Raw genomic sequence first — 114,372 nt, 5'->3', positions numbered from 1 at the left:
GAACGCGGCGGTCGAAGACGCGAGCGCCGTCGCCGCGCAATCCTTCTCCAGCTCGCGCAACATGATGATACTGCTGACGGTGGTGGCGGCCGGGCTGGCGTCATGGGTGCTGTTCTGGATCACCGGCAGCATTACGCGGCCCTTGAACCGCGCGGTCGGCATGGCGCAGGCGGTGGCCGGCGGCGACCTGACGATGCAGATGGAATGCACCACCACCGATGAAACCGGCCAGCTGCTGCGCGCGCTGATCGACATGAACGACAGCCTGGCGCGCACCGTCGGCCAGGTGCGCTCGGGCACGGATACCATCGCCACCGCGTCGAACCAGATCGCCAGCGGCAATATGGACTTGTCCAGCCGCACCGAACAGCAAGCCTCCAGCCTTGAAGAGACGGCGTCGTCGATGGAGGAACTCACTTCCACCGTCACGCAGAACGCCGAGAACGCGCGCCAGGCCACCAAGCTGGTGGTGGCGGCGTCGGAATTCGCCACCAAGGGCGGCGCGGTGGTGGGCCAGGTGGTGACCACGATGGGCGCGATCAAGGAAAGCTCGGGCAAGATCGTCGACATCATCAGCGTCATCGACGGCATCGCGTTCCAGACCAACATCCTGGCCTTGAACGCGGCGGTGGAAGCGGCGCGCGCCGGCGAGCAAGGGCGCGGCTTCGCCGTGGTGGCGTCGGAGGTGCGCACGCTGGCGCAGCGCTCGGCCAGCGCGGCCAAGGAAATCAAGGAGCTGATCGGCCGTTCGGTGCAGACGGTGGACGCCGGTTCGGCGCTGGTCGACGAGGCCGGCGTGACGATGGAAGGCATCGTCAAGGCGGTCAAGCAGGTGGCCGACATCATGACTCAGATCAGCGCCGCCAGCAGCGAGCAGAGCACGGGGATCGAGCAGGTCAATCAGGCCATCGTGTCGATCGACGATGTGACGCAGCAGAACGCCGCGCTGGTGGAGGAAGCCGCCGCCGCCGCGCAAAGCATGCGCGACCAGGCGGACTTGCTGGCGCAGGCGGTCAGCGTGTTCAAGCTGGCGGGGCAGGGCGGCTACTCGCCGCCACCGCCGCGCAAACAGCGCACGCTGCTGATCGCGCCGGCCTGACCATCCTGACCCTACCGGCCATTACCAGCTGTAGCCGGCCTTGGCGTAGTAGTAGCGTCCGTTGAAGCCGTTCGGCGCGAAGCCGCTGTACGGATTGATGCCGTTGTTGTTGAGGTTGCCCGCCGACGTGACCTGGTCCGGATAACGGTTGGTCACGTTGTCGATGCCGGCGCTCAGGCGCCAGTTCTTGCCCAGCTTGACGCTGCCCGACAGGTCCAGCACCCATTGCGGATCGTAGACCTGGTCCAGCGTCGCGTTGTTCTGCGGCACGGTGAAGCTGCCGTAGCGCGTCACCACGCCGCGCGCCCCCCACTGGCCCAGCGTCCAGTCGGTCGCCAGGCTGAACTTGTCCTTGGGTGAGCCGACGGTGATGCGGTTGATGGTCTGGCGGTCGATCAGGGTCAGGCCGTTGGCGGTCAGGATGGCCGGATTGTCGTTGACGTGCTCCAGCGAATTCTTGTTGTGGTTGTAGGCCGCGGTGAAATCGTAGCGGCCGCTCGAGGTATCCCAGCGATAGGTGCTGACCACGTCGACGCCGGTGGTGCGGGTGTCGATGGCGTTGGTGAAGTAGCGGCCGGCGCCCACCAGGATGCCCTGCTTGGCCAGCGCCGTCTGCAGCGCCGGCGACAGCGTCATGTTGGCCGACAGCGCGATGCGGTCGTCGATGTCGATGCGGTAGGCGTCGACCGTGGTGTTCCAGTTGCGGGTGGGCGACAGCTGCAGGCCGAGGCTGTAGTTGCGGGCTTTCTCGGCCTTCAGCGGGGTCGCGCCCAGCGCCGCCGCGGCGGCGCTGCCGACCGCGAAGGTGCCGGTTTCTATCGGCGTATTGACGCCGTTGACCACCGAGAAATTGGTGGTGGTGATGGTGTAGAACTGCTGCGCCAGCGACGGCGCGCGGAAGCCGGACGATGCCGTGCCGCGCAGCGACACTTCGGGCGAGAACGCATAGCGCGCCGAGCCCTTGGCCGAGGTGGTGTTGCCGAAATCGCTGTAGCGCTCATGGCGCAGCGCAGCCGACGCCGAGAACTGCCTGGTGATCTCGGCTTCGAAGTTGGCGTAGATCGATTCGTTGTGGCGGCTGTTGCTGCCGGCGTTCACCGGGCGGAAGCCGGAGAAGCCCTGGGCGCCGGTGCCGGTGTAAGACGCCTCGTCGCCGGCGCCGATTTTATATTCCTCGTGGCGTGCCTCGACACCCAGCGCCACCGTCAGCGGGCCGCTGAAGGCCTGCACCGGGAATTCCCTGGCGACGTCGAAGTTGAACAGCTGCTGCGTGTTGGTCAGCTTGCCCGCGTAGAAGTGGGTCGGGCTGGCCGCGCCCAGCGTCTGGTTGACGGTGTGGTCCAGGTCCAGCTTGAACTCGTTGCTGCCGTAGTTCAGGCTCGCGTCCCAACGCCAGCCGGCCGCTTCGCCGCGTAGGCCGGTCACCAGCGACTGGTCGGTCGATGTGCTGTTCTCCAGCGGCAGGAAGCCTTCCGGGAACAGCGGCGTGCGCTGCGCCGTGCCGTTCAGCGCGGTGCGCCAGGTGGCGGCGGCCGAGGTGTCGCGCTGGCCGTAGTTGGCGAAGGCGTACCAGTCGATGTCGTCGTTGACGCGGTACTGGCTGTTGACGAACAGCGTGCGCGGCTTGGTTTCAGGATCGCCGAAGCGTTGGTTGACCTTGCCGTAGCGCGGTTCGGCCGGATTGCGGAAGTCCGGTCCGGCGCGGTTGGTCGGATCGCGGTCGGCCGCCTCGACGGCGACGCGCACCCAGCCCTGGTCGCCCAGGTTGAAGCCGGTCGAGCCGCGCACTGTTTTCTGCTTGCCGTCGCGCTTCTGGTATTCGCCGAAGCCGACTTCGACTTCGCCGCCGCCCGCGCCTTTTTTCAGGATGATGTTGATGACGCCGGCGATCGCGTCCGAGCCGTACTGTGCCGCAGCGCCATCGCGCAGCACTTCGATGTGGTCGATGGCCGACAGCGGGATCGCGTTCAAGTCCACCGGCGCCGAGCCGCGGCCCTGGGTGCCGTTGACGTTGACCACCGCCGACGTGTGGCGGCGCTTGCCATTGACCAGCACCAGCGTCTGGTCCGGCGACAGGCCGCGCAGCTGGGCCGGACGCACGGCATCGCTGGCGTCGGCGCCGGAAGGGCGCGGGAAATTCATCGACGGCAGCAGGCGGCCCAGCACGGTGGCCAGCTCGGTCGAGCCGCTGGCCTGCAGCTCGCGCGCGCCGATGATGTCGATCGGCGATTCCGAATCGACGGTGCGGCGGTTCTTCGCATAGGTGCCGGTGACGACCACCGACTGTAGCTCGCCGTCGGCGACGGCTTGTTGGGCAAAGGCGGGGGTGAAAATGGAGGCGATCAGGCTGCTGAGCAGCAGGGGACGAGCGATGTGGCGTGAACTCATGTGGCGGTCTCTCTGGTTAGTGATGACTTGAGCTTATCAGTGCGCAAACCTGCTGCCCACGAATGGTTGCGTCTAATGATATTCAAGAACTGGATAACGTGCAGGAAACAACAACTTTATTGAATTCCCATGTGCTGCAGGTTGCCGGCATAGAAGTCGGCAAACGCGCGCGCGGCCGGTTTGGCGGCGCGGCCGGCGGCGAACACGGCATGCAGCTCGATGGCGCCCATGTCCCAGTCGGGCAGCACGCGCACCAGCGTGCCGTCGCCGAGCTCCTTCAGGCAGGCGCCCAGGCTCATCGAGGCGATGCCGATGCCGGCCACCGCCGCGGCCGTCGACACCTCGTTGACCGACACCGACAGCTGGCCGTCCACGCGCACCGACTGCGTCTTGCCGTCCCTGGTGAACTTCCACGGCGCGGCCAGCCGGCCGGGGCCGGCGATGATCGAATGCCGCGCCAGGTCGGACGGCGTTTGTGGCGTGCCGGCGCCGGCCAGATAGGCGGGCGAGGCGGCGATCACGCGCGGCACGGCACCGAGGCGCTGCGCCACGGCGGTCGAATCGGGCAGGGAGCCGAAACGCAGGCCGACGTCGACGCCTTCGGTGACCAGGTCCTGGCGCAGGTCGTCCAGCAGCAGTTCCACGCGCAGTTCAGGATGGCGCTGCAGGAAGCCGGGCAGCTTGGGCATCACGCCGCGGATGGCGAAGCTGGAGGACACGCCGACGCGCAGCAGGCCGCGTAGCTCGCCGGTGCCGCGCGCGGCCTGCTCCGCCTCGTCCAATGCCGCTAGCACCGGTTCTATGCGGGCCAGGAAGTCGATGCCGGCCTCGGTCAGCGTGACGGCGCGGGTGGTGCGCACCAGCAGCGCGGCGCCGATGTGTTTTTCCAGGTTGGCGATCAGGCGCGAGACGGTTGGCTGCGGAATGTGGAGTTCGCGGCCGGCGGCCGAAAAACTGCCCTTGCGGGCGACGCGGACAAACAAGCGGAGGGTGAAGAGATGGTCATTCATGTGATTAATCCACTAAGTGAATAAATCATAGACGATTTCAGTGGCTACCGCAGGATTTATGCATGAGAGATGATCACTTCATCGGCAAGCATTCCGCTGGCCAATTTAAAGGAAATCATCATGTCTCAGAAAAAACTGGCAGGTAAAGTCGCTGTGGTCACCGGCGCATCGAAGGGCATCGGCGCGGGCATCGCCAGGGAATTGGCGGCGCAGGGCGCGTCGGTGGTGGTGAATTACGCGTCCAGCGAGCAGGATGCGGCCAAGGTGGTGGCGGAGATCATCGTCGCCGGCGGCAAGGCCATCGCAGTCAAGGCCAACGTCGCCATGCAGGCGGATATCGACAAGCTGTTCGCGGCCGCGCGCACCGCGTATGGCCGCCTGGACATCCTGGTCAACAACGCCGGCGTGTATGCGTTCGGCGGATTGGAGACGGTGACGGAGGAAAGCGTGCGCAGCATGTTCGACATCAACGTGACGGGGCTGCTGCTGTCCAGCAAAGCGGCCGTGGCGATGTTCCCTGCCGAAGGCGGCAGCATCGTCAACATCGGTTCGGTGGTGGGGGAGTTGCCGCTGCCGGGGGCCTCGGTCTACACCGCCACCAAGGGCGCGGTGAACACCATCACGCGCGGGCTGGCGAAAGAGCTGGGCGGCCGCAAGATCCGCGTCAACGCTGTCAATCCCGGCGCGACCGATACCGAAGGTTTCAACGCGGCCGGCATGAAAGGCGACCTGTCGGACATGATGATCGCCCAGACGCCGCTGGGTCGCCTGGGCACGCCGGCCGACATCGCCAAAGCCGTCGCCTTCCTCGCCTCCGACGACGCCGGCTGGATCACCGGCTCGCTGCTGGACGCCGCCGGCGGCTGGCGTTAAAACTGGGGTCAGATCCGAAAATTGGACACGAACTCCGCCGTAGCGGCCGCTACGGCGGAGTTCGTGTCCAATTTTCGGATCTGACCCCGGATTTACTGGCCGGGGTTGGTGATGCTGGCGTGGATGGCGTCCACCTGCGCCAGCACTTCCGCCGGCAGTTGCAGTTCGTAGGCGTCGATGTTTTCCTTCAGCTGCGCCAGGGTGGTGGCGCCGATGATGGTCGAGGCCACGAACCAGCGCGAGTAGCACCACGCCAGCGCCAGTTGCGTCGGCGTGATGCCGTGGTCGCGCGCCAGCTTCGCATAGCGCGCCACCGCTTCCAGCACCGCCGGCCGCAGATAGCGCGGGCTCCACGTCGGCGGGAAGATCGTCAGCCGGCCGTGCGCCTTGGCGTCGTCGTGGTACTTGGCGGTCAACTGGCCGAACGCCAGCGGGCTGTAGGCCAGCAGACTGACGTTCTCGCGGTAGCAGGTCTCGTCCAGCAGGCTGGTCTCGTAGTGCCGCGCCGTCAGGTTGTACAGGTTCTGGATGGTGGCGATGCGCGGCAGGCCCTTTATCTCGGATTGCTTGATGAACTCGTTCACGCCCCAGCACGATTCGTTCGACACGCCAATCGCGCCGATCTTGCCTTCCTTGATCAGCTCGCCCAGCGCGGCCAGCGTTTCCTCCACCGGCACGCAGTCGCGCTCCAGCTTGGGATTGAAGGCGTTGGCGCCGAAGATGGGCACGTTGCGGCTGGGCCAGTGCAATTGGTATAAATCGATATGGTCGGTCTGCAGCCGCTGCAAACTGGTGTCGACCGCCGCGCTCAGGTTGGCCGCGTCGAAGTTCTGCTTGCCTCCGCGCACCCAGCTGATGTTGGGATTCGGTCCGGCCGCCTTGGTGGCGATGACCACCTTGTCGCGCGCGCCGGTCTTCTTCAGCCAACCGCCGATGAAGCGCTCGGTCGCGCCCTGCGTGGCCGGGCGCGGCATCACCGGGTACATTTCCGCCGTGTCGATGAAGTTGATGCCGCGCTCCAGCGCGTAGTCCAGCTGGCTGTGGGCGTCCGCTTCGGTATTTTGCTCGCCGAAGGTCATCGTGCCCAGGCAGATCCGGCTGACGTTGAGCGAGCTCGAGCCAAGTTGTATCTTCTGCATGCTGCTTCCTTATTTCAAGCGGATCGCGTCGGCGCAATCGCGTATCAGCGCCGGGCCGGCGTAGATCAGGCCGCTGTACAGCTGCACCAGCTGCGCGCCGCACTCCATTTTTACTTTGGCGTCCGCGCCGCGCATGATGCCGCCGACGCCGATGATCGGCAGCGCGTCGCCCAGCTCGGCCTTTAGCAGGCGGATCACGGTGTTGGACAACTCGAACACCGGCGCGCCCGACAGCCCGCCCGCTTCGGCGCCGTGCGGCATGCCGGCGACGGCGTCGCGGCTCAAGGTGGTGTTGGTGGCGATGACGCCGTCGATCTTGTGGCGCAGCAGCGCGTCGGCGATGTTCTTGACCTGGTCGCCGTCCATGTCCGGCGCGATCTTCAACGCCAGCGGCACGTAGCGCTTGTGCTGGTCGGCCAGGCGCAGCTGGGCCTCCTTCAAGGTGCCGAGCAGGCCGTCCAGTTCCGAGCCGCCCTGCAGCTGGCGCAGGTTCTTGGTGTTCGGCGACGAGATGTTGACCGTCACGTAGCTGGCGTAGGGGTAGACTTTTTCCAGGCAGTGCAGGTAGTCGTCGGTGGCGCGCTCGATCGGCGTGTCGGCGTTCTTGCCGATGTTCAGGCCCAGCACCCCGGCCTTGTCCTGGTAGAAGCGCGACGACTGCACGTTGGCGACAAACGCGTCGACGCCGCCGTTGTTGAAGCCCATGCGGTTGATGATGGCCTTCGCCTGCGGCAGGCGGAACATGCGCGGCTTGGGATTGCCCGGCTGTGCGCGCGGCGTCACGGTGCCCACTTCGATCGAGCCGAAGCCCAGGTCGGCCAGCGCGTCGATGTAGGCGCCGTCCTTGTCGAGGCCTGCCGCCAGGCCGACCGGATTTTTAAACGTAATGCCCATCACGGTGCGCGGATCGGCCTTGGGCTGGCCGGCCAGCCTGGTCAGGCCCAGCGCGGCGGCGCGTTTCAGTGCGGGGAGGGTGAAATGGTGGGCGGCTTCGGCGTCCATCGAGAACAGCAGCGGACGGGCCAGCGAGTACAGGAGTTTTTCGGACATGGGGGAGCTCTGGTTATAGTTCCCCGTATTTTATCAGGCGTCCAGCACGCTCCACGTGCCCTTGATGCGCGCCTCCAGCGGTTTGAAGTTGGTCTTGTAGGACATCTTCGGACTTTCTTTGATCCAGTAGCCCAGGTACACATAGGGCAGCTGCAGCTCGCGCGCCTGGGCGATCTGCCACAGCACGTTGAAGGTGCCGAACGAGGCGCCCTCGACGTCGGGATCGAAGAAGGTGTAGACCGACGACAGCCCGTCCGACAGCACGTCGATGATGCTGACCATGCGCAGCGTGCCGTCCGGCTCGCGGAACTCGACCAGCCGGGTGTTGACGCGGCTTTGCAGCAGGAATTGCGCGTACTGGTCGCGGCTGTCCTGGTCCATGCCGCCGCCGGCGTGGCGCTTGCTCTGGTAGCGCAGGTAGAGGTCGTAGTGCTCGTCGGAGAACGACAGCGTGGCCACGCCCGCCATCAGGTGGCCATGCCTGACCCAGGCGCGGCGCTGGCCCCGGCTGGGCTTGAACTGGTCGGCGACCACCCGCACAGGGATGCAGGCCTGGCAACCGTCGCAATATGGCCGATAAGTAAAGATGCCGCTGCGGCGGAAGCCGTTCTTGACCAGCTCCGAATAGACGTCGGCGTTGATCAGGTGCGACGGCGTAGCCACCTGCGAGCGCGCCTGGCGCGCGTCCAGGTAGCTGCAGGGATAAGGCGCCGTGGTATAAAACTGCAGCGTCGCGAAAGGCAGATCGTTCAGGTGCGTCATGCACGTCCTATCGAGGGCGGTTTGTTTAGAAGACGTTTCAAAATGAGCGTGGCTAGGCGCGGCGACGAAGACAGTGCGCCTGCACGGCTAGGAGCCGCAACGACGCCACGGTCATTTTGAAACCTCTTCTTCTTCTGAGTCCCAATCATAGCGCTTAGTCCAGGACAGCGCTTGTCACCTTTAGCTTAACTGTCCGCAGCCAGCGGTGCAATGGGTTCCCACAAGGTGATCTGCGGCAATTCAATACTGTTGCGCAGATGCGCCAGGAATTGCGCGCGCGGGATGGGCGAGGCGCCCAGCGAGGCCAGGTGGCCGGTCTCCTGTTGGCAATCGATCATCTTTACCCCGTGGCTGCGCAGGAAGCGCACCAGGTAGGCCAGCGCGATCTTGGAACCGTCGGTGACGCGGGCGAACATCGATTCGCCGTAGAACATCCCGCCGATCGATACGCCGTAGGCGCCGCCGACCAGCTGGCCGTCCAGCCACAGCTCGGACGAGTGGGCGTAGCCGAGGCGGTGCAGGCCGGTATAGCCGGCGATGATGTCTTCCGAGATCCAGGTGCCGGGGCCGTCCCGGCGCGGCGCGGCGCAGGCCCGCATCACCTGTTCGAAGGCGCTGTCGAAGCGCACCTGCCAGCGGCCGCCGGCGCTCATCTCGCGTTCGACCTTGCGCAGGGTTTTCCTCAGGCTGTCCGAGATGCGGAAGTTGTCCGTCATCAGCACCATGCGCGGATCGGTGCTCCACCACAGGATGGGCTGGCCTTCGGAAAACCAGGGGAAGATGCCGTGCTTATACGCCGTCAGCAGGCGTTGCGGCGACAGGTCGGCGCCGGCCGCCAGCAGGCCGGGTGCGTCGATGGTCAGCGCCTCACTGACGTCCGGGAAGGGACTGTCGGGATCGAGCCATGGGATCATATTACCGCGTCAAGTAGGTTAAAGATCCGTACGCATGGGACGGGTGATGTCCTGGGTGTGGAAGCCGTAGCTGCCGCCCTCCCGCATTTTGACGCGGTCGGCGAAGAACAGTTCCAGCGTGGTGCGGATGGTCGGGAAGGCCAGGTCGTCCCACGGGATTTCCGCCTCCGAGAACAGCTGCACTTCCAGGCTTTCCTCGCCGGGCGCGAAATCGAGGTCGAGCAGGGTGGCCAGGTAAAACATGTGGACCTGGTGCACGCGCGCCACGTTCAGCAGCGTGAACAGATTGCCCAGCGCGATGTTGGCGCCGGCTTCTTCCTGGGTTTCGCGGATTGCCGCTTCGCTGGTGGTTTCATTGTTTTCCATGAAGCCGGCCGGCAGGGTCCAGTAACCGTGGCGCGGCTCGATCGCGCGCTTGCACAGCAACACTTTCAGTTCGCCGTCGCGTTCCCACACGGGGATCGAGCCGAGGACCATTTTCGGGTTCTGGTAATGGATGGTGGCGCACTGGCCGCACACGTAGCGGGGGCGGTTGTCGCCGGCAGGTATGGCCAGGCTGACGGGGGAGGCGCATTCGGAACAGAATTTCATAGGTAGCTCAAGTCGGTATGGGTACTCACTTTGGCTACTTTACACCGATTGGCGCCGGCGCGGCATGGCCTATGCTTATAGGTAACTGCATTTATTCGGACTATCGCAGACGATTTCGGGATTAATATTGCCTAACATGCGAATTTGCCCTATAATGATTACATCAGACGCGGGGTGGAGCAGTCTGGCAGCTCGTCGGGCTCATAACCCGAAGGTCACAGGTTCAAATCCTGTCCCCGCAACCAAATTCGAAGCCGTTGATACCGTCAGGGATCAGCGGCTTTTTCGTTTTCAATTCCGCGACTGTAAGACCTCCCTTTTCCTATAATCGATGCTCTTATAGGGAGTTTTTCATGCGAAAAATCAGACCGTCCGCCATAGTCGTTTTCCTGTCCATGCTGGCGCTGGTATTGATGCTCTCGCTGCTGAGCGCCTACTGCGGCGTGGGAAGCATTCCCCGCCTGGGCGATTTCAGGGGCGTGGCCGTCAGCGCGGCAGCCGTGGTCCTGGTCTACCTGTACGGCATGCTCATATTTCGTATTTTCATGTGGGCGCTGCCTCTACACGAAGGAAATATCGAGTTCGGCTCCAGGCAGGAATTCATCTATCAGGTGTATGTCTTGTTTTACCTGATACTTTTTAATTCCCTGATACGCGGCGGAATTATTCCGATCCCTATCATGCGGCTGATCTATCTTGGACTGGGCGCGCGCCTGGGCGACAACACCTACAGTTCGGGCATCATCTACGATCCGTCGTTTGTGACGATAGGCGCCAACAGCGTGGTCGGCGAAACGGCCTTGCTGGTGCCGCATGTGATCGAGGGCGATACCTTGGGCCACTATCTGATTACGATAGGCGACCATGTGACGATAGGCGCCCATGCGGTCGTCTTGTCCGGCGTGACGATAGGCGACAACTCGATCGTGGCGGCCAATTCGCTGGTCGTCAAAGGCACGCACATCGGGAGCGGCGAAATATGGGGAGGCAGCCCGGCGCGCCGCCTGAAATAGAGACAGGCCGGGCATGAAAAAAAAAGCCGGTGCGCCCCAGCGCACCGGCCTTCGATTGCAAGCCCGGACCACGGACTATTTTTGTTTTTCGCGCCGGCGGCCGAACGAGCCCATGCCGAAGATGCCTGCGGCAACCAGCGCCAGGGTGGCTGGCTCAGGCACGGGCGTGAACTGCTGGCCACCATCCACATTCAACACGAATTGCGAGTCGGTATTCGGACCGGTGGCGATGCCATTGACCAGGAGCGGACGCGTGAAGCCAGGTGCGTCCGGTCCGGGGAATTGCAGCGTCGTGTCGAAGCGGGTGCCGGCCAGGGCTGGCGAAACATAGGCCGCATTGGTAAACAACACGGTGCCGACCAAGGTGGCCGAGCCAACGCCGGTGGCGCCGGGGGTGCCGGACGTGCCGGTCGCCAGGAAGGTCGACAGCTCCGAATCCCAGCTACCCGACAGCATCACCGCGCCATCCGTGAATCCGGTTCCGGCCGCTTGATTGGCATCGGGCGTGTTATCGAAATAAACCGTCCAGTTGCTGCTGGTGGCGGGAGTGAAGGTGATCGCAACCGTGGAGCAACCGGCGTTAAGGCAAGTGGCCCGCTCATGCAAGGTGGCGATCGTCGTCAGCTCATAGGTACCGACTGCGGGACCGGGCGGGGCTACACGCAGATCCGGCGTGGCCGACGTGGTGCCGATGGCTGCGGCGAATGCTTGGTACGTCAGGGTGAAATCGGCGAAATCGCCGGCATTGTTAGCCGGGGTGAGCGTAAAGCCCTGAACCAGGCCCGCGCCGTTTTGATGCCAGTCGATGCCCGTGAAATTTTGCAGAATGCCGTCACCGCCTAGAGCCTCTCCCGGATTGCCGGAAATTAGCACGTTGGCGGCGCTGGTGGTGTCCAGCGTTGTAGCCTGGGCCGCGCCGACCGAAAAGAGCGCTCCCAGCAGAGCGCTGAGAATGGTAAGTTTTTTCATTTTGTTTCCTTCCTAGATGAATGGAGAGTCGCTACGCAACGGTGTGGGTTTCGATACCTTGCCGGCCGGTTGGAACCAGCCAGCTATCCACTACTAAGCAAATGCCACGCCATGTTTGGAAGGGTTTCTAAGTGGCTGTTTTAAAACAGTTTTTCAAAAATTTCCGGAATATTTTCGGCTCTTCGCGCAAAGATGTAAAAAAAGCCGACAGTACCCCGGAGTGTAGTTACAAGGATTCCAGCATCGCCTTCACTTCGGGACGCTTCGGGAAGTCCTTGTTGGCGGCCAGCAGCTGTTCGAATTGGGTGCGCGCGGCGCGCTTGTCGCCCGACTTCATCAGGCCCAGGCCGAGGTGGTAGCCGATTTCGGTCGCATCGGGCGCCAGCGCCCTGGCTTTTTGAAGCAGGGGCAGGGCGCGGGCCGTATCGCCTTTCTCGAGCAATATCCAGCCCAGGGTATCAAGAATGCCGGGGCTGGTGCCGGCCAGTTGGTAAGCCCGTTCGGCGGTCGCCAGGGCCCGTTCATCCTTCTCGTGCTGGTAGGCCCAGGCCAGGTTGTTCAGCGCCACGACATTTTTCGGGTCTTGCCGGATGACGGCCTCGAACAAGCTGATCGCCGGCTTATATCGTCCGTCCGCCAAATTGGCGCTGGCAAGGTAGAGCCGGACGCTGAGATCGGTCGGGTGCTGCTGCAACCACTGGCCGGCTTGAAGGTCCGCTTCCTTGGTTTTGCCCGCCAGAAGCAGGGCTTGGTGGATCTTGATCGCCAGGGGCGCCAACTTGCTCATCTTAAATGCCCGCTCGTAGGCCTGCAGCGCCTCTTGCGGTTTATGCTGGGCCATCCAGATGTCGCCCTCCAGCGTCAGCCCGGCTGGCAGATCGGCCCGCTGGCGCTGTACGGTCTGGGCGATGGCCAGCGCTTCCGGGTAGCTTTTACTTTCCACTAATAAGGTCGCCGCGAGGACCTGGGCTTCGAACCAGTCTTCCTTCAACCGCAATGCTTTCTTGACCGAAGCGAGGGCGCCGTCCTTGTCCTTGAGCGCGACCTGGGCATAGGCGATGCTCAGTTGCACGGCGGCCGACGCAGGTTGCAGTTCGGCCAGCCTGGTATAGCTTTCCAGCCCGGCTTCGTAGTTGCCGTTCGCGATCTGGATCCGTGCCAGCAGCGCGAGCGTGTCGGGATTGTTCGGATGCGCCGTCTGCAGCGCTTGCGCCAGCTTCAGCGATTTTTCCTTTTCGCCGGAACGCTGGTAAAGATTCGCCAACAGCAATGCCGGCGTCAGGGCGTCGGGACGTTCGCTGGTGGCGCGTTCCAGCCAGCGCACCGCTTCCGCGTTGTTGTTCTGTGCGAAGGCAAGCTTGGCCAATGCCGTCATCAGGCCCACGTTCTTCTTGTCCTTGGCGAGCGCAGCTTCGTAGCGCTGGCGCGCCCGTTCAGGCTTTTTTTCCGCCAAGTCCATTTGCGCCAGATTTTCCAGGGCCGGCAGATAGGCCGGGTCCAGCACCAGCGCCTGCTCGAAGCCGGCGCGCGCACCGGCCAGGTCGTTTTTGGACAGCAGGATGCCGCCTTTCATGTTTTTCACCAGCGGATTCTTGCCGTCGCGCCGTTCCATTGCCTCAACCGCCAGAAGTGCCTTGTCGTATTCCTTGTTGCGCAAGTGGGTCATCGCCAGCAGGATGCCGGCCCGGCCGCTCTTGTCGTCCAGGGCGGTTGCCTGTTCCAGCTCGCCGACTGCGCGTGCCGATTCCCCGGCGCCCAGGCGGCTCAATCCCAGCGACGTGTGCAAGCTGGCCGTTTGCGGTGCGAGGTCGCTCGCCGCCTGGAAGTAGTCGGCCGCCTTGGCGAAATGCCTGGCCTGCATCTGCGCCTGTCCCGCCAGGGCCAGCAGCTCCACGTCCGTTCGATTCGCCTCCAGCAGCGGGTCCAGCACGGCGATGGCATCGTCGGCCTTGCCGCCCTTCAAAAGGAGTCCGGCCAGGCGCTTGCTGGCGTAGACATGGCGCGGATTTGCGTCGAGAAATTTGCGCATCGATAATTCGGCTTCCAGATACGAGCCCATGGCCAATTGCACGGAACCCATCAACAGGATGCTGGGCATGTGCTCGGGCATCACTCGCAATATCTGCTGCAAGGCATCGCGGGCCGCCGGATATCTCGCGTCCTGAAAGTCGAGCAAGGCCTGGGTGTAGATCACCGGCAGGGTGCCCGGCGCGTTCTTGCGGGCGGCGTCGATCTCGGATCGGGCCTCGGCCAGCTTCTTGGCCTGGATCAGGAGGGTGGCGCTGTCGATATGGGCTTGGGTATTGTTCGGCTGCAAGGTCAGAATTTGCTTGTATGCCAGCAGGGCCGCCGCGTCTTTTCCCTGCAGGCGCAATAAGTCGCCCTTGAAGCGCAGGCACTCGATATTGTCGGGATGCTTGGCCAGGGCGCGTTCGATAGTTTGGGTGGCAAGGTCCAGGTGTTGCGACAAGGCGGCGATCTTTGCCAGGCCCAGCATGGCTTCGGGCAGATCCGGGTTTTTCACCAGCAACTCGTCGAACAGTGCCTGGGCCTGCGCCGTCTCGCCCAGGCCCAGATACGCGTTGGCGCGCAATACCAGCAGTTCCGTCTGGTGCGGGCTGGCCGGGTCCGGCTTGACGTCGTCGATAAGTTTCTTGAATTGCCCCTGCATCAGCATCACCTTGCCCAGGCGCGGCATGAGTTCCACGTCCCCGATGCCCAGCTCCCCGGCCTTGCGCATTTCTTTTTCGGCCGACGCGGTATCGCCCGATTCAATATAGACCTCCCCCAGCAAGAGGCGGGCGCGGGCATTGTCGGGCGCCTTCTGCAGGGCATTTTTCAGTTCGATGATGGCGGCCTTGGTTTCGCCTTTGGCACGATATTGCCGGGCTTCGGCCATCAAGGAGTCGGTGTCGCGCGCGGTGTTGCAGGCGGTTAGCGTCAACGTCAGCAGCAGCAGGGCTGCGCGCGGCACGCGTCGGCCGGTGGAATCTACGGGGGGGCGGGGCATACTGGTCTCCTGGGCGGTGGGCACCTCCGCGATGTTAGGACACAATATGGAGCATCACCTTACGTTCGATCAAGCCAGCGTGGCGTAGGACAGGCGGATGTAGTCAAGCATGGCGGGAGTGACCCAGGTGCCGCTCAACAGCGCGGGTTCCTGGTCGTGCGCGGCGCGGATCTTGGCCAGCGTGGCCGGATCGCCGCCGATCTGCGCCAGGTAGAGCGCCATCCACTGGCGCGCCAGCGTTTGCGCCGACGGCGCGTCGTGCGGGATCCCGCTTTCCAGATGCCGATGCACGTCGGCGATCAGCGCAATCCATTCGTTCTGGTTTTTGCCGTTGTTCTCACGCATGCCGCGCATCTCGTCGGCGCTCAGGTACTTCGCGTAGATGCACAGCTTGCGCGCGCCAAACGCCGCCGACACATACTGCTTCAGCGCCGGCGTGATGCGGGTGTGCTGCTGGGCCGCGGCCTCCTGGTCCAGCATCAGCGTCAGGCGGCGCGCAAACTCCGGATTGGCGGCGGTATCGCGCTCCAACGTTTGCATCCAGCGTTCCGACAACGCGCCCGCTTGCGGGTCGTCCGCCGGCACGCCTTGCGCCATCAGCGTTTCCGCCTCGCCCACCAGCGCGATCCAGGCGGCGTTGCGGCGCGCATCCTGCTGCCAGAAGGGCAGGCGCCGCAACTCCTCCGGCGTGAAGTATCGTTCGTACAGGTTCATATGCTCCAGCGCCGCCAGCCAGTCTTCCAGTTCGGGATCGCTGCCGCTTGCCATTTGCTGTTGCAGTTGCGCGAGCTGCGCGCGCAGCGCGGTCGCCTGTTCGATCTGTTTGCCCAGCGCGGCGATCTGCTGCGCGACGATGTCGGCGAACGGCGCGTCGGGACTGGCGAGGAAGGTCGCGATGTCCGCCAGCGACATGCCGAACCGCCGCAGCGCCTGGATGTTGTGCAGCCGCGCGACGTCGGTGCGGTTGTAGAGACGGTAGCCGGAATCGGCGCGTGCCGACGGCGTCAGCAGGCCGATGCTGTCGTAGTGGTGCAGCGCGCGCACCGTCAGGCCGGAACGCGCGGCCAGTTCGCCGATCTTCAGTACTGATTTATCCATGCCGCATAGTTTACGTCAAACCGTGGCCCTGATCATGCGGAAGATGCCGCTCAGGCGCTGGCCGTTGTTGTGGCAGGCCAGATAGCGTTCTGTGAGCTCCTTCGGGCCGAAGTGTTCGACCTGGCTGTAGCCGAAGCGGCCCAGCATGTGCTCGAGCTTTTGCGGATCGAAAGAGCTGAGCAGGTGTTCGCCCTGCGCGGCCAGCGCCGTGGTCACCACTTGCAGGCCGGCGCGCTCGGCATCGGTCAGCTGGTCGTCATGCACGCGGTAGTCGAACACGATGCTGCTGCCCGGCGCGCAATTGGCGATGTCCTGCAAGGTGTGCATCACCTGGTCCGGGCGCAGATACATGGTGACGCCCAGCCACGAATGGCAGGCCGGCTTGTCGTCGGCCAGGCCGGCCCGCTGCAGATCCGCGCTCAACGAGTCGTTTTCAAAATCGGTGGCGACGTAGCGCAGCGCGGCAGGTTCGCCGATGTCCGCCGCGCGCAGGCAATCGCGCTTCCATTGCTGCATGGCCGGCAGGTCGACCTCGAACAGGCGGGCGGATGGCGCGCAGTCGGCACGATAGGCATAGGTATCGAGGCCGGCGCCGAGGATCACGTATTGGTCGACCGCGCGGCGCTGCGCTTCGTACCAGCTGTCTTCGGCGAGGCGGGCGCGGACCGCCATCGTGGTGCGCATTGCGACGGAGAGCTGGTGGCGCTGGCGTACTCCATCGGCGCGCAACCGGGCTTCGGCATCGGCGCCAAGGATGCGCAGGGCGACAGAGTCGCGCAGGATCAGCGGCTCATCGAACAACTGGTGCGCGGCGCGCAGGGTGGCGGTCATCCAGGCGCTGGGCTTGGGGGCGGATGTGGGCTGCATGGTCATCTCCTTCACGTTAATGCAGCCGATCGTAAAGCCTGACGTAGCGTCAGGCTCAAGCAAAATCTACTCGGGATCGCGAGGATGCAGGCTGGCCCACAGGTGGGCAGCGGCCATGGTGCGGTGAGGGCTGTATTGGGCGAGGATTTTTTCGGTGCGAGGCATGTCGGGCTTGGCGTCCTCGCCCAGCAAGGCTTGCAGCGCGGCGCGGATCGCCACGTCGCCGTGCAGCGAGCAGTCGGCATAGCCATAGCCGCGCAGCAGGCCGTAGTTGACGGTCCACGGGCCGATGCCCTTGACGGCCAGCAGCGCGGCCGAAATCTGTTCGATGCTATTGGCTGGTGTGACGTCCAGCAGCAGTTCGCCGTCGTTGACCAGGTGGGCCAGCCGCAGCAAGGTCTCGGCCTTGGCGCGCGAGAATTTGCGGCTGGTGAGGTCGTCGACGGTCAGGCGCGCCACGTCGGCCGCGGTGGGGTAGCACCACAAGCCGCTGCTGTGCTGGCGGCCGGCCTGCAAGATGAAGGTGCGGCGCAGCGAGATGGCGAACGACAGGTTGATCTGTTGGCCGATGATGGCCCACGTCAGCGCCTCGAACACGGTGGCCGACTGCACGATGCGCAGGCCGGGCTGCGCGCGCGTCAGCGGGCCGAACATCTTGTCCCTGGCGGCGAAGACGCTGAACGGCTCGGGATCGATGCGCAGGCCGAGGATGCTCAGCGCAGCCTCGCGCACCTGCTCCTGCGCGGCCTTGGACAGCTTGCCGTCGGCGTGGACGGTGCAGCCGGCGCTGGCCGGCGCGACGGGGTTGTCGGGCACGATCTCCAGCACCACCGGCACGCCGCCGGCCAGCATGCCTTTGCGCAGCCGCTCGGGACTCACTTCCTCGGCCACGCTTTCGGTGTCGCGGCTGTGGAAGGCCAGCACGTCATGCAGGCGGTAGTTTGCCGGCAGGGATAGGGTAAAGGGCTTCACGCCGCCTTGGCCTTGCCGAGGAAGCCCAGGCTCGGACGGAAGCCGGTCACCAGCGCGGTGCCGGCGATGACCACGGCGGCGCCGACGAAGGTGTACCAGCCGACGCTCTCGCCGAGGAACAGCATGCCCCACAGGATGCCGAACAGGGGGCTGAGGAAGGTGACCGTCAGCGCCGACGACGGGCCGACGTCCTGGATCAGCCGGAAGTAGATCAGGTAAGCCACGCCGCTGCACAGGATGCCCAATGCGAGCACCGCGCCCATGATGCCGATGGTCGGTTCGCCCGGCGCCGGGAAGAACGGCAGCGCCGGCAGCACCAGCAGCGTCGACGCCCACATTGAGCCATGCGCGTTGGAGAACGGCTCGACGGCCTTGGCCTGCTTGGCGTAGTTGCTGGCGATGCCGTAGTTGAAGGAGGCGAACAGCACCGCCGCGATGGCGATGCCGGCGCCCGGCTTGGTGGTCACGTGGTCGAAGCCGACCAGCAGCGCGACGCCGCAGGCGCCCAGCAGCAGGCCGAACATCACCTTGGCGCTGACCATGCTTCGGGTCCAGATGGCGGCGATCAGCGTGCCCCACAGCGGCGTGGTGGCGTTCAGCACGGCCAGCAGGGAGGCCGACAGCGTGCGGGCGGCGAAGGCGAACATCAGGAACGGGACGGCGGAGTTGAACAGGCCGAGGATCAGGTAGTGCTTCCAGTTCTGGCGCAGGTTCAACGGCTTTTTCAGCACCAGCGCGATCACCGCCAGGAACAGCGAGGCGAACAGCACACGGTATTCGATCAGCACGGCGGCGCCCAGCACCGGCGCGGCGATCCGCATGAACAGGAAGGAGCCGCCCCAGATGGCGGCGAGGAAGATCAGGCGTAGCAGATTGGCGGTGCTCATGCGGATTCCAATTGTAGGTGCGGCGCCGGACAGCGCGGCGTCGCTATTGTCCCGCACTCGCGTGCGGCGGGCCAGCCGGTTCTTGCTTTTGAATTGTCCAGGCTTGCGCTTTTTATACCGCGCCGCTGTCGACCGCGCAGACTGCCTCGCCTGGCGCGACCGGCGAGGCGGCGTGCGGCACCAGCATCCCCGTTGGCACGCCGTTTTTAATCGCGGTCATCTCGGCCAGGATGGAAATCGCGATCTCGGACGGCGTCTTGCTGCCGATGTACAAGCCGATTGGCCCATGCAGGCGAGCCAGCTGTTCCGCCGTCAGGTCGAATTCCAGCAGCCGCCCGCGGCGCTTGCTGTTGTTCAGGCGTGAGCCGATCGCGCCGACATAGAAGGCGTCCGACTTCAGCGCCTCCATCAGCGCCAGGTCGTCCAGCTTCGGATCGTGGGTCAGCGCGACCACGGCGCTGCGGCGGTCGAGCTTCATGTCGATCACGATATCGTCCGGCATGTCGTGCACCAGCTGCACGCCGTCGACGTGCCAGCCGGCGCGGTATTCCTCGCGCGGGTCGCAGACGATGACGTGGTAGTCCATGGCCGTGGCGATCTGCGCCAGGAAGCGCGATAACTGGCCGGCGCCGATGATCAACAGGCGCCAGCGCGGGCCGTGCAAGGTCACCATGGCGCGTTCGCTGACCTGCATCTGCGCGCCCGGCGCGGCCTTGGCCAGTTCCACTTCGCCGGTCTGCAGATCGAGCCGGCGCTGCACCAGCTCGTGCTGTTCCAGCCGCACCAGCAGTTCGGCGATGCGGCTGCGCCCGGACAGCGGCTCGATCGCCAGTTCGATGGTGCCGCCGCAGGGCAGGCCGAAGCGGTGCGCCTCGTCGGCGGTGATGCCGTAGCTGACGATTTCGGGAATGTCGCGGCTGATGCCCTCGTCGCGCACGCGGGCGATCAGGTCGTCCTCGATGCAGCCGCCCGAGACGGAGCCGATCACCGTGCCGTCTTCGCAGATGGCCAGCGTGGCGCCCACCGGACGGGGACTGGAGCCCCAGGTCTTGATGACGGTGATCAGTTCGCAGCGGCGCCCGGCGGCGATCCATGCTGCGCTGGTTTTGAGTACTTCGAGATCGATACTGTCCATGGATGGAATATACTACGCCTCTACAAAGCTTGCAGGGACTGCCCCATGACCAACCCAAAGGAAGACGACGGCTCGCCTAAATTCGGCCGTTTGCTGATCGTGCTGATACTTGCCGTGCTGTTGTGCGCCGGCCTGACCTGGCTGATGGGGAATGTGTTTCCCAATTTTCCCAACTAAGTTCCCCGGCTAGCCCTTGCAGACGGCCGCCAGCGCGTTGTCGAACGGGCTGTCCGGCACGATGTCTTCCGGGCTGAATTTCTCGTATTTGTAGTTTTCTACCGGCTCGCCCTTGCCCATGGCCTCCGGATAGTAGATCTGCGACAGCAGCACCGTGGTGCGGTCCTCGCAGGAATACACGTGCAGCGCCTTGACCGAGCGGTAAGGCTTGCCCTCGGGCGTAATTTGCGGCTTGCTGAAGGTATGCATGGACCAGACCTTGCGGGTCTTGTCGGCCTTGATGATGCTGCCCTTGTCGATGTAGAAGACGTCCGTCTTGCCGCCGCCAACCCGCGCCCATTGCGCCGCCTGGACCCCGCCGCACATCAGTATCAACATGAATGCCAACAAGCGGCGCATGGCTGTCTCCCGGTTTTACGGCATCAGTGTTTTCTTGGCCGCCTGCTTGCCCTTGATTTCGACGATGGTCTGGTCGATCACGGTGAGGCGCTTGCCGATGGCGGGATGGGTGGCAGTATAACCGTTCAGCACCGTCGCCGGATATTGGGCGGCCATGCGCTGCCAGAAGGCGTGCGCGTGATCGAGGTTGTAGCCGGCGCGCGCCACCATGTACAGCGACAGGTAGTCGGCCGCCGTGTCCAGATCGGCCGGCACCGGCTTGACGCCGGCGCTGCCGATCAGCATCGACAGGTCCGGCCGCACGGCGACCAGGTTGTCGATGATGCTGCCGACGGTGTAGGCCTGCTTGGTGATGGCGGCGTGGCCCAGCACATTGTGGGCGATGTCCTTGGCCAGCACGTAGGCGATGTTCTCGTCGGTTTGCGCGAAGTTGACCATGCCGCGCGTGATCATCACGCGCTGGCCGTCGGAATAGGAATTGATGTTGTCCGAATTGCCGATGTCGATCTTGAAGGCGCAGGCGCGGGTGACCGGCACGTTCAGTTCCTGGTTGCGGCCATTGCGGGCGACGATCAGGTTCAGCGACTGGTGGCCCGATACCAGCGGGCCGAGGATGCCGGCCGCCTGCGTTTCGGCGTTCTGGCCGGTCGGCAGGCTCTTCGTTTCGGCCGCCACCAGACCGTCGCCCTTGCGCAGGCCGGCGCGCGAGGCGCCGCTACCGGACAGCACGCTGGCCACTTCGAGGCGGTCGCCGTAGTTCAGCACCGCTTGCGCGGCGTCGACGAATTCGCCGGTGTACGAGTATTTGTTCTTGGCGGTGAAGCCGAGCAGGTTGCGCGCCTGCGTGCGGCACAGGTCCGCATTGTTGATCAGCAGGGGACCGGCGATGCGGTACAGGCGGTCCTGCAGCGCCACCATCTGGCCCAGCGCCTCGCGCGCGGCGGCCATCTTGGCGGTGACCACCGGCGGTTCTTCGTTGATGACGCGGGCCACCACCGGCGCCGGTTCGGGCGCCGCGGGTTTGGATTTGAAGACCGAGCAGGCCGATAGCAGGGAGACCGCCGCCACGGTGGTCAAACGCCAAGACAACGAAGCGAGTTTATTGATTTTCTTTGTCTGCTGGACCATCCCGGTCTCCGTATGTTTTTTTAGTGTTTTCCAGTGCTGCCGAAGCCGCCGGCACCGCGTTCGCTGGTGTCGAACTCCTCGACCACGTTGAAACCGACCTGCAGCACCGGCACGATGATCAGCTGCGCCAGGCGTTCCATCGGGTTCAGCGTGAAGGCGCTGTGGCCGCGGTTCCAGGTCGAGATCATCAGCTGGCCCTGATAGTCGGAGTCGATCAAGCCTACCAGATTCCCCAGCACGATGCCGTTTTTGTGGCCCATGCCGCTGCGCGGCAGGATCATGGCGGCGTAGCCCGGATCGGCGACGTGGATCGCCAGGCCGGTCGGAATCAGCACGGTCTGGCCGGCTTCGATGACCATAGGCGCGTCGATGCAGGCGCGCAGGTCGAGACCGGCGGAACCCGGGGTGGCGTAGGCCGGCAGCTGGTCTTTCATGCGCGGGTCGAGGATTTTGACGTCGATGTTTTTCATTTATTTGGCAAATAAGGAGTGCTGGGAGATCCGTTTGGAGATCTCGGAAATCAGTTGGCGCGCCAAGGTCAGTTTGTCGGCGCGCGGCAAAATGGTGTGGCCGTTCTCGTCGAACAGGATGATGGTGTTGTCGTCCTGGCCGAAGGTGTGGTGGCCGATATTCCCGACCAGCAGGGGGATGCCTTTTTTCTCGCGCTTGTCGGCGCCGAACTGGATCAGGTTTTCCGATTCGGCGGCGAAGCCCACGCAGTAAGGATAGCCGGCCAGCGTGGTGCGGGCGGCGACGGTGGCCAGGATGTCCGGGTTCTGCTCGAACTTCAGGTCCGGCACCGAGCCGTCCGGGTTCTTTTTCAGTTTCTGCTCGCTGGAATTGGACACGCGCCAGTCGGCGACGGCGGCCACCGCGATGAAGATGTGCTGGTGGTCGACGTTGGCCATCACCGCGTCGTGCATCTGCATGGCGCTTTGCACGTTGATGCGGGTGACGCCGAACGGCGCCGGCAGCGCGGTCGGGCCGGACACCAGGATCACTTCGGCGCCGGCTTCGCGCGCGGCGCGGGCCACGGCGTAGCCCATCTTGCCCGAGGACAGATTGGTGATGCCGCGCACCGGGTCGATCGGTTCGAAGGTCGGGCCGGCGGTGATCAGGATGCGCTTGCCCGCCAGGACCTTCTGCTGGAACGACGCGATCAGCTCTTCGAGCAGCTGCGCCGGTTCCAGCATGCGGCCCATGCCCACTTCGCCGCAGGCCTGGTCGCCGGCGGCCGGTCCGAAGATGACGATGCCGTCCTCGCGCAGCTGCTGCGCGTTGCGCTGGGTGGCCGGGTTCTGCCACATCTCCACGTTCATGGCGGGAGCGACCAGCAGCGGCACGTGGCGCGGACGCGCCAGGCACATGGTCGACAGCAGGTCGTCGCAGACGCCGTGCGCCAGCTTGACCATGAAGTCGGCGGAGCAGGGCGCGATCATGATGGCGTCCGCGTCGCGGGTGACGTCGATGTGGGCCATGTTGTTGTCCACGCGCGGGTCCCACTGGCTGCTGAACACCTTCTGGCCGGACAGCGCCTGCATGGTGACGGCGGTGATGAAGTGGGCCGCGGCGTCGGTCATCACGACCTGCACCGAGGCGCCGGCCTTGGTCAGCGCGCGGCACAGTTCCGCGGCCTTGTAGCAGGCCACGCCGCCGGACAGGCCGAGGACGATTTTCTTACCGGTGAGTTCCATCATGGTGCTACCTCAGTGGTTAACGATTCACCCGGCGCAGCTCGTCCAGGATGAACAGGCCGGCGCCAAGACAGATGGCCGAGTCGGCGAGGTTGAACGCGGCGAAGTGGCCGAATCCCTGCCAGTGGAAGTCGAGGAAGTCGATCACATGGCCGTAGATCAGGCGGTCGATGACGTTGCCGATGGCGCCGCCCAGGATCAGCGACAGCGCCCACGAGAACATGCGCTGGCCGCCGTGCTTTTTCAGCAGGATGATGATGTAGATCGCCGCGCCGATGCCGATGGCGGTGAAGAAGTAGCGCTGCCAGCCGCCGCTGTTGGAGAGGAAGCTGAAGGCCGCGCCCTTGTTGTAGGCCAGTACCAGGTTGAAGAACGAGGTGATGACTTTCTCTTCGCCGAGCTGGAAGGTCTTGGCGATGGTGATCTTGGACAGCTGGTCGAACAGGATGACGATGGCGGCAATGCCCAGCCAAGGCGTGAGGCTCGACGAGGATTTGGTCGGGAAGATTTTTTTAGTGGTGGCCATAAAATATTCGGTTGGTTCGTGGCGACGGTGCCGCCGATCGGGGTTGGAGATCGGCGGCCATCATATTAAGCGAACTTGCGTTTTTCGCCCGCACCAAACAGATTGCTGTGGCAGCGGCCGCACAGGGTCGGATGGTCCGCATGCGAGCCCACGTCGGCGCGGTAGTGCCAGCAGCGCTCGCACTTTTCAGCCGCCGAGGCGACCACTTCGACCGCCTCGTCCGCTTCGTTCTCCACCTGCACCGCCTGCGCGGCGGAGGTGATGAAGACGAACTTCAGGTCGTCGTCCAGGCTGGCCAGCAGCTGGTACTTGGCGCCGGCGGCCTTGATCGACAGCTCCGCCTGCAGCGACGAGCCGATCGCGCCCGAGGTGCGCAGGTCTTCCAGCTGCTTGGTGACGTCGGTGCGGACCGCGCGCAGGGCGGTGTACTTGTCCAGCAGGGCGGCCGCGTCGGCCGGCTGCGGCAGCTTCCACCAGGTTTGCGTGAAGATGGTTTCGTCGCTGGCCTTGTAGGCTTCCGGACCGGCAAAGATGGCCCAGGCTTCCTCGGCCGTGAACGACAGCGCTGGCGCCATCACGCGCAGCAGGCTTTGCGTGATGTGCCACAGCGCGGTCTGCGCCGAGCGGCGCGCCGGCGACGTCACGGCGGACGTGTACAGGCGGTCCTTCAGGATGTCGAGGTAGAAGCCGCCCAGGTCTTCCGAGCAATAGTTCTGCAGCTTGGAGTAGACCGGCTGGAATTCGTACTGCATATAGTGCCCGGCGATTTCCGCCTGCAGCGCGGCCATGTTGGCGATCGCGTAGCGGTCGATCTCCAGCATCTGGTCGATGGCCACGGCGTCCCTGGCTGCGTCGAAGTCCGACAGGTTGGCCAGCAGGAAGCGCAGCGTGTTGCGGATGCGGCGATAGGCTTCGGTGACGCGCTTGAGGATCTCGTCGGAGATCGACAGCTCGCCCGTGTAGTCGGTGGTGGCCACCCACAGGCGCAGCATGTCGGCGCCCAGCTTGTTCCAGACATCCTGCGGCGCGACGGTGTTGCCGACCGACTTGGACATCTTCTTGCCTTCGCCGTCGACCACGAAGCCGTGCGTCAGCAGGGCCTTGTACGGCGGCGCGCCGTTCAGCATCGACGACGTCAGCAGCGACGAGTGGAACCAGCCGCGGTGCTGGTCCGAGCCTTCCAGGTACAGGTCGGCAGGGAAGGCCGACTGCTCCTTGTGCGAGCCGCGCAGGACGGTCTGGTGGGTCGAGCCGGAGTCGAACCAGACGTCCAGCGTGTCCTTGTTCTTTTCGTAGATGGCCGCTTCGTCGCCGATCAGGTCCTTCAGGTCCAGCGCCAGCCAGGCGTCAATGCCGCTCTTCTCGATCAGCTTTGCCACCTGCTCCAGCAGCTCGGGCGTGCGCGGATGCAGCGCGCCGGTTTCCTTGTGCACCACGAAGGCCATCGGCACGCCCCACTGGCGCTGGCGCGACAGCGTCCAGTCCGGACGGTTGGCGATCATGCCGTGCAGGCGCGCCTGGCCCCAGTCCGGGAAGAACCGGGTTTCGGCGATGCCCTTGAGCGCGGTTTCGCGCAGCGTGTGGCCGCCGTCCTTCGGCTTGACATCCATGCCGGCGAACCACTGCGAGGTGGCGCGGTAGATGATCGGCGTCTTGTGGCGCCAGCAGTGCATATAGCTGTGGTCGAACATCTTCACTTCGAACAGCGCGCCCACTTCCTTCAGCGCGGCGCAGATCGGCTTGGACGCTTCCCAGATCGTCATGCCGCCGAACAGCGGCAGCGAGGCGGCGAATTTGCCGTCGCCCATCACCGGGGTCAGGATCTGCTCGTCCTTCAGGCCGTGCGCGCGGCACGAGATGAAGTCGTCCAGGCCGTAGGCGGGCGCCGAGTGCACCACGCCGGTGCCGCTTTCGGTGGTCACGTATTCGGCCAGGTACATCGGCGACAGGCGGTCGTAGAAGGCGTCCGACGCGTGCAGCGGGTGGCGGAAGCTGATGCCGCCCAGCGCCGCGCCGTGGCAGGTGGCGATGGTCGTGCCTTCGAGCTTGTAGCGCGCCAGGCAGGCCTCGACCAGGTCTTGCGCCAGGATCAGCAGCAGGGGCTGGCCGTCACGCTCGGTCTGCACCAGCGAGTAGATCACCTCGGCGTTGACGTTCAGCGCCTGGTTGGACGGGATGGTCCATGGGGTCGTGGTCCAGATGACGACGAAACCGTTCTCGGTCGGCAGTTTATCCAGGCCGAAGGCGGCGGACAGCTTGTCGAACTCGGCGAACTTGAAGCCGACGTCGATCGCCGGATCGCGCTTGTCCTGGTATTCCACCTCGGCCTCGGCCAGCGCGGACTGGCAGTCGAAGCACCAGTTGACCGGCTTCAAGCCGCGATAGACATAGCCTTTTTCCAGCAGCGTGCCGAGGGCGCGCAGTTCGTCGGCCTCGTTCGAGTAGTTCATCGTCAGGTAAGGATTCTGCCATTCGCCCAGCACGCCCAGGCGGATGAAGTCCTTGCGCTGGCGGTCGACCTGCTCCAGCGCGTAGGCGCGGGCCTTGGTCAGCACTTCGGCGGTCGGCAGGTTCTTGCCGTATTGTTTTTCGATCTGGATCTCGATCGGCATGCCGTGGCAGTCCCAGCCCGGCACGTACGGTGCGTCGTAGCCGGCCAGGCCGCGCGCCTTGACCACCATGTCCTTGAGGATCTTGTTGACGGCGTGGCCGATGTGGATGTCGCCGTTGGCGTACGGCGGGCCGTCGTGCAGGATGAACTTGGGACGGCCGGCGGCGGCCTTGCGCACGCGCTCGTAGATTTTCTTGTCTTGCCATTCCTTGACCCAGTTCGGCTCGCGCTTGGCCATATCGCCGCGCATCGGGAACGGGGTTTCGGTCATATTGACCGGGTATTTGCTTTCAGGCTTCTTTGCAGATTTGTTGTCGGACATGGTTTTTCTTCAGTGATGTATTCGGGGTGTCTGTGTAGCCGGCGCGCGTAGCTGGTCGCGCGGCTAAATTCGGTCGGTGGCGTTGGTCGCGCCTACGCGCTCTTTGAAAAAGTCGCGGGCGATGGCCGCATCGCGGTCGATGGCGGCGGTCAGCGTCGGCAGGTCGACGTATTTTTCCTCGTCGCGTATCTTGTGCAGGAACTCGACGCGCACCTGCTTGCCGTAGCAGTTTTCGGCGAAGTCGAACACGTGCACCTCCAGCAGCACGCGGCCGCTGTCGTCGACGGTCGGGCGCACGCCCAGGCTGGCGACGGCCGGCAGCGGCTGCGCGGCCAGGCCGTGCACCTGCACGATGAAGATGCCGGACAGGGCGGGGCGGTGCGGCACGCGCAGGTTCAGGGTCGGGAAGCCCAGGGTGCGGCCCAGCTTCTGGCCGTGGATCACGTGGCCGGAGATCGCGTACGGATGGCCCAGCAGCGCCTGGGCGTGCCGGAAGTCGCCCTCGGCCAGCGCGGCGCGCACGGCGGAGGAGGAGATGCGGATGCTGCCGTTCATCACGGTCGGCAGGGTCTCGACGTGGAAGCCATAGTGCCTGCCCGCTTCCAGCAGCATCTGCACGTTGCCGGCGCGGCGGGCGCCGTAGCAGAAGTCGTCGCCGACCATCAGCCATTTGACGTGCAGGCCCTCGACCAGCACTTTTTCGGTGAATTCCTGCGGCGTCAGGGCGGCGAAGGGCGCCGAGAAGTGCTCGACGATGACGCGGTCGATGCCGTTGTCGGACAGCGATTGCAGCTTGTCGCGCAGGTTGGCGATGCGCGGCGGCGCCTTCGACAGGTCGCCGGCCTTGTGCGCGAAGAATTCGCGCGGATGCGGTTCGAAGGTCATCACGGCCGCCTCCAGCCCGAGGCCGGTGGCGGCCGCGCGCACGCGGCCCAGCAATGCCTGGTGGCCGAGGTGGACACCGTCAAAGTTGCCGATCGTGAGCGCGCAGGGCGCGCGCGCCGCTGCATTGGGAAGACCTCGAAATACCTTCATGGGAATCTGCTAAGAACTATCGCGAAATAGAGGATTATACGGGGAATCCCTCGAAGCGAAAAAAAAGCGCTGCCGGCGGACCGGGCAGCGCTTTTTCGCGGCAACTCCCAAATTACATCGGGTGGTTGATGTTCAGGGTCCAGTAGCGGGCCAGGTCGGCGGCGCCGTCCTTGCCTTTGACCGATTTCAGCGTCGACAGCGCGGCGGCTTTCTTGCCGGCGATCGATTGGGCGATGCCCTGGTGCAGTTTCACGGTTTCAGGATACTTGGCCGTGCCCAGCTTCACCGCCTGGTCCATCAGGGCCAGGCCCTTGTCGGCCTTGCCCTGGGAAACCAGCGCGTAGCCCATGTTGGCCAGCGCGTCGGCGTCCTTGTTCTTGACGGCTTCGGCTTCGTTGGCGGCTTGCTTGGCGTCGAACTCGGCCTGGGTCTTGGTGGCCAGGTCTTTCAGGCGCTGGTGACGGGCGGCGTCGGAACCGGTGCCCAGCGCGCCTTTCTTGTAGCCCTGGTCGATGATCTTGATGGCTTCGGCGGGATTGCCCGCTTGCAGCGCCAGCTGGGACATCTCCATGTACTCGCCCGGCTTGGTCAGCAGGCCGTTGGCCAGGCGCAGGCGCAGCACGTCCAGCGACAGCGTCGGCGAGAAGCCAGGCTTGCCCGACACGCGGTTCAGCAGGTCGGCCCAGTAGCTGGTCTTCGGGTAGGCGCCGGCCAGGCGTTCCAGCGTCTGCACGTAGCCTTCCTTGTCGTTCTGCTTGAGCTGGATGTTGGCCAGCATCTGCAGCGACGCTTCCGAACCGGCTTTCGACGATTGCAGCTCCTTGGCCGCTTCCGAGTATTTGCCGCTGATGTAGTAGGTCTGGATCAGCAGTTCATGCATCTGGCCGTCGTTTGGATTGTCTTTCAGCGAACGCTGGATCCAGGTGATGGCTTTTGGGTAGTCCTTGGCGCGGTAGTAGATGCCGGCCAGGGCCTGGGTGAATTTTGGTTGTTCGGCAGGCGACAGCTTGCCGGAATTGATGACCGCTTCGAAGGCCTTGGCGGCGGCGTCGTTATCGCCAGCGGCAGCTGCGGCCGAAGCGCGGGTGCGCTCGATCAAATAGGATTCGTGTGGGGACTTGCCACCGACAGCGTCGGCTTCTTTCAGTTTGGCGAGAGCTTCCTTGTTCTTGCCTGCCGCAGCCAGTTTCTGTGCTTCTTGCAATGGTTTGCCGATTTCAGCACGCACCGCGTCGGCCGCATAGGCAACCGAGGAAAGACCAACCATAGGAGCTGCTGCAGTGAAACCAATAGCGGCCATTACCAGGCCGAGATGAGCGAGACGAAACTTGGTCATGGGTAAGTTTTCTTTCTTCAAAATGCGAAATAGGCAGGAATGGTCCTGCCTATCGTTGAACATAGAACTGATTATTGGAACTGTTCGTTGCCGACCAGGCCAATCTTGGTCACGCCGAGACGCTGAGCCGAAGCCATCACGCCTGCCACGACTTTGTACGACACCAGCTTGTTCGGACGCAGATGCACTTCCGGCTGGTCAGCTTGCGCTGCGACATCGGTCAGCTTCGCTTCCAGGGTGCCGCGGTCGGGAACGACAGCGTTATCCCACAGAATCGTGCCGTCGAAGTCGACGTCAATCGTGATCACCACAGGTTCCTTGGTAGGCGGTGGCGGGGTGCCGACCGGCATATTCAAGTTCACCGAGTGGTTGGCTTTTGGAATCGTAATGATCATCATGATAATCAGCACCAGCATCACGTCGATGAGGGGCGTCATGTTCATTTCCATCATTGGTTCCGGATCCGCGCCACCGCTTGGGGAGCCGACATTCATACTCATGGTGTTTCCTTTTAAGAAGGGCAGGCCTGGAGTCCAGGCCTGCGATGCACTAGAGGGAATTAACCCTTGTCAGGCGGTTCGGTGATGAAGCCGACCTTCTGAATACCAGCGCGCTGGGTAGTGTAAATAACCTTGCCGATTGCTTCGTAGCGAGTTTCTTGGTCGCCACGTACATGCACTTCCGGCTGAGGCAATTTGACCGCTTCCACCTTCAGATTGTCGAACAACTCATTCGCGTCGCGCATCTTCCGCTGATTCCAGTAGATATCGCCATCCTTGCTGACAACGATGTTGACATCTTCCGGCTTGGTCTGGATAACCTGGTTGGCTTCTTCCGGCAGCTTGATCTTGATCAGCTTCAGAACAACCGGGCTCGTGATCAGGAAGATAATCAGCAGAACCAACATGATGTCCACCAGGGGCGTCGTGTTGATTTCTGACATGACTTGATCTTCGTCTCCGCTATCGGAGCCTACGGACATCGACATGATTAATTATCCAATCTTTTTAGCGCCGGCTGCGCGGCCAGCTTCGCTGGTGGACATGGCGCCCGAGATCAGTACCGAGTGCACGTCAGCCGAGAACGAACGCACGTCTTCCATTGCGGCCTTGTTACGACGGACCAGCCAGTTGTAACCCAGAACGGCAGGAACCGCGACGAACAGACCGAAGGCGGTCATGATCAGCGCTTCACCCACTGGACCTGCAACCTTGTCGATCGATGCGTTACCCGACATGCCGATGGCGATCAGTGCATTGTAAATACCCCAAACGGTACCGAACAGACCGATGAACGGTGCGGTCGAGCCCACGGTTGCCAGGAACGACAGGCCGTCTTGCAGACGCGACTGAACTTTGTCGACAGCGCGCTGGATCGACATGGTGACCCAGGTCGACAGGTCGATTTGTTCCAGCAGGGCGCCGTCGTGGTGCACGGTGGCCTTGGTGCCGGTTTCAGCGATGAAGCGGAATGGCGAACCGTCTTTCAGGGCAGCCGAACCAGCAGCGATCGACGATGCTTTCCAGAACTTGGCCGAAGTTTCTTTCGACTGTTTGAAGATCTTCATCTGGTCGATCAGTTTGGTGATGATGATGTACCACGAACCCATCGACATCAGCGACAGGATGATCAGGGTGCCGCGCGATACGAAACCACCGTTCCAGACAGCTTCGAAGCCGTATGGATTGTCCACTTCTTCTTTACCGCCCTTGGCGGCTGGAGCTTCTGCTGCAGGTGCTGGTGCTGCGGCCGCATCCGCTGCTGGAGCGGCTGCTGGTGCCGAAGCGGCTGCCGAGGCTGGCGCGTCAGCGAAAGCTGGTGCGCTTACCAGGGCGGTGGCTGCGGTCACGGAAAACAGCACAGCGGCCAGTACAGCGGACAAACGGGTATTCTTAAACATGCTTCCTCCAAATTGATAAAATAATCAGATCGCTGAACGTAATGACAACGAAAATTACTAGATGAGACGGTGCTCTGCCTCGGTTTTACTCCAGCGTCCAGACGTATTGCATCTGCATCCACGCTTCCGTCGGTTTCCCGTCGGTCAGACCCGGTTTGAATCGGCATTTACTGATGCCGGTTACCGCGGCCTTGTCCAAGTCCCTGAAGCCAGAGGATTTGACGATCTTGGAGTCGGCGACACGGCCGTCGGCTCCAATCAGGAACGATAAGGTCACCGTACCGGTTTCTTCGTTACGCAGGGAGGACTTAGGCCACTCCGGTTTCGCGCAAGTACTGAAGTCGGCCACTGCGGCGACGTTGACCGATTTTGCTGGTCCCGGCGGCGCTGCCGGCGGTGCCGGCGGCGTTCTTTGGATCTCGGTCGTCGCAGGTTTCACGTTGGTCGCGTTAGCGATCGTGTTCTGCGGCGGCGGAGGCTGCTGCACATTCACCTCAACTGGCGGGATGAAAGGCGGCGGTGGCGCTTTCATCTCTGGTGGAGGTGGTGGCGGTGGGAGTTCTTTCGGTGGAGGAGGTTTGACCTCCTCGATGATCTTGGTCTCCACTGGTGCGATCATCTTGCTCACCAGACGTTTACCCAAGCCCGTCACGATCCCATAAGCGACCAGGAGGTGCAACAAAACGACAATGGTAATGCCTGTAAAGTTCTTCCCGGTGCTTTTCTCGTTGTGCGTGAAATTCATGCCTGCTTTCTCCAATACCAACTCTTTTTGTTGCTACTAAACCCCAAAATGGCGACATAAAACAACAGCCGCATCCGGGACGTCGGCGAATTATACATACGAATTCTTGATTTTACATAGAATTTTCATCCCTAAAACCGGTTAAATTTCATAGGGTTTTCCTATATGGTAGCGCTCACTTTGCACTGTTCTAGATCAATCGGCAACACAGTTCTGCTCATTTTCGTGCGCCAACGCACCACGACATTACTTAGTTTTCCCTTAAGCCTAAAAACGGAATTTTATGCACGTAATTTTACTACGGGCAGTTGATAATTTGGCCGCAGAAGTTTCTTTTGTGAAATTATTGCGGATTCCCCGGTGCAAGAACATGCAGAAAAAGATTGACTTCCCGCCCGCTACATGCTTTCCACTAAAAAAAGCAGGGCCAGAACTATTCTTCTGACCCCGCGCCGCCGTCTCCGGCTATATCCCTTGCAAGAGCCGTGCCTGAAATCGGCGCCGGCGTTGCTGTCTATATGTTGCTCAGCTCCCGCGCCCCCGTTTCTCGCGCTTGACCTCCATCGAGCTGACGACTTCGCCGTTCGGCCCCACGGTTTCCAGGTGCACGTCGAAGCCCCATAGCCGGGCCACGTGCTTGAGCACCTCGCCGGCCTGCTGGTTCAGCGGACGGCGCTGGAACTGCGTATGGCGCAGGGTCAGCGCGCGGTCGTCGCGGGTGTTGACCGACCACACCTGGATATTCGGCTCGCGGTTGCCCAGGTTGTACTGCTCGGCCAGCTGCTGGCGCACATAACGGTAACCGAGGTCGTCATGTATCGCGGAGATTGCCAGCTTTTCGTTATTGTCGTCGTCCAATACCGCAAAGAAATGGAACTCGCGTATCAGCTTGGGTGACAGGTACTGGGCGATGAAGCTTTCGTCCTTGAAATTGCGCATCGCAAAGTCCAGCGTCTTGCGCCAGTCGCTGCCCGCGATGTCGGGGAACCATTCGCGGTCCTCGTCGGTCGGGTGCTCGCAGATGCGGCGGATGTCGGTCATCATCGCGAAGCCCAGCGCGTAGGGATTGATGCCGCTGTAATACGGGCTGTTGACCGGCGGCTGGTAGACCACGTTGGTATGGCTCTTGAGGAACTCCATCATGAAGCCGTCGCCCACCACGCCCTCGTCGTACAGCTGGTTGAGGATGGTGTAGTGCCAGAACGTGGCCCAGCCCTCGTTCATCACCTGGGTCTGGCGCTGCGGGTAGAAGTACTGCGAGATCTTGCGCACGATGCGCACCATCTCGCGCTGCCACGGTTCCAGCAGCGGCGCGTATTTCTCGATGAAGTACAGCAGGTTCTCTTCCGGCTCGGGCGGGAAGCGCGGCGCGGCCTTTTCCGCCTCCTCTTCCTCGCGCCGGGGCAGGGTGCGCCACAGTTCGTTGATCTGCGACTGCACATAGGCTTCGCGCTCCTTCTGCCGCGCCCGCTCCTGCGCCATCGACAGCTTGGCCGGCCGCTTGTAGCGGTCGACGCCGTAGTTCTGGATCGCGTGGCAGGAATCGAGCAGCAGCTCGACCGCGTCGATGCCGTGGCGCTGCTCGCACTCGGCGATGTAGTTCTTGGCGAACACCATGTAGTCGACGATGGCTTCGGCGTCGGTCCAGGTGCGGAACAGGTAGTTGCCCTTGAAGAAGGAGTTGTGGCCGTACGCCGCGTGCGCGATCACCAGCGCCTGCATGGTCAGGCTGTTCTCCTCCATTAAATAGGCGATGCACGGATCGGAGTTGATGACGATCTCGTAGGCCAGGCCCATCTGGCCGCGCTTGTAGCCTTTTTCGGTCGACAGGAAATGCTTGCCGAAGGACCAGTGGTTGTACGACACCGGCATGCCGACCGAGGTGTAGGCGTCCATCATCTGCTCGGCCGTGATGATCTCCAGCTGGTTGGGATAGGTGTCCAGCCCGAAGCCTTCGGCCACGCGGCGGATTTCCTGGTGGGCCTGCTCGATCAGTTCGAAGGTCCACTCGGACTGTTCGGGCAGGGCGCGCGGATGGCGCGGCTTGGGGGGCGGAAATTTCGTCATGTCGTTCATATGCGTTCCACTAAATCGGCTGCCTACTTCGGCTGTTTCTTGAACAGTTCGCGGAACACCGGATAGATATCGGCCGGCGTGACTATTTTCTGCATGGCGAAGTGCGCGTGGTGGTCCGGCACCTGCGAGTACTGCTCCCACAGGTTTTGCGCCGGGCCGTCGGTGATCTCGACGTAGGTGTAGTACTGCACCTTGGGCATGATGGTGTTGATCAGCAGCTGGCGGCACAGCACCGAATCGTTGTCCCAGTTGTCGCCGTCGGACGCCTGCGCCACGTAGCTGTTCCAGCTGCCGGCGCCGTAGCGCTCGTCGATGATCTTGTCCAGCAGGTGCAGCGCCGACGACACCACGGTGCCGCCCGATTCGCGCGAGTGGAAGAATTCCTCCTCGTCGACCTCGGCCGCCGCCGTGTGGTGGCGGATGAACACCACCTCGATCTTGTCGTACACCCGCTTGAGGAACAGGTACAGCAGGATGAAGAAGCGCTTGGCGGTGTCCTTGCGGGTTTCGTCCATCGAGCCGGAGACGTCCATGATGCAGAACATCACCGCCTGCGTCATCGGTTTGGGCACCTTGACGCGGTTGGAATAGCGCAGGTCGAACGGGTCGATGAAGGGGATGGCCAGCAGCCGCGTGTGCAGATGGTGGATTAATTTCTTCAGCTCGAGCACGCGCGGCGCGTCCAGCGGCGCGCCCTCGAGCAGCAATTCCTCCAGCTCGCGCTCGGCCTCGATGACGCGCTTGCGCGAACTGCCGCCGACCGCGATGCGCCGGCCCAGCGCGCCGCGCAGCGAGCGCAGCACGTGGATGTTGGACGGCGTGCCCGACATATTGTAGCCGGCGCGCTGGTTCTTGAATTCGGTGGTGGCCGTCAGCTGCGTCTTGATCATGTGCGGCAGCTCGAGGTCCTCGAAGAAGTAGTTCATGAATTCTTCGCGCGACAGCTCGAAGATGAAGTCGTCCTCGGTCAGCTGGTCGCTGTTGCCGGCCTTGCCGCGGCCGGCCCCGCCGCCGCCTTTGGGGCGGTTGATCTGGTCGCCCTTCTGGTATTCCTGGTTGCCGGGATTGATGGTTTCCCACACGCCGCCATGGGCGTGGCCGAAAGAAGGCTCGCCCACGTCCTTGACGGGGATGGAGACTTTCTCGCCGTTTTCAATATCGGTGATGGAGCGGCCCTTGATGGCGCGACCCACCGCGTCCTTGATCTGTGCCTTGTAGCGCCGTAGGAAGCGCTCGCGGTTGACCGCGGACTTGTTCTTGCCCTGCAAACGTCGGTCGATGAGATAAGTCAAAAGATGCCTCCTGCTGCGTTTGGTGCGGCGGTCGTAGCGAGGGGCGCGCCGCCGAGGCGCGCCCGGACTGCGGCCGTCTTAAGACGACTTCCTCACGCGCAAATACCATTCGCACAGCAAGCGGACCTGTTTGGCCGTATAGCCTTTTTCCACCATGCGCGCGACAAAGTCGGCGTGCTTGTTGGCGTCTTCGGCGCTGGCCTTGGCGTTGAACGAAATCACGGGCAGCAATTCCTCTGTGTTCGAGAACATCTTCTTCTCGATCACGGTGCGGAATTTCTCGTAGCTGGTCCATGAAGGATTCTTGCCGCCGTTGTTGGCGCGCGCGCGCAGACCGAAGTTGACGATCTCGTTGCGGAAGTCCTTGGGGTTCGAGATGCCTGCCGGCTTCTCGATTTTTTCCAGCTCGTTGTTCAGCGACTCGCGGTCGAAGCTCTCGCCGGTATCCGGGTCGCGGAATTCCTGGTCCTGTATCCAGAAGTCGGCAAAGGTCACGTAGCGGTCGAAGATGTTCTGGCCGTACTCGGAATAGCTCTCCAGGTACGCGGTCTGGATTTCCTTGCCAATGAACTCGACATATTTCTGGGCCAGGTGCTCCTTGATGTAGGAGAAGTATTTCTGTTCGGTCTCGGGCGGGAACTGCTCGCGCTCGACCTGCTGCTCCAGCACATACAGCAGGTGGACCGGGTTGGCCGCCACCTCGGTGTTGTCGAAGTTGAAGACCTTGGACAGGATCTTGAAGGCGAAGCGCGTCGACAAGCCGTTCATGCCCTCGTCGACGCCGGCGTAGTCGACATACTCGTGCATCGACTTGGCCTTCGGATCGGTGTCCTTCAGGTTCTCGCCGTCGTAGACCAGCATCTTGCTGAAGATGCTGGAGTTTTCCGGGTCCTTCAGGCGCGACAGGATCGCGAACTGCGCCATCATCTTCAGCGTTCCGGGCGCGCACGGGGCCTGGTACAGCGAGGAGTTGGCCACCAGCTTGTCGTAGATCTTGATCTCGTCGGTCACGCGCAGGCAGTACGGCACCTTGACGATGTAGATACGGTCGAGGAATGCCTCGTTGTTGCGGTTGTTGCGGAAGGTCTTCCATTCCGACTCGTTCGAGTGGGCCAGGATGATGCCGTCGAACGGGATCGCGCCGAAGCCCTCGGTGCCTTTATAGTTGCCTTCCTGCGTGGCCGTCAGCAGCGGATGCAGCACCTTGATCGGCGCCTTGAACATCTCGACGAATTCCATCAGGCCCTGGTTGGCCAGGCACAGGCCGCCGGAATAGCTGTAGGCGTCCGGATCGTCCTGCGAATAATCTTCCAGCTTGCGGATGTCGACCTTGCCCACCAGCGAGGAGATGTCCTGGTTGTTCTCGTCGCCCGGTTCGGTCTTGGAAATGGCGATCTGCTTGAGCACCGACGGGTAGCGCTTGACCACGCGGAACTGGTTGATGTCGCCGTTGAACTCGTGCAGGCGCTTGACCGCCCACGGGCTCGGGATGTTGCGCAGGTAGCGGCGGGGAATGCCGTAATCCTCTTCCAGCAACACGCCGTCCTCTTCCTCGTTGAACAGGCCGAGCGGCGACTCGTTGACCGGCGAGCCTTTCAGGCAATAGAAGGGCACATGCTCCATCAGCGACTTCAGCTTTTCCGCGATCGACGACTTGCCGCCGCCCACAGGTCCCAGCAGATACAGGATCTGCTTGCGTTCCTCCAGTCCCTGCGCGGCGTGACGGAAGTAGGAAACCACTTGCTCGATCACTTCTTCCGTGCCGTAGAACTCGCGGAATGCCGGGTATATCTTGATGACCTTGTTCGCGAAGATGCGTGACAGCCGGGTGTCGTTGCGGGTATCGACCAGTGTCGGTTCGCCGATGGCGGCCAACATGCGTTCTGGGGCGCTGGCATAAGTCAGCCGGTCTTTTTTACAAAGTTCGAGATATTCCTTCATGGACATCTCTTCTTCTTTGGTCCGTTCGTACCGTGCGGCGTAGTTGTCAAAAATGGTCATTTGGGTGTCCTTTAATGTAAGCCTACTTGTCACGGGTCACCGGCAGTTTTGCCTGCCCTGGCCCTGGTCTGTGCATTCCCTTTCTGTATTATTTTTCTTATTGGCCAGCTTCCATTTGGTGGCACGGATTGCCCGTGCCGATGAGCTGGCTTTATCGCCGGTTGGCGGCTTTTATTTGTCGGTCGTAACGCTTCTTACGTCTATGAAATTGATTATTGCGCTATTGGTGCAGGAAGTCAAAAGATATGTCGTAATATCGTTAATACTCTTTCGTAAGCTGTTGATATGTAAAGATAATTTCCAAGAAAACAGTGTTCTTTTCGTGAGTTCAATGACATTTTTTTCGCTCATTTATGCCACAGTATCACGCCTGTGCGCGCCGTGCTGATCGCACCTCAAACAGATAAATTTTGCCGCAACTTGGCGGCCGCTGTCGCACTCTCGCATCATGCGCTAAGATGCGTTGATCCAGCCATCCGTCACAAGGGAAAAAGAATAATGTTGAACGAACAATTGCGCACCGTCGTGCAGCAGATGCCGAAGGCCGAACTGCACATCCACATCGAAGGTTCGCTGGAGCCGGAACTGATCTTCGCGCTGGCCCGGCGCAACAACGTCCAGCTGGCGTACGGCTCGGTGGAGGAATTGCGCGCGGCCTATGCCTTCACCGACCTGCAATCCTTCCTCGACATCTACTATGCCGGCGCCAGCGTGCTGCTGCAGGAGCAGGATTTCTACGACATGACGGCGGCCTACCTGAAGCGCGCTGAGCAGGACAACGTGCGCCACACGGAAATCTTCTTCGACCCGCAGACGCATACGGCGCGCGGCGTGCCGATCAAGACCGTGATCGACGGCATCCACCGCGCCTGCCAGGACAGCCCGGTCAGCGCCACGCTGATCCTCAGCTTCCTGCGCCACCTGTCGGAGGAAGACGCCTTCGCCACGCTGGAGGAGGCGCTGCCTTACCGCGACAAGTACATCGGCATCGGGCTCGATTCGTCCGAGGTCGGCAATCCGCCGGAGAAGTTCGCGCGCGTGTTCGCCAGGTGCCGCGAGCTGGGCTTCCACCTGGTCGCGCACGCGGGCGAGGAAGGCCCGCCGGCCTACATCGAGACCGCGCTCGACACGCTCAAGGTCGAGCGCATCGACCACGGCGTGCGCTGCCTGGAAGACGCGGCGCTGACGCAGCGCCTGGCGCGCGAGCAGATCGCGCTGACGGTGTGCCCGCTGTCCAACGTCAAGCTGTGCGTGTTCGAGCGCATGGAGCAGCACAACCTGCTGCAGCTGCTGGACGCCGGCATCGTGGCGACGGTGAACTCGGACGATCCGGCCTACTTCGGCGGCTACATGAACGCCAACTTCGTCGCCACCTTCGAGGCGCTGCCATTGGGCCTGTCGCATGCGCAGCGGCTGGCGCGCAACAGCTTCGCCGCGGCCTTCCTGCCGGCGCAGCAGAAGCAGAAGTTCCTCGATGAAGTCGACGCCTATTTCGCAGCCCTCGCACTGTAATCCCCCATGTTCAAACTCGCCCTGAAGATGACCGCGCGCGACTGGCGCGCCGGTCAATTGCGCTTCCTGCTGATCGCGCTGACGGTGGCCGTTGCCGCGCTGTCGGCCACCGGCTTCTTCATCGACCGCCTGCGCAGCGGCCTCGATCGTGACGCCCACCAGCTGCTGGGCGCCGACGTCGTCGTCAGCGCCGACCTGCCGGTCAACCCGGCGTGGCGCGCGGAAGCGGCCCGGCGCGGCCTGCGGATGACCGACACACTCAGCTTCCCCAGCATGGCGCAGGCGGGCGAGGGCGAGCAATCGACGTCGCTGCTGGCGTCGCTGAAGGCGGTCGGCCCCGGCTACCCGCTGCGCGGCCAGCTGAAGATCACCACCGACGCCGAACAGGCCGAGCAAAGCCAGGGCGCGGCGGCCGCCGGCGTGCCGGCGCCGGGCACCGTCTGGATCGACGCCGGCCTGCTGGGCAGCCTGAAGACGCAGGTCGGCGGCCGGATCAAGCTGGGCGACAAGAGCTTCCGCATCGCCCAGCTGATCGCCTCCGAGCCGGACCGCGGCGCCAACTTCCTCGCCTTCGCGCCGCGCGTGATGTTCGCGCTGGCCGACGTCGAGGCGACCAATCTGATCCAGCCTGGCTCGCGCGTGTCCTACCGCCTGCTGGTGGCGGCGCCGGCGTCGCTGAAGAACGGCGCGGCCGTGGCCAGCGCCTACGAGCAATGGCTGCAGGCGGAAATCAAGAACAACAACACCAAGGGCGTGCGCGTCGAGTCGCTGGAGAACGGCCGGCCCGAAATGCGCGCCACGCTGGACCGCGCCGACCGCTTCCTGTCGCTGGTCGGCCTGCTGTCGGCGATGCTGGCGGCGGTGGCCGTGGCGATGGCCGCGCGCCGCTTCATGCAGCGCCACCTGGATGCCTGCGCCATGCTGCGCTGCCTGGGCCTGACGCAGAACCAGGTCACGCTGATGTACCTGACCGAATTCCTGCTGGTCGGCCTGGTGGGTAGCCTGATGGGCGTGGCGGTCGGTTTCGGCGGCCACTACGTGCTGCTGGAAGTGCTGGGCAAGCTGGTGTCGGCCGACCTGCCGGCGCCGACCATCTACCCGGCGCTGCAGGGTGTGGCCACCGGCATGCTGCTGCTGGCCGCGTTCGCGCTGCCGCCGATACTCCAGCTGCGCAAGGTGCCGCACAACCGCGTGATCCGGCGCGAGCAGGAGCCGCCGCAGGTGGCGGCGCTGGCCACCTATGGCCTCGGCATGGCCGGCTTTGTCGTGCTGCTGCTGTGGCAGGCGGGCGACGCGCAGCTGGCGCTGTACACGGCGCTGGGCTTTCTCGGCGCGTTCGCCGTGTTCGGGCTGGTGGCCTGGGGCGGGCTGGCCGCGCTCAAGCCGCTGCGCCGCGCGATCGACCACCAGAGCTGGCGCTTCGCCGTGACCTCATTGCAGCGCCGTCCCGGCGCGACGGTGGTGCAGGTGGTGTCGCTGGCCTTGGGCATGATGGCGCTGCTGGTGCTGACCGTGGTGCGCGGCGACCTGATGACGGCCTGGCGCAACGCCACGCCGCCGGATGCGCCGAACCGCTTCATCATCAACATCCAGCCGGAGCAGGCCGCCGACATCGGCAAGCGGCTGCAGGCGGCGGGCGTGGCGTATGCGCCGCAGTATCCGATGATACGCGGCCGGCTGACCGCCGTGAACGGCAAGCCCGTCACCGCCGAGACCTACACCGAGGACCGCGCCAAGGGGCTGGCCGACCGCGAATTCAACCTGTCGACGATGGCGCGCATGCAGGCCGAGAACAAGATCAGCGCCGGCCAGTGGTTCGCCGACAAGCCGGGCGCGCCGGAAGCCTCGGTGGAAGAGGGCATCGCCAAGACGCTGCGCTGGAAGCTGGGCGACAAGCTGCGCTTCGACATCGCCGGCGCGCCGGTGGACGCCACCATCACCAGCCTGCGCAAGCTGGAATGGGGTTCGATGCGGGTCAATTTCTTCGTCATCATCAACCCTGCCGCGATGACGGAAGTGTCGCAGAGCTGGATCACCGCCTTCCATCTGCCGCAAGGGCAGGGCGCGGTGATGAACGCGTTGACGCGCGATTATCCCAACCTGACCATCGTCGACGTCGGCGGCCTGCTGCGCCAGGTGCAGGCGGTGCTGGACCAGGTGGTGACGGCGGTCGAGTTCCTGTTCGTGTTCACCTTGGCCTCCGGCGTGCTGGTGCTGTATGCGGCGCTGATGGGATCGCAGGACGAGCGCACCCGCGAATCGGGCCTGCTGCGGGCGCTGGGCGCCACGCGCAGGCAATTGTCGCAGGCGCAGCTGATCGAGTTCTCGCTGGTGGGCGCCTTGTCCGGCGTGCTGGCGGCGACCGGCGCGGCGGCCATGGGCTGGGCGCTGGCCACGTACCAGTTCAAGTTCGCCTGGAGCTTCAACCCGTCGGTGTGGGTGGTCGGCTTGCTGGCCGGCGCGCTGTGCGCCATCGCGGGCGGCTGGCTGGGCTTGCGCAACGTGCTGCGCCAGCCGCCGCTGCAGACGCTGCGCGAGGCTTAAGACTCAAGCCGCCACGCTTTCCTGCGCCATCTGCTCCTTGAGGAACTGGGCGTAGGAATAGGGCCGCTTGTCGAAGTAGTGCGACGGCAGGTCGAACAGCGCCCAGTAGTAGGTCTCGCGGCCCTGGCAGATCTGCGGCGCCGCGCAGTAGCGGTGCCAGTTGTCGGCCACGCGGCTCGAATACATGCCGTCGCCGTAGGGATCGGAGAAGAACGGCAGCACGCGGCGCTCCAGCAGCGCGTCCAGCAGCGACGGCGGGGCGTCGCTGTCGCGGGCGATCTCGTATTGCGCGTACATGCCCTGTTCGGTCTCTATCATCATCAGGCTGGCCTTGCCGTGCTTGTCGAGGAACAGGATGCCGGTCGGCGCCGGGAAGATGTAGTGCTCGACGAAACCCTTGCTGTCGCTGAGCTGGCGCACCAGCTGGGCCAGCGCCGGGTCGCCGAGGAAGTGGTAGTTATGCAGCAGCACCAGCTCGCGCAGCGTCTCGGACTGCGCGTCGAAATACGCCCGCTGCAGCGCGGCGATCTCCAGCTCCAGGATGTCGAGCGCGTGGTCGTCGCTCTTCTTGATGTAGCGGTCGATCAGGCCGCGGTTGAAGGCGCCCACGGCGATCTTCTCGTCGGCGGCGCCGGTGAACAGGATCTTCTTGCACGGCAGGTGCGCCACCGCCTCGCAGAATTCCAGCCCGTTCATCTGCGGCATCGAATAATCCACCACCAGCACCGACGGCGTCGCGAAGCGCTGGCGCTGCTCGCCGATGCGGTAGATGCACTCCAGGTCCAGCGCCACGTTGCACTGGTCGGCCGGCAGGTTCTGCATGTCGAAATTGACGTGCAGCGGTACGCTCCCCGATTGGGTTCCCTGTCGCAGCCATTGGAGCGCGGCCGTGGTGTCATGGAAGGTCTTGCTGGCCAGCATGGGATCGAGCTGGAACGACAGACTTTTCAGGAACGAGTCGCTGTCGTCGACCAGCACGGTCAGCGTGGGATGGGAGTAGACGGGCAGATGCATGTTTCACCTCGGGAGGGACGGCTGGGGAAATTCCAGGACAAAAATCGCATAGGCGCTCTCGCGCGATACGCAACGGATGGTGGCGTTCCAGGCGCTCATGATTTCTTCGCACAGCGCCAGGCCGATGCCGGCGCCGTTATGCGGCGGAAAGGAGTAGAAGCGGCGGAAGATCAGCGGCATCTGCTGGGCCGGAATGCCGCAGCCGGTGTCGATGAATAGCAGGCGCGGCGGCACATGGGCGCCGTCGACCACGATGCGCACGCGGCCCTTGCCGGCGCGCTGCACGGCTTTCAGCGCGTTGCGCAGCAGGTTCAGCAGGATCACCACCGACAGCTCGGTCTGGCCGGAGAAGGTGAAATTGCGGCGCACCTCGAGCGCGACGATTTTTTGCTGGCCCGCGTTGACGAAGGGGTAGCGCTTGAGCATGCCCTCCACCACGCCGTCCATCATCACCGTCTCGACCGGCCGCAGGTTTTGCCGCACCGCTGTCGCGCTGAGCAGGAACAGGTCGATCATGTGGTTCATGTGGCGCACTTCAAACTGGATGCGGGCCAGCGCGTCGACGGTGCCGAGGCGGTCTTCCAGGTTGCGGCCGCCGGCGTCGGAAAACAGGCGCAGCAGGCCGCGCACATTGGCGTCGACGCTGGTCAGCGGCGTGCGCAGCTCGTGGGCCACGGTGGCCAGGCCGGCGCCCAGGCCGGCCAGCTTTTCCTGCGCCAGCACGTGGCGGCTGATCTTGGCGGCCGACAGCGCGGCGATGGTGAACCAGTGGATCGGCACCTGCTGCAGCACGGATTGGCTGAGCAGCGTGGCGCCTTCGCCCAGCCCGACGACGGCGGCGACCGCCAGCGTGGTGCCGGCCACGTAGGCCTTCAGCGCCAGGCCGGTGTCGAAATGGAACAGCACCACCAGGCCGATCAGCAGCGATTCGCTCCACACGCCCGACGCATGGTTCATCAGGAACATGAAGGTGAAAAAGAACGGGAAAATATAGCTCAGCGTGACCACCAGATAGATCTGCAGCATCCTGCGGCTGAACTGGCGCGCGAACAGGCCCAGCGCGCTCAGCAGGATCCCCAGCAGCCTCAGCGGCAGCGACTCGTATTCCTGCGGAAAGAAATGCTGCCAGATCACGTAGTACAGCGGCATGCCCACCGTGCCTATGCAGGCCAGCAACAGGACGCGCACCATGGCATGGTCCTCGCGGCCATGGTAGAGCAGCAAGGCCTGGATCTTTCCGTGCTGCCAGCGTTTCCAGCGTTCTTGCAGAGGGGGCTTCATTGTGAGATTGACTTTTATCAAGTTCCCATGATCGCCTTAATTTGCAACTTCAACCGGCAATTCAAATCAAGAGTTGATCCGCATCAATCTCTTCATGTTTTTTTGGCCTCATGGTTGGCATTGGATTCATAAAAAAACAACCTTTTCCAAAACCCATACAGGAGCAAAAAAATGCCTCACGCGATTGCTATAGATCATGCCCAGCCCCGCGCTTTTGCTTTACCGGCTGAACAGCAAATGCCCGAATTCGTGACCCGCCGCATGGACGAACATTACATTACCCGTATTGAGCAATTGCTGGGCGGCGAGCATCCGCATGCATGGCAACCGACGCCGGCCGGCGCGGTTTTCCTCGCCGGAAACGATTACCTGTGCCTGGCTGGAGAACCGGCGCTGGTGGGCGCGCAGATCGCGGCGTTGCGCCGGGGACCGGGCGAGCTGCTGATGTCCGCCGTGTTCCTGCAGGAGGGCAGCGCCCAGCACCGGCTGGAACAGAAATTCGCGCGCTTCATGGGGGCGCAGGACGGCATCCTGGCCCAGTCCGGCTGGGCCGCCAACGTCGGCCTGGTGCAGACGCTGGCGGCGCCGGGCATCCCGGTCTACCTGGACATGCAGGCGCACGCCTCGCTGTGGGAAGGCGTGCAATCGGCCGGCGCCACGCCGGTGACCTTCCTGCACAACGACATGGAACATCTGCGAAAGCAGCTGGCGCGCCATGGCAGCGGCCTGATCGTGGTCGACGCGCTGTACAGCACCAACGGCAGCCTGGCGCCGCTGGTGGCGCTGGTGGAAATCGCCGAACGCTCCGGCTGCCTGCTGATCGTCGACGAATCGCACTCGCTGGGCACGCACGGCCCGCGCGGCGCCGGGCTGGTGGCGGAACTGGGGCTGAGCGAGCGGGTGCATTTCCGCACGGCATCGCTGGCCAAGGCGTTTGCCGGGCGCGCCGGCTTCATCACCTGCTCGACCAAGTTCAAGGGCTATTTCCTGTCGGAGTCGCGGCCCGCCATCTTCAGCTCGTGCATGCTGGCGCACGAGCTGGCCTGGTTCGACGCCGCCGTCGACTTCGTGGCGGCGGCCGACGACCGCCGCGCCGCGCTGCACGCGCATTCGCGCGAGGTGCGCGAGGAATTGAGCGCGCTGGGCTACAACGTCGGCGACGGCAGCGAGCAGATCATCGCGCTGGAGCCCGGCCCGGAGCCCAAGACGCTGGCGCTGCGCAAGCTGCTGGAGCGGCGCGGCGTGTATGGCGCCATGTTTTGCGCGCCGGCCACGCCGAAGAACCGTTCGCTGGTGCGGCTGACGCTCAATTCCGGGCTGGACCGGTCGCAGCTGTCGCGCATCGTCCAGGCCTGCGACGACATCCTCGACGAGATCGACCTGGAGAACTGGTCGTCCACGCGCCGCCTGCGCCGGCTGGCGCTGGTGTAAGAGCGCCTGAAGGCGCGGATCGCCGCCCGGTACGCTATCATGGAGGCTATGACTGAATCCCGAACTCTCTATGAAGTGATCGGCGGCGAATCGCGCGTGCGCGATATGGTCGACCGGTTTTACGATTTGATGGAACTCGAGGCGGAGTTCGCGCTGCTGCGCTCCGTGCATCCGCCCACGCTGGACAACGCGCGCGAAAGGCTGTTCATGTTCCTCAGCGGCTGGATGGGCGGGCCGGACCTGTACATCGCGGAACACGGCCATCCGCGCCTGCGCATGCGGCACATGCCGTTCGCCATCGGCACCCAGGAACGCGACCAGTGGCTGCGCGCGATGGCGTGGGCGATGGAAGATGTCGGCATCGACGAGGCGCTGCGGTTGCGATTGATGGAGTCCTTCTATCAAACCGCCGACTGGATGCGCAACAAGCCGGATTGACGCCATGAGCCAGACCGAATTTTTTGTGCTGCTGGCGATCGGGCTGGCCGTGCTGGCGCTGCAGGTGCTGGCGCTGCTGCGCGGGCGCGCCGGCGGCGATGCTGCGGCCAGTGCCGGCCTGGCCGAGCGCATCGAGCGGGTCGAGCGCGAAGTGAGGATGCAGCTGCAGACCACGGCGCAGGCCACGCACGCGGCCAGCGTGCAGCAGTTCGAGGCGATGCGCCGCCAGCTGGAGGCGCAGGGACTGGTGGGACGCGACGAGCAGGCGCGCAGCCTGAAGCAGTTCGCCGACAGCATGAACCTGGCCCTGATCCGGCTGACCGAATCGAACGCCGCGCGCATGCAGGAGGTGCGCGCCACGCTGGAGGCGAAGATCAAGGACCTGCAGGCCGACAATGGCGCGCGGCTGGAAGAGATGCGCAAGACGGTCGACGAGAAGCTGCATGCGACGCTGGAGGCGCGCTTGAGCGCATCGTTCCAGCAGGTGTCGGAGCGGCTCGAGCGCGTGCACCAGGGGCTGGGCGAGATGCAGCAGCTGGCGCTGGGCGTCGGCGACTTGAAGCGCGTGCTGACCAACGTGAAGACGCGCGGCACCTGGGGCGAGGTGCAGCTGGAGATGCTGCTGGAGCAGGTGCTGACGCCGGAGCAGTATGCCAAGAACGTCGAGACCATCGCCGGCAGCGGCGCGCGCGTGGAGTTCGCGCTCAAGCTGCCGGGCCAGGTCGAAGGCGGCGCGCCGGTGTGGATGCCGATCGACGCCAAGTTCCCGAAGGAGCAGTACGAACGCCTGCTGGATGCGGCCGAGCGCGCGGACGCGGACGGCGTGGCGCTGGCCGGACGGGAGCTGGAACGTGCGGTGCGTGTCGAGGCCAAGACGATTTCGGAGAAATACGTCTCGCCGCCGCACACCACCGATTTCGCCATCCTGTTCCTGCCGACCGAGGGCCTGTATGCGGAAGTGATGCGGCGTCCCGGCCTGGCCGACGAGCTGCAGCGCGTGAACCGCATCAGCATCGCCGGGCCGTCGACCTTGTCGGCGCTGCTCAACAGCTTGCAGATGGGCTTCCGCACCTTGGCGCTGGAAAAGCGTTCGTCGGAAGTGTGGCAGGTGCTGGGCGCGGTGAAGACGGAGTTCGGCAAGTTCGGCGACGTGCTGGCCGCCACCAAGCTGTCGCTGGAGCGCGCGGCCAAGAACATCGAGACGGCCGAAACCCGCAGCCGCCAGATGGCGCGCAAGCTGAAGACGGTGGAAGCATTGCCGAGCGAAGCGGCCCAGCTGCTGCTTGGTCCTGAACTAGACAAGAACGATCTGGATGTAGACTAAAACGAGACTAAAAACGGAGCTTGCCATGCCTGCTCGTCCCCCTGATTTTTCCACGGTCGGCATGCCGGCCGTCCAGCGCAGCAAGATCGTCAGCGCGGCCGACGCGGTCGGCCTGATACGCGATGGCGACACCATCGCCACCGGCGGCTTTGTCGGCGTGGGATTCGCCGAGAACATCGCCGTGGCGCTGGAACAGCGCTTCCTGGCCGACGCCCATCCGCGCGACCTGACGCTGGTCTACGCGGCCGGCCAGGGCGATGGCAAGGACCGCGGCCTGAACCACTTTGGCCACGAAGGCCTGCTGAAGCGCATCATCGGCGGCCACTGGAGCCTCGCGCCCAAGCTGCAGCAGCTGGCCATCGGCGGCAAGGCCGAGGCCTACAACCTGCCGCAAGGCGTCATCAGCCAGCTGTTCCGCGACACCGCCGCCGGCAAACCCGGCCTGCTGACCCATGTCGGCCTCGGCACCTTTGTCGATCCGCGCCACGGCGGCGGCAAGATCAACGACCGCACCACCGAGGAACTGGTCGAGCTGATGACCATGGGCGGCAAGGAGTACCTGTTCTACAAGGCGCAGCCCATCCACGTCGGCATCATTCGCGGCACCACGGCCGACGCCAACGGCAATGTCACCATGGAACGCGAGGCCCTGACGCTGGAAGCGCTGGCGATCGCGATGGCGGCGCACAACTCGGGCGGCATCGTCATCGTGCAGGTGGAGCGGATCGCCGAACGGGGCACGCTCAATCCGCGCCAGGTGAAGATCCCCGGCGTACTGGTCGACTGCGTGGTGGTGGCGGAAAAGCCCGAATACCATATGCAGACCTTCGCCGAGCCTTACAGCGCGGCCTTTGCCGGCGAGGTGCGCGTGCCCTTGTCGGCGGTGGTGCCGATGCCGCTGTCCGAGCGCAAGATCATCGCCCGGCGCGCGTTGATGGAGCTGCGTCCGAATAACGTCGTCAACCTGGGCATCGGCATGCCCGAGGGCGTGGCCGCCGTGGCGGCCGAGGAAAAGCTGCTGGACCTGGTGACGCTGACGGCGGAGCCGGGCGTGATCGGCGGCATGCCGGCCGGAGGCCTGAACTTCGGCGCGGCGACCAATGCGGACGCCATCATTGACCAGCCGTACCAGTTCGATTTCTACGACGGCGGCGGCCTCGATGTCGCGGTGCTGGGCCTGGCGCAGGCGGATCGCCACGGCAACCTGAACGTCAGCAAATTCGGCAGCCGCCTGGCCGGCGCGGGGGGCTTCATCAACATCAGCCAGAACGCGCGCAAGGTGGTGTTTGTCGGCACCTTCACCGCCGACAAGGGCGCCACGCGCAAGTTCATCAACGAAGTCGAGCACCGCACCTACAGCGGCGAATACGCGGCGCGGCGCGGGCAGGAAGCCTTGTTCGTCACCGAGCGCTGTGTGTTCCGGCTGGTGCTCGACGGCGGCATGTCGGGCCTGGAGCTGGTCGAGATCGCGCCGGGCATGGACCTCGAGCGCGACGTCCTGGCGCACATGGATTTCAAACCGGCGGTCAGCGCGCAACTGAAGCTGATGGACGCGCGCATCTTCTCGCCGCTGGCGATGAACTGGCGCGGCGATTTCCTGGCGCAGCCGCTGGAACGGCGGCTGGTGTACGACGCCCAGCAGCAGCTGTTCTTCGTGAACTTCGAAGGCTTCGAGGTGACCGATGCGGCCACCATTACCACCATCTGCGACATGGTGGCGGAGCGGCTGGCGCCGCTGGGCCGCAAGGTGCCGGCGGTGATCAACTACGACAACTTCTCCATCGCGCCGGACTTGATGGACGATTATGTCAAGGCTGTCAACGGCCTGGCGGAGCGCTACTACAGCAAGGTCACGCGCTACGCGCACAGCACCTTCATGCGCGCCAGTCTGGGCCGGGCGTTCCGGCGTATCGAGAAGGATGCGGCGTTGTTTGTCAACTCGGCCGAGGCGCTGCTGCGTCTCAGAGAAGATAGCTAGCGTTTCTGTAGTCGTTCCATCCGCAGGCGGTGGCGTTCGTCGGTGACGCTGCGCGCCGCCAGGTACACCGCCAGCGCGACCGACAGGCCGCTGCCGCCGGCCAGCAGGAACATCAGCAGGATCTGGTAGCGCACCGCGTCCATCGGGTCCATGCCGGCGAGGATCTGGCCGGTCATGATGCCGGGCAGCGTGATGATGCCCGCCGCCGACATCTGGTTGATGATGGGGATCAGGCCCTTGCGCACCGAAGCCCGTATCAGCGGCGCCAGCGCCTCGTTGCGCGAGGCGCCCAGCACCAGTTGCGCCTCGATCGCGCCGCGCGCGTCGACCACGCCGCTGTAGAAGGTATCGAGTCCCAGGCTGGCGGAATTGAGCACGTTGCCCAGCACGATGCCGATCAGCGGGATCGCGTATTGCGGCTCGTACCACGGCGTCGGATGCAGCACCGTGAACAGGGCCAGCATCACCGTGGCGATGCTGGACAGGCCGACGCTGGCGGTGCTCAGCCACACGCCAGGCCATCCGCGCAGGCCGTGCGCGGGCCGCACCGCTACCTCGCGCGCGGCGGCGACGATCATCAGCAGCGCGACGGCCAGCGTGGCGGCCGGAGAGGCCAGCGCGAACACCCAGCGCAGCACCACGCCGACCAGCAACAGCTGCACCACCATGCGCAGGGCCGACCACAGCATCTGGCGTTGCATGCGCAGGCCGAGATAGGCCGAGATGGCGGCGTTCAGCAGGATCAGCGAGGAGGCGACGGCCAAGTCGACCGCGCTGGGCTGGATCGGCGTCATGCCGGTCATGGCGCGGCTTCCGTCAGGCGGCGGTCGCGCATGATCATGGAGCGGTGGCCGAGGGTTTGCGCCTGCGCTTCGGAGTGCGTGACCAGGATGATCGACAGGCCGGCCGCCAGTTCCTTTTGCAGCAGCCGTTCCGTGGCGGCGACCGATTGCGGGTCCAGCGCGGCGGTGGGTTCGTCGAGCAGCAGCACCTGCGGCCGGCAAGCCAGCGAGCGTATCAGCGCCATGCGCTGACGCTCGCCGGTGGACAGGCGGCCGATCTCATTGTCCAGCAGGTCCGGCGACAGGTTCAGTTGCGGCAGCAGTTCGCGCACGTGGTCCATCTGTCCCGGCTTGAAATGGCCGGCGGCGGTCGGCAGCCACCACGCCGCCTCGGCCGGCTGGTAGACCACGCTGGCGCGCCACGCGGTAGCGGGCATGGCGGCGCGGGCGACGCCGTTCAGTTGCGCCTCGCCGGTATTCGGATCGAGGTCGCACAGCATGCGCAGCAGCAGGCTCTTGCCGGCGCCGGATGGGCCGGAGATGGTCAGGCACTGGCCCGCTGCCAGGTCGAAGGAGAAGGGGCCGGCCAGCGTCGATTGCAGTTCGCGGATGTGCAGGCGTGGAGTGGCCGGTGGGTTCATCGAGCCAGGCCGGTTATATCAACCCGTCGAACAACAGCACCTCGACCATCTCGCCTGCGGCGACGTTGCCCTGCGCGTCGTGCAGCACGACGATGCAGTTCGCTTCCGTCATCGAGCTGAGGATGCCCGAACCTTGGGCGCCGGTCAGGCGCACTTGCGGTTCGCCATCGGCGCCGGTGTCCAGGATGCCGCGCTGGTATTCGGTGCGGCCGGGGCGCTTGCGTATCGCTTGCGCGGCCTTGGCGCGCATGGCCGGGATGCCTTGATTTTGCGTGCCCATCATGCGCAGCAGGGCGGGGCGGGCGAACATGTAGAACGAGACCATGACGGCGACCGGATTGCCGGGCAGGCCGAACAGCCACGCGCTATGGCCGTCCGCTTGCACCTGGCCGAAGGCGAGCGGCCGGCCGGGACGCATCGCCAGCTTCCAGAAGGCGACGTCGCCGAGGCGGGCCATGATGTCGCGCGTGTAGTCGGCCGCGCCTTCGGAGACGCCGCCGGAGGTGATGATGGCGTCGGCATCGGCGGCGGCGGTGCGCAGCGCCGCTTCCAGCGCGGCGGGATCGTCGCGCACCACGCCCATGTCGATCACTTCGCAGCCGAGCCGCGTCAGCATGCCGAACAGCGTGTAGCGGTTGCTGTCGTAGACGCAGCCGTCGTCGAGGCAGTCTCCCAGCGAGCGCAGTTCATCGCCGGTGGAGAAGAAGGCCACGCGCAGCTTGCGCAGCACGCTCACCTCGGCAATGCCCAGCGATGCGACCAGGCCCAGGTCGGCGGGACGCATGATCTTGCCCCTGGCCAGCGCGATGCCGCCGGCCTGCAAATCTTCGCCGGCGCGGCGCAGGTTGGCGCCCGCGCGGATCGCGCCGTGCCCGATGGTGACGGTGTGCTCGCCGATGTGCGCGGCCAGTTCCTGCGGCAGCACGCTGTCGCAGCCGGACGGGATGGCGGCGCCGGTCATGATGCGCACGCACTCGCCGGCTTGCGGCGCCTGCGTGCACGGCCGGCCGGCGTAGGCGATGCCGATGACCTTGAGCGTGACTTCGGGCGCGCCGGCGTCGGCGGGCAGGTCGGCGCCGCGCAGGGCGTAGCCGTCCATCGCCGAGTTGTCGTAGGCCGGCACGTTGATCGGGGAGATGATGTCTTCGGCAAGCACGCGGTCGAGGGACGCACGCAGGGCCAGTTTTTCGTTGCCGTCGACCGGCGCGACCCGCTCGCAGATGATGCGGCGGGCTTCGGCCACAGGCAGCGTGTCGGCGTCCCCCGCAGGCGCAGGCACGGCGGTCGGTGCCGGCTGTTCACGCTCGTGCTGCTGCAGTTCGGTCAGCGTATTGATGTTGCGGAAGGCGTCGGCGTCGTCGAACAGCACTTCGGCCACGCGCAGCGATTTGTACCAGCTCTCCATGCGGCGCGCGCCGGTGTCCAGGTAGGCGTCCAGCTGCGGCAGCAGGCTGGCCTTCATCAGGCTGAAGACGGGATGCAGCTGGCGGTAAGGTTCCGCGGCGCCGTCTTCCTTTTCCATCGTCACGGCGACGGCCAGGTCGGCGTTTTCGGCCTGCATCGCCGCGTAGAGCCGCTCGGCCAGGTCGGCCGGCAGGAAAGGCGAATCGCAGGGCGCCGTCAGCAGCAGCTCGGTCGGACAGTACTGCAGGCCCACCTGCAGGCCGGCCAGCGGGCCCTCAAAGCCGTCGATGAAATCCGGCAGCACCGGCGCGTCGCCGGCCGCCGCCTGGTACTGCGGCAGGTTGCGGTTGGCGTTGATGGCGACGATGGAGACCTGCGGCGCCAGCCGTTGCAGCACGTGCGCCACCAGCGTGGCGCCGCGAAACGGCTGCAGGCCCTTGTCGACGCGCCCCATGCGCGTGCCGCGCCCGCCCGCCAGTATCAGTCCGGTGACCTTGCTCTTCAAAGACAAACTATCCCCCGATGTAAGACATTTCCACTTTGTTGGCGCGCTGCAGGCCGTCCGTCTGGCTGGTGCGCAGTTCCGAATAGCGGTCGCCGCGCGCGCGCCACAGCTGGGCGACGACGCTGGCGATTTCCTCGTCGCTGCGGCCGTCGCGCAGCAGTGCGCGCAGATCGTGGCCGCTGGTGGCGAACAGGCAGGTGTACAGCTTGCCCTCGGTCGACAGGCGCGCGCGGCTGCAGTCGCTGCAAAACGCCTGGGATACGCTGGAAATCAGGCCGATTTCTCCGCTGCCATCCGCGTAGCGCCAGCGCGCGGCGGTTTCGCCAGTGTAGTTGGCCGCCACCGGCTCCAGCGGCATTTCGGCCTGGATGCGGCGCACCACCTCGGCCGACGGGATCACCTCGTCCATCTTCCAGCCGTTGGAGGCGCCGACGTCCATGTATTCGATGAAGCGCAGGATGTAGGGCGTGTTCCTGAAATGGCGCGCCATCGGCAGGATTTCCTGGTCGTTCATGCCGCCCTTGACCACCATGTTGATCTTGATCGGACCCAGGCCCACCTGGTGCGCCACGTCTATACCGTTGAGCACATCGTCGACCGCGAAGTCGACGTCGTTCATGCGCTGGAAGGTGGCGTTGTCGAGCGCGTCGAGCGAGACGGTGATGCGCTGCAGGCCGGCGTCCTTCAGCGCCTGCGCCTTGCGCGCCAGCAGCGAGGCGTTGGTGGTCAAGGTCAGGTCCAGCGGCTTGCCGTGGACGGTCTTCAGCTCGGCCAGCATGGCCACCAGCTTTTCGATGTTCTTGCGCAGCAGCGGCTCGCCGCCGGTCAGGCGGATTTTCTCGACGCCGTGGGCGATGAAGGTTTTCGCCAGCCGGGTGATTTCCTCGAACGACAGCAGCGAGGTATGCGGCAGGTATTGATAGTCGTTGTCGAACACCGCCTTGGGCATGCAGTACACGCAGCGGAAGTTGCAGCGGTCGGTGACCGAGATGCGCAGGTCGTGCAGCGGACGGGCCAGTTGATCGCTCAGCAGGCCGGTCGGCGCTTCCAGGATCGCGGGGATGGCCGGCGCAGCATGCGGCTGCCTGACTATCGGAATGATTTTTTCTGCCATGAGTGATGCAATCTTGCTTTTTTTAAAATCGACGCGGCGGATGGTTATGCGCCCAGACAGCTACGATACCACGAGCGGCATACGAACATTGGCACAGCGAAAAAGCAGAAGGAAAAAAAGGGAAGCATCAAGCTTCCCTTTTTTGTTTTACCGGACCGGATTATCGGCGGGTATCGACTTGCACCAGCGGCTCGTCATTTTGCGGCGGCAGCGGCTTGCGCTCGCGTGGCACGCGGGCTGGGGCGACTGCCTTGGCGGCGGCTTCCTGCGCGGCGCGCAGCTTGGCTGGATCGGTGGCTGCCAGCGTCAGGCCGGCGGAGCCGAGCACTGCCTGCAGGTCGATCGGTGCCGATGGCGCCACCGGTGCCGGTGCAGGCGCTGGAGCGACAGCTACCGGAGCCACTGCTGGCTGGGCAACTACCGGCGCAGGTGCCGGAGCAGCGACCACCGGCGCGGCTTCCACCACGACCGGAGCGGCTACCTCGGCAACCACTGCCGGCGCTTCGACGACTGGCGCTACAACTGGTGCTGGTGCCGGCGCCGGTGCGGCAGGTGCCTCGACTTCGGCGGCAACCGGTTCGACCACTGGCACGGCTTCGACGACCGGCGATGCCGGTGCAGCTTCAACGGCTGGCTTTTCAGCGAACGCGTATTCAGCGACTGGTGCAGGTTCCGGCTCCGCCACGGCGGCAACGACAGGCTCGGCGGCTGGTGCTGCCGGCGCTTCCGCGATTACCGGTGCGGCAGGCGCAGCGGCTGCCACTGGCGCCTCCACTGCCGGCGCTGCGACTGCTTCGACTGGTGCGGCAACGTCGCTGGCAACGGCTGCCTCGGCGGCTGGTGCGGTGAAGCTCATGGCGATCTGCTCGCCTGGCTCACCGGCTTCACCGGCCGCTGCGGACTCCTGGCCTTCAACGCCTTCAGCACCTTCGCGGTCACGGCGATTGCGGTTGCGGCCGCCACGACGACGACGACGACGCGGTTCTTCGCCATCGGCCGCTTCGTTCTCTTCACCTTCCGGGCCGGTCACCGGCGCGGTTTTCAGGATGCTGGTGGCGGCGTCGGTCACCGGACCGGTCGACGGCACGCCGGCATTCAATGCCAGCTCTTCAACCTTGGCTTCGACCGGCGCCTTGTCGGCACGCGGTTCGCGCGGTGGGCGCGGCGTACGTTCCGGGCGTTCCGGACGTTCTGCGCGTTCGCGTGGCGCCTGGCCTTCCGCGGCCTGGTTTTCACGCGGTTCGCGCGGCTCGCGTGGCGGACGCGGTGGGCGTGCCGGACGGCCGTTGGCGTCGACCGCCTTCGCTTCGTCGGCTGCCGGACGGGCCGGGGCCGCGCCTGGTTCGCGCTCTTCGCGCTCGCCGCGGCCGGCACCCTTGCCGTTACGGTTGCGGCCGCGTGGGCCACGTGCGTTGCGGTCGCCGCGGTCGCCCGACGGCGCCTTGACCACGATGGTCGGCTGCTGCGGCAGCGCAGGGGTTTCCGGCTTGCCGGTGAAGAAACTGATCAGCTTGGCAAAGAAACCTTGCTCGGCCGGTGCCGGCACCGGGGCCGGGGCTGGCTTGATGACGGTCTCGGTCGGCTTGCGCTCGACCAGCGGTGCAGGCTGGTCCGGGGTGATGGTCTTGACCATGGCTTCCTGGCGCGGCTTGGCTTCTTCCTTCTGGCGCTTGCTGTAGGCCATGTCGGTTTCGGCTTGCTCGGCCAGCGAGTAGCTCGCCTGGCTGTCTTCCAGGCGCGGATCGTCGTGCTTGATGCGTTCCAGCTTGTAGTGCGGCGTGTCCAGATGCTTGTTCGGGATCAGGATCACGGAAATGCGGTGACGGTTTTCGATCTTCAGCACTTCGCCGCGTTTTTCGTTCAGCAGGAAGGCTGCCACGTCCACGGGAACCTGCACGTGGATGGTGGCCGAGTTTTCCTTCATCGCCTCTTCCTGGATGATGCGCAGCACCTGCAGGGCGGACGATTCGGTATCGCGGATGTGGCCGGTGCCCGAGCAGCGCGGGCAGGTCACGTGCGAACCTTCGGACAGCGACGGACGCAGGCGCTGGCGCGACAGTTCCATCAGGCCGAAGCGGGAAATCTTGCCCATCTGGACGCGGGCGCGGTCGTGGTGCAGCGCGTCTTTCAGGCGCTGTTCGACTTCGCGCTGGTTCTTGGCCACTTCCATGTCGATGAAGTCGATCACGATTAGGCCGCCCAGGTCGCGCAGGCGCAGCTGGCGGGCCACTTCTTCGGCCGCTTCGCAGTTGGTGTTGAAGGCGGTGGTCTCGATGTCCGAACCGCGGGTGGCGCGGGCCGAGTTGACGTCGACCGAGACCAGCGCTTCGGTGTGGTCGATGACGATGGCGCCGCCCGATGGCAGCGGCACGGTGCGCGAGTACGCGGTTTCGATCTGGTGCTCGATCTGGAAGCGGGAGAACAGCGGCACGTCGTCGCTGTAGCGCTTCACGCGGTGCACCATGTCCGGCATCACGTGGCTCATGAACTGGTGAGCCTGTTCGTAAATGTCGTCGGTGTCGATCAGGATTTCGCCGATGTCCGGCTGGAAGTAGTCGCGGATCGCGCGGATCACCAGCGACGATTCCTGGTAGATCAGGAACGCGCCGGAAGCCGACTTGCCGGCGCCTTCGATCGCGCGCCACAGTTGCATCAGGTAGTTCAAGTCCCACTGCAGCTCGTCGACGTTGCGGCCGATGCCGGCGGTGCGGGCGATGACCGACATGCCTGGCGGCAAGTCCAGCTTGTCCATGGTTTCGCGCAATTCCTGGCGCTCTTCACCTTCGACCCGGCGGGAAACACCACCACCGCGCGGGTTGTTCGGCATCAGCACCAGGTAGCGGCCGGCCAGCGAGACGAAGGAGGTCAGGGCGGCGCCCTTGTTGCCGCGCTCTTCCTTTTCGACCTGGACCATGATTTCCTGGCCTTCGCGCAGCGCTTCCTTGACCGAGGCGTTACGGACATCGACGCCTTCGCGGAAGTAAGTGCGTGCTACTTCCTTGAATGGCAGGAAACCGTGGCGATCTTCGCCGTAGCTGACGAAGCAAGCTTCCAGCGACGGTTCGATGCGGGTGATCACGCCTTTGTAGATGTTGGACTTGCGCTGTTCGCGTCCGGCGGTTTCGATGTCGATATCGATCAGTTTCTGACCGTCGACGATCGCTACGCGCAGTTCTTCTTGCTGCGTAGCATTAAACAACATGCGTTTCATTTTTATTGACTCCGCGACCCGTAGGTCATCTCTGTGCCGCCCGGCTGGTTGGGCCGGGGCAGCGTGGTACAGGGATATACGCGAGAATCAGGTGATTGCGGTGGGTATGCCCATCCTGTGCGGCGCAGAAACGCGGACCTATCATCCGCGTTGCGGCCGCAACTGGGCGCATGAGGTCGATCGACATGCCGCTGTGCTCGCATCACCTGCAACTCATCCATGCGGCCCGTGGGGGCGGCAGAGAAATGCGGGCGGTGAACAGCGTCGTTGAGAGCCAAATCCTGGCCAAGCCTACGTACTACAAGTATCGCAACTTCGCGAAGTAACAATGCATCAGGCTTGTTTCAGCCTTCCATCGAGCTTGCAGCAAAGCATGGGGTCTGGCGAAAACGGCAAGCGTTATCAACTTCATCTACCGGCCAGCTTGGCTCTTGACCAAGCTGGCCGGACTTTATCCTTACAATCCAATCAATCCGATTCAGCATCCTTGCAGGCATCCGATTACAACAACGGTGCAACCTTGATTCCGGCAGGGGTGGTGCGTATACATTTTTTCCTCTGAATTTGCAATTTGGCGAGGCCAGTGGAGACGCCCCTGTGTAAAATGTGCTTTTATTCTTACACCTTGCCGCAGATTGAACCGCAGCGAAACAATTATATATTCAAAATGAAGGACTTAGAGAGATTTCTGGGAAGACAGAGCAAATGAAGCAACAAAATGATGTTAACCCACCTTCAACACCGCAGGATCGCCTGCCGATTCCGCTGCAAGCACAATTCGTCACAATTACTGAAGAAGAAGCCGGTCAGCGCATCGATAACTATCTGTTGCGCGTTTGCAAAGGCGTGCCGAAAAGCCACGTCTACCGCATCCTGCGTTCGGGAGAGGTGCGTGTTAACAAAGGGCGCATCGATCAATTGTACCGATTGGTACAAGGTGATATCGTCCGTATTCCGCCGGTCCGCATCGCGGAAAAGGCCGACACCACCCATGTGCCGGCCGCCGAATTCAAGGTCATTTTCGAGGATGCCCACCTGCTGGTGATCGACAAGCCGGCCGGCGTGGCCGTGCACGGCGGTTCCGGCGTGTCGTTCGGCGTGATCGAGCAGTTGCGCGCCTCGCGTCCGGACGCCAAGTTCCTGGAACTGGTGCACCGGCTGGACCGCGACACCTCCGGTTTGCTGTTGCTGGCGAAGAAACGTTCGGCGCTGACCAGCCTGCACGAGCAGATGCGCGACGGCCATACCGACAAGCGCTACCTGACGATGGTGGCGGGCGACTGGAAAAACGCGCGCCAGCATATCAAGCTGCCGCTGCACAAGTACACCACCGCCGACGGCGAACGCCGCGTCGCGGTGCAGGCCGAGGGCATGCCCTCGCACACGGTGTTCACGCTGTTGAAGAAATTCAAGGATTTCGCGCTGCTGGAAGCCGAGCTGAAGACCGGACGCACCCACCAGATCCGCGTGCACCTGTCATCTTCCGGCTTCGCCATCGTAGGTGACGATAAATACGGCGATTTTGCCCTGAACCGCGCCTTGCTGAAGGCCGACGCCACGCGCGGCGCGCTCAAGCGGATGTTCCTGCATGCGCACCAGATCACGTTCACCCATCCGGATTCCGGAAAAATCATGACGTTGAACGCGCCATTGGCCGCCGAATGCGAGCGATTCTTGGTAAGCTTGGGAAAACCTCTTAACTAATCGCAAATATTATGAAGGAGCCGGCCTGCGTCGCGGCCGGAACACATGGCAAGAAAGCAATTTGATCTAATCGTCTTCGATTGGGATGGTACGTTGATGGATTCCACCTCAACGATCGTCAAATGCATACAGGCGGCGGCGCGCGACCTGTCCCTGCCGATACCGCGCGACGATGTTGCCGCCCACGTGATCGGCCTCGGCCTGCATGAGGCCATGCAGGCGGTGCTGCCGGAAGTCGATCCGTCCTACTATCCGCGGATGGTGGAGCGGTATCGCTATCACTTCCTGTCGCGCGACCATGAATTGACGCTGTTCCCCGGCGTGATGGACATGCTGACGGAGCTGTCGCAGAACGGCTATTTCCTGGCCGTGGCGACCGGCAAGAGCCGTGTCGGCCTCAACCGCGCCATGAACGACGTCAAGGTGCTGTCGATGTTTGACGCCACCCGTTGTGCGGACGAAACCTTCTCCAAGCCGCACCCGGCCATGCTGCAGGAGCTGACGCGGGAGTTGGGTCAGGATATGCGCCGTACGGTGATGATCGGCGATACTTCGCATGATTTGCTGATGGCTAACAACGCCGGCGCGGCTGCGGTGGCGGTGCAGTACGGCGCCCACCCGGTCGACCAGCTGGCCGCCTGCAATCCGCTGTATTCGGCCGCCACGGTGGCGGAGTTGCATCGTTGGCTGAGCGAGTACGCGTGATGGCGGACGAGGAGATCCTGGTCTGCGCCTCCGACGCCGTGCAGGAAGGCGGCAGGGGAGTGCGCTTTGCGTTGACCGCCGGCGGCGAGGATGCCACCGGTTTCGTGGTGCGCTACGGTGGCAAGGCTTACGCCTATCTGAACCGCTGCGCCCACGTGCCGATTGAACTGGACTGGGCCGAAGGCGAGTTCTTCGAGTCCAGCAAGCTGTACATCATGTGCTCGACGCACGGCGCGATCTATGTGCCGGAAAGCGGCTTGTGCGCCGGCGGACCCTGCCGGGGCGGGCGCCTGCGCCCGATCGGCGTGGTCGAACGCGAGCAGCAGATCTACTGGCAACCGGACGACTATGTGCGCCCCGTGCGCGCCTGAACATACTAAAAGACGACTATGAGCGATAACATCAGCGAAAACGGCGACAACGGCATTGGCGGCGAAAAAAACGCCCCCTCCGCAACCCCGCTCCCGGCCAAGCCGCAGGTGACGGCCTCCAACTGGGAGCGCGAAGTGCTGGAAAAGCTGGTATTCGCCACGCTGAAGGAGCAGAAGGCGGCGCGCCGCTGGGGCATCTTCTTCAAGGCCGTCACCCTGCTGGTGATCGTGGTCGCCCTGAGCGCCTACCTGGACATCAGCTGGACCGGCTCGGACGGCGAAACGCTGGGCCGCCATACGGCGCTGATCGAAATCGAGGGCGCCATCGAGTCCGAGGGCAGCGGCGCGGCGTCGGTGGTGATCCCGGCGCTGAACAAGGCGTTTTCCGACAGCGGCTCGGTGGCCGTGGTGATGCATATTAATAGTCCCGGCGGCAGCCCCGTCCAGGCCGGCATGATCGTCGATGAAATGGTGCGCCTGCGCAAGGGCTATCCGGCCAAGCCGCTGTACGTGGTGGTCGACGAGATCTGCGCGTCCGGCTGCTATTACATCGCCGCCGGCGCCGACCGCATCTACGTCAACAAGGCCAGCATCATCGGCTCGATCGGCGTGCTGATGGACGGCTTCGGCTTCACCGGCATCATGGAAAAAGTCGGCGTCGAGCGCCGCCTGCTGACGGCCGGCGAGAACAAGGGCTTCATGGACCCGTTCAGCCCGCTGACCGAAAAAAACAAGCAGTACGCGCAGACCATGCTCAACGAGATCCACCAGCAATTCATCCAGGTTGTGCGCAGCGGCCGCGGCAAGCGCCTGAAGGAAACGCCGGAAATGTTCTCCGGCCTGTTCTGGACCGGCGCCCGCAGCATCGACATGGGCCTGGCCGACGCCTTCGGCACCGTCGACAGCGTGGCGCGCGACGTCGTCAAGGCCGAGGACATCATCGACTATACCCAGCATGAAGGCTTGCCTGAGCGCGTGCTGAAGAAATTTGGCGCAGCAATGGGCGCCGGCGCGGTGAAGGCGGCGGTGGATAACGTCAGGCCCAGTCTGCGTTGAGTCGCGACTAACAAGACTGGCCTGCCGATTAACATTATCAATCCAGCCTTTTTTCGGCTTGCATATCCGATTTGGTGAACTATAGTGGTTTTGTAGTTCTTTCCAAGGGGGCCGATATAAACAGTTTATCTTGTTGTCAGCACGAACTTGATTCAGTTTGATGGAACTACTGGCCGCATCACGAATGCGGAGTAGAGAGAATTTCGATTCCTCGTAAAGAGTCCTGTAATGGGGCTGAGAACAGCGGCGCAATGCCGCTGTTTTCAATTGGCGCGTCGGTTTGCGGCTCGGGCTGGCCGAAACCGCCGGCATCGAGCCAGGCCAAAAAGTGCGCCTGCCGGGTCGCGTGCCAGATGGCCAGCGCGGTGGCCGGCACCTCGTCGGGTGCGGTGCCACAGCGGCAGCGCACCAACAGCAGACCGGTTCTGTGCGTGGCGGCCTGTTCTTGCGCCGCCGGGCTCACGGTGAGGGAGGTAGTCATGGTATGTCCTGCTGAGTAATTCCTAGTTCATTAGGCCGATTCCTAATGTAGTTTCATACTATCAATACAATTTGCCGTGACACTTGATATGTATCAATGAAGCTTCATGCCCAGCACCGCTTTCCGGCCCACTTCCGCGCGGCTTCCCGCTGATAGTCGCATCCTGTAAAATCCGGACCATGAGTAAACTATCCCTAGACCGCATCTTGCAATCGCAAGGTTACGGCACCCGCAAGTATTGCCGCTCCCTCATCGAGGATGGCGAAGTCAGCATCGCCGGCGTCGTGCACGACAATTACAAGGAAGCCGTCGAGACCGACGGCCTGGTACTGACCATCTTCGACGAGGAATGGGTTTACCGCGAACACCTGTACATCGCGCTGAACAAACCCGCCAATTTCGAATGCTCGCGCAAGCCCAGCCACCATCCGGGCGTGCTGACCCTGCTGCCCGAGCAATTCAGCTGGCGCGAAGTGCAGCCGGTCGGCCGGCTCGACCACGACACCACCGGCATGCTGCTGATGTCCGACGACGGTCCGTTCATCCATGCGCAATCGTCGCCGAAGCGCCACGTGCCGAAGATCTACCAGGCTACGACGCAGGAAGCGGTGACCGACGAGCTGGTCGCGCAACTGCTGGCCGGCGTGCAGCTGCACGATGAACCGGCGCCGCTGGCCGCGCAAACCTGCGTCAAGCGCGGCGAGCACCAGCTGGAAATCGTGCTGGAGCAGGGCAAATACCACCAGGTCAAGCGCATGCTGGCGGCCGCCGGCAACCATTGCAGCGCCTTGCACCGCTCCGCCATCGGCACGCTGACCCTGGAATCGCTGGGCATCGCCGAGGGCGAGTGGTGCTACTTGACGCCGGAGCAACTCTCGATGTTGGCCCCCGCATGAAGCTGGCGACCCTGAAGGACGGCACCCGCGACGGCCAGCTGATGGTGGTCTCGCGCGACCTGAAGACTGCGCAGCTGGCCGACGGCGTGGCGCGCACGCTGCAGCGCGCGCTCGATGACTGGACCTTCATCGCGCCGCAGCTGGAAGCGATCTACCTGGACCTGAACCACGGCCGCGGCCGCCGCAGCTTCGACTTCGAGCCGGCCAACTGCATGGCGCCGCTGCCGCGCGCGTTCCAGTGGGCCGACGGTTCGGCCTACGTCAACCACGTCGAGCTGGTGCGCAAGGCGCGTGGCGCCGAGATGCCGGCCTCGTTCTGGGACGATCCGCTGATGTACCAGGGCGGCAGCGACGATTTCCTCGGTCCGACCGACGGCATCGCGCTGCTGCGCGAGGAGTGGGGCATCGATTTCGAGGCCGAAGTGGCGGTCGTCACCGACGACGTGCCCATGGGCGCGACGCCCGACCAGGCGCACCAGCGCATCCGCCTGCTGATGCTGGCCAACGACGTGTCGCTGCGCAACCTGATTCCGGACGAGCTGGCCAAGGGCTTCGGCTTCGTGCAGTCCAAGCCGGCCACCAGCTTCTCGCCGGTCGCCGTCACGCCGGACGAGCTGGGCGACGCCTGGAAGGGCGGCAAGGTGCACCTGCCGCTGTTGTCGACCTGGAACGACAAGCTGGTCGGCAAGCCGCATGCGGGCGTCGACATGACGTTCAATTTCCCGCAATTGATCGCCCACCTGGCCAAGTCGCGCAACGTCCGGGCCGGCACCATCGTCGGTTCGGGCACCGTGTCCAACAAGGACGCCAAGCGCGGCTATTCCTGCATCGCCGAGCAGCGCTGCCTGGAAATGATCGCCGGCGGCGAGCCGGTGACGCCGTTCATGGCCTTCGGCGACACCATCCGCATCGAAATGCTGAACGATGGCAAATCCGTGTTTGGCGCCATCGAGCAGACCGTCAAGCTTGCCGTAAGGAATTAACGAGTAGCCACGGAAATACCGGCGTATTCCACCGATGGTCTCTTACTGCCGCGCCCGATAATGTCATGGTCGACATCAACCCACGCAGCAGGCAGATTCCATGGCAGAAGACAGCGACGCAGAAAAGACCGAACCCGCGTCACCGAAGCGCCTCGAGCAGGCGCGTGAGGAAGGCGACGTTCCGCGTTCGCGCGAGGTGGCGACGTTCACCGTGCTGATGGCGGCCGGCGCCGGCCTGTGGATGACCGGCGGCGGGCTGATACGCCAGCTCAACGCCACCCTGGTGTCCGGCCTGTCGCTGAACCAGGAGCAGATTTTCGATTCCGACGTGCTGCTCAACCGCATCCTGGTCGACGTGGTGCAGGTGATGATCGCCTGCCTGCCGCTGGGCATCGCCGTGATGGTCGTCGCGCTGGCGTCGCCGCTGCTGGTGGGCGGCTGGCTGTTCAGCGGCAAGGCCTTCATGCCGAACTTCGGCAAACTCAATCCCGTCAACGGCATCGGCAACATGTTCTCGACCAACGCGCTGGTCGAGCTGTTCAAGGCGCTGGCCAAGGCCATCGTGGTCGGCTTCGTCGCCTGGCTGGTGGTGATGAAGCAGAAGGACGCCGTGATCGGCCTGGCGGTCGAGCCGCTCAAGCTGGGCACCGTGCACGTGCTGGACATGCTGGCGAGCAGCTTCATGTTCATCACCGGCGCGCTGGGCCTGATCGCCGCCATCGACGGCCCTTACCAGATGTGGCACTACGCGAACAAGCTCAAGATGACGCGCCAGGAGCTGATCCAGGAGTCGAAGGAATCGGACGGCAACCCGCAGGTCAAGGCCAAGATCCGCCAGCTGCAGCGCGAGATGGCCAAGCGCCGCATGATGGCCGACGTGCCGACCGCCGACGTGGTGGTGACCAACCCGACCCACTACGCGGTGGCGCTGAAATACAGCGACGGCATGCGTGGCGCGCCGAAAGTGGTGGCCAAGGGCACCGACGAGGTGGCCGCGAAGATCCGCGAGATCGCCAGGGAACACAAGGTGACGATGCTGGAAGCGCCGCCGCTGGCGCGCGCGCTGTTCAAGCACACCGAGATCGGCGACGAGATTCCGGAAGCGCTGTACTCGGCCGTGGCCGAAGTGCTGGCCTATGTGTTCCAGCTGCGCCTGTTCAGCAAGGGCGGCGGCAACCGTCCGGACATACCGAAGAAACTCGACGTGCCGCCGGAGCTCGATCCGCTGGACCCGGCCTTTGTGCCCAAGCACGGCAAAAAACCTGATTTGAATAACGGAGCATCCGCATGAACGCCCTGAGCAACCTGAAACTGCCGCCATGGATGCAAGGCATAGCCAACAGCCGCAACAAGAGCAGCCTGGCCGCGCCTATCCTGATCATCATGCTGCTGGCGATGATGGTGCTGCCGCTGCCGGCGTTCGTGCTCGACATCTTCTTCAGCTTCAACATCGCGCTGGCGGTGATCGTGCTGCTGACCAGCCTGTACACGGTCAAGCCGCTCGATTTCATGGCCTTCCCCACCATCCTGCTGGTGTCGACCATGCTGCGCCTGTCGCTCAACGTGGCGTCCACCCGGGTGGTGCTGACCGAGGGCCACACCGGCGCCGACGCGGCCGGCAAGGTGATCGAGGCCTTCGGCCACTTCCTGATCGGCGGCAACTACACGGTCGGTATCGTGGTCTTCATTATTTTGACGATCATTAACTTCACCGTGGTGACCAAGGGCGCGGGCCGTATCGCCGAGGTGGGTGCGCGCTTCGCCCTGGACGCGATGCCGGGCAAGCAGATGGCGATCGACGCCGACCTGAATGCCGGCCTGATCGGCGAAGCCGACGCCCGCAAGCGCCGCAGCGAAGTGGCGCAGGAGGCGGAATTCTACGGCGCCATGGACGGCGCCAGCAAATATGTGCGCGGCGATGCCGTGGCCGGCATCCTGGTGACGGTGATTAACGTGGTCGGCGGCCTGCTGGTCGGCCTGTTGCAGCACGACCTGACCTTTGCCGACGCGCTGAAGAACTACACGCTGCTGGCCATCGGCGACGGCCTGGTGGCGCAGATCCCGTCGCTGGTGATTTCAACCGCGGCCGGTATCGTGGTGTCGCGCGTGGCCAGCGAGCAGGACATCGGCACCCAGGTGGTGGGACAGTTGTTCGCCAAGCCGCAGGTGCTGTACATCACCGCCGCCATCATCGGCGGCATGGGCCTGATTCCTGGCATGCCCAACCTGGTGTTCCTGTTGCTGGCCGGCGTGCTGGCCGGTTCCGCCTACCTGATGACGCGCAAGGCCGCCGCCGGCAAGACCGCCGAAGTGGCCGCGGCCGAGGCGGCCGCCGCGCCGGCCGCCGCGCCGGAGCAGGAAGAGGCCAGCTGGCAGGACATCATGCCGGTCGACACCCTCGGCCTGGAAGTGGGCTATCGCCTGATACCGCTGGTGGACAAGACGCAGGGCGGCGAGCTGCTCAAGCGCATCAAGGGCATCCGCAAGAAGTTCGCGCAGGAGGTGGGCTTCCTGGCGCCGCCGGTGCACATCCGCGACAACCTGGAGCTCAAGCCGTCGGCCTACCGCATCACGCTCAAGGGCGTGGAAGTGGGCACCGGCGAGGCCTTCAACGGACAGTTCCTGGCGATCAATCCGGGCATGGCCAGCGGTACTCTGCCAGGCCTGGTGACCAGCGATCCGGCCTTCGGCCTGCCCGCCACCTGGATCGACGCCAATCTGCGCGACCAGGCGCAGGGCATGGGCTACACAGTGGTCGACGCCGGCACCGTGGTGGCGACCCACCTGAACCACCTGATCACCACCCACGCTTCCGAACTGCTGGGCCGCGCAGAAGTGCAGGCGCTGCTGGATCATCTGGGCAAGGACGCGCCCAAGCTGGTGGAAGACCTGGTGCCGAAGATGGTGTCGCTGTCGACCCTGCAGAAGGTGCTGCAGAACCTGCTGGTGGAAGGTGTGCACATCCGCGACATGCGCTCCATCATCGAGACCCTGGCCGAGCATACCGTGCATACGCAGGATCCGAACGACCTGACGGCGCTGGTGCGCATCGCGCTGGGCCGGGCGATCGTGCAGCAGCTGTTCCCGGGCGCCAGCGAGTTGTCGGTGATGACCCTGGACAATCGCCTGGAACGCTTGCTGATGCAGGCGCTGGCGGCCAGCGGTCCGGACGGGGCCGGCATCGAACCCGGCCTGGCCGACACCATCGCGCAGCAGGCGCAGCAGGCCGCCGCGCAGCAGGAAGCGCTGGGCTTGACGCCGGTGCTGCTGGTGCCGGGACCGCTGCGCGCCTTGCTGTCGCGCTTCCTGCGCCGCGCCTTGCCGCAGTTGAAGGTGCTGTCGCATGCCGAGATTCCGGAGACCAAGACCATCCGCGTGACGGCGCTGGTGGGCCAGCAGCCGGCATAAGTTTGACGCGGTCGCGGACGCATCCATGCGGGCGGCCTAGACTGCTCGCATGGACAACGACGACTACGACACGCCGTGGAAGGAAGTGGTTACGCACCACTTTCCGGAATTCATGGCATTCTATTTTCCTTTGGCGCACGCGGCCATCGAGTGGTCGCAGCCGCACACCTTTCTCGACCAGGAGTTTGCGGCGCTGACCCGCGATGCCGAGCTGGGCAAGCGCTTGCTCGACAAGCTGGTCAGCGTACATCTGGTCGATGGCGGGCAGCAGTGGGTGCTGGTGCACTTGGAGGTGCAGGGCTGGCATGACCGCGATTTTGCCGAGCGCATATTTGTCTACAATTATCGCGCTTATGATCGCTATCGCCGCGCGGTCGCCAGCCTGGCGTTGTTGACGGATGATAGCAAGCGCTGGCGACCGGATACGTTCGGTTACCGCCTGCTTGGCAGCGAAATGGGGATCAGATTTCCTGTCGTCAAACTGGGGGATTTTTCCGATCGGATCGCTGAGTTGGAGATGCATCCGAATCCCTTTGCACTGGTTACCGTGGCCTATCTGCAAGCGCGGCAGACCCGGAATAGCATCCATCGGCGGCGCATCGCCAAGTGGCGCCTGACCAAGCTTTTGTATCAGCGTGACTGGGGCAAGCAGCGTATTATTAATTTGTACCGAGTGATCGATTGGATCATGCGTTTGCCACAGGGACTTGAAGCACGATTGCGGGAGGGCATCCTGCAAATGGAAAGGAGGAAGACCATGACTTACCTGTCTTCGATAGAGCGCATAGGCATGGAAATTGGCATGAAAAAGGGCATGCAACAAGGACTGGAAGAAGGACGGCAAGAAGGACGGCAAGAAGGGCGGGCGGAGTTGCTTGCCGAGTTGCTGGCAAGGCGCTTCGGCGAGCTCGGTGGGGATGTGCGGGAGCGGTTGGCTACGGCGACCGCGGAACAACTGTCCGTCTGGGGCGCGAACTTTGTCGATGCGCGGTCGCTGGCCGAGGTTTTTCGGAGCGGCTAGGCCGCCCCGGCCGCAATAGCGAAATGCGGCCCATTTGCCCCCCTGTTCAATGGATCGTTTCCAGAGTGCATCGTCAATAATGGCACTGTCGAGTAAAGGCGTCTCATCCGGAAGACGCGCTGCTCCATCCAGTTCCCTGAGAGACGGCCATGAACGTGAAAAAATTTACCGCACCGACGTCCCGCGAAGCGCTGCGCAAAGTCCGCGAATCGCTCGGCCCCGATGCCGTGATCCTGTCCAACCGCCAGGCCGACGGTGGTGTTGAAATTCTCGCCCTCGCCAACGACGATGCCGCCTCGCTGGCCATGCCGGCGCCCCATACGCCGATGGCCGATCCGGCGCCGTCGCTCGACCTGAATACCGCCGTGCCGCAAGGCCGCGCCGACCAGCGTATCGAGCCGCGCTTTGAGTCACGCATGGAACCGCGCATGGAATCGCGTACCGATTCCCGCTTCGAGCCGCGCATGGAAACCAACTACCCGACGCCGGCGCCAGCCGCCCAGCCATCCCTGCCAGCGCAACCGGTGCGCCGCGTGGTGGCTTCGGCTTCGTCGTTCGCCACCGCCACCAAGGCCGCCGCCGCTGCCGCGCCAGCGCCGGCCAAGGCATCGGTCGACGTCGACCAGATCGCCGCGATGGTGGCCGCCGCCGTCGCCAGCGCCAAGGAAAACGCCGCCGCCGAAATGCACGGCATGATGAGCGAAATCCGCGCCATGCGCGGCATGATGGAAACCCAATTGGCCGAAATCTCCTGGGGCGCGACGCAGGCGCGCGAACCGCAGAAAGCCGCCGTGCTGCGCGAAATGCTGGCCGCCGGCTTCTCCGCCAGCCTGGCGCGCTACCTGCTCGACAAGATGCCCGCCAACCGCGACGCCGCCGACAGCCTGCGCTGGATCAAGACCGTGTTGACCCGCAACCTGTCGACCATGGCCAACGAAGAAGCGCTGATCGACCAGGGCGGCGTGTTCGCGCTGGTCGGCCCGACCGGCGTCGGCAAGACCACCAGCACCGCCAAGCTGGCCGCGCGCTGCGTGATGCGCCACGGCCCGGACAAGCTGGCCCTGATCACCACCGACGCCTATCGTATCGGCGCCCACGAGCAGCTGCGCATCTACGGCAAGATCCTCGGCGTGATGGTGCACTCGGTGAAGGACGAGGCCGACCTGCGTATCGCGTTGAAGGAACTGAAAAACAAGCACACGGTGCTGATCGACACCGTCGGCGTCAGCCAGCGCGACCAGATGGTCACCGAGCAGGTGTCGATGCTGCAAGGCGCCGGCTCCGACGTCAAGCGCCTGCTGTGCCTGAACGCCACCGCCACCCAGGAAACCCTGAACGAAGTGGTGCGCGCGTATCAGGGCAGCGGCCTGGCCGGTTGCATCATGACCAAGCTCGATGAAGCGGCCGCCATCGGCAACGTGCTGGACGTGGTGATCCGCCAGAAACTGAACCTGTTCTACGTGTCGAACGGCCAGCGCGTGCCGGAAGACCTGCACCTGGCCGATCCGGCCTATCTGATCGACCGCGCTTTCAAGCTGAAGCGCGACGTCGTCAACAGCCAATACCTGGACGCCGAACTGCCGCTGTTGATGAGCAATGCGGGCAACGCCGGCGCGCTGCGCGAGGTGCACCTTGGCTAATTTCGATTTCGACCAGGCGGAGGGACTGCGCCGCATGCTGGCGGGGCCCAAGCCCCGCATCGTCACTTTTTTGTCGGCCACCCCGCAGGATGACAAGGGCGCCATGCTGGTCAACCTGGGCGCCTCGCTGGCCCGCGCCGGCAACGACGTGCTGCTGGTCGACGCCTGCGCCAGCGCCCACGGCGTGGCCTCGCGCCTCGGCGTCGACGGCGGCGCCAGCCTGCTCAACGTGGCGCGCCAGGAATGCGGACTGAATCAGGTGATACACCAGGTGCCGCAAGGCTTCGCTGTGGCGTCGATGACACGCGGCCAGCCGCGCTGCGGCCCTGACGAAACCCGCCGCCTTGCCAAGGCTTTCGACGTGCTGGCCAAGCAGACCGGCATCGTCATCGTCGACGGCGAATTCGACGGCGAGGCTTTCCCGGTGCCGGTCATGGCCAGTTCGGAAATCGTGGTCCAGGTATCGAATAGCGCTACCTCGATCAAGGCCGCGTACAGTATGATCAAGCGCCTGAACCAGGAGCTGGGACGCCGTCCATTCGGAATTCTGGTCACCGGGGCTTCCGAATCGGAGGCAAAGGTGGTATACGATAATATGGCACAGGCAGCCAGCCGATACCTCGCCGTGAACCTCGTTTCGATGGGATCGGTGCCGGCGGATGAATACCTGCAGCGCGCGGCACGCTTGGGGCGTGCGGTGGTCGATGCGTTTCCGCTGGCCGGGGCTTCGGTGGCGTTTCGTCAACTGGCGGGGCGCTTCGCGCTGGCTGGCTCGCCTTCATTCCAATAGAAGGCGTTTCCTTGAGGAGTAACAGCATTATTTTGGCGCTCAATTAACACAAAAACAGCCTATGTACACGGTCAAAGGGAAAGCGGACAAGGATTCTTTGCTGACGGAGCATATGCCGTTGGTCAAGCGCCTGGCCCATCACATGAAGGCGAAACTGCCGCCCAGCGTCGAAGTCGACGATCTGGTGCAAGCCGGAATGATCGGCCTGCTCGACGCCATCAGCCGTTACGAGGAAACCCATGGCGCCCAGTTTGAAACCTACGCCGTGCTGCGCATCCGCGGCGCCATGCTCGACGAACTGCGCAACAGCGACTGGCTGCCGCGCTCCATGCGTCAGAACATGCGCAAGATCGAGACCGCGATGAGCACCCTGCAGCAGCGCCTGGGCCATCCGCCGACCGAGTCGGAAGTGGCCAAGATGCTCAAGCTGTCGCTGGCCGACTACCAGGAAATGCTGTCCGACGGCGGCGGCCACCAGCTGGTGTACTACGAGGATTTCCACGACGACGACGGCAACGACAGCTTCCTCGACCGTTACTGCTCGGATGAAGACAGCGACCCATTGCGCTCGCTGCTGGACGGCGACTTCCGCCAGGCCGTGATCGACGCCATCGACGCGTTGCCGCCGCGCGAGAAGATCCTGATGGGGCTGTACTACGAGGAGGAGCTCAACTTGAAAGAAATCGGCGCCGTGATGGGCGTATCGGAATCGCGCGTGTCGCAGCTGCACACGCAAGCCGTGGCGCGCCTGCGCGCCTCACTCCGGGAGCGGTCTTGGACTGGGCCAGCGTAGCCGGGGTGCTGCTGGCGCTGGCCGGCATCGTCATCGGCCAGTCGCTTGAAGGCGGCAAGCTCTCTTCGCTGCTGCAGCCGGCCGCGTTTGCGATCGTGGTGGTCGGCACCTTCGGCGCCGTGCTGCTGCAGACCCGCTTCCGCACCTTTGTGCGCGGCCTGCAGATGCTGCGGCTGGTGTTCGCGCCGCCGGCCGACACCCGCGCCGTGCTGGCGCGCGACATCAACGCCTGGAACCTGGCCGCGCGCCGCGACGGCCTGCTGTCGCTGGAGCGCTACATGCTCGCCTCCAAGCACCAGTTCAACACCAAGGGCCTGCGCCTGATCGTCGACGGCATCAATCCCGACAAGCTGCGCCAGATCCTCGACACCGAAATCACCGCCTACGAAACCGAGGAAAGACAGGCGGTGCGCATCTGGGAATCGGCGGCCGGCTACTCGCCGACCATCGGCATCCTGGGCGCGGTGCTGGGCCTGATCCACGTGATGGAAAACCTCACCGATCCGAGCAAGCTCGGTTCCGGCATCGCGGTCGCCTTCGTCTCGACGATCTACGGCGTCGGGCTGGCCAACCTGCTGTTCTACCCGATCGCCAACAAGCTCAAGGCCATCGTCACGCAGGAAGTGCACCAGCAGGAAATCGCCGCCGCCGTGTTCTACGACATCGCCACCGGCGACCACACGCGCGTCATCGACGAACGCATCGCCACGCTGCTGCGGGAGCACTGACATGCAGTACCGGCGTGCGCGCAGGAAGTTCGACGACGAACCGGAGAACCATGAGCGATGGCTGATCTCCTACGCCGACTTCATCACGCTGCTGTTCGCGTTCTTCGTCGTCATGTACGCGATCTCCTCCGTCAATATCGGAAAATACAAGGTTTTCTCCGACGCCTTGGGCGATGCCTTCGGCGGCGCTGGCGCGGCACAGCCGATTAACACGCAGATCCAGAACCTGCCGATCCCCAATCCAGGCCTGAAGCGCCGCACCGAGATGCTGCGCAAGGAAAAAGAGCACATGACCAAGCTGGCGCAGGACTTGTTGTCCACGCTGGCGCCGCTGGTCAAGGAGGGCAAGGTGCGCGTGACGCAGAACAGCCGCGGCGTCAGCGTCGAGATCAACGCCTCGGTGCTGTTCGATCCGGGCGACGCGCGCCTGACCAATGAGTCGACCGAAGCGCTGCGCGCCGTCGCCGGCCTGCTGAAAAACGACGAGCACAATGTGCAGGTCGAGGGCCATACCGACAATCAGCCCATCCGCAACGCGCTGTTCCCGTCCAACTGGGAATTGTCGGCGGTGCGCGCCAGCAGCGTGGTGCGGCTGTTCATCGACGCCGGCGTGGCGCCGGAGCGCCTGACCGCGGTCGGCTTCAGTTCGAACGTGCCGGTGGCGTCCAACGACAACGCGATCGGCCGCGCGCGCAACCGCCGCGTGGCGGTGACGATACTGTCGGGACTGCCGGATACGGTAACGGAATTGCCGACGCAGGCGCCGGCGCAATAAGGAAAGTAAGAAGCTTAGCCGGCGAGGAAGCCGCGGCTGCGGGGCAGGGTGGTGGACATGCCGCCGGGGCCGTAGAAATTATTCGCCGCGCCGCCCTGCGGACGCAACGCCTGCAAGGCTCCCTGCGTATGGCCCATCTGCTTGTTGATCAACATGCCGTTGATGCGGTTCAGTTCCTTGGCTTCGCGGCTTTGCTCCAGCAGCGTTTTCCACAGCGGGGCCGCTTCGGCGGCATCGGCGCCGCTGGCGGCGATCCACGCATCCATGCCCGATTCCTGTGCCGGGTAGCCGGCCTTGCCCAGGGCGCGGTGGCGCTGGGCGGACAACAAGGTCATCTGCGTGACCAGGGCCGATTTCTTGGTCGTGACGGCCGTCAGGCTGTCGAGGTCCGCCGCCACCAGGTATTGCTGCTCCTGCTTCAGGACGCCCAGCAGGGTCGTCATGATCTGTTGTTCTTCGCGCAGGCTGTTCAGCGGGGTAGCGGTTGACATGATGGTCCTATCGTTTCCTTGAGTGCAGCAGATCCTTGACCGTATCGAGCAAGCCATCCGCCACTTTTTCCGAGTTGACCTGGAACTGGCCATCGGCAATCGCCAGCTTGATGCGTTCGACTTTTTTCGTGTCGAACACCGCGCCGTTGCCGCTGGCCGCACTGGCCGCCAATGCCTGCCCTTGGGGCGACAGGCGCACGCTGTCCGAGGTTGCCGCGGTCGACGGTGCCGCCGCCTTGTCCGCGCCGCGCGCGGTCGAGGTCGAAGCGGGCGTCGACGACGGCAAGCCGGTCGTGCTCTTTAATGTATCGTTAATTTTCACAGCCATATCCTTCTCGGGTAGGAGTACGAAACTCCGGGATCTGAGTATGTAACGGCGGCGTCCCGCAAAACTTTAGCGCCGCCCCTTGCTCCAGACCCCTGGCGCCCGTCAGAACGCCACCTCCACCAGCCCGCCCGCCTTGGCGATCCCGGTGATTTGTTGCCCACCGGAAGTTTTTACCTGTACCACCTGGCCGTCGCCCGCCGTGCTCATGGCGCGCGCCTCGGCCGACACGGAAAAGCCGTTGCCGCTGGACACCAGCCGCACCAGTTGTCCGGATTGCACCACCGGCTTGCTGCGCAGCGTGTCGAGCCGCAGCGGGGTGCCCGGCGGCAGCGAAATATTGGTGCTGCGGCCGATCACCTGCGCCATGTCGGTGGCTATACCTGCAGGCAACATTGTCAAATCACCCTTCAAGGTCACCAGCTGGTTGGCGGCGATGGCCTGGCCCTGGGCCAGCGGCGCGGCGCTGGCGATGTAGTCGCCCACCACTGTGACGTTGGCTTGAATATATACCGTCCAGGCCGCCGGTGTCGCACAGCGCACGCCGACGGTGGTCTTGCCCCAGGCGCGCGCGCCGGGCATGAAGAAAGCTTGCGGATCGGGGCAGGCGGCCAGGTTCATGCGCGGGTCGATGGCGCCCACGGTCACCGTCACCTGGCCGGGCAGGCCGCCGCTCTGCACCTGCAGGAACTGCTCGACGGTGCGCTTGAGCGCGGCCGCGTCCTGATAGGCGGGCTGGGCGTGCGCCGCCACGGTCAGCGTGAGCAGGGCGGCGGGAAGTAAGAGTCGGCTTGATTTCATGGCGTAGGTTTCCCCTTCAATGTTGCCATCATATTCTGGCGGCCTGAACTTGAAGCCTTGAATAGGACCGAAAAGCATGTGCTTATCGCCCGATGGTTACCAGGAAGACCTCCGTATCATCGATCCTGTCATAACAAGTTCGTCCATTGGGGGATGTCATGGTTGGGAAACTCGACGATTACATGCGTTTCAACGAAGCCGCGCTGAGCCTGCGCTCGCAGCGGCAGACCGTGCTTGCCTCGAACATCGCCAACGGCGACACGCCCAACTACAAGGCCCGCGACATCGACTTCACCAGCGCGCTGCAGGCCGCGCTGGACAAGGCCAGCCCGAGCGCCAACGCCACGCTGAAGACCACCGCCGGCAAGCATTTCCCCAACCCCCGGCAAGACGGCACCACGATGGCGGACGGCACGCCGCTGCTGTACCGCGGCGTGGTGCAGGGGGCCGTCGACGGCAACACGGTCGACATGGACGTCGAGCGCAACCAGTTCGCCGATAACGCCGTCCGCTACGAGGCCGGCATCACCGCAATCAACGCCCAGATCAAGACCATGATGGCGGCGATACAGGGAGGTAGCTGATCATGTCGCTGTTTAATATTTTTAATGTTTCCGGCTCGGCCATGAGCGCGCAGGCGCAGCGCCTGAACGTGGTGGCGTCCAACCTGGCCAATGCCGACAGCGCCACCAGCGCCAGCGGCGAGGCCTACCGCGCGCGCCAGGTGGTGTTCGAGGCCACCACGCCGACCGATGGCGGCGCCTCCACCGGCGTGCGGGTCAAGCAGGTGGTCGAGGACCAGTCGCCGATGAAGCAGATGTACGACCCCAAGCATCCGATGGCGGACGACAAGGGCTATGTGACCATGCCCAACGTCAACGTGGTCGACGAGATGGTCAACATGCTGTCGGCCTCGCGCTCCTATCAAACCAACGTCGAGACCATGAACGCGGCCAAGACGCTGTTGCTGAAAACACTGACCATCGGTCAGTCTTAATTAAGAGGTCATCATGAGTTTAATCGGAGGCGTGATCGATACGCCCAAAGCGGCGGCCACCAACAGCGTGCCCACCACCACCAGCAGCACCGCGACGGACGACGTCGGCGCGGACCAGGACAAGTTCATGAAGCTGCTGGTGACGCAGCTGAAGAACCAGGATCCGCTGAACCCGATGGACAACGCGGCCATGACCAGCCAGCTGGCCCAGCTGTCGACCGTGACCGGCATCAACAAGGTCAACGCCACCTTGGAATCGCTGCGCACCGACCAGGCCAGCGCGCAATCGCTGACCGCGACCAACCTGATCGGCAAGGGCGTGCTGATCGCCGGCAAGGGCATCGAACTGGCCAGCAGCACCGACGACGCCGGCAAGACCACCAGCAGCAGCGTGTTCGGCTTCGACCTGGCCTCGCCCGCCGAAAGCGTCGAGATCGCGATCCAGGACAAGGCCGGCACCACGGTGCGCACGATGACCATGAAGAATGCCGACGTCGGCACCTACCCGATCACCTGGGACGGCACCACCGACGGCAAGACCACCGCGCCGGCCGGCAGCTACACCTTCACCGTCAAGGCCGTCAGCGCCGGCAAGACGCTGACCGACTCGACGCCGCTGCAGCTCGCTGCCGTGGCCAGCGTGTCGACCGGCAGCGGCGGCGTCAAACTGAATACCTCGCTCGGGCAGTACACGATGTCCGAAGTCAAAGAAGTTTTGTAAAGCAGTCACACCTAGCATAGGGGAATACCATGTTCCAACAAGGACTTAGCGGCCTGAACGCAGCATCCAAATCGCTGGACGTCATCGGCAACAACATCGCCAACGCCAGCACCGTTGGTTTCAAGAGTTCGCAGGCGCAGTTCGCCGACCTGTACGCCAATTCGCTGAACGGCGTATCCGGCAACAACCCGGGTATCGGTGTGACGACGGCCAAGCTGGCCCAGCAGTTCACGCAGGGCAATATCGAAACCAGCAGCAACCCGCTGGACGTGTCGATCAACGGCGGCGGCTTCTTCCGCGAAGTGGTCAACGGCGCGGTGCAGTATTCGCGCAACGGCCAGTTCCATGAAGATAACACCCACACCCTGGTCAACGCCCAGGGCGCCCAGCTGACCGGCTACCTGTCGAACGCGGCCGGCGTGATCCAGCTGGGCGCGCCGGTGCCGCTGACCCTGGACAAGTCCGACCTGACGCCGGTGCAAACCACCGAAGCGAACTTCCAGCTGAATCTGAGCTCGGCCGAGAAAGTGCCGGCCACCATCCCGTTCGATGCCAGCGATCCGACCAGCTACAACAAGCAGACCGTGCTGAACGTGTATGACAGCCTGGGCACGTCGCACATCATGACGACCTACTACGTCAAGACCGACGCCAACACCTGGGACGTCTACGCCGCCGCCGACAACAAGGAAATCGTCTCGGCCGGCGTGGCCGCCGCGATCAACACCGACCAGCCCACGCTCGACGCCCGCGCGCTGTACAACGACGCCGTGCGCGCCACGCCGCCGGATCCGGCCGCCATCGCCGCCGCCGCCGGCGCCTATGCGATCGCCGCCGCAGCCGCGATGACCACCGCCGCCAGCACGCCGCCGGCCGCCGCCTCCCAGGCGCAGCTCGATGCGCTGGCCGCCGCGGCCACCGCGCTCGACCCGACCGGCAGCGGTTCGATCACCGGCATGACGCCGGACGCCATCAACGCCAAGCTGGCCGCCGCCATCACCGTGCCCGCCGTGAAAGCCGGCACGCTGCTGTTCAACAAGAATGGTTCGCTCGATCCGGAAGCGATGGCGCTGGCGACCGTGCCGCAAACGCTGCCGTTCCAGATCCAGCTGCCGATCTTCCCCGACACCGGCGCCCAGCAGCCGATGACGGTCAGCACCACCTTCGACAAGACCACCCAGTACGGCAGCGTCACCAACGACCTGGGCTCGACCCAGAACGGTTACTCGGCCGGTTCCTGGCAGCGCTACGCGATCGACGAGAACGGCGTGATCCTGGGCCAGTACAGCAACGGCAAGTCGCGCCCGATGGGCCAGATCGCGATGGCCAACTTCTCCAGCGTCGACGGCCTGACCCCGCTGGGCAACAACGCCTGGGCGGAAAGCTCGTCCTCGGGTCCTCCAAGCGTGGGCGTGCCGAACGCCGGCTCAATGGGTTCGCTGCGCGCCAGCTCGGTGGAAACCTCGAACGTCGACCTGACGGCCGAACTGGTCAACATGATCACCGCGCAGCGCGTCTACCAGGCCAATGCGCAGACCATCAAGACCGAGGATTCGATCCTGCAGACGCTGGTGAATCTGCGGTAATGCACAGCGTTAATCGGAGATAGCCATGGACCGCCTGGTTTATACCGCGATGACAGGGGCGCGGCACGTGATGGAGCAGCAAGCCACCGTTGCCAACAACCTGTCCAACGCCACCACCACCGGCTTCCGCGCACAGCTCGACAGTTTTCGGGCGGTGCCGGTGGTGTCGGAGGGCTTGCCGACGCGCGCCTTCGTGGTCGACTCGACGGTCGGCGCCGATATGCGTGCCGGCCCGATCCAGACCACCGGCCGCCCGCTCGACATCGCGGTGCGTGACCAGGGCTGGCTGGCGGTGCAGTCGGCCGACGGTTCGGAAGCCTATACCCGCAACGGCAGCCTGAAGATCAGCGAGAACGGCCTGCTGCAGACCTCGGGCGGCCAGACCCTGGTCGGCGACGGCGGCCCGATCGCCATCCCGCCCGACGTGACGGTGATGGTGGCCGGCGACGGCACCGTCAGCACCATTTCCACCGATTTCAAGCCCGGCCCGGCCAACGTGCTGGGGCGCATCAAGCTGGTCAATCCCGACCCCAAGGGCCTGGTGCGCGGCGACGACGGCCTGTTCCGCCAGACCAGCGGCCTGCCGGCCGACAACGACCCGGCGGTGCGCGTGGTCGACGGCGCGCTCGAGGGCAGCAACGTCAATCCGGTCGATTCCATGGTCAACATGATCAGCCTGGCAAGACAGTTCGAAATGCAAATGAGTTTGCTGAAGAACGCCGAGAATAACGCCGCAAAAGCCACCCAGATCCTCGCTTTGAGTTGATGACCTCTCCCGCATAATGGTTGCGTGGGATGAGTAGCTGTCGCTTTTGACGGCTCCCGTCCAAGCAACGGGAGAAGCATCATGATACGTTCACTGTGGATCGCCAAGACCGGCATGGAAGCGCAGCAGACCGCGCTGGACGTGACGTCCAACAACCTGGCCAACGTCAGCACCAACGGCTTCAAGAAGTCGCGCGCCGTGTTCGAGGACTTGCTGTACCAGAACATCCGCCAGCCGGGCGGCCAGTCGTCGCAGCAGACCAATCTGCCGTCGGGCATGCAGCTGGGTACCGGCGTGCGGCCGGTGGCGATCGAGCGCGTGCACACCCAAGGCAATCCCCAGTCGACCGGCAACGATAAAGACCTGATGGTCAACGGCAACGGCTTCTTCAACGTGCTGCTGCCGGACGGCACCACCGCCTACACCCGCGACGGCTCCTTCCAGCGCGACAATAACGGCCAGATGGTCACCTCCAGCGGCTTCGTGCTGCAGCCTGCCATCACCATCCCGATCACCGCGCAATCGATCACCGTCGGCCGCGACGGCACGGTGTCGGTCACCTTGCCGGGCCAGGTGGCGCCGCAGCAGATCGGCAGCATCCAGCTGTCGACCTTCATCAACCCGACCGGGTTGGAATCGAAGGGCGAGAACCTGTACGTGGAAACCGGCGCCTCCGGCAATCCGCAAGCCAATACGCCGGGCACCAACGGCACCGGCGTGATCCTGCAAGGCTATGTGGAAACGTCGAACGTCAACGTGGTCGAGGAAATGGTCAACATGATCCAGACCCAGCGCGCCTACGAAATCAACTCGAAGGCCATCACGACCTCCGACCAGATGCTGCAGAAGCTCTCGCAGCTGTAACGCACTGCAAGGACCATGATCATGAAATATGTCTTCACTTCCATCACCTCCGTCACCTGCTTGCTGCTGCTGAGCGGCTGCATGACCACGCCGACCTCCATCGTGCAAATGCCGATGTCGGCCCGCCCGCTCAACACCGAGCAGCTGGCCGCCGCGCCGAGCAACGGCGCGATCTACCAGAACGCCGCGTTCCGCCCGATCTTCGAAGACCGCCGCGCGCGCCACGTGGGCGACGTGCTGACCCTGGTCATCACCGAGAAAACCTCGGCCGTCAAGGCCGGCGCCAGCTCGGGCAACAAGTCCGGCAGCGTCAGCGCGACCATGCCCAAGCCGCTGCAATCGACCTTCGGCAATCCGCTGTCGGTGACCAACGACAGCAAGTACGCCGACGGCGACAACCAGTCCGCCAGCAACACCTTCACCGGCACCATGGGCGTGACCGTGGTCGAGGTGCTGTCCAACGGCAACCTGATCGTCGCCGGCGAAAAACAGGTGGCGATGAACAAGGGCGTGGAATTCATCCGCTTCTCCGGCATGGTCAACCCGGACAACATCGCCACCGGCAACACCGTGCAATCGACCGCCGTGGCCGACGCCCGCGTCGAGTACCGCACCAACAGCCAGATCGACCGCGCCGAGATGGCCTCGATGGCCTCGCGCTTCTTCCAAAGCCTGCTGCCTTTCTGACCATCATGAAAACTTCCCAACTCAAAGCCGCGCTGCTGGTGTGCCTGTCCCTGCTGGCGCCGTTCAGCCGCGCCGAGCACCTGCGCGACCTGGCCAGCATCGCCGGCGTGCGGCAGAATCAGCTGATCGGCTACGGCCTGGTCGTCGGCCTCGACGGCAGCGGCGACCAGACCACGCAGACCCCGTTCACCGTGCAAAGCGTGGTCTCCATGCTGCAGCAGCTGGGCGTGAACCTGCCGCAGGGCACGCAGCTGCAATTGAAGAACGTCGCCGCCGTGATGGTGACGGCGTCGCTGCCGCCGTTCGCGCAGCCGGGCCAGACGCTCGACATCACCGTGTCGTCGATGGGCAACGCCAAGAGCCTGCGCGGCGGCACCTTGCTGATGACGCCGCTGAAAGGCGCCGACGGCCAGGTCTACGGCATGGCCCAGGGTAACGTGCTGGTCGGCGGCGTCGGCGTGCAGGCCGGAGGCGCCGGTGGCGGCGGCAGTTCGCTGACCGTCAACCACCTCAGCGTCGGCAAGATTTCCGGCGGCGCCACGGTCGAGCGCGCGGTCGCGTCCAGCTTGGGCGAGGGCAACTTCATCAAGCTGGAATTGAACACCGCCGACTTCGCCACCGCCAGCCGCGTGGTCGAAGCGATCAACGACAAGTACGGCCCCGGCATCGCCTACGCGCTGGACAGCCGCGTGATCCGCGTGCAGTCGCCCAGCGGCAGCGACCAGCGCGTGACCTTCATCGGCACCCTGCAGGACATGCAGGTCAATCCGGCGGAGCAGCCGGCCAAGGTCATCATGAACGCGCGCACCGGTTCGGTGGTGATGAACCGCGCCGTCACGCTGGACACTTGCGCGATCTCGCACGGCAACCTGTCGATTTCGGTCACCGCCGACACCCAGGTCAGCCAGCCGAACCCGTTGTCGGGCGGCCGCACCGTGGTCACGCAGAACCCGCAGGTCGGCATCAAGGCCGACAGCGGCAAGGTCATGCTGGTCAAGGGCGGCGCCTCGCTGGCCGACGTGGTCAAGGCGCTCAACGCCATCGGCGCCACGCCGCAGGACCTGCTGGCCATCCTGCAGGCGATGAAGGCCGCCGGTTCGCTGCGCGCCGAGCTGGAAATCATTTAAGCCGGGGGCCGTCATGACGAACTCAACCAACACCTCCAACGACCTCAGCAGCAAGTTCGCGCTCGACGTCAAGGACATGGGCAGCCTGCGCCAGTCGGCCAAGGCCGGCAGCCCCGAGGCGCTGAAGACGGCCGCGACGCAATTCGAAGCCATGTTCGTCAACATGATGATGAAGAGCATGCGCGACGCCACGCCGCAGGACGGCATGATGGACAGCCAGCAGACCAAGATGTTCACCACCATGCTGGACCAGCAGACCAGCCAGAACATCGCCAAGAAGGGCATCGGCCTGTCCGACATGCTGATACGCCAGCTGTCGAAGACCGCCGACAAGCAGGCGCTGGCGATCGGCGGCGAGGCCGGCGACAGCGCCAGCGGCGTCAACGGCGGTAGCTTTGCCGGCGCCGCCAGCCTGATGGACGCCAAGCTGCAGCGCGCCATCGCGGCCGCCGGCGGTCCCGGCGCCGTGGGATCGGTCGACGACAACAGCGCCGTGCCAGCCACCATCAAAAGCACGCAGCCCTCGCACGTGCGCAACTTCCAGGAAAAGCTGGGCGCGCATGCGGAGGAAGCCAGCCGCACGACCGGCATCCCGGCCAAGTTCATGCTGGGCCAGGCGGCGCTGGAGTCCGGCTGGGGCAAGCGCGAGATCAAGGGCCGCGACGGCACCAACAGCCACAACCTGTTCGGCATCAAGGCAGGCGGCGACTGGAAGGGCAAGGTGGTCGAGGCCACCACCACCGAATACGTCAACGGCAAGGCGCAGACCAGGGTCGAGCGCTTCCGCGCCTACGACAGCTACAGCGACAGCTTCAAGGACTATGGCAAGCTGCTGGCCAGCAATCCGCGCTACGAAAAAGTCCTGGCCAGCGCGGGCGACGCCAGCAGCTTCGCCCAGGGGCTGCAAAAAGCCGGCTATGCCACCGATCCCCATTACGCCAGCAAGCTGACCAGCATCATCAAGCGCTCGCTGGCCGGTTAGACCAGCAATTAAGGTTTGCGCGATGTGCCGTAACCCATCACAGATAGAGTAAAAAATCATGTCCAGTCTCCTCAGCATCGGTAAGAGCGGTTTGTTGGCAGCCCAGGTAGGTCTGTCGACCACCGGCAACAACATCACCAACGCCGGCGTGGCTGGCTACAGCCGCCAGGTCGCGATCCAGTCCGACACGGCCACGCAGGACCAGGGCTTCGGCTTCGTCGGCAGCGGCACCGAGGTGACGGCCGTGCGCCGCTACTACGACAACTTCCTCGCGGTCCAGCTGCGCAACGCCGAATCGAACCAGGCTTCGCTGGACGCCTACACCAAGCAGGTCAGCCAGATCGACAACCTGCTGGCCGACCCGACCGCCGGCCTGTCGCCGGCGCTGCAGGACTTCTTCAACGGCGTGCAGGATGCCACCTCGAACCCGGCCTCGGCGGCATCGCGCCAGGCCATGCTGTCGACCGCCGATTCGCTGGCCTCGCGCTTCCAGGGCTTGAGCGCGCGCCTGTCGGAAATCGCGTCCGGCGTCAACGGCCAGATCACCTCCAGCGTCGGCGAAATCAATTCCTACGCCAAGGAGATCGCGGCGCTGAACCAGACCATCGCCGGCCTGACCACGGACGGCAAGGCGCCCAACGACTTGCTGGACCACCGCGACCAGATGCTGACCGAGCTGAACAAGCTGGTCAAGACCACCGTCATCCCGGGCGACAACAACACGCTGACCGTCGAGATCGGCACCGGCCAGCCGCTGGTGGTGGGCAACACCGCGTTCCAGCTGGGCACCTCCACCTCGCCGACCGACGCCAGCCGCGTCACCGTCGGCTACCAGACGGCAAGCGGCGCCTTCAGCCCGCTGCCGGACAGCGTGCTCAGCGGCGGCCAACTGGGCGGCCTGCTGCAATTCCGCGACGGCACCATGGACCGCGCGCAGAATTCGCTGGGCCAGGTGGCGGCCGCGCTGGCCGTCAGCTTCAATGCACAGCACGTGCTGGGCCAGGACCAGAATGGCGCCCCCGGCACGCCGTTCTTCGGCCCGATCAACGCCTACATCGGCGTCAACCAGAACAACTCGCCGCTCAGCACGGCCACCGTCAGCGCCGTCGTCACCGACGCCAGCAAGCTGACCGCCAGCGATTACAGCGTCGATTTCGACGGCACCAATTTCAACGTCACCCGCCTCAGCGACGGCCAGATCACGCAGATCAATCCCTTCCCGCAGACGGTGCCGCAAACCATCGACGGCGTCGACTACACGATCAGCGGTTCGCCGGTGACCAAGGATAACTTCCTGGTGCGGCCGACCTACAACGCCGCCAACGACTTCAGCGTGGCGATCCAGGACCGCACCAAGATCGCGCTGGCCGCGCCGATCGCCACCAGCGCGCCGACCACCAACGCCGGCAACGGCAAGATCACGGCCGGCACCGTCGACGCCAACTACCTGACGCCGGGCAACGCGCTGGCCGCGCCGGTCACGCTGACCTTCGACAAGGCCACCGGCACGCTGTCGGGCTTCCCGCCCGCGCAGGACGTGACGGTGACCGTCAACGGCGTGGCCACCGTGTATCCGGCCGGCACGCCAACGATCCCTTACACCGACGGCGCGGCGATCAGCTTCGGCGGCATCAACTTCAACATCAGCGGCACCCCGGCCGACCTCGACACGTTCAGCGTCGGCCCCAACACCAGCGGCGTCGGCGACAGCCGCAACGGCGCCTTGCTGGCCGGCCTGCAGACCAAGAACATCCTCGACAACGGCAACGCCACCTACCAGACCAGCTACGCGCAGATGGTCAACTTCGTCGGCAACAAGGCGCGCGAGGCGCAGATCAGCGGCAGCGCCGCCGACGCCGCCGTGAGCCAGGCCACCGCGCAGCGGGAGAGCGTGTCCGGTGTGAATCTCGATGAGGAAGCGGCAAATCTGTTACGCTACCAGCAGGCGTACCAGGCTTGCGGCAAAGTGATGCAGGTCGCCAGCCAGCTGTTCGATACACTGATCAACATTAGGTAAATATCATGATCATGCGCATCAGTTCCAAGACGATCTTCGATACCGGCGTCGGGCAGATCAGCTCGCTGCAGTCGGCGCTCGCCCGTACCCAGGCGCAGCTCTCCACCGGCCGCAAGAACCTGACCGCCGCCGACGACCCGATCGCCACCGCGCGCGCGCTGGAAGTGACCCAATCGCAATCGATCAACACCCAGCTGGTGACCAACCGCTCCAACGCCAAGGGCACCTTGTCGCTGGAGACGGTGGCGCTGGCCAGCTCGACCTCGATCTTGCAGGACATCAAGACGCTGACCGTCAACGCCGGCGACGGCAGCATGACGCAGAAGGACCGCGAGTCGCTGGCGGTGGAGCTGGAAGGCCGGCTGGCCGACCTGCTGGGCCAGGCCAACACCTCGGACGGCGTGGGCGGCTATGTGTTCTCCGGCTACAAATCGACCACCTTGCCGTTCACCCAGACCGCCACCGGCGCCGCCTACCAGGGCGACCAGGGCCAGCGCGAACTGCAGGTGGGCTCGACCCGCAAGCTGCCGATCAGCGATTCCGGCTCGTCGGTGTTTGAAAACAACGCGACCGGCAACGGCACCTTCCTGACCGGCGCCGATCCCGGCAATTTCACCCGCGGCGGCAGCGGCATCATCAGCCCCGGCTCGGTCAAGGACGCCACCCAGCTGACCGGGCACCAGTACCAGATCGATTTCCAGGTGGTGCCGGCGACGCCGGGCGTGCCCAAGGTCACCACCTACACGGTCACCGACGTCACCTTGAACCAGCCGGTGCCGGCGGCACCGGTGCCGGCCGTGCCGCAGCCCTATGTCAGCGGCCAGAACATCACGTTCGATGGCTTGCAGTTCGACATCAAGGGCGACCCGGCCGACCTCGACCAGTTCACCGTGCAGCCCAGCACCAAGCAATCGATTTTCACCACCGTGTCGGACCTGATCGCGGCTCTGCGCGCGCCGGGCGACGGCGCGGCGGGGCAGGCCAGCCTGAACAACAAGCTGAACCAGGCGCAGATGAATGTCGACAACGCCACCGATAACTTGCTGTCGGTACAGTCGGCGGTGGGCTCGCGGCTGAAGGAGCTCGATTACCTGGACAGCTCGGGCGACGATTTGAACCTGCAGTACGCCACCACCTTGTCGGACTTGCAGGATGTCGACACGGTCAAGGCGATCTCGCTGTTCACCCAACAGCAGACCACGCTGGACGCGGCGCAGAAATCGTTCAAGAGCCTGGCCGGATTGTCGCTGTTCAATTACATCACCTGACGAAGAGCACCGCTCAGGCGTAAGGCGTGCCGGCCACGGCGGCCTTGACGCCCAGGGTTCCCTTGTCGACGATGGACAGGAAGGCCGCCTGCGCCTCCTCCGTATTCCGGTTCTGTCGATAGATCCGGTGCGCCTGGATCAGGGCGACAGTCCACGTCGCCAGCAGCAGGCCGGCCGCCAGATGGGCGTCGGCGTCGTCCGGTTCCCGCCCCGCGCATTCCCATAGCGCCTCCGCCACCAGTTGCCACAGTTCGTTGCGTATCGCCCTGGCCCTGGCCTTCAGGGTTTCGCTGCCTTCGATGGTCTCGACGAAGCCCTGGCTGTCGGCATTAAAACTGACGTAAGGACTCTGTTCGGCCACCAGCCGGTGCGCCAGCAGGCGCAAGATCTCGACCGGCGCGACCTGCGGATCGCGCTGCCGCAGCGCGTCGCGCAGCATCGCGCGGCCTTCCTCGTCGCGGTCGAAGAACATGTCTTCCTTGCGCGGGAAATGGTTGAACACCGTCATCCGCCCGACGTCCGCAGCTGCGGCGATCTCATCCACCGTGACGTGGTCGAAGCCCCGCTCAAGGAAAAGCCGCGTGGCGGCATTGGAAATGCTTTGCCGCGTGGCGAGACGCTTGCGGGATCTCAGGTCGGTTGGTATTGACATGCCGCGAATGATAGCATACCTTGTATGTACTTAGTATATATTGGGATTGGGTATATGTTTTATGATGTGATGATTAGCGGGGCTGGCCCCGTGGGGCTTTTCCTTGCCTGTGAACTGGCTTTGGCCAAATGTACCGTGCTGGTGCTGGAAAAGGCGGAGCACCCGCACTCGCCCTTGAAGCAGCTTCCTTTCGGCATACGAGGACTGTCGGCGCCCACCGTCGAGGCGTTCTACCGCCGGGGCGTGCTGAAGGAACTGATGGTGCCGCAGCGCCTCAAGGATCCGTTCGGCAATACGGCCAAGGCGCAATCGCGCCGCCAGGCGGGGCACTTCGCCGGGATTCCATTTTATTTCGACGATATCGATACCTCGCAGTGGGCGCACCGCCTTCCAAGCTCGACCGACACCATGCTGTTGTCCGAGATGGAGGAGCTTGAAACGGTGCTGGCCCGCCGCGCGCAAGCGCTGGGCGTCGTCATCAAGCGCGGGGTTGCCGCCACCGGCTTGCATCAGACAGGGGATGGCGTGCGCGTTGAGTCCGACGGCCAATCTTTCCAAGGTAAATGGCTGGTCGGCTGCGACGGCAGCCGCAGTGTCGTCCGCAAAATGGGCGGTTTTGAATTCGCCGGTACCGAGCCGGAATTTACCGGCTATTCCGCCCAGGTGGAGATTGCAGATCCGGAGAAGCTCAGCCCAGGCCGGAACCTGACGGCGACCGGCATGTACTTCCAATCGCAGCCGGGCTTCCTGGTGATGCAGGAGTTCGATGGCGGAGCGTCCCATGGCGCGGGGCCCGTTACGCTTGCACAGGTCCAGCAAGTGCTGCGCCGCGTCTCGGGCACCGACGTCACCGTCAGCGCTTTGCATGTGGCGGCCACCTGGACCGACCGGGCGCGGCAGGCCACAAGCTACCGCAACGGACGGGTGCTGCTGGCCGGCGACGCCGCGCACATCCACGCGCCACTGGGAGGGCAGGGGCTCAACCTCGGGATCGGCGACGCCATGAACCTGGGCTGGAAGCTCGCCGCCGCCATTCATGGCCATGCGCCGGCAGGCTTGCTGGACAGTTATCACACCGAACGGCACCCGGTTGGCGCGCAGGTGCTGGATTGGTCGCGCGCGCAGGTTGCCGCCATGAGGCCGGATCCCCATGCGCGCGCATTGAGCGCCATCCTGCGCGACCTGATGGAAACGCGTGACGGCGCCACGTATTTTGCCGGGAGAGTCAGGGGTGTTTTCATGCAGTACGATCTTGGCGGCGGTCACCCATTGGTCGGCTGCAGCGTGCCCAACTTCGAGTTGGAAGACGGCACGACGATCGGCGAGCTCATGCATGACGGCCGGGGGATGTTGCTGGATTTCGTATCAAATGCCGCGCTGAAAACGCTGGCGGCTGAATACGGCGACCGGATGAAATATGTTGCGGGGCGCGCTAAAGACCAATGCGGCTTGAGCGCCGCGCTGATACGCCCTGACGGGTTTGTCGTATGGGCTTCCGGCCAGCAGCCACACCTGGCGGACGCCGGACGAACCGCCGCACGCTGGTTTTCCGCAAATCCGCGATGACCTTGATCGGGCCATCGCGGCCTGCTTGCGCTACTTGGCCGCCAGGATGCCGGTGACCGCGTTCTGCCTGTGCAGCCAGTCCTCGCCATGCGCTCCGCCGCTGCCGGCCAGGCCGGCGCCGGCCGCGCCATAGCGCTGCAACTGCTCGGCCAGCGCCGCGACATGGCCCGCCAGGCTGGCCGCGGATGCCTGGCTTGCCGCCGTGTCGGACGGCGGCGTCAGCTGGCCGCTGTTGCCGGCGTTGTCGCCATTCGCCTGCTGGCTGTAGTTGCCGATCGCCTGCGTCAGCGCGCTGACCTGCGCCGCACGGCTGGCCAGGAACCAGACGTCGGCCATCTGGCTGACGGTGCCGTCGTCGCTGGTGTAGCCCGAACGCAGGCCGATCCAGTTGTTGTTGTCCAGCTCGCTTACCTTGGTGGCGCCCACGTTCAGGCTGGCGATGTGCAGCTCGGACAGCGACTTCAGCTCGCCGGCCTGGCTGACGCCGTCCGCATTGGCGTCGACCCACACGCGCAAGTCGCCGAACTGCGCATCCTTGCCGTCGACCACGCCGTCGTGGTTGCTGTCCATGTCGGCCAGCGCCGCGAAGCCGTCCTTGGCCTTGCCGCCGGCGCTGCTGCTGGTGGCGGTGCCGAACAGCTCGCCACCGTCGTTGATGGTGCCGTCGTGGTTGCGGTCGAACGCCAGCAAGCCGTCGCCGGAACCGACCCAGCCGGTGTTGATCTTCTCGCCGTCGGCGTAGAGGTCGAACTTGACGCCGGCCGAGATGCCCAGCGTGTGGATGCCGTCGCCGTTCAAGTCCAGGACCAGCGGACTGCCCAGCGGCAGTACCGCTTGCTGGTCGGCGGTCAGCGCCGCCACCTGCTCGGCGCTCAGCGCGCACACCTGCGTCGACGCCAGCGCGGCAACATCGGCGATGCTCATGGCGGCGATCTGTTCCACCGTCAGCGCCTTGATCAGCGTGGTCTTCAGCGAGCGCACCTGCGCCGTTGTCAGCGAGGCGATCTGGCCGGTGCTGAACTTGGCGATGCTGGCCGCCGTCAGGCCGTTGAGCTGCGCCGTCTTCAGCGCCACGATATCGTTGCCGTCCATGACCTGGATCTGGTCCGAGGTCAGCGCGTTCAGCGCCGCCAGCGACATCGCCGCCACCAGGGTCGGGTCCAGCGTCGAGATCTGGGCGGTGGTCAGGCCGGCGGCCTGGACCGCGCCCAGCGAGGCGATCTGGTTGGTGCGCATGCCGGTCACCATGTCGGCCGACATGGCACTGATCTGGTCGGACGTGAAGCCGCCGATCTGCGCGGTGGTGAAGGCCGCCAGCGTGCCGAGCGCAGCCAGCTGGTCGGTGCCCAGGCCGCGGATCTGCAATACCGCCAGCGACGACAGCGACTTGCTCGACAGTGCGGCGAACTGGTCGCCGGTCAGCGCGCCCAGTTGGTTGGTCTTCAGCGATTGCAGCTGGGCCGAGTTCAGTATCGATACCGAATCCACGCTCAGCGCCTTGATCTGGTCGGTGTTCAGCGCCGCCACGTTGAGGCCGCGCGCCTGCGTTGCCGTCAGTGAGCCGAGCTGGTCGGTGTTGAGCAGGGTCAGCTGCTTGAGCGTCAGGCCGGCGATCTGCGTCGAGCGCAGGCTGCCGAAGTGGTCGACGTCGATGCCGGCCAGCTGGTCCGAGGTCAGCGCCGCCATCTGGCCGGCCGTCAGCACGCCCAGCGTTTGCAGCGCGTTGATCTGGTCGGTCGACAGCGCCGACACTTCGCTCGCGCTCAGCGTGGCGATCTGCTGCGTCACCAGGCTGCCGATCTGCGCCAGGGTCAGGCTGGCGAACTGCGACTTGGTCAGCGCGTTCAGCTGAACGCTGCTGAGTCCTGCCACGTCGTCCAGCTCGATGGCGGCGATCTGGTCCGAGGTCAGGCCGCCCAGACCGGTCAGGCTGAGGCCGCGCAGCTGTGCGCCGGTCAGCGCGACGATCTGGTCGGTGCTGAGGTTCTGCACCTGCACCTTGCTCAGCGCGGCCATCTGCGCCGTCTTCAGCGTGCCCAGGTGGTCGACGTCGAGCATGCTGAGCTGGTAGGTCGACATCGCGGCGATCTGCGACGACTTCAGGTTGCCCAGCGTGCTCAGCGCGTTGAGTTGTTCGGTGGCCAGCGCGCGGATCTGCGCGTCCGTCAGCGAACCGAGCTCGGCGGTGGTCAGCGAGCCCATCTGGTCGATGCTCAGCAGCGAGATCTGCTGCGTGCTCAGCGAGGCGATCTGGTTGGTTTTCAGGCCGGACAAGTCTTCCACTTCCATCGCCGCCAACTGGTCGCTGTACAGGCCGCGCAGCGCGGAGGTGCTCAGCGCGCGCCATTGGTTGACCGTCAGCGCCTGGATCTGGTGGGTGTCGAAGGCGGCCATCTGGCGGCTGCTCAGCGACGCGATCTGGACCGTCGTCAGCGCGGCCAACTGGTCATCGGTCAGCGCGGCGATGCGGTCGGTGGTCAGCACCGACACCTGGGTGGTATTGAGCGAACCGAGCTTGCCCAGCAACAGGAACTGCGCCGGCGTCAGCGCGTTCAGCTGCGCCGAGCTCAGCGAGGCCACCTGCTGCGTGTTCAGCGCGCTCAACTGGTCGGTGGTCAGCGACACCAGCTGGTCGGTCGTCAGCGCGCGGATCTGGCTGGTGCGCAGGCCGGCGAAATCGCCCACCTCCATTGCGTCCAGCTGGTCCGTGCTGAGACCGGCGATGCTGCGCGTGCTCAGCGCGCGCACCTGGGTGTCGCTCAGGTTGACGATCTGGTCGGTGCTCAGCGCGCGGGTCTGGTTCAAGGTCAGCGCGCTGATGGCGCCGGTGTTGAAGCTGGCGATCTGGCCGGTGGTGATGGCGGCGATCTGGTCGGTGGTCAGCGCCACCACCTGGGTCGACTTCATGGCGGCGATATCGGCCGCCTCGAGCACGGCGATCTGGTCCGACGTCAACGCGGCCAAGGTGCGCGTGTTCAGCGCCAGGATCTCGCCGGTGGTCAGCGCGATGATCTGGTCGCTGGTCAGCGCCGTCACCTGGGTGTTGCTCAGCGCGGCGACCTGGCGCGTGCTCAGCGCGGCGATCTGGTCCGGCGTCAGCACCTGCAGCTGGTCGCTGCCCAGCACGCGCACCTGGTCCGTCGTCAGGCCGCGGATGTTGACGATGGCGGCCAATTGCGCCGGGGTCAACAAGGCGATCTGGCTGGCCTTCAGGCCGGCCACTTCCTGCGTCGTCAGCGCGGCCATCTGGTCGGTGGTCAGCGCCAGCAGCTGGTCGCTGCGCAGCGACTGCAGCTGCGCGGTCTTCAGCGAGGGAATGTCGTCCACTTCGATGGCGGCGATCTGGTCGCTGCTCAGGCCCTTGAGCGCGGTGGTGCTCAGCGCGCCCACCTGCGGGCCGCTCAGCGCGACGATCTGGTCGCTGTTCAGCACCGACAACTGGGTCGAGGTCAGGGCCGCGATCTGTTTCGTGCCCATGACGCCGAAGTCGGTCGCCGTCAGCGCCACGATGCGGTCGGTCGACATGCTGGCGATCTGCAAGGTCGTGTAGTCGGACAGGTTGCCCAGCGACGAAGCCTGGGCCGTGTTCAGCGCCAGCAACTGGTTCTGCGAGAAGGCGGCGATCGCCGCGCTGCTCAGCGCATGCAGCTGGTCGGTCAGCAGCGCCGCCATCTGATTGGTGGTCAGCGAGCGCAATTGCGCGGTGGTCATCGCGGCGAAATCGAGCGCCTCGATCGCATCGATCTGGTCGGTGTTCATGGCGGCCAGCAGGCTGGTGCTCAACGCGCGGATCTGCGAGGTCGACAGCGCGATGATCTGGTCGCTGTTGATGCCGGGCAGCTGGGCGCTGTTGAGCGCCTGCAGCTGGCGCGTGCTGAGCGAGGCGAAGCGCCCCGGCGACAGCGTGATCAGCTGACCGGTGTTCAGAGAAGAGATCTGCAGCGTGGTCAGCGCGGTCAGGTTGGCCAGCGCGGCGATCTGGTCGCTGGTCAGGTAGCTCAACTGCTTGGTGGTCAGCGCCGCGACCTCGCTGGAGATCAGCGTGCCGTACTGCGTCAGCGACAGCGCGCCCAGCTGGTCGCTGGTCAGCGCCATCAGCTGGCTGGTTTTCAGCGCGATCAGGTCGGGGCCGGTCAGCTCCAGGATCTGGTCGGTGGTCAGCGCGGCGATGACGGCGTTCGACAGCGCGCGGATTTGCGCCGTGGTCAGCGCCGGCACCTGGTCGCTGGTCAGGTACTGGATCTGCACGCTGCTGAAGGCGGCGATCTGCGCGGTCTTCATGGCGGCGATCTGGGCCGGTGTCAGCGCGATGATCTGGTCGCTGTTCAGGCCGCTGATCTGTTTGGTGCCCAGGCCGGCCAGGCTGCCCAGCGCGGCGATCTGGTCGGTGGTCATGACGCCCAATTGGCGGGTGGTCAGCGCGGCGATTTCCTGCGACGTGAAGGCGCCCAGTTGGGCCAGGGTCAGTGCCGCCACCTGGTCGGTGCGCAGCGCGGCGACCTGGGCGCTGCGCAAGACGGCGATGTCGACCAGCTCGATCGCGACGATCTGGTCGGTGGTCAGGCCGGCCAGCACATTGGTGGCCAGGCCTTTGATCTGCGCCGTTTCCAGCGCAATGATCTGGTCGCTGTTCAAACCCTGCGTCTGCACGCTGTTGAGCGCGCTGAGCTGGCTGGTTTTCAGCGTGGCGATCTGCGCCAGACCGAGGCTGGCGATCTGGGCGGTGGTCAGCGCCGTCACCTGGCGTGTGGTCAGCGGCGCCAGCGTGGCCAGGCTGTCGATCTGCGCCAGCGACAGCGCGGCGATCTGGCTGCTGGCCATGGCGGCCAGCGTCTTGGTGCTCAGGGCGGCGAACTGGTCGCTGGTGAGCGCGGCCAGCTGGTCGCTGGTGAGCGCGTTGATCTGGTTGGAACCGAGCGCGGCCACGTCCACCACTTCGATCGCGGCGATCTGGGAGGTCGACATGGCGGCCAGGGTGCTGGCGTTCAGGCTGCGCACCTGGGCCGTGCTCAGCGCGACGATCTGGTCGGTGGTCAGCGCGCCCACCTGGGCGCTGGTCATGCCGGCGATCTGGCTGGTTTTGAGCGTGGCGATCTTGGCCAGCGCCAGGCTGGCGATCTGGGCTGTGGTGAGCGCGGCGATCTGCTTGCTGGTCAGCGGTGCCAGCGTGCCGAAGCTGGCCACCTGGTCGGTCGACAGGCCGGCGATCTGGGCGGTGGTCAGGCTGGCGATGGCGAGCGTGCTCAGCGCGCCGAATTGGGTGCTGGTCAGCTCGCCCAGCTGGTCGGTGGTCAGGCCGACGATCTGGCGCGTGCTCAGCGCCTGCAGGTCGACCACTTCGATCACCGGCACCTGGTCCGAGGTCAGCGCGCCCAGCTGCGCGGTGCTCAGCGCGCGGATCTGCACGCTGGTCAGCGCGATCACTTCATCGGTGGTCAGCGCGGCGATCTGGTCGGTCGTCATCGAGGCGATCTGGGCGCTGGTGAGGCCGGCCAGGATGGCCAGCGGCAGCGAGGCGATCTGGGCCGTGGTGAGCGCGGCGATCGACGCCGTGGTGAAGCTGGCGAGCGAGCTCAGCGCGGCGAGCTGCGTGGTGGTCAGCGCGGCTTTCTGGTCGGTGGTCAGCGCGGCGATTTCCTGCGTGGTCAGGCTGCTGATCTGGCCCGTCGTCAGCGCGGCGACCTGGTCGGTGGTCAAAGCCTTGACCTGGCCGGTCTTCAGCGCGGCCACCTCGGCGTTGGTCAGCGCGGCGATCTGCGCGGTCGCCAGCGAGGCGATCACGGCGGTCGAGATGGCGTTCAGCTGGGCCACGGTCAGCGTGGGGATCTGGTCGGTGGTGAGCGCGTTGGCCTGAAGCGAATTGAGCGCGGCGATCTGGCTCGACTTGAGTGAGCGCAGATCCAGCGTGTTCATGGTGGCGATCTGCTCGGTGGTGAGCGCGGCGAGCTGCTTGCTGCTCAATGCGGTCAGCGCGGTCAGCGCGTCGATCTGGTCGCTGTTCAGCGCGGCGATCTGACGCGTGGTCAGCGCCGCCACCTCGGCCGAGGTCAGCGCGGCCAGCTGGGCCGGGCTAAAGCCCAGCAGTTGATCCGTGCTCAGCACGGCGATCTGGCGCGTGCTCAGGCCGGCGACGTCGCCCACGGTCAGCGCGGCGATCTGGTCGGTGTTGAGCGCGGACAGCGCGTCCGTGTTCAGGGCGCGCACCTGGGCCGGGCTCAGCGCGACGATCTGGCCGAGGGTGATGGCGGCGGCCTGGGCGGCGCTCAGCGCGGCGATCTGGCTGGTCTGCAGCGCGGCGAAGTCGTCGGTCGAGAGCTGCTGGATCTGGTCCGTCGTCAACGCGCCGATCTGGCGCGAGTTGAGCGGATTGAGCGAGCTGAGTGCGTCGATCTGGTCGCTGTTGAGCACGGCGATCTGGTCGCTGTTGAGCGAACGGATTTCGGCCGTGGTAAAGGCGGCCAGCTGCGCCGGGGTCAGCGCCGACACTTGCGCGGTGCTCAGACTGGCGATCTGCGAGGTGCGCAGGAAGCGGATATCGCGCGTCTCGATCGCGGCGATGGCGTCGGTGCTCAATGTGGCCAGCGCGGAGGTGCTCAGCGCGCTGATCTGCGCGCTGTTGAGGCCGATGATCTGGTCGGTGGTCAGCGCCAGCAGCTGGTTGCTGGTCAGCGCGGCAAACTGGCGCGTGCTCAGGCTGCTCATGTCGCCCGTGCTCAGCGTGCTGATCTGGTAGGTGCTCAGCGCGCGGATCTGCTGCGTGGTCAGCGCGGTCAGGCTGCGCAGCGCGTCGATCTGCTCCGAGCTCATCGCGGCGATCTGGTCGCTGGTCAGCGCCGCGGTCTCGGCCGAGGTCAGCGCCGCCACCTGGTCGGAGGACAGCACGACGACCTGGCTGGTGGTCAGCTTGCCGATCTGCCTGGTGCTCAGCGCGGCGATGTCGGCCGTCTCGATCCAGGTGATCTGGTCGGTGGTCAGCGCCGCCAGCGCGGTGGTGTTGATGCCGCGGAACTGGGCGCCGGTCAGCGCGATGATCTGGTCGCTGGTCAGCGACTGGATTTGCGCGGCGTTGAGCACGCCCAGCTGGCTGCTGGCCAGCGAGGCCAGGTTGTGCGTGGACAGCGAGGACAGCTGCGCGGTGGTGAACGAGCCGATCTGCCGGCTGGCCATGCCGGCCAGGGTCGACAGTGAATTGAGCTGGTCGGTGGTCAGCGCGCCGATCTGGTCGGTGGTGAGCGCGCCGATGGCGCTGCTGGTGAGCGCGTTGAACTGGTCGCTGGTCAGCGCGGCCAACTGGTCGGTGCCCAGCCGCGCCACCTGCACCGAGCGCAGCGCGGCGATGTCGCGGGTTTCGATTTGCTGGATCTGGTCGGTGGTCAGCAGGTTCAGCGTGGCGCTGTTCAGGCTGGCAAACTGCGTGGCCGACAGCGCGATGATCTGGTCGCTATTGAGCGCCTGCAGCTGGTCCTGGCGCAGCGCCGCCAGCTGGGTGCTGCTCAGCGCGGCGATGTCCTTGGTTTCCAGGTTGGTGATCTGGTCGCTGGTCAGGCCCTGCAGCTGGCCGGTGGTCAGCGGCGCCAGCGACTTCAGGCCGGCGATCTGGTCAGAGCTCAGCACCGACAGCTGGTCGCTGGTCAGCGCGGCCTCGGCGGCGGTGCTCATGGCCGCCATCTCGTCGGTGGTCAGCGCGATCAGCTGGTCGCTGCTCAGCGTGCGGATCTGGCGCGTGGTTAGCGCGGCAAAGTCGCGCGTTTCCATGTTGAGCAGCTGCTCGGTGGTCAGCGCGGCGATGACGTCGGTTGTCAGCGTGGCGACCTGGGCGGTGCTCAGGCCGACGATCTGGTCGGTGGTCAGCGCCGCCACCTGGCCGGCCTGCAGCGCCGCCAGCTGGGAGCTGGTCAGCTGGGCCACGGTGGCGGTGCGCAGCGCCGCCAGCTGGTCGGTGGTCAGCGCGGCGATCTGGGCCGAGGTCAGCGCCGCCAGCGACGGCAGCGCCAGGATCTGGTCGGTGCTCAGCACCGGGATCTGGTCGGTGGTCAGCGCGGCGACCTCATTGCTGCGCAGCGTGCGGATCTGGTCCGAGTTCAGTCCGCCGAGCTGGATCGCGCTGAGCGCGGCGATCTGGGTGCTGCTCATCCAGACTAGGTCGCGGGTCTCCAGCGCGCCGATCTGGTCGCTGCTGAGGCCGGCCAGCGCGGTGGTCGACAGTCCGCTGACTTGCAGCGAAGTGAGCCCGGCGATCTGGTCGGTGGTGATGGCCGCCAACTGGTCCGGCGTCAGCGCGTTGACCTGGTTGGTGGTCAGCTGCGCCAGCGACGCCGTCGGCAGCAGCGCGATCTGGTCGGTGGCGATGGCGGCCAGCGCGCCGGTGCTGAGCGCGCGGATTTGCGCCGTGCTCAGGCCGGCCAGCTGGTCGCTGGTCAGGCTGGCCACCTGGTCGGAGCCGAGCAGGGCCACCTGCGCCGACAGCAGCGCGCGCACGTCGTTCGTTTCCAGCGCCTGGACCTGGTCGGAATTGAGCCCGTTGAGCTGGACGCTGGTCAGCACCTGCATTTCGCGCGTGGTCAGCGCGATCAGCTGGTCGGTATTGAGCGCGGCGATGATGGCCGTGTTGAGCGCGCCCACCTGCTGCAAGGTCAGCAGCGGCACGTTGTCGGTGGTCAGGCCGGGCAGGGCGTCGGTGTTGAGGAAGTCCAGCTGCGCGGTGGTCAGCGCGCGCACCTGGCTGCTGCTCATCACGCCCAGCTGGTCGGAATTGAGCGCTTGCATATCTTCGGTCGTGAACAGGCCGATCTGTGCAGTCGACAGGCTGACGATCTGGTCTGTAGTGAAATCTATAACGATCGAAGTCATTGCTGTGTTCTCCCGGGAGCTCCCATGATACCTTTAAACTTGCTTCATGGAAACCAAAAATCACTGGATGGCTATTGAATTTCGCTATGGTCGCAGGCCCGGAGGTCGAACCGGCAAGTTTGCCGGTTTAAGCTGCTCGGGGCGTTGCGACCACGTTCTGGGCATCAGCCGCACGCGTTCCATGCCATCTAAAAACAGGTTTTGCACGGGCGTCACCAGGTACGGGAGCGTCATGGCGATGACCAGCAAACCTACACCCAAAGTAATCGGAAACCCGATACCAAACAAATTCAGCTGCGGCGCGGCGCGCGTCAGGATCCCGAGCGCCACGTTGGTAATCAATAAAGCGGCCACGATGGGCAGCGACAGCTGCACACCGGTGCTGAAAATCCTGCCGCCCCAGTCGGCCAGCAGCTTGAAGCCGCCGCCGTACACCGGCGCGGCCGACACCGGCAGCGTCGAAAAACTCTCCACCAGCGCCGACAGCAGCACCAGGTGGGCGTTGACGGCCAAAAACGCCATGGTCGCCACCAGCGACAGGAACTGGCTGATCGCCGACGAACGGCCCTGGGTGGTGGGATCGAAAAACGTCGCGAACCCCAGGCCCATGGTCAAACTGGAGATTTCGCCCGCCATCTCCACCGCGGCAAAAATGATGCGGATGCTAAACCCCATCGCCAGCCCGATCAGCATTTCCTGCACCAGGATCAGCAGCCCGGCCAGCGACATCGGATCGGCGGCCGGCAGCGCGGGCACGGCCGGCGCGACGATCATCGCCAGCAGCACGCCCAGGCTGATCTTGACGGTGGCCGGCACGGCGGAATTGCCCAGCAGCGGCGACGCGGCGATCAGTCCCATGATCCGCGTCAGCGGCCACAGAAGTCCGGCGATCCACAGGTTGATATCGGCAGTGGAGAACGAAATCATGAGGCGGTTTTACCTATTTATTTCCACCGGGCACCAACAACCCAATTCTAAACGAACTTCTTATTTAATCGGAAACTGTTACACATTGGCAAAATGTTCAGGCTGCGACTCAGCCGACCAGGCCGGGGATGCCGCCGAACACTTCGCGCATGTAGTCGAGCATGACCGACAGCATCCACGGCCCGGCGATCACCAGTGCCACGAAAATGCCGACCAGCTTGGGGATGAAGGACAAGGTCGCCTCATTGATCTGGGTTGCGGCTTGAAAGATACTGACCACCAGACCGATGATCAGCGCCACCAGCAGCATGGGCGCGGCGATCATCAGCGTTATTTCCATGGCATGCCGGCCCATCGTCATCACGCTTTCGGGTGTCATCGCCGTCTCCTAGTAAAAACTCTGCGCCAGCGAACCGAGCAGTAATTGCCAGCCGTCCACCAGCACGAACAGCATCAGCTTGAACGGCAGCGAGATCACGGCCGGCGACATCATCATCATCCCCATCGACATAAGTACAGAGGCGACCACCATGTCGATAATCAGAAATGGAATGAAGATGGCGAAGCCGATCTGGAACGCGGTTTTCAGTTCGCTGGTGACAAAAGCCGGCACCAGGATGCGCAGCGGTACGTCTTCCGGCCCTTGCAGCGCAGGGCTGCGCGACAATTTCACGAACAAGGCCAGGTCGGCCTGCCGGGTTTGCTTCATCATGAAAGTTTTTAATGGCGCCGCGCCCTTGTCCATGGCGACGCTCATGTTGATCTTGTTTTCCTGCAAGGGCAGGTAGGCCTCGGTGTAGATCTTGTCGAAGGTCGGCCCCATGACGAACAGGGTCAGGAACAGCGCCAGGCCGACCATCACCTGGTTCGGCGGCGCCGATTGCGTGCCCAGCGCCTGGCGCAGCAGCGACAGCACGATGATGATGCGGGTGAAGGCCGTCATCAGCAGCAGCGCCGCCGGGATGAAGGTCAGCGCCGTCATCAGCAGCATGGTCTGGATCGGCAGCGTGTAATTGGTGCCGCCGCCGGACGCCGGCGTGGCGGTGAAGGCCGGGATGCCGATGCTGGACTGGGCGGCCGCCGCCAGCGGCAGTCCCAGCGCGGCCAGCATCAGCAGGGATTTGAGGACCTGCTTATTTGCCATCGCGCTTGTCTATCGTTTGTTTGAGCCAGGCGGCGAAGTTGGCCGTCGGCAGCGGGGTGTTGACGGCCGCTTCGGTGCTTTCCTGGCGCGGCATGGTGGCCAGCGCGTTCATGCGGCCCGGCGAGGCGCCGACCACGATCCATTGCTCGCCCACCTCGACCACCAGGATGCGCTCGCGCGCGCCGACGCTCAGCGCGCCGACCAGCTTGACGTTGCTGTTGCCGCCGCCGAAGTTTTTCGGGCCGAAGCGCTTCAGCGCCCAGGCCGCGCCGACCAGCAGGGCCAGCACGAACATCAGCGCGAAGATGGTTTGCAGCACGCCGCCGGTGCTGGTGGCGGTCGGCTGCGGGGTGGGGATGGTCATCGCCAGCGGGCCGGCCGGGGCGGCGGCCTGGGCCGGTGCCGGCGGGGGCGCGACGGCTGGGGCGGATGCGGCCGGCGGTTCGACCGCCGCGGCGGCAGCCGGAGCCGCGGCCGGGGCGCCGGCCGCCGGCGTGCCGGCGGTGGCGCCGCTTGCATGCGCTGCGCCGCCGATGGTGCCGGACACGCTGCGCTGGGCCATTGCGGGCGCGGCGGCCAAGGCCGCCGCGAGGACTAGGGTAAGGAATGGGCCGTGCTTCATTTATTCAGTTTTCGGATACGTTCGGACGGCGTGATGATGTCGGTCAGGCGGATACCGAACTTGTCGTTCACCACCACCACCTCGCCCTGGGCGATCAGGCAGCCGTTGACCAGCACGTCCATCGGCTCGCCGGCCAGGCCGTCCAGTTCCACCACCGAGCCCTGCGCCAGTTGCAGCAGGTTCTTGATGGCGATCTTGGTGCGGCCCAGTTCCACCGTCAGCTGGACCGGGATGTCGAGGATGAAGTCGATATCGTTGTGCGTCTCGGTCCGGCTCGGCGTGCTGGAAAAGTCCTTGAACACGGCCGCGCTGGCCGCCTGGGCCTGCTGCTTCTCGAGCGCCTCGGCCTCGGCCTGCGCCTGCTCGGCAATCGCCGCGCCCCATGGGTCGTCGTCGATGCTATCGTCTTGATTATCCGACATGCTTCTCTCCTGTATTGCGGTCACCGGCGGCGGTTGCGCCGGCGTTATTTGATGTTATCGGCATTGGCGAGCAATTTCTCCACCTTCAGCGCGTATTGTCCGTTCATTACCCCGTAACTGCAATCCATCACCGGCACGCCGTCGACGGTGGCCGAGATCATTTCCGGGATCGTCAGCGGGATGATGTCGCCCACGCGCATGTTGAGGATCTCGTCGAAATTGACCTTGGCCGTGCCCAGCGAGGCGACGATTTCCACCTCGGCGATCTGGATCTGCTGCGTCATCAGGCGGATCCAGCGCTTGTCCACTTCCAGCGCCTCGCCCTGCAGGCTCGAGGTCAGCGAATCGCGGATCGGCTCGATCATCGAGTACGGCATGCAGAAGTGGATCTGGCCGGACACCGAGCCCAGCTCCACCGTGAAGGTCGACGCCACCACCACCTCGTTCGGCGTGGCGATGTTGGCGAACTGCGTATTCATTTCCGAGCGGATGTATTCGAACTCGACCGGGTAGACCGGCTCCCACGACTTGGTGTAGGCCTCGAACACGATGTCCAGGATGCGCAGGATGATGCGCTGCTCGGTCTGGGTAAAGTCGCGGCCCTCGACGCGGGTGTGGAAACGGCCATCGCCGCCGAACAGGTTGTCCACCAGCAGGAACACCAGGCCTGGATCGAACACCATCAGCGCGGTGCCGCGCAGCGGCTTCATATGCACCAGGTTCAGATTGGTCGGCACCACCAGGTTGCGGATGAACTCGGAGTACTTGGACACCCGCACCGAGCCGACCGACACCTCGGCGCTGCGGCGCAGGAAGTTGAACAGGCCGACGCGCAGCAAACGGGCGAAGCGCTCGTTGATAATCTCCAGCGTCGGCATGCGCCCGCGGACGATACGTTCCTGGGTGGCCAGGTTGTAGGTCCGGACTCCCGCGACGTCTTCCTGCGCCTGGACGTCGTCCTGGTCGCCGTTGACGCCCTTCAGCAGGGCATCGACTTCTTCCTGGGAGAGAAAATTATCAGCCATGATGTTCTAGCCTGATTACTGAATGATGAACGAAGTGAACAGCACATCTTCGATGTCCTGCGGCGCGCCGCGGTCCTCGAAGGGTTCTTTCAGCTGGGCGATGATTTCCTTGGCCAGCTGGACCTTGCCTTCCGGCGTATTGATGTCCGAGGCGTGCTTGCCCGACAACAGCAGCAACATGCGGCTGCGCACCTTGGCCATGTTGTTTTTGACATTTTCCTTCTCTTCCAGGCCGCCCACTTCCAGCGTGAACGCCAGTTGCAGGTACTGGTCGGTGCCGCTCTCGCCCGGCTGCAGGTTGACGGTGAACGGCTCGACCGGCACGTATTCCGGCGGTCCGGCCTTCTTGGCGCTCGCCTTGTGCTTGCCCTTGGCCGGCACGTCTTCCTCGGTGTCGCTTTTACCATGCAGGAAGAACCAGGCCGCGCCGCCGCCGACCACGCCCAGCAACAGGACCGCAGCCACGATGATGATGATCAGTTTTTTGCTGCCGCCGCCTGCGGGGGCCTCAACTTTCTGATCGGCTTTCATTTTTGGGTTCGCTTTCAAGATAGCCCTTGCATGGTGCGGAAGTGGATCATGCCGCCATTATGTCATTATCGGTTGGGCCTGTGGGGTCAGGCGAAGGTATCGACCGCGCCGGCCGGCACGCGGCGCGCCGGCGCGGCGCTGCGCGGGGCCTCGGCCACGGCCGCATCGCGGCCAGAGCCGCCGCTGCCCGTACGGTTGCCGCCGCCGTTGCCGCCGCCCTGGGCCGAATTGGCCTGCTGGCTAAAACCGTTGTTCTGGTCCGACATGCCGGCCGAAACGGTGGCGCTGCCCAGCTGGATGCCGGCGTCGCTCATCATTTCCCGCAGTTTCGGCAATGCCGCCTCCAGCGCCTGGCGCACTTCCGGCGTTGCCGAGGTGAAGGCGGCGGTGGCCTGGTCCTTGTTCACGCTCAGCACCACCTGCAGCGGGCCGAGGTCTGGCGGATTCAGTTCCATCGTCGCGCTTTGCTCGCCGCCGGCGGCCATGAAGACGATCTTCTGGCCCAGCTGCTGGTCCCAGGCCTGGGTGCCGACGCGGCTGCCGAGCTTGTCGGCAGGGGCGGCGACGGCGGCTTTCGCCATGTCCAGCGCGGACTGCGCGGCCGGCGCGATGGTGATGGCCGGCGCGGCTTCCTTCAGCGGCGCCGCTTCGGCGTGGACGTCGATCTTGGCGGTGGCGGCCAGCTGGGCCGGATCGGCCTGCTGCTGGCGGGTCTGCGACACTTGCTGAGCCTGCTCGCCGGCCGGCGCGGCCTTGGTGACGATGCGGTTGATCGCGTCGGCGCCGGTTTTCGGCGCGGCCGCGGTGTCGGCAACGGCGACGGTGTCGCCGGCCTTGTCGTCCGCCGGGGCGGCGACAGGCTTGGCATCGGCGGTGATTTCCTTGCCGGCGGTGGCCAGCGCCGCGGCCGGCGTGGCGGCGGAGGTGGTTGCCGCGGCGTTCGCGCTGGCGGCAGCGGCGGCTTTGGCGGCCGCGGCCGCTGCCGCGGTGGCGGTTTGTGCGGCCGAGCCGGCTTTGGCCAGCGCGGCCTTGAAGTCGGTGGCGTCGGCCTGGGCGGCCTGCAGCGCGTCGGCATCCTGCGCGGTGACTGCCGGCGCAAGCGATCCGGACGCGGCGGCGGCTGCCGCCGCATCCGGATCGCTTGCGCCGGCGGCATCGCTGGCTGCGGCGCTGCCGGCGGCGGCCAGCGCTGCCGCCGTTGCTGCTGTCTCGGCTGCTTCCGCAGCCAGGGCGGCGGAGCTGGCGGCGCCGGCGGTGGCCGAGGTTGTCGCGGTGGCGGCTGCGTCGGCGGTCACGGTGGCGGCCGGTGCGGCGGGCTGGTTGAATGCGGCCACCAGGGCCAGCATGTCCGCTACCGGATCGGCTTGCGCCGCGTCCTGGGCGTCGCTGGTGGCGGTGTCGCTGTCGCTGTCGGCCTTGGCGTCAGCGGTGGCGGTCTTGGCTGGGGCCGGAGCGGCGGCGGTGGCCGGTGCTTCGCTGCGGGCGCCCGGCTGGACGTCGTTGTTGTCGGGCGCGTCGGCCTGCTTGTTCTGCGGTGCGGCCGGTTTGGCCGGCGCGGCCTGCTTGGGCGCCGACGAGCGCGAGGCGGCCGGATGTTCCGGCGCCCTGGACGGGGCGTTGCTTGCGGCATTGGCCTGGCGCTGATCCATCTCGCGCGACAGCGCCTGCTTGAACGCATTGTCCGCGCCGCCGGCATTCAGATTCAGGTTGACCTTGGGCGCGGCGACCGCGTTGGCGTTCAGCGTCGGAATTTGGAGGTTAGGGGTTTGCATGTTCGCGCCGTGTCGGTTAGTCGATCTGTCATAAATCAGCGTTTGTAATACGCCTGCCGTGCTGCGTGTTCGTCCATCTGCTTCTGGTCGCGCTTGTTTTCCACCTTCAGCGCTTCCGCCGCCGCCCTGTCGTTCAGGGTGGAGTAGGACATGCGCTTGCGCTCGGCGGCCTGCCAGGAGGCTTTTTCCTGGTCGCCGCGGTATTCCGCGTGCCGTATCATTTCCAGCTGGCCCTTGACCGCCACGTCCAGCTTTTCCATGAAAGCCTGGAAATTGCGGTAAGCCATCGGCGTAATCCCGGCCGCCTGCGCCGCTTCGAAGCGTTTCGCGTACTCGTCGCGGTAGCCGACCAGCATCTGGTGCTTCTGTTTGGCATCGTCCACGGCCTTGAGCGCGGCGCCCAGCCGCTTGGCGGCGTCGTCGGTTTCCCGGCGCGCCAGGTCCATCAGTGTTTCAAGTTGCGCTTTGGAAGCCATGATGAATCAATTATAGGTGGCTGTTGCCGGCGTCAATCAGTCGAACAGAGAGGTAAGTTGGCCCAAGCTCTCGCCCATGGTCACCTGTTCGGAGATTTGTTGCTGGAGAAAGTTTTCTATGCGGTCATGCAATTGGATCGCCTGGTCCAGCACCGGATCGCTGCCCGGCGCATAGGCGCCGACGCTGATCAGGTCGCGGCTGCGCTCGTAGCGCGAGAACAATTGTTTCAGGTAGCGCGCCTTGGTCTGGTGCTCGGGCGAGGTGATCGAATGCATGGCCCGGCTGATCGATTGTTCGATGTCGATGGCGGGGTAGTGGCCGGCTTCCGCCAGGCGACGGTTGAGCACGATGTGGCCGTCGAGAATCGCGCGCGCCGAGTCGGCGATAGGATCCTGCTGGTCGTCGCCCTCGGTCAGCACGGTGTAGAAGGCGGTGATCGAGCCGCCGCCCATCTCGCCGTTGCCGGCGCGTTCGACCAGGATAGGCAGCTTGGCGAACACCGACGGCGGATAGCCCTTGGTGGCCGGCGGCTCGCCGATGGCCAGCGCGATCTCGCGCTGGGCCATGGCGTAGCGGGTCAGCGAATCCATGATCAGCAGCACGTTCTGGCCCTTGTCGCGGAAGTGCTCGGCGATCGCCGTGGCGTAGGCCGCGCCCTGCAGGCGCATCAGCGGCGGCGTGTCGGCCGGTGCCGCCACGACGACGGAACGGGCCAGGCCTTCCTCGCCGAGGATCTGCTCGATGAATTCCTTGACCTCGCGGCCCCGTTCGCCGATCAGGCCGACCACGATGACGTCGGCCTCGGTGTAGCGCGCCATCATGCCCAGCAGCACCGACTTGCCGACGCCGGAGCCGGCGAACAGGCCCATGCGCTGGCCGCGGCCGACGGTCAGCATGGCGTTGATCGAGCGCACGCCGACGTCCAGCGTTTCGGTGATCGGCGCGCGGCCCAGCGGATTGGCGGGGCGGGTGTTGATCGGCGCGCTGTCGCTGGCATTCAGCGGGCCCAGGTTGTCCAGCGGGCGGCCGGCGCCGTCGAGCACGCGGCCCAGCAGTTCCGCGCCGACCGGCAGGTGGCGCGCGCGGTCGCTGGGGCGGCGGCGCGGATGGTTGACGGTGCCGGGGCGGGGGATCGCCGGCTCGACCGGGAACACGCGGGTGCCCGGCACCACGCCCTCGACGTCGCTTTGCGGCATCAGGAACAGCTTGTCGCCCTCGAAGCCGACCACTTCGGCCTCGATCTTGCCGCCGGACGGCAGCGGCACGGTGCAGGCGGCGCCGACGGCCAGGCGCAGGCCGACCGCCTCCATCACCAGCCCGGCCACGCGCGTGACGCGGCCCGACACCTGCATCGGCTCGACAAAGCCGACCAGCGCGGTGCAGTCGTTCAGATAGGATTTCCAGCGGCCCGCGTGCAGGGCGGTGGTGGGGGCGGGAGCAGGAGCGACGGCGTCCATGTCAGGCCAGCCAGTCCACTTCTTTGCCCAGCGCGTGGCTCAGGCGCTGCCAGCGGCCGGCGGCGGTGGCGTCGATCTGGTTGCTGGCGGTATCGACCTTGCAGCCGCCGCGGCCCACGTGCGGATCCTCGACCACGCGCCAGCCGCCCTTGTCCAGCTCCTCGCCGATGCCGGCGCGCACCACGGCGGCGTCGTCCGGGTGCAGCACCAGCAGCGCCGGCTGCTGCAGCACCGGCAGGTATTCGATGGCGTCGCGCACGATGGGCAGGATCAGCTCGGGCTTGACCTGCAGCGCGTTCTTCAGCATGCCCTTGGCCAGCTGCAGCGCCAGTTCCAGCACGTCGTTGGCGATCAGCTGGTCGGCGTCGTGCAGCGCGTTGTTGAAGTTGGCGGCGATGGCGCGCACGTGCTCGAGCTCCTCGGCCGAGGCGATCTTGCCGGCCGCCATGGCGTCGGCGTGGCCGGCCGCATGGCCCTCGTCGTAGCCGTCCTTGCGCGCTTCCTCGCGGATCGCTTCCAGTTCCTCGACGGTGGGGTAGTCCAGCGGCGGCGGCAGCGGCGGGCCCATCTCGACCAGTTCCTGCTGCTCCTGTATCACTTCCAGCACGCGCTGCTCGGCGGCGAGGCGCGCGTTTTCCGCGTCGATCTCGCGCTGCTCGGCTTCGCGCAGGGCGAGCACGCTGGGACGCTCGTCGCCAAACGAGGTCATCTCCCAGCGCTGGAACGCCGACTGCTGTTCTTTCGGTAGCATGGACATTAGACGAACGAATCCTCACCTTTGCCGCCAAGCACGATCTGACCTTCGTCGGCCAAGCGGCGCACGATCTGCAGAATCTGCTTCTGCTGGGTTTCCACTTCGGACAGGCGCACCGGTCCTTTCGATTCCAGGTCTTCGCGCATCATTTCCGATGCACGGGCCGACATGTTCTTGAAGATCTTGTCGCGCAATTCCTGCGACGCGCCCTTCAGGGCGATGATCAGCATTTCCGACTGCACTTCGCGCAGCAGCAGCTGGATGCCGCGGTCGTCGATGTCGATCAGGTTGTCGAACACGAACATCTCGTCCATGATCTTCTGCGCCATGTCGTTGTCGTAGTTCTTGATGTTGTCCATCACCGAACCTTCTTGCTCGCCGCTCATGAAGTTGAGGATCTCGGCGGCCGCGCGGACGCCGCCCAGCGACGATTTCTTGATGTTTTCATTGCCAGACAGCAGCTTGGTCAGCACGTCGTTCAGTTCGCGCAGCGCGGCCGGCTGCACGCCGTCCAGGGTGGCGATGCGCAGCACCACGTCGTTGCGCAGGCGGTCGGTGAAGTGGCCGAGGATTTCGCAGGCCTGGTCGCGCTCCAGGTGGACCAGGATGGTGGCGATGATCTGCGGGTGTTCGTTGCGGATCAGCTCGGCCACGGATTGCGAATCCATCCACTTCAGCGATTCGATGCCGGAGGCGTCCTTGCCGCCCAGGATACGCGACAGCAGCACCGAGGCCTTGTCGTCGCCCAGCGCCTTGGTCAGCACCTGGCGGATGTACTCGTCCGAATCGAGGCCGACGGTGGAGGCGGCCGCCACCATGTCGCGGAAGTTGTCCAGGGTGCCGACCACTTCCTCGTGGGGCACGTTCTTCATGGTCGCCATCGCCGCGCCCAGCTTGAGCACCTCGCGCGGGCCGAGGAATTTCATCACCTCGGCGGCCTCGCTCTCGCCCATGGCCAGCATCAGGATCGCGGCTTTTTGCAGTCCGGTATTCTCAGTCATTTGCGCCTATCCATTCTTTAATGACGTTGGCAACGATGCGTGGATCCTCGGTTGCCAGTTTCTTGGCCATGGCCAGGTTTTCGCGGTAGCCGCGCGCGGTGTTTTCTTCCATCTTGCGCAGCTCTTCCTCGGCGATGAGGGCCTCGTCCGGACCTTCCTCGACGACTTCCTCCGGCTCTTCCGGTTCCGGCTCCGGCGCGTTGATCTCGTCGATCTTCTTGAACACCGGACGCATCATCGGACGCACGATGCGCAGCACGATGTACAGCAGGATCAGCGCGGTGATCAGGAACTTCGCCAGGTCCTTGGCCATCGGCAGGTTGGCCGGGTCGCGCCACCAGTCCAGCGGCGCCTCGTAGGGCTTGTCGACGCCGTCGAACGGCGAGTTGGCCACGCTGACGGCGTCGCCGCGGTCCTGGTTGTAGCCCATGGCCTGCTTGACCAGGTCGTTGATCTTGACCATCTCTTCAGGAGTATAGGCCTTAATGGTGACCTTGCCATCCTTGCCGACGATGCGCTTGTAGTTGACCACCACAGCCACGGTCAGGCGGCGCAGGCCGCCCATGCCGCGCTGCTCGTAGCGCACGGTCTTGTCGACTTCGTAATTGGTGGTCGACTCCTTGTGCGTCGGACCGGCGGCGGTGGTGTTGCCGGCGGCGCCCGGCGGCGTGCCGGGGGCGGGCGCGGTGCCGGTCGGGGAGCCGGCGGTCTGGGTCAGCGGCGCGGTGGCGGTGCCGGGCGGCTGGTTCGACAGCGCGCCGGGGATGCCGCCCGGATTGTTGCTGCCGTTGTTGCCGTTGGTTTCGCTGCTTTGCTGGCTGCGGATGGCCGACGCGGCCGGCGGCGAGTTCGGCTTGTAGGTTTCGGCGGCCTGCTCGATCTGGGCGAAATCGACGTCGGCGGTGGCCTCGGCGCGCACATTGCCTTCGCCGACGATGGGGATGATGATCGATTCGACCTGCTTGATGACCTGCAGCTGCATGTCCTTGACATACTTGAGCTGGGTCTCGTCCATGTTCTTGGCGTTCAGGCCGGCGTTGCCGTTCTTGTTCTGGTCGGAGATCAGGTTGCCGGCCTGGTCGACCACGGTGACGTTGGCCGGCAGCAGTTCCGGCACGCTGGAGGCGACCAGGTGCACGATGGCGGCGGTCTGGGCCGGGTCGAGCATGCGGTTGGGATGCAAGGTCAGCAGCACGGAGGCGGTCGGCTTCTGCTGGTCGCGCACGAACACGGACGGCTTCGGCAGCGCCAGGTGGACGCGGGCGTTCTCGACGGCGGCGAGCGACTGGATCGAGCGCGCCAGTTCGCCTTCCAGCGCGCGCTGGTAGTTGACCTGTTCGAGGAACTGGGACACGCCCAGCTTCTGGTTTTCCATCAGTTCGAAGCCGACGTTGCCGCCCTTCGGCAAGCCTTGCGCGGCCAGTTTCAAACGGATGTCATGGACCTGGTCGGTCGGCACCAGGATGGCCGTGCCGTTGTCGGAGAACTTGTGCTTGACGTTGAGCTTGTCCAGCTCGGCCGTGATGGCGCCGCCGTCGCGGTCGGTGAAATTGGAGAACAGCACGCCGTACTCGGGCGGCTTGTTCCACAGCCACAATCCCAGCAGGATGGCGACCACGGCCGCCGCGCCGGCCGCGCGCAGGAAGTTGCGGCCCATCGGCGTCTGGATAAAGGGCAGCTTTTCCGCACCGTCATCTTCGGCGGCGTCGGCTGCTGTGTCGTTGTCGATTTGTTCGGCTACGGCCATGATGGTTGGTTTCCGGGTACGAGGTTAGCTGGAGAATGAGCCATTATTGCCTGTTGCGGGGCGATTCAATGCGCGGAACAGAGCGCCGTTTACCGTCCTGCTCGGTCATGTGGCCTTGCTTTCCGCTTGGTATTCTGGCAGCACTGATAGAGCCGTGCCGTATTGTAACGCCGCGCTCAGCCATGTCGTGGAATTTGTTCCATGACGGCAACAAGACGGGAGTAAGCGATGAAGACAGGTGGTATAGACGGCAGCCAGATCCAGGCCATGATCGCCCAGCTGAAGGCGCACGCCACGCGTCCGGGACTGACGCCGCCGGTGATCAAGACCGAGCCGGCGCCGGCCGCCAAGGTCGAGTTTTCCGATGCGTTGAAGAATGCGCTGGACGGCGTCAACGCCAGCCAGGTGCAGGCCGACGACATGGGCAAGAAGTTCGCGATGGGGGACGACAGCGTCAGCCTGTCGGACACGATGATCGCGATGCAGAAGGCCAGCATCAACTTCCAGGCCACGATCCAGGTGCGCAACAAGCTGGTGTCGGCCTACCACGACATCATGAATATGCAGGTTTAGCTGAGGCCGGCGATGCGGGCGTTGCGTTCGCGTTCGAGCTTGGTGATGTAGCGCTGCACGCTGGCCAGGTTGCCGCGCGAGATATTGACGAACTCGCAACCCAGGCGGCGGTTGCTCTTGTTGTTCAGCAGCGTCAGGTCCAGCGAGTTGCGGATCTGCAGCGCGGTCGCCACCTGGCCGATTTCCGGCAGGTCGATGCGGCAGTCCAGGTAATTCTTGCCGATCGCGTCACCCAGGATCAGCTTGTTGTCGAGGATGGCGATGCCGCCGCAGCTGATGTCGGCCAGCGGGAAGGTGGTGGGGCCGCCCAGGTCCTCCGGCAACGGGATCACCACCCGCACCGGATTGGTCACCGGCGTGGCGATGCGGTAGTACTCGCGCCGCTGCAGCCGGATCAGCGTGGCCGGCACGGCGATCTTGAACGCCGGATTGCCTTCATAGGTGGTCGACTCGATATGCTCGGTGGCGAACAGGATGCGCACCTTGTCCAGCGTGGTCTCGAACGACAGGCGGCGCGACGCCAGGATGCGCTTGTTCTGCTCGGTGTCGATCGAGCAATCCAGGTAGACCGTGTTGTGCGCTTCGTCGACGTCGAGGATGGAGGTGACGCAGACGTCCGATTCGCCCTTGATCAGCATGCGGATCAACTGGTTTTTTTCGCCGATACCCCGCAGCAAGGAGAGGATCTCCTTCCGTGATTCGACTTCGAAATCGTGCCAGTTTTCCAATTCCGCATCCTGAAAGTGTGGGTACATCTAAGCCTGTCGAGTCAAATTTCGATAAGAGGGATGCCGGTGTCCGGTGGCGCGGGAAGCGGCAGGCCGGACTTTTGCGCTGATTCAATATGATATAGCCAGGCCAATAGTTCCGCAATCGTCCTATAGAGCGTAGGCGGGATTTGTTGATCTAAATCTACATCCATGAGCAGAGATACAAGTTCCTTGGACTCGTGGATGAACACGCCGGCCTCCAGCGCGACGCTGATGATCTGCTCGGCCACCAGGCCGCGGCCCTTGGCCACGACCTTGGGCGCCGGCTCCCCGCTCTGGTAGGCCAGGGCCACCGCCTGCTGCAGCGGCCGGCGCGGCGCTTCATCCGTCATCGCGCTCTCCCTGGGCGATGGTCAGCGAGGACAGCGGCGCGCCGGCCGCCTCCATCGCCTGCTCCAGCCGGCTGGCGTAGGCGCGCAGCGTGTCGGCGGTGTCGCCGCTGTCGGCCTGCACCTGGATATGCACCTGGCCGCCGACCAGCGTGACCGCCGCCGACACCGAGCCCAGCATCGGGAAGCGGAACTTCACGCCGCTGCGCCAGATGTGCTCGGGCTCGCCGTCGGCGCCACCCTTGCCGTCGTCCTTGCGGCCGTCGCGCTGCTCGCGGCGGATTTCCCACTGCATCGGCTGGCCCGGCCAGGCCTGGCCGTTCCATTGCACGCGGCCTTGTTCCTGGGTGTGCAGCTGCTGGTTGATCAACTGGGCCGACGTCAGGTCCGGACCGCTGGCGGCGGCGCGGGCGGCGCTTTCGCCGCTTTGCAGCATGCGCTGCATTTGCGGCTCGCGCATCAGGTCCGGCAGCGTGCGCTCGCCCTTGACCCATTCGGTGACGTGGGACTCGTAGAACAGGCCGCTTTGGGAGATGGTGTCGTGCAGCTTTTGCGCCAGCTGCTCGGTCGACGGCGCGGCGTTGCCGAACAGCGCGGTCTTGCCGATCAGTGCCAGCGGCGCGGCGAGGCTGTTTTGGGCGGTGCTCAGCACGCTGGTCAGCACCCGGGCGGTGTTGCTCAGCGTCGCTTGCGGTGTGTTGGGGTCGAGGTCGGGCAGTTCGTTGGCCGGCGTCAACGGGGCCTTGCCGAGCAGCGTCGCAGCCAGGCTTTGCGGCTTGACGGCGTCGGCCGGAATGGCGGCGCCGGCGGCGCCTGCGGCTTGTGCGGCAGCGGCCGCCGGACTGGCTGCGATCGCTGCGCCGGCGGCCGTGCCTGCCGCCGGGCTGGCCGCAGCGGCTGCGGCACCTGCGGGAGCAGCCGGCCGGCCGGCTGCTCCCGTCACGGCGCCATCAGCGGAATCTGCTTCGGCGGCGACAGCGCCGGCGGCGGCATCAGCGGCAGCGCCGGCAGTCCCAGCCGCGTCGCCGGCCTTGCCAGTTGCGGCCGGCTGGCCTGCGCCAGCCGCAGCCGCGCCACCGGCAGGCGCTTGCGGTGCCGCTGCGGTGCCGCCGGTAGTGGCTGGCGTCGTGCCGGGCTTGAGCTGGCCCGGCAAGGCTTCGGCGTCAGCCGCCGTGCCCTCTGCTGGAGCGTCGCTGGCGCCGGCGGCACCTGGCTGGCCTGGCGTGGCGCCGGGCGGACGGCCGCCGCCTGGCAGCGCCGGTGGCGCATCCTGGGAAGGGAGGGTGGGCGAGTACAGGCCGTCGGCGCCATCGGCGCCGGCGCTTTCGCTGTAGACCAGGGTCGACGAGCCGCCCGGACTGCCGTTGCCGATCTGGAAAGTCGGACGCGGCTGGGCGCTGAGCACCGTCATCGGCACTTCGGCGCCCACTTGGGCGCCCGGCGGCAGCATCATGCGCACCGCGCTGTCGGCCACCTTGACCAGGAAACTGCCGTCACTGAATTTGGACAGCACTTCAGCCGTCACCGACTGGCCGACCAGTCCCTGCAGCGCGCGCTGGAATTCCGCCTGGCGGCCGTCGCCGACCGCCGCGGGTGCGCCGACGCCGGCCGCCGGGGTCAGCGGCGTAACGGCGACGTCGAGGCGCGGCAGCATGGCGCGCGTCCGCTTTAGACGCTGCCGTAGGCGTTAATCACCCGCCGTTCAGTGCCGGTGGCGTTGATCAGTTTGGACAGCTGGGCCATCCACGGCATCGTCAGGTCGCGGATCTGGCGGTCGGCGTTGAGCATCTGGCGGATCAGCTCGATCTTGCGTTCGCGGTCCGCGCCCTGCATCGGCTGTTGCGGTTCCTGTTCGCGCAGCGCCTGCACATGGGCGGCGCAGCGTTGCTCGAGCAGCACCAGCAGGTCCCAGTCGCTGCGCGTGGCGGCCTGCACCATCTGCCCGGTCAGGTCGGCCATCGCGGCGTACACGGAAAGGATATCTTGACTCGTCATCATGGATCAGGCGCTCGCGAGATTGGTGGGGTGGGCGCCGGTGACGGCAGGGGTGTCGGCGATCGCATTCCAGGCGTCGCGCAACTCGGTCAGCAGGCGCTGCACTTCTTCCAGGATCGCCGGGTCGTTGTTCATATTGGCCGTCAGCAGGCGCGCGCTCATGTATTCGTACAGCGCGTCGAGCCCCTCGGCGATCTCGCCGCCGGCTTTCTTGTCGAGCGCGGCGCGCAGGCCGCTGTCGATGATCATGATGGCCTTGGAGATCGATTTTCCTTTCTCACCGATATTACCGCTGCGCATGCCCTGCAGCGCCGTGCCGAGCGCCACCAGCGCGCCGTCGAACAGCATGACGATCAGCTTGTGAGGACTGGCGGCGACCACGCCGGTTTCCATGCCTACCTTGGCATAGGCATGTACGCCAGTTTGTCGGGATCCGAACATACTCTGTCTCCTGTTAATGCGTCGGCGGCTATTGCTTGGCAAGCGCCGCGAACTGTTGCGTCAAGAATGACGCGGTGGTATTCATGCTGGCGATCGAAGTGTCGAGCGCCGTGTATTGCGCGCGGTAGCGCGCTTCGATATCGACCAGGCGGGCGCTGAAGGCGTCCTTTTGCTTGCTGATATCCTTGACCGAATTGTTGAGGCCGGTGGTGCGACCGGTGATCGCGCCCTTGGCGCCCAGGTAGCCGGCCGCCAGCGTGTTGAGCTGGTAGGCGTAGCCCTGCGAGAAGCCGAAACTGCCGCGCGAACCGATGGTGTCGCCGGTGATGGTGAGCTTGAGGCCGTCGACCGGCGCGCCCGGCGAACCGGTCAGCGTCTGGCCGTCGCCGGTGGCGGTGTAGCCGCCGATGGTGCCGGCCACGTCGAGCCCGTCGACCGAGGTGCCGGTGCCGAATGCGGCGGAAATATCGGTGCCGGTGGCGTTGGCGACATGGATGTTGGACTTGGAGCCGTAGCCGGTCGAGTTCAGCTTCAGTTTGCCGTCATCGCCTATCGTCGCCGAGACGGTGGCGCCGGCGGTGGAAAACGCGCTGACGCCGTTGATCGACGACTGCAGCAAGGTGGCCAGCTGGCTCGGGTTGTAGCTGCCGGCCGGCAGCGTGATCGTCGCCGTGTTCGCCAGCGTGGCCGGCGTGGTGTCGTTCAGCGTGACGGTCCAGGTGGTGTCGGCGTCGATCACGGTTTCCGCCGGCAGCACGGCCGTGCCCTGCAAGGTGCCCTGGGTGGCCAGCTGGGTGATGTTGATGCCGTAGTCGCCGGCCTTGGTGTTGGTGCCGGAGCTGGCGAACTTGACGTCCGGGTCGGTGCCGCGGCCGACCGCCGCGAACAGGCCGGCGATGTCGTTGAAGTTGCTGTTGATCGACTTCTGCAGCTTGGCGTTGTCCAGCGTCAAGGTGCCGTCCTTCTGGAAGGAAATACCGATCTGCGACAGGTTGGTCAGGCTGGTGCCCTGCAGGCCGGTGATCGGCGTCGACAGCTGGCGGCGGATCGACGCCTGCAGGTTGCGCAAGGTGGTGTCGCCCAGCAGCGGGCCGCCGGTCTTGGTGTCCGGATCGTAGGCGCCCAGCGAGGTGATCTGCGCGTTGAGGTCGTTGTAGGCCTTGACGAAGCCGTTGACCGAGGTGGTCAGCGAGCCGCTGTCCTTGGTCACCGACAGCGACGAGCTGCCGACCTTGAGCGCGCTGATGCTGACGCCGGCGATGGCGCCGGTGATGCTGGTGCTGGAACTGGTGACGGCGATGCCGTTGACGGTGGCCAGCGTGTCGGCCGCCGATGCCTTCTGGCTCAGGTTCTGCACGCCGCCCGGATCATAGCCCAGCAGCGAGACCAGGTCCGGGTCCGGCGGATTGCCGCCCGAACCGGCCAGCGTGATCTTCATCGTCGAGCTGACGCCGGTGGCGGTCGAGGTCAGGATCAGGTGGTTGGGCGTGGCGGTGGCGCCGGTCGAGCCGTCCGAGACGATGCTGGCGGTGACGCCGAAATTGCCCTTGTTGATCGCCTCGAGGATGCCTTGCAGCGTGTTGTTCGAGCTGTCGATGACGATGTTGCCGCTGGTGCGGGACGAATCGGCGGCGAAGCTGGCGCCCAGGTAGGCGCCGCCGACGCCGGCCGTCAGCCCGGCGCCGGCCGGATTGGTGCCGCCGACGGTGATCGGACTGCCGTCGGCCGACACCAGCGAGATGGCGCCGACCGCCGTGTCGCTGGAGCCGATGTTGGCGCTGCCGCTGTTGCCGATGCCGCCGGTGACGCTGCCGCCGACCGCTTCGGCGACGGCGATGTTGCTGCCGTCGGCATTGGTAAATTGCAGGTCGCCGCCGGCGGCGGTGCCGCTGACGGTGATGTTGGCGTCGGCCAGCGCGCGCGCGACGGCGGTGTTGCCGGTCAGCGCGGCGTCGATCGAGGCCGCCGTCACGCCGGCGCCGGCGGCCGTGCCGGCCGGCTGGGCGGCGATCTCGACGCCGCCGACCGACAGCGAGTAGCTGCCGCCGCCGGTGGTGTCCACATTGCCGAAGCTGGCCGCGCCGGCGCCGCCGAACAGGGTGGCGCTGGTGACGGTGGGCGCGGCCTTGGCCGAGACGCCGGTGGTGGTGCTCTTGGCGTTGATGGCGTCGGCCAGCAGGCGGGCGCTGCGGGTGGTGCCGTCGGTGGCGATCACGGTGTTGTTGATGCTCAGCGAGCCCGGCGTCAGGCCGCCGCTCGACAGGCTGTGGCCCGCGGCGGTGCCGTTCAGGGCGGCGCCGGCGAGGCCGAAGCTGCCGCCGCTCACGGTGCCCAGCGAGAAGTTAATCGTGGTCTTGGCGCCCAGGCCGATGGCCGACGTGGTGCTCTTGTAGCCGCCCGAGGCCAGCGTTTGCGCCTGCGCGATCTGGTTGATGTTGACGCGGTAGTTGCCCGGCTGCGCGGTGCTGGAGGCGGTGGCCGTCATCACGGTCGAATCGCTGGGCGTGCTCACCAGCGACTGGAAACTGGAGATGGAGGTCAGGCTCGCGAGCGAGCCCTGGAAGGCGCCGAGCGCGCTCGACAGATTGCCGAAGGCGGACACCTGGGCCAGGTAGCTGGCCGACTTTTTGTCGAAATCGGCCAGCGGCGCGGACTCGACCGCCATCAGCTTGCTGACGATGGTGTTGACGTCGATGCCAGAGCCGATGCCTGGTGAAGAGATGCCCACGGTGCGCTCCTAAGTAAAGCAATAATATAAGACAATATCGGCAGAATCAAACCGGACTTGAGAAGGGGAAATACCTGCCAGTTCAGGTAAAGCTGAAACATCAGCTAAAAAAGCAGCTGAAAAGACGGGCGGTGGCGGCTGTCGTGGCGGACGCCGGAGGGATGGTCGGCGGCGGCAGGCGCGCAGGACCGGTCAGCTGGCTCCCGGAATCAGGATGCCATGGATGAGAGAAAAGCGGCGCGCGTCTGCGCAGCCGCTTCAGGCCGTTTGCTGGATCAGCAAGCCGGTGCCGGATTTCGATTCCAGCGATTTGGCGATCTCCAGCGCTTCGGGCGTCGGGATCTGGCGCAGCACTTCCTTGGTGGTCTGGTCGATGACCTTGACCACGGTGCGCTTGCTGTCGTTATC

99 protein-coding genes and 1 tRNA gene (2 of these 100 running past the window's edge) are annotated in these 114,372 nt (G+C 64.8%); 38 read left to right on the top strand and 62 right to left on the bottom strand.

Features of this window, described 5'->3' with window-relative positions; translation table 11 throughout:
* Positions 1–1,099, top strand: the 3' portion of a protein-coding gene (locus tag ACSQ3S_RS27265; RefSeq protein ID WP_436144326.1) for a methyl-accepting chemotaxis protein. The gene continues 521 nt to the left of window position 1, outside the view; 1,099 of the gene's 1,620 nt are visible here — the last part of the coding sequence; its start codon lies beyond the left edge, outside the window; the stop codon is at positions 1,097–1,099.
* Positions 1,100–1,120: 21 nt separating this feature from the next.
* On the opposite strand, the gene ACSQ3S_RS27260 is transcribed toward ACSQ3S_RS27265, so the two are convergent.
* Both ACSQ3S_RS27260 and ACSQ3S_RS27255 read right to left on the bottom strand, forming a co-directional pair.
* Positions 1,121–3,487, bottom strand: a complete 2,367-nt coding sequence (locus ACSQ3S_RS27260; RefSeq protein ID WP_436144325.1) for a TonB-dependent receptor plug domain-containing protein — start codon at positions 3,485–3,487, stop codon at positions 1,121–1,123.
* A 116-nt stretch (positions 3,488–3,603) separates the two neighbouring features.
* Complete coding sequence (locus tag ACSQ3S_RS27255; protein WP_176654124.1) at positions 3,604–4,497, bottom strand: LysR family transcriptional regulator; 894 nt, start codon at positions 4,495–4,497, stop codon at positions 3,604–3,606.
* A 120-nt stretch (positions 4,498–4,617) separates the two neighbouring features.
* Here ACSQ3S_RS27255 and ACSQ3S_RS27250 point away from each other — a divergent pair, with 120 nt between their 5' ends.
* The gene (locus ACSQ3S_RS27250) at positions 4,618–5,370 is read left to right on the top strand and encodes an SDR family NAD(P)-dependent oxidoreductase (RefSeq protein ID WP_413448452.1); all 753 of its coding nucleotides are present in this window, start codon (positions 4,618–4,620) and stop codon (positions 5,368–5,370) included.
* 92 nt (positions 5,371–5,462) lie between these two features.
* Here ACSQ3S_RS27250 and ACSQ3S_RS27245 read toward each other — a convergent pair whose 3' ends face one another.
* The 5 genes from ACSQ3S_RS27245 to ACSQ3S_RS27225 form a co-directional block, all read right to left on the bottom strand.
* A complete protein-coding gene (locus tag ACSQ3S_RS27245; protein WP_436144324.1) occupies positions 5,463–6,509 on the bottom strand; it encodes an aldo/keto reductase in 1,047 nt (348 codons plus the stop codon).
* 9 nt (positions 6,510–6,518) lie between these two features.
* Complete coding sequence (locus ACSQ3S_RS27240; protein ID WP_353403252.1) at positions 6,519–7,559, bottom strand: quinone-dependent dihydroorotate dehydrogenase; 1,041 nt, start codon at positions 7,557–7,559, stop codon at positions 6,519–6,521.
* A 33-nt stretch (positions 7,560–7,592) separates the two neighbouring features.
* On the bottom strand, positions 7,593–8,321 hold the full coding sequence (locus tag ACSQ3S_RS27235; RefSeq protein ID WP_176654128.1) for an arginyltransferase: 729 nt from the start codon (positions 8,319–8,321) through the stop codon (positions 7,593–7,595).
* 185 nt (positions 8,322–8,506) lie between these two features.
* A complete protein-coding gene (gene aat / locus ACSQ3S_RS27230) occupies positions 8,507–9,235 on the bottom strand; it encodes a leucyl/phenylalanyl-tRNA--protein transferase (protein ID WP_176654129.1) in 729 nt (242 codons plus the stop codon).
* An 18-nt stretch (positions 9,236–9,253) separates the two neighbouring features.
* Positions 9,254–9,826, bottom strand: a complete 573-nt coding sequence (locus ACSQ3S_RS27225; protein ID WP_176654130.1) for an NUDIX hydrolase — start codon at positions 9,824–9,826, stop codon at positions 9,254–9,256.
* A 168-nt stretch (positions 9,827–9,994) separates the two neighbouring features.
* On the opposite strand from ACSQ3S_RS27225, the gene ACSQ3S_RS27220 reads away from it, so the two are divergent.
* Positions 9,995–10,071, top strand: a tRNA-Met gene (locus ACSQ3S_RS27220).
* Between the two features lie 108 nt (positions 10,072–10,179).
* Positions 10,180–10,839 carry a DapH/DapD/GlmU-related protein gene (locus ACSQ3S_RS27215; protein WP_176654131.1) on the top strand — a complete coding sequence of 220 codons (660 nt, stop codon included), beginning with the start codon at positions 10,180–10,182 and terminating at the stop codon, positions 10,837–10,839.
* Between the two features lie 75 nt (positions 10,840–10,914).
* Here ACSQ3S_RS27215 and pepA read toward each other — a convergent pair whose 3' ends face one another.
* The 7 genes from pepA to ACSQ3S_RS27180 form a co-directional block, all read right to left on the bottom strand.
* Entirely contained in the window at positions 10,915–11,808 is an 894-nt protein-coding gene (pepA, locus tag ACSQ3S_RS27210) for a flocculation-associated PEP-CTERM protein PepA (RefSeq protein ID WP_176654132.1), read from the bottom strand.
* Positions 11,809–12,034: 226 nt separating this feature from the next.
* Positions 12,035–14,818, bottom strand: coding sequence for an XrtA/PEP-CTERM system TPR-repeat protein PrsT (gene prsT / locus ACSQ3S_RS27205; protein ID WP_436144323.1), 2,784 nt, complete (start codon positions 14,816–14,818; stop codon positions 12,035–12,037).
* Positions 14,819–14,887: 69 nt separating this feature from the next.
* Complete coding sequence (locus tag ACSQ3S_RS27200) at positions 14,888–15,916, bottom strand: MerR family transcriptional regulator (RefSeq protein ID WP_436144322.1); 1,029 nt, start codon at positions 15,914–15,916, stop codon at positions 14,888–14,890.
* Between the two features lie 15 nt (positions 15,917–15,931).
* Positions 15,932–16,783 carry a class I SAM-dependent methyltransferase gene (locus ACSQ3S_RS27195; RefSeq protein ID WP_436144321.1) on the bottom strand — a complete coding sequence of 284 codons (852 nt, stop codon included), beginning with the start codon at positions 16,781–16,783 and terminating at the stop codon, positions 15,932–15,934.
* 66 nt (positions 16,784–16,849) lie between these two features.
* The gene (locus ACSQ3S_RS27190; protein ID WP_436144320.1) at positions 16,850–17,755 is read right to left on the bottom strand and encodes a DNA-3-methyladenine glycosylase family protein; all 906 of its coding nucleotides are present in this window, start codon (positions 17,753–17,755) and stop codon (positions 16,850–16,852) included.
* On the bottom strand, positions 17,752–18,642 hold the full coding sequence (locus ACSQ3S_RS27185) for a DMT family transporter (protein WP_436144319.1): 891 nt from the start codon (positions 18,640–18,642) through the stop codon (positions 17,752–17,754). The genes ACSQ3S_RS27190 and ACSQ3S_RS27185 overlap by 4 nt, the downstream gene beginning before the upstream one ends.
* A gap of 112 nt (positions 18,643–18,754) precedes the next feature.
* Entirely contained in the window at positions 18,755–19,777 is a 1,023-nt protein-coding gene (locus ACSQ3S_RS27180) for an XdhC family protein (RefSeq protein ID WP_436144318.1), read from the bottom strand.
* A 45-nt stretch (positions 19,778–19,822) separates the two neighbouring features.
* Between ACSQ3S_RS27180 and ACSQ3S_RS27175 the strand changes: the two genes are divergently transcribed.
* Positions 19,823–19,954, top strand: a complete 132-nt coding sequence (locus ACSQ3S_RS27175) for a hypothetical protein (protein ID WP_353403246.1) — start codon at positions 19,823–19,825, stop codon at positions 19,952–19,954.
* Between the two features lie 9 nt (positions 19,955–19,963).
* On the opposite strand, the gene ACSQ3S_RS27170 is transcribed toward ACSQ3S_RS27175, so the two are convergent.
* The 15 genes from ACSQ3S_RS27170 to ACSQ3S_RS27100 all read right to left on the bottom strand — a co-directional run bounded on the left by ACSQ3S_RS27170 (position 19,964) and on the right by ACSQ3S_RS27100 (position 37,019).
* The gene (locus ACSQ3S_RS27170; protein WP_176654139.1) at positions 19,964–20,353 is read right to left on the bottom strand and encodes a surface-adhesin E family protein; all 390 of its coding nucleotides are present in this window, start codon (positions 20,351–20,353) and stop codon (positions 19,964–19,966) included.
* Between the two features lie 15 nt (positions 20,354–20,368).
* Positions 20,369–21,481: a M48 family metalloprotease gene (locus ACSQ3S_RS27165; RefSeq protein WP_176654140.1), complete on the bottom strand. Its 1,113-nt coding sequence runs from the start codon at positions 21,479–21,481 to the stop codon at positions 20,369–20,371.
* A 20-nt stretch (positions 21,482–21,501) separates the two neighbouring features.
* Positions 21,502–21,951 carry a dUTP diphosphatase gene (gene dut / locus ACSQ3S_RS27160; RefSeq protein ID WP_176654141.1) on the bottom strand — a complete coding sequence of 150 codons (450 nt, stop codon included), beginning with the start codon at positions 21,949–21,951 and terminating at the stop codon, positions 21,502–21,504.
* Entirely contained in the window at positions 21,952–23,175 is a 1,224-nt protein-coding gene (gene coaBC / locus ACSQ3S_RS27155) for a bifunctional phosphopantothenoylcysteine decarboxylase/phosphopantothenate--cysteine ligase CoaBC (protein ID WP_353403417.1), read from the bottom strand.
* A 19-nt stretch (positions 23,176–23,194) separates the two neighbouring features.
* Complete coding sequence (gene lspA, locus ACSQ3S_RS27150) at positions 23,195–23,701, bottom strand: signal peptidase II (RefSeq protein WP_353403244.1); 507 nt, start codon at positions 23,699–23,701, stop codon at positions 23,195–23,197.
* Positions 23,702–23,766: 65 nt separating this feature from the next.
* A complete protein-coding gene (gene ileS / locus ACSQ3S_RS27145) occupies positions 23,767–26,634 on the bottom strand; it encodes an isoleucine--tRNA ligase (RefSeq protein WP_436144317.1) in 2,868 nt (955 codons plus the stop codon).
* Positions 26,635–26,697: 63 nt separating this feature from the next.
* Positions 26,698–27,669 (bottom strand): bifunctional riboflavin kinase/FAD synthetase, encoded by a 972-nt coding sequence (locus ACSQ3S_RS27140; protein WP_176654144.1) that lies wholly within the window; start codon positions 27,667–27,669, stop codon positions 26,698–26,700.
* Positions 27,670–27,781: 112 nt separating this feature from the next.
* Positions 27,782–28,969: a tetratricopeptide repeat protein gene (locus ACSQ3S_RS27135; RefSeq protein WP_436145083.1), complete on the bottom strand. Its 1,188-nt coding sequence runs from the start codon at positions 28,967–28,969 to the stop codon at positions 27,782–27,784.
* A 107-nt stretch (positions 28,970–29,076) separates the two neighbouring features.
* The gene (locus ACSQ3S_RS27130; protein ID WP_218087932.1) at positions 29,077–29,505 is read right to left on the bottom strand and encodes an ExbD/TolR family protein; all 429 of its coding nucleotides are present in this window, start codon (positions 29,503–29,505) and stop codon (positions 29,077–29,079) included.
* A gap of 59 nt (positions 29,506–29,564) precedes the next feature.
* The gene (locus tag ACSQ3S_RS27125; protein ID WP_116990444.1) at positions 29,565–29,993 is read right to left on the bottom strand and encodes an ExbD/TolR family protein; all 429 of its coding nucleotides are present in this window, start codon (positions 29,991–29,993) and stop codon (positions 29,565–29,567) included.
* 6 nt (positions 29,994–29,999) lie between these two features.
* Complete coding sequence (locus tag ACSQ3S_RS27120; RefSeq protein WP_218087933.1) at positions 30,000–30,905, bottom strand: MotA/TolQ/ExbB proton channel family protein; 906 nt, start codon at positions 30,903–30,905, stop codon at positions 30,000–30,002.
* Between the two features lie 85 nt (positions 30,906–30,990).
* On the bottom strand, positions 30,991–31,650 hold the full coding sequence (locus ACSQ3S_RS27115; protein WP_176654145.1) for an energy transducer TonB: 660 nt from the start codon (positions 31,648–31,650) through the stop codon (positions 30,991–30,993).
* A gap of 525 nt (positions 31,651–32,175) precedes the next feature.
* Positions 32,176–33,726, bottom strand: a complete 1,551-nt coding sequence (locus tag ACSQ3S_RS27110; RefSeq protein WP_176654146.1) for a SpoVR family protein — start codon at positions 33,724–33,726, stop codon at positions 32,176–32,178.
* Positions 33,727–33,749: 23 nt separating this feature from the next.
* Positions 33,750–35,018: a YeaH/YhbH family protein gene (locus ACSQ3S_RS27105; RefSeq protein ID WP_176654147.1), complete on the bottom strand. Its 1,269-nt coding sequence runs from the start codon at positions 35,016–35,018 to the stop codon at positions 33,750–33,752.
* 78 nt (positions 35,019–35,096) lie between these two features.
* Positions 35,097–37,019, bottom strand: a complete 1,923-nt coding sequence (locus ACSQ3S_RS27100; RefSeq protein ID WP_176654148.1) for a PrkA family serine protein kinase — start codon at positions 37,017–37,019, stop codon at positions 35,097–35,099.
* Between the two features lie 498 nt (positions 37,020–37,517).
* Between ACSQ3S_RS27100 and ACSQ3S_RS27095 the strand changes: the two genes are divergently transcribed.
* Positions 37,518–38,531: an adenosine deaminase gene (locus ACSQ3S_RS27095; RefSeq protein ID WP_436144316.1), complete on the top strand. Its 1,014-nt coding sequence runs from the start codon at positions 37,518–37,520 to the stop codon at positions 38,529–38,531.
* A 6-nt stretch (positions 38,532–38,537) separates the two neighbouring features.
* Entirely contained in the window at positions 38,538–41,075 is a 2,538-nt protein-coding gene (locus ACSQ3S_RS27090; protein ID WP_436144315.1) for an ABC transporter permease, read from the top strand.
* Between the two features lie 3 nt (positions 41,076–41,078).
* Here the strand turns inward: ACSQ3S_RS27090 and ACSQ3S_RS27085 are convergent, their stop codons facing one another.
* Positions 41,079–42,089 carry a hypothetical protein gene (locus ACSQ3S_RS27085; protein ID WP_353403238.1) on the bottom strand — a complete coding sequence of 337 codons (1,011 nt, stop codon included), beginning with the start codon at positions 42,087–42,089 and terminating at the stop codon, positions 41,079–41,081.
* Between the two features lie 3 nt (positions 42,090–42,092).
* Positions 42,093–43,370 carry a sensor histidine kinase gene (locus tag ACSQ3S_RS27080; RefSeq protein WP_176654152.1) on the bottom strand — a complete coding sequence of 426 codons (1,278 nt, stop codon included), beginning with the start codon at positions 43,368–43,370 and terminating at the stop codon, positions 42,093–42,095.
* A 237-nt stretch (positions 43,371–43,607) separates the two neighbouring features.
* Between ACSQ3S_RS27080 and cqsA the strand changes: the two genes are divergently transcribed.
* From cqsA to ACSQ3S_RS27060, 4 genes are read left to right on the top strand one after another with little or no spacing between them, the layout of a single operon-like run.
* On the top strand, positions 43,608–44,801 hold the full coding sequence (gene cqsA, locus ACSQ3S_RS27075) for an alpha-hydroxyketone-type quorum-sensing autoinducer synthase (RefSeq protein WP_436144314.1): 1,194 nt from the start codon (positions 43,608–43,610) through the stop codon (positions 44,799–44,801).
* Positions 44,802–44,840: 39 nt separating this feature from the next.
* Positions 44,841–45,239, top strand: coding sequence for a group II truncated hemoglobin (locus ACSQ3S_RS27070; RefSeq protein ID WP_176654154.1), 399 nt, complete (start codon positions 44,841–44,843; stop codon positions 45,237–45,239).
* A gap of 4 nt (positions 45,240–45,243) precedes the next feature.
* Positions 45,244–46,563 carry a DNA recombination protein RmuC gene (locus ACSQ3S_RS27065; protein ID WP_176654155.1) on the top strand — a complete coding sequence of 440 codons (1,320 nt, stop codon included), beginning with the start codon at positions 45,244–45,246 and terminating at the stop codon, positions 46,561–46,563.
* Positions 46,564–46,588: 25 nt separating this feature from the next.
* A complete protein-coding gene (locus ACSQ3S_RS27060; protein ID WP_436144313.1) occupies positions 46,589–48,541 on the top strand; it encodes an acyl CoA:acetate/3-ketoacid CoA transferase in 1,953 nt (650 codons plus the stop codon).
* Here the strand turns inward: ACSQ3S_RS27060 and ACSQ3S_RS27055 are convergent.
* From ACSQ3S_RS27055 to ACSQ3S_RS27035, 5 genes are all read right to left on the bottom strand, one after another.
* Positions 48,538–49,335 (bottom strand): ABC transporter permease, encoded by a 798-nt coding sequence (locus ACSQ3S_RS27055; protein WP_436145082.1) that lies wholly within the window; start codon positions 49,333–49,335, stop codon positions 48,538–48,540. The two genes, ACSQ3S_RS27060 and ACSQ3S_RS27055, sit on opposite strands and share 4 nt — an antisense overlap.
* Positions 49,336–49,340: 5 nt before the next feature.
* Complete coding sequence (locus ACSQ3S_RS27050) at positions 49,341–49,964, bottom strand: ABC transporter ATP-binding protein (RefSeq protein WP_176654157.1); 624 nt, start codon at positions 49,962–49,964, stop codon at positions 49,341–49,343.
* Positions 49,965–49,977: 13 nt separating this feature from the next.
* Positions 49,978–51,879 carry a molybdopterin molybdotransferase MoeA gene (gene moeA / locus ACSQ3S_RS27045; protein ID WP_436144312.1) on the bottom strand — a complete coding sequence of 634 codons (1,902 nt, stop codon included), beginning with the start codon at positions 51,877–51,879 and terminating at the stop codon, positions 49,978–49,980.
* 1 nt (position 51,880) lies between these two features.
* Positions 51,881–52,987: a GTP 3',8-cyclase MoaA gene (gene moaA, locus ACSQ3S_RS27040; protein ID WP_436144311.1), complete on the bottom strand. Its 1,107-nt coding sequence runs from the start codon at positions 52,985–52,987 to the stop codon at positions 51,881–51,883.
* A gap of 160 nt (positions 52,988–53,147) precedes the next feature.
* Positions 53,148–56,198, bottom strand: a complete 3,051-nt coding sequence (locus ACSQ3S_RS27035) for an Rne/Rng family ribonuclease (protein ID WP_436144310.1) — start codon at positions 56,196–56,198, stop codon at positions 53,148–53,150.
* 705 nt (positions 56,199–56,903) lie between these two features.
* Between ACSQ3S_RS27035 and ACSQ3S_RS27030 the strand changes: the two genes are divergently transcribed.
* From ACSQ3S_RS27030 to ACSQ3S_RS27015, 4 genes are read left to right on the top strand one after another with little or no spacing between them, the layout of a single operon-like run.
* Positions 56,904–57,902: an RluA family pseudouridine synthase gene (locus tag ACSQ3S_RS27030; RefSeq protein ID WP_176654161.1), complete on the top strand. Its 999-nt coding sequence runs from the start codon at positions 56,904–56,906 to the stop codon at positions 57,900–57,902.
* A 45-nt stretch (positions 57,903–57,947) separates the two neighbouring features.
* Complete coding sequence (locus tag ACSQ3S_RS27025) at positions 57,948–58,607, top strand: HAD-IIIA family hydrolase (RefSeq protein ID WP_176654162.1); 660 nt, start codon at positions 57,948–57,950, stop codon at positions 58,605–58,607.
* Positions 58,607–58,978 carry a Rieske (2Fe-2S) protein gene (locus ACSQ3S_RS27020; protein WP_176654481.1) on the top strand — a complete coding sequence of 124 codons (372 nt, stop codon included), beginning with the start codon at positions 58,607–58,609 and terminating at the stop codon, positions 58,976–58,978. Before ACSQ3S_RS27025 ends, ACSQ3S_RS27020 begins: the two co-directional genes overlap by 1 nt.
* 18 nt (positions 58,979–58,996) lie before the next feature.
* A complete protein-coding gene (locus ACSQ3S_RS27015) occupies positions 58,997–60,034 on the top strand; it encodes a S49 family peptidase (RefSeq protein ID WP_436144309.1) in 1,038 nt (345 codons plus the stop codon).
* Positions 60,035–60,212: 178 nt separating this feature from the next.
* On the opposite strand, the gene ACSQ3S_RS27010 is transcribed toward ACSQ3S_RS27015, so the two are convergent.
* Positions 60,213–60,515 carry a hypothetical protein gene (locus ACSQ3S_RS27010; protein ID WP_176654163.1) on the bottom strand — a complete coding sequence of 101 codons (303 nt, stop codon included), beginning with the start codon at positions 60,513–60,515 and terminating at the stop codon, positions 60,213–60,215.
* Between the two features lie 179 nt (positions 60,516–60,694).
* Here ACSQ3S_RS27010 and ACSQ3S_RS27005 point away from each other — a divergent pair, with 179 nt between their 5' ends.
* The 10 genes from ACSQ3S_RS27005 (at position 60,695) to motD (ending at position 71,549) form a co-directional block, all read left to right on the top strand.
* The gene (locus tag ACSQ3S_RS27005; protein WP_176654164.1) at positions 60,695–61,411 is read left to right on the top strand and encodes a pseudouridine synthase; all 717 of its coding nucleotides are present in this window, start codon (positions 60,695–60,697) and stop codon (positions 61,409–61,411) included.
* A complete protein-coding gene (locus tag ACSQ3S_RS27000; protein ID WP_436144308.1) occupies positions 61,408–62,394 on the top strand; it encodes a fumarylacetoacetate hydrolase family protein in 987 nt (328 codons plus the stop codon). Before ACSQ3S_RS27005 ends, ACSQ3S_RS27000 begins: the two co-directional genes overlap by 4 nt.
* Positions 62,395–62,494: 100 nt before the next feature.
* The gene (flhB, locus tag ACSQ3S_RS26995) at positions 62,495–63,685 is read left to right on the top strand and encodes a flagellar biosynthesis protein FlhB (protein ID WP_176654166.1); all 1,191 of its coding nucleotides are present in this window, start codon (positions 62,495–62,497) and stop codon (positions 63,683–63,685) included.
* Positions 63,682–65,802 (top strand): flagellar biosynthesis protein FlhA, encoded by a 2,121-nt coding sequence (flhA, locus tag ACSQ3S_RS26990; RefSeq protein WP_353403227.1) that lies wholly within the window; start codon positions 63,682–63,684, stop codon positions 65,800–65,802. The genes flhB and flhA overlap by 4 nt, the downstream gene beginning before the upstream one ends.
* A 49-nt stretch (positions 65,803–65,851) precedes the next feature.
* The gene (locus ACSQ3S_RS26985; RefSeq protein ID WP_436144307.1) at positions 65,852–66,823 is read left to right on the top strand and encodes an Rpn family recombination-promoting nuclease/putative transposase; all 972 of its coding nucleotides are present in this window, start codon (positions 65,852–65,854) and stop codon (positions 66,821–66,823) included.
* A 149-nt stretch (positions 66,824–66,972) separates the two neighbouring features.
* A complete protein-coding gene (flhF, locus tag ACSQ3S_RS26980) occupies positions 66,973–68,463 on the top strand; it encodes a flagellar biosynthesis protein FlhF (RefSeq protein WP_436144306.1) in 1,491 nt (496 codons plus the stop codon).
* The gene (locus ACSQ3S_RS26975; RefSeq protein ID WP_176654169.1) at positions 68,456–69,253 is read left to right on the top strand and encodes a MinD/ParA family ATP-binding protein; all 798 of its coding nucleotides are present in this window, start codon (positions 68,456–68,458) and stop codon (positions 69,251–69,253) included. Before flhF ends, ACSQ3S_RS26975 begins: the two co-directional genes overlap by 8 nt.
* Before the next feature lie 61 nt (positions 69,254–69,314).
* A complete protein-coding gene (locus tag ACSQ3S_RS26970; protein WP_176654170.1) occupies positions 69,315–70,046 on the top strand; it encodes an RNA polymerase sigma factor FliA in 732 nt (243 codons plus the stop codon).
* Positions 70,028–70,774, top strand: a complete 747-nt coding sequence (locus ACSQ3S_RS26965; RefSeq protein ID WP_176654171.1) for a flagellar motor protein — start codon at positions 70,028–70,030, stop codon at positions 70,772–70,774. Before ACSQ3S_RS26970 ends, ACSQ3S_RS26965 begins: the two co-directional genes overlap by 19 nt.
* Position 70,775: 1 nt before the next feature.
* Complete coding sequence (gene motD / locus ACSQ3S_RS26960) at positions 70,776–71,549, top strand: flagellar motor protein MotD (protein WP_176654172.1); 774 nt, start codon at positions 70,776–70,778, stop codon at positions 71,547–71,549.
* 14 nt (positions 71,550–71,563) lie between these two features.
* Here the strand turns inward: motD and ACSQ3S_RS26955 are convergent, their stop codons facing one another.
* The 3 genes from ACSQ3S_RS26955 to flgA all read right to left on the bottom strand — a co-directional run bounded on the left by ACSQ3S_RS26955 (position 71,564) and on the right by flgA (position 73,166).
* On the bottom strand, positions 71,564–72,040 hold the full coding sequence (locus tag ACSQ3S_RS26955) for a flagella synthesis protein FlgN (RefSeq protein WP_176654173.1): 477 nt from the start codon (positions 72,038–72,040) through the stop codon (positions 71,564–71,566).
* A 7-nt stretch (positions 72,041–72,047) separates the two neighbouring features.
* Positions 72,048–72,362 (bottom strand): flagellar biosynthesis anti-sigma factor FlgM, encoded by a 315-nt coding sequence (gene flgM / locus ACSQ3S_RS26950; RefSeq protein WP_176654174.1) that lies wholly within the window; start codon positions 72,360–72,362, stop codon positions 72,048–72,050.
* Between the two features lie 108 nt (positions 72,363–72,470).
* Positions 72,471–73,166, bottom strand: coding sequence for a flagellar basal body P-ring formation chaperone FlgA (gene flgA / locus ACSQ3S_RS26945; RefSeq protein WP_436144305.1), 696 nt, complete (start codon positions 73,164–73,166; stop codon positions 72,471–72,473).
* Between the two features lie 158 nt (positions 73,167–73,324).
* On the opposite strand from flgA, the gene flgB reads away from it, so the two are divergent.
* The 11 genes from flgB to flgL all read left to right on the top strand — a co-directional run bounded on the left by flgB (position 73,325) and on the right by flgL (position 84,181).
* Positions 73,325–73,750, top strand: a complete 426-nt coding sequence (flgB, locus tag ACSQ3S_RS26940) for a flagellar basal body rod protein FlgB (protein WP_353403222.1) — start codon at positions 73,325–73,327, stop codon at positions 73,748–73,750.
* 2 nt (positions 73,751–73,752) lie between these two features.
* Positions 73,753–74,163: a flagellar basal body rod protein FlgC gene (flgC, locus tag ACSQ3S_RS26935; protein WP_176654177.1), complete on the top strand. Its 411-nt coding sequence runs from the start codon at positions 73,753–73,755 to the stop codon at positions 74,161–74,163.
* 13 nt (positions 74,164–74,176) lie between these two features.
* Positions 74,177–74,884 (top strand): flagellar hook assembly protein FlgD, encoded by a 708-nt coding sequence (locus ACSQ3S_RS26930; protein ID WP_176654178.1) that lies wholly within the window; start codon positions 74,177–74,179, stop codon positions 74,882–74,884.
* Between the two features lie 29 nt (positions 74,885–74,913).
* Positions 74,914–76,470, top strand: a complete 1,557-nt coding sequence (locus ACSQ3S_RS26925; RefSeq protein ID WP_353403221.1) for a flagellar hook protein FlgE — start codon at positions 74,914–74,916, stop codon at positions 76,468–76,470.
* 25 nt (positions 76,471–76,495) lie between these two features.
* Positions 76,496–77,236, top strand: coding sequence for a flagellar basal-body rod protein FlgF (gene flgF / locus ACSQ3S_RS26920; RefSeq protein WP_176654180.1), 741 nt, complete (start codon positions 76,496–76,498; stop codon positions 77,234–77,236).
* An 81-nt stretch (positions 77,237–77,317) separates the two neighbouring features.
* On the top strand, positions 77,318–78,100 hold the full coding sequence (gene flgG / locus ACSQ3S_RS26915; RefSeq protein WP_176654181.1) for a flagellar basal-body rod protein FlgG: 783 nt from the start codon (positions 77,318–77,320) through the stop codon (positions 78,098–78,100).
* Positions 78,101–78,121: 21 nt separating this feature from the next.
* Positions 78,122–78,787: a flagellar basal body L-ring protein FlgH gene (locus ACSQ3S_RS26910; RefSeq protein WP_353403219.1), complete on the top strand. Its 666-nt coding sequence runs from the start codon at positions 78,122–78,124 to the stop codon at positions 78,785–78,787.
* 5 nt (positions 78,788–78,792) lie between these two features.
* Entirely contained in the window at positions 78,793–79,914 is a 1,122-nt protein-coding gene (locus ACSQ3S_RS26905; protein WP_176654182.1) for a flagellar basal body P-ring protein FlgI, read from the top strand.
* Positions 79,915–79,927: 13 nt separating this feature from the next.
* Positions 79,928–80,896, top strand: coding sequence for a flagellar assembly peptidoglycan hydrolase FlgJ (gene flgJ, locus ACSQ3S_RS26900; protein ID WP_436144304.1), 969 nt, complete (start codon positions 79,928–79,930; stop codon positions 80,894–80,896).
* A gap of 58 nt (positions 80,897–80,954) precedes the next feature.
* Complete coding sequence (gene flgK, locus ACSQ3S_RS26895) at positions 80,955–82,913, top strand: flagellar hook-associated protein FlgK (protein ID WP_436144303.1); 1,959 nt, start codon at positions 80,955–80,957, stop codon at positions 82,911–82,913.
* 5 nt (positions 82,914–82,918) lie between these two features.
* Positions 82,919–84,181, top strand: coding sequence for a flagellar hook-associated protein FlgL (gene flgL / locus ACSQ3S_RS26890; protein WP_176654185.1), 1,263 nt, complete (start codon positions 82,919–82,921; stop codon positions 84,179–84,181).
* 13 nt (positions 84,182–84,194) lie between these two features.
* On the opposite strand, the gene ACSQ3S_RS26885 is transcribed toward flgL, so the two are convergent.
* The gene (locus ACSQ3S_RS26885) at positions 84,195–84,833 is read right to left on the bottom strand and encodes a TetR/AcrR family transcriptional regulator (protein ID WP_436144302.1); all 639 of its coding nucleotides are present in this window, start codon (positions 84,831–84,833) and stop codon (positions 84,195–84,197) included.
* Positions 84,834–84,887: 54 nt separating this feature from the next.
* On the opposite strand from ACSQ3S_RS26885, the gene ACSQ3S_RS26880 reads away from it, so the two are divergent.
* Positions 84,888–86,399, top strand: coding sequence for an FAD-dependent monooxygenase (locus tag ACSQ3S_RS26880; RefSeq protein WP_436144301.1), 1,512 nt, complete (start codon positions 84,888–84,890; stop codon positions 86,397–86,399).
* A 30-nt stretch (positions 86,400–86,429) separates the two neighbouring features.
* Here ACSQ3S_RS26880 and ACSQ3S_RS26875 read toward each other — a convergent pair whose 3' ends face one another.
* The 14 genes from ACSQ3S_RS26875 to fliF form a co-directional block, all read right to left on the bottom strand.
* On the bottom strand, positions 86,430–95,249 hold the full coding sequence (locus ACSQ3S_RS26875; RefSeq protein WP_436144300.1) for a beta strand repeat-containing protein: 8,820 nt from the start codon (positions 95,247–95,249) through the stop codon (positions 86,430–86,432).
* Between the two features lie 84 nt (positions 95,250–95,333).
* Positions 95,334–96,176 (bottom strand): flagellar biosynthetic protein FliR, encoded by an 843-nt coding sequence (gene fliR, locus ACSQ3S_RS26870; RefSeq protein WP_436144299.1) that lies wholly within the window; start codon positions 96,174–96,176, stop codon positions 95,334–95,336.
* A gap of 109 nt (positions 96,177–96,285) precedes the next feature.
* Positions 96,286–96,555 carry a flagellar biosynthesis protein FliQ gene (gene fliQ / locus ACSQ3S_RS26865; RefSeq protein WP_176654189.1) on the bottom strand — a complete coding sequence of 90 codons (270 nt, stop codon included), beginning with the start codon at positions 96,553–96,555 and terminating at the stop codon, positions 96,286–96,288.
* A gap of 9 nt (positions 96,556–96,564) precedes the next feature.
* Positions 96,565–97,320 carry a flagellar type III secretion system pore protein FliP gene (gene fliP, locus ACSQ3S_RS26860; RefSeq protein ID WP_176654190.1) on the bottom strand — a complete coding sequence of 252 codons (756 nt, stop codon included), beginning with the start codon at positions 97,318–97,320 and terminating at the stop codon, positions 96,565–96,567.
* Complete coding sequence (gene fliO / locus ACSQ3S_RS26855) at positions 97,310–97,942, bottom strand: flagellar biosynthetic protein FliO (protein ID WP_436144298.1); 633 nt, start codon at positions 97,940–97,942, stop codon at positions 97,310–97,312. The genes fliP and fliO overlap by 11 nt, the downstream gene beginning before the upstream one ends.
* Positions 97,939–98,364, bottom strand: coding sequence for a flagellar motor switch protein FliN (gene fliN / locus ACSQ3S_RS26850; protein WP_176654192.1), 426 nt, complete (start codon positions 98,362–98,364; stop codon positions 97,939–97,941). Before fliN ends, fliO begins: the two co-directional genes overlap by 4 nt.
* Positions 98,365–98,408: 44 nt before the next feature.
* Positions 98,409–99,389: a flagellar motor switch protein FliM gene (gene fliM, locus ACSQ3S_RS26845; protein ID WP_176654193.1), complete on the bottom strand. Its 981-nt coding sequence runs from the start codon at positions 99,387–99,389 to the stop codon at positions 98,409–98,411.
* Positions 99,390–99,404: 15 nt separating this feature from the next.
* Positions 99,405–99,920 carry a flagellar basal body-associated protein FliL gene (fliL, locus tag ACSQ3S_RS26840; RefSeq protein WP_176654194.1) on the bottom strand — a complete coding sequence of 172 codons (516 nt, stop codon included), beginning with the start codon at positions 99,918–99,920 and terminating at the stop codon, positions 99,405–99,407.
* Positions 99,921–100,006: 86 nt separating this feature from the next.
* On the bottom strand, positions 100,007–101,692 hold the full coding sequence (locus ACSQ3S_RS26835) for a flagellar hook-length control protein FliK (RefSeq protein ID WP_436144297.1): 1,686 nt from the start codon (positions 101,690–101,692) through the stop codon (positions 100,007–100,009).
* A 35-nt stretch (positions 101,693–101,727) separates the two neighbouring features.
* On the bottom strand, positions 101,728–102,168 hold the full coding sequence (fliJ, locus tag ACSQ3S_RS26830) for a flagellar export protein FliJ (RefSeq protein ID WP_176654196.1): 441 nt from the start codon (positions 102,166–102,168) through the stop codon (positions 101,728–101,730).
* A gap of 36 nt (positions 102,169–102,204) precedes the next feature.
* Complete coding sequence (fliI, locus tag ACSQ3S_RS26825; RefSeq protein WP_176654197.1) at positions 102,205–103,626, bottom strand: flagellar protein export ATPase FliI; 1,422 nt, start codon at positions 103,624–103,626, stop codon at positions 102,205–102,207.
* A 1-nt stretch (position 103,627) separates the two neighbouring features.
* Positions 103,628–104,383, bottom strand: coding sequence for a flagellar assembly protein FliH (locus ACSQ3S_RS26820; RefSeq protein WP_176654198.1), 756 nt, complete (start codon positions 104,381–104,383; stop codon positions 103,628–103,630).
* Positions 104,383–105,381, bottom strand: coding sequence for a flagellar motor switch protein FliG (fliG, locus tag ACSQ3S_RS26815; RefSeq protein ID WP_008451337.1), 999 nt, complete (start codon positions 105,379–105,381; stop codon positions 104,383–104,385). The genes ACSQ3S_RS26820 and fliG overlap by 1 nt, the downstream gene beginning before the upstream one ends.
* Positions 105,374–107,128 (bottom strand): flagellar basal-body MS-ring/collar protein FliF, encoded by a 1,755-nt coding sequence (fliF, locus tag ACSQ3S_RS26810; protein WP_176654199.1) that lies wholly within the window; start codon positions 107,126–107,128, stop codon positions 105,374–105,376. Before fliF ends, fliG begins: the two co-directional genes overlap by 8 nt.
* Positions 107,129–107,356: 228 nt before the next feature.
* Here fliF and fliE point away from each other — a divergent pair, with 228 nt between their 5' ends.
* Positions 107,357–107,701, top strand: a complete 345-nt coding sequence (gene fliE / locus ACSQ3S_RS26805) for a flagellar hook-basal body complex protein FliE (protein WP_176654200.1) — start codon at positions 107,357–107,359, stop codon at positions 107,699–107,701.
* On the opposite strand, the gene ACSQ3S_RS26800 is transcribed toward fliE, so the two are convergent.
* The 7 genes from ACSQ3S_RS26800 to ACSQ3S_RS26770 form a co-directional block, all read right to left on the bottom strand.
* On the bottom strand, positions 107,698–108,456 hold the full coding sequence (locus tag ACSQ3S_RS26800; RefSeq protein ID WP_413449661.1) for a flagellar brake protein: 759 nt from the start codon (positions 108,454–108,456) through the stop codon (positions 107,698–107,700). The two genes, fliE and ACSQ3S_RS26800, sit on opposite strands and share 4 nt — an antisense overlap.
* 14 nt (positions 108,457–108,470) lie before the next feature.
* Complete coding sequence (locus ACSQ3S_RS26795) at positions 108,471–108,803, bottom strand: EscU/YscU/HrcU family type III secretion system export apparatus switch protein (protein WP_436144296.1); 333 nt, start codon at positions 108,801–108,803, stop codon at positions 108,471–108,473.
* Positions 108,793–110,454, bottom strand: a complete 1,662-nt coding sequence (locus ACSQ3S_RS26790; protein WP_436144295.1) for a flagellar hook-length control protein FliK — start codon at positions 110,452–110,454, stop codon at positions 108,793–108,795. Before ACSQ3S_RS26790 ends, ACSQ3S_RS26795 begins: the two co-directional genes overlap by 11 nt.
* 14 nt (positions 110,455–110,468) lie before the next feature.
* Positions 110,469–110,798 carry a flagellar protein FliT gene (locus ACSQ3S_RS26785; RefSeq protein ID WP_176654204.1) on the bottom strand — a complete coding sequence of 110 codons (330 nt, stop codon included), beginning with the start codon at positions 110,796–110,798 and terminating at the stop codon, positions 110,469–110,471.
* A gap of 3 nt (positions 110,799–110,801) precedes the next feature.
* Positions 110,802–111,236, bottom strand: coding sequence for a flagellar export chaperone FliS (fliS, locus tag ACSQ3S_RS26780; protein WP_176654205.1), 435 nt, complete (start codon positions 111,234–111,236; stop codon positions 110,802–110,804).
* Positions 111,237–111,264: 28 nt separating this feature from the next.
* Positions 111,265–113,964 (bottom strand): flagellar filament capping protein FliD, encoded by a 2,700-nt coding sequence (gene fliD, locus ACSQ3S_RS26775; protein ID WP_176654206.1) that lies wholly within the window; start codon positions 113,962–113,964, stop codon positions 111,265–111,267.
* 258 nt (positions 113,965–114,222) lie between these two features.
* A protein-coding gene (locus ACSQ3S_RS26770; RefSeq protein WP_176654207.1) for a flagellar protein FlaG crosses the window boundary here: on the bottom strand, positions 114,223–114,372 show its 3' end. The gene runs 228 nt beyond the window's last position; only the last 150 of its 378 coding nucleotides appear in the window; its start codon lies beyond the right edge, outside the window — the gene reads right to left on this strand; its stop codon occupies positions 114,223–114,225.

It is taken from the genome of Duganella sp. LjRoot269 (assembly GCF_964254095.1).
In the GTDB taxonomy this organism is placed as follows: Bacteria; Pseudomonadota; Gammaproteobacteria; order Burkholderiales; family Burkholderiaceae_D; genus Rugamonas; species Rugamonas hordei.
Note: the sequence above shows the minus strand (reverse complement) of the source record. Positions and strands in the feature narration are given on the sequence as shown.

Bases quoted from the DNA above. Each gene is read 5' to 3' on its own strand.
- ACSQ3S_RS27005 (WP_176654164.1), top strand. From the start codon at position 60,695: ATGAGTAAACTATCCCTAGACCGCATCTTGCAATCGCAAGGTTACGGC.
- aat (WP_176654129.1), bottom strand. From the start codon at position 9,235: ATGATCCCATGGCTCGATCCCGACAGTCCCTTCCCGGACGTCAGTGAG.
- ACSQ3S_RS27025 (WP_176654162.1), top strand. From the start codon at position 57,948: ATGGCAAGAAAGCAATTTGATCTAATCGTCTTCGATTGGGATGGTACG.
- ACSQ3S_RS26905 (WP_176654182.1), top strand. From the start codon at position 78,793: ATGAAAACTTCCCAACTCAAAGCCGCGCTGCTGGTGTGCCTGTCCCTG.
- ACSQ3S_RS26955 (WP_176654173.1), bottom strand. From the start codon at position 72,040: ATGTCAACCGCTACCCCGCTGAACAGCCTGCGCGAAGAACAACAGATC.
- ACSQ3S_RS27050 (WP_176654157.1), bottom strand. From the start codon at position 49,964: ATGAACCCACCGGCCACTCCACGCCTGCACATCCGCGAACTGCAATCG.
- flgF (WP_176654180.1), top strand. From the start codon at position 76,496: ATGGACCGCCTGGTTTATACCGCGATGACAGGGGCGCGGCACGTGATG.
- cqsA (WP_436144314.1), top strand. From the start codon at position 43,608: ATGCCCGAATTCGTGACCCGCCGCATGGACGAACATTACATTACCCGT.
- ACSQ3S_RS26785 (WP_176654204.1), bottom strand. From the start codon at position 110,798: ATGATGACGAGTCAAGATATCCTTTCCGTGTACGCCGCGATGGCCGAC.
- fliR (WP_436144299.1), bottom strand. From the start codon at position 96,176: ATGATTTCGTTCTCCACTGCCGATATCAACCTGTGGATCGCCGGACTT.
- ACSQ3S_RS26925 (WP_353403221.1), top strand. From the start codon at position 74,914: ATGTTCCAACAAGGACTTAGCGGCCTGAACGCAGCATCCAAATCGCTG.
- ACSQ3S_RS27080 (WP_176654152.1), bottom strand. From the start codon at position 43,370: ATGAAGCCCCCTCTGCAAGAACGCTGGAAACGCTGGCAGCACGGAAAG.
- ACSQ3S_RS27125 (WP_116990444.1), bottom strand. From the start codon at position 29,993: ATGTCGATGTCCGTAGGCTCCGATAGCGGAGACGAAGATCAAGTCATG.
- flhF (WP_436144306.1), top strand. From the start codon at position 66,973: ATGAACGTGAAAAAATTTACCGCACCGACGTCCCGCGAAGCGCTGCGC.
- ACSQ3S_RS27250 (WP_413448452.1), top strand. From the start codon at position 4,618: ATGTCTCAGAAAAAACTGGCAGGTAAAGTCGCTGTGGTCACCGGCGCA.
- ACSQ3S_RS27245 (WP_436144324.1), bottom strand. From the start codon at position 6,509: ATGCAGAAGATACAACTTGGCTCGAGCTCGCTCAACGTCAGCCGGATC.
- ACSQ3S_RS26985 (WP_436144307.1), top strand. From the start codon at position 65,852: ATGGACAACGACGACTACGACACGCCGTGGAAGGAAGTGGTTACGCAC.
- ACSQ3S_RS27015 (WP_436144309.1), top strand. From the start codon at position 58,997: ATGAGCGATAACATCAGCGAAAACGGCGACAACGGCATTGGCGGCGAA.
- fliG (WP_008451337.1), bottom strand. From the start codon at position 105,381: ATGACTGAGAATACCGGACTGCAAAAAGCCGCGATCCTGATGCTGGCC.
- flhB (WP_176654166.1), top strand. From the start codon at position 62,495: ATGGCAGAAGACAGCGACGCAGAAAAGACCGAACCCGCGTCACCGAAG.
- ACSQ3S_RS27195 (WP_436144321.1), bottom strand. From the start codon at position 16,783: ATGCAGCCCACATCCGCCCCCAAGCCCAGCGCCTGGATGACCGCCACC.
- motD (WP_176654172.1), top strand. From the start codon at position 70,776: ATGCAGTACCGGCGTGCGCGCAGGAAGTTCGACGACGAACCGGAGAAC.
- fliO (WP_436144298.1), bottom strand. From the start codon at position 97,942: ATGAAGCACGGCCCATTCCTTACCCTAGTCCTCGCGGCGGCCTTGGCC.
- ACSQ3S_RS27000 (WP_436144308.1), top strand. From the start codon at position 61,408: ATGAAGCTGGCGACCCTGAAGGACGGCACCCGCGACGGCCAGCTGATG.
- ACSQ3S_RS27260 (WP_436144325.1), bottom strand. From the start codon at position 3,487: ATGAGTTCACGCCACATCGCTCGTCCCCTGCTGCTCAGCAGCCTGATC.
- ACSQ3S_RS27140 (WP_176654144.1), bottom strand. From the start codon at position 27,669: ATGAAGGTATTTCGAGGTCTTCCCAATGCAGCGGCGCGCGCGCCCTGC.
- ACSQ3S_RS27085 (WP_353403238.1), bottom strand. From the start codon at position 42,089: ATGCATCTGCCCGTCTACTCCCATCCCACGCTGACCGTGCTGGTCGAC.
- flgG (WP_176654181.1), top strand. From the start codon at position 77,318: ATGATACGTTCACTGTGGATCGCCAAGACCGGCATGGAAGCGCAGCAG.
- ACSQ3S_RS27240 (WP_353403252.1), bottom strand. From the start codon at position 7,559: ATGTCCGAAAAACTCCTGTACTCGCTGGCCCGTCCGCTGCTGTTCTCG.
- fliJ (WP_176654196.1), bottom strand. From the start codon at position 102,168: ATGGCTTCCAAAGCGCAACTTGAAACACTGATGGACCTGGCGCGCCGG.
- ACSQ3S_RS27175 (WP_353403246.1), top strand. From the start codon at position 19,823: ATGACCAACCCAAAGGAAGACGACGGCTCGCCTAAATTCGGCCGTTTG.
- ACSQ3S_RS27030 (WP_176654161.1), top strand. From the start codon at position 56,904: ATGAAGCAACAAAATGATGTTAACCCACCTTCAACACCGCAGGATCGC.
- ACSQ3S_RS26885 (WP_436144302.1), bottom strand. From the start codon at position 84,833: ATGTCAATACCAACCGACCTGAGATCCCGCAAGCGTCTCGCCACGCGG.
- fliF (WP_176654199.1), bottom strand. From the start codon at position 107,128: ATGGCCGTAGCCGAACAAATCGACAACGACACAGCAGCCGACGCCGCC.
- ACSQ3S_RS27115 (WP_176654145.1), bottom strand. From the start codon at position 31,650: ATGAATTTCACGCACAACGAGAAAAGCACCGGGAAGAACTTTACAGGC.
- ACSQ3S_RS26795 (WP_436144296.1), bottom strand. From the start codon at position 108,803: ATGACGGATGAAGCGCCGCGCCGGCCGCTGCAGCAGGCGGTGGCCCTG.
- flgJ (WP_436144304.1), top strand. From the start codon at position 79,928: ATGACGAACTCAACCAACACCTCCAACGACCTCAGCAGCAAGTTCGCG.
- ACSQ3S_RS27180 (WP_436144318.1), bottom strand. From the start codon at position 19,777: ATGGACAGTATCGATCTCGAAGTACTCAAAACCAGCGCAGCATGGATC.
- fliP (WP_176654190.1), bottom strand. From the start codon at position 97,320: ATGGCAAATAAGCAGGTCCTCAAATCCCTGCTGATGCTGGCCGCGCTG.
- flhA (WP_353403227.1), top strand. From the start codon at position 63,682: ATGAACGCCCTGAGCAACCTGAAACTGCCGCCATGGATGCAAGGCATA.
- pepA (WP_176654132.1), bottom strand. From the start codon at position 11,808: ATGAAAAAACTTACCATTCTCAGCGCTCTGCTGGGAGCGCTCTTTTCG.
- ACSQ3S_RS26910 (WP_353403219.1), top strand. From the start codon at position 78,122: ATGAAATATGTCTTCACTTCCATCACCTCCGTCACCTGCTTGCTGCTG.
- coaBC (WP_353403417.1), bottom strand. From the start codon at position 23,175: ATGGAACTCACCGGTAAGAAAATCGTCCTCGGCCTGTCCGGCGGCGTG.
- ACSQ3S_RS27225 (WP_176654130.1), bottom strand. From the start codon at position 9,826: ATGAAATTCTGTTCCGAATGCGCCTCCCCCGTCAGCCTGGCCATACCT.
- ACSQ3S_RS26930 (WP_176654178.1), top strand. From the start codon at position 74,177: ATGAGTTTAATCGGAGGCGTGATCGATACGCCCAAAGCGGCGGCCACC.
- ACSQ3S_RS26970 (WP_176654170.1), top strand. From the start codon at position 69,315: ATGTACACGGTCAAAGGGAAAGCGGACAAGGATTCTTTGCTGACGGAG.
- ACSQ3S_RS27100 (WP_176654148.1), bottom strand. From the start codon at position 37,019: ATGACCATTTTTGACAACTACGCCGCACGGTACGAACGGACCAAAGAA.
- ACSQ3S_RS26800 (WP_413449661.1), bottom strand. From the start codon at position 108,456: ATGTACCCACACTTTCAGGATGCGGAATTGGAAAACTGGCACGATTTC.
- dut (WP_176654141.1), bottom strand. From the start codon at position 21,951: ATGAAAAACATCGACGTCAAAATCCTCGACCCGCGCATGAAAGACCAG.
- fliN (WP_176654192.1), bottom strand. From the start codon at position 98,364: ATGTCGGATAATCAAGACGATAGCATCGACGACGACCCATGGGGCGCG.
- ACSQ3S_RS27010 (WP_176654163.1), bottom strand. From the start codon at position 60,515: ATGACTACCTCCCTCACCGTGAGCCCGGCGGCGCAAGAACAGGCCGCC.
- fliE (WP_176654200.1), top strand. From the start codon at position 107,357: ATGAAGACAGGTGGTATAGACGGCAGCCAGATCCAGGCCATGATCGCC.
- ACSQ3S_RS27035 (WP_436144310.1), bottom strand. From the start codon at position 56,198: ATGAAACGCATGTTGTTTAATGCTACGCAGCAAGAAGAACTGCGCGTA.
- flgC (WP_176654177.1), top strand. From the start codon at position 73,753: ATGTCGCTGTTTAATATTTTTAATGTTTCCGGCTCGGCCATGAGCGCG.
- flgK (WP_436144303.1), top strand. From the start codon at position 80,955: ATGTCCAGTCTCCTCAGCATCGGTAAGAGCGGTTTGTTGGCAGCCCAG.
- fliL (WP_176654194.1), bottom strand. From the start codon at position 99,920: ATGAAAGCCGATCAGAAAGTTGAGGCCCCCGCAGGCGGCGGCAGCAAA.
- flgL (WP_176654185.1), top strand. From the start codon at position 82,919: ATGATCATGCGCATCAGTTCCAAGACGATCTTCGATACCGGCGTCGGG.
- ACSQ3S_RS27070 (WP_176654154.1), top strand. From the start codon at position 44,841: ATGGAGGCTATGACTGAATCCCGAACTCTCTATGAAGTGATCGGCGGC.
- ACSQ3S_RS27055 (WP_436145082.1), bottom strand. From the start codon at position 49,335: ATGACGCCGATCCAGCCCAGCGCGGTCGACTTGGCCGTCGCCTCCTCG.
- ACSQ3S_RS27020 (WP_176654481.1), top strand. From the start codon at position 58,607: ATGGCGGACGAGGAGATCCTGGTCTGCGCCTCCGACGCCGTGCAGGAA.
- ACSQ3S_RS27200 (WP_436144322.1), bottom strand. From the start codon at position 15,916: ATGGATAAATCAGTACTGAAGATCGGCGAACTGGCCGCGCGTTCCGGC.
- ACSQ3S_RS27170 (WP_176654139.1), bottom strand. From the start codon at position 20,353: ATGCGCCGCTTGTTGGCATTCATGTTGATACTGATGTGCGGCGGGGTC.
- ACSQ3S_RS26880 (WP_436144301.1), top strand. From the start codon at position 84,888: ATGTTTTATGATGTGATGATTAGCGGGGCTGGCCCCGTGGGGCTTTTC.
- fliS (WP_176654205.1), bottom strand. From the start codon at position 111,236: ATGTTCGGATCCCGACAAACTGGCGTACATGCCTATGCCAAGGTAGGC.
- ACSQ3S_RS27185 (WP_436144319.1), bottom strand. From the start codon at position 18,642: ATGAGCACCGCCAATCTGCTACGCCTGATCTTCCTCGCCGCCATCTGG.
- ACSQ3S_RS27090 (WP_436144315.1), top strand. From the start codon at position 38,538: ATGTTCAAACTCGCCCTGAAGATGACCGCGCGCGACTGGCGCGCCGGT.
- ACSQ3S_RS27215 (WP_176654131.1), top strand. From the start codon at position 10,180: ATGCGAAAAATCAGACCGTCCGCCATAGTCGTTTTCCTGTCCATGCTG.
- moaA (WP_436144311.1), bottom strand. From the start codon at position 52,987: ATGGCAGAAAAAATCATTCCGATAGTCAGGCAGCCGCATGCTGCGCCG.
- ACSQ3S_RS27110 (WP_176654146.1), bottom strand. From the start codon at position 33,726: ATGAACGACATGACGAAATTTCCGCCCCCCAAGCCGCGCCATCCGCGC.
- prsT (WP_436144323.1), bottom strand. From the start codon at position 14,818: ATGCCCCGCCCCCCCGTAGATTCCACCGGCCGACGCGTGCCGCGCGCA.
- flgB (WP_353403222.1), top strand. From the start codon at position 73,325: ATGGTTGGGAAACTCGACGATTACATGCGTTTCAACGAAGCCGCGCTG.
- ACSQ3S_RS27120 (WP_218087933.1), bottom strand. From the start codon at position 30,905: ATGTTTAAGAATACCCGTTTGTCCGCTGTACTGGCCGCTGTGCTGTTT.
- ACSQ3S_RS27235 (WP_176654128.1), bottom strand. From the start codon at position 8,321: ATGACGCACCTGAACGATCTGCCTTTCGCGACGCTGCAGTTTTATACC.
- ACSQ3S_RS26790 (WP_436144295.1), bottom strand. From the start codon at position 110,454: ATGCTGCCGCGCCTCGACGTCGCCGTTACGCCGCTGACCCCGGCGGCC.
- lspA (WP_353403244.1), bottom strand. From the start codon at position 23,701: ATGGCCACCACTAAAAAAATCTTCCCGACCAAATCCTCGTCGAGCCTC.
- ACSQ3S_RS27065 (WP_176654155.1), top strand. From the start codon at position 45,244: ATGAGCCAGACCGAATTTTTTGTGCTGCTGGCGATCGGGCTGGCCGTG.
- fliQ (WP_176654189.1), bottom strand. From the start codon at position 96,555: ATGACACCCGAAAGCGTGATGACGATGGGCCGGCATGCCATGGAAATA.
- flgA (WP_436144305.1), bottom strand. From the start codon at position 73,166: ATGAAATCAAGCCGACTCTTACTTCCCGCCGCCCTGCTCACGCTGACC.
- ACSQ3S_RS26820 (WP_176654198.1), bottom strand. From the start codon at position 104,383: ATGTCCATGCTACCGAAAGAACAGCAGTCGGCGTTCCAGCGCTGGGAG.
- fliI (WP_176654197.1), bottom strand. From the start codon at position 103,626: ATGGACGCCGTCGCTCCTGCTCCCGCCCCCACCACCGCCCTGCACGCG.
- ACSQ3S_RS27135 (WP_436145083.1), bottom strand. From the start codon at position 28,969: ATGGCCGCTATTGGTTTCACTGCAGCAGCTCCTATGGTTGGTCTTTCC.
- ACSQ3S_RS26835 (WP_436144297.1), bottom strand. From the start codon at position 101,692: ATGCAAACCCCTAACCTCCAAATTCCGACGCTGAACGCCAACGCGGTC.
- ACSQ3S_RS27060 (WP_436144313.1), top strand. From the start codon at position 46,589: ATGCCTGCTCGTCCCCCTGATTTTTCCACGGTCGGCATGCCGGCCGTC.
- ACSQ3S_RS26875 (WP_436144300.1), bottom strand. From the start codon at position 95,249: ATGACTTCGATCGTTATAGATTTCACTACAGACCAGATCGTCAGCCTG.
- ileS (WP_436144317.1), bottom strand. From the start codon at position 26,634: ATGTCCGACAACAAATCTGCAAAGAAGCCTGAAAGCAAATACCCGGTC.
- ACSQ3S_RS27255 (WP_176654124.1), bottom strand. From the start codon at position 4,497: ATGAATGACCATCTCTTCACCCTCCGCTTGTTTGTCCGCGTCGCCCGC.
- fliM (WP_176654193.1), bottom strand. From the start codon at position 99,389: ATGGCTGATAATTTTCTCTCCCAGGAAGAAGTCGATGCCCTGCTGAAG.
- ACSQ3S_RS27165 (WP_176654140.1), bottom strand. From the start codon at position 21,481: ATGGTCCAGCAGACAAAGAAAATCAATAAACTCGCTTCGTTGTCTTGG.
- ACSQ3S_RS27095 (WP_436144316.1), top strand. From the start codon at position 37,518: ATGTTGAACGAACAATTGCGCACCGTCGTGCAGCAGATGCCGAAGGCC.
- ACSQ3S_RS27130 (WP_218087932.1), bottom strand. From the start codon at position 29,505: ATGAGTATGAATGTCGGCTCCCCAAGCGGTGGCGCGGATCCGGAACCA.